The organism is Micromonospora sp. RP3T (genome assembly GCF_003027925.1).
In the GTDB taxonomy this organism is placed as follows: Bacteria; Actinomycetota; Actinomycetes; order Mycobacteriales; family Micromonosporaceae; genus Micromonospora.
In genome coordinates this window covers 1-108,339 of the sequence record NZ_PYPS01000026.1, presented here as the reverse complement: position 1 = coordinate 108,339, position 108,339 = coordinate 1, and the positions used below count along the sequence as shown (strand labels likewise).

The window sequence follows — 108,339 nt, the reverse complement described above, 5'->3', positions numbered from 1 at the left end:
TGGTCGTGCCGCGTGGCGGCGGCCGCGGCCGACGGGCCGGCCTCGCGCAGCCACCGGCGCATGGTGGCCAGTTCGTCGGTCTCGGTGGCCCGGATCGCGGCGATCAACGTCCGCACCCGCGGGTCGGATCTTGGAGTTGTGGTGCCATGAAACGCGTTTCATGTGGCTTTTGTGAGGTGCCACAACTCCTAGATCGACGAGGCGGGGGCGGGGTTGTCCACAGGGGCGGACGGGGGGACGGGAGGCGCGGGAGGGTGGCGGGGTGTGGCGGTACGACGAGTTGCGGGCCGGCGGGGTGAGCCGCGGGGCGGTGCGGCACCGCGTGGAGGCAGGACGTCTGGGCCGGCTGTCGCGGGGTGTCTACGGACGTGCGGACGACGAGACGGGGCGGCTGCGGGCGCTCTTCCGCCGGTTGCCGCCCGACGCCGTGGCGGGTTTCCACACCGGTGCCCGACTGCACCGCTTCGGTGCCGTGTCCGGCGACAAGGTGCACGTGGTCGTTCCGGCCGGTGGCCAGGTGCCGAGCATCCGGGGCGTGGCCGTTCATCAGAGCGTCCTGCCGGTCAGGGACGTGGTGGAGGTCGCCGGGGTGCCGTGCGCGCCGGCCGCCCGCTGCGCCGTCGACCTGGCCCGGGTGCTCCGTCGGCCGGACGCGCTACCGGTGCTGGACCTGTGCCTACGGGTGGGCGCGTGCCGCCGGGCGGACCTCTTGGCGGAGGTGACCCGGCACGCCGGGCTGCGCGGGGTACGCCAGGCCGGCCGGCTGGCCGAGCTGGCCGACCCGCGTGCGGAGTGCCGGCAGGAGAGCCAGCTACGCCTGCTGCTGATCGACGCCGGGTTACCCGCGCCGGAGCCGCAGCTCTGGGTGCCGGACGAGGAGGGCGTGCCGGTGTACCGGCTCGACCTGGGTTACCGCCGGCAGCGCGTCGGCGTGGAGTACGACGGCCGCTCCCATCTCGACCCCGACCGCCTGCACCACGACCGCTCCCGGCTGAACTGGTTGGCCGAGCACGGCTGGCGGATCCGGATCTACACCGCCACAGATCTCTACCGCCGCCCGAACCACATCCGGAGGTGCGTCCGGGCGCTCCTCTGAACGCTGGACGGGGACGGGGTGGTCAGGACGGTTTCGGGCGGTCGCGGTCCTTGGAGGGCTGGACCCGCTTCGGCTCGCCGGGCATCTTCGGGTATTCCGGCGGGTACGGCAGGTCACCGAGACCGTCGGCGGCGTCCCGCTCGGCCCACTCCAGCAGCGGCGTGATGTCCCACGGGGCGTCGTCGATGCCGGCGTGCGGGTCGCCCCGCTCGGCGAACCGGGCCGGCACCGTGCCCAGGTGGAAGTCGTCCGGGTCGACCTCGGGCAGCTCGTCCCAGTCGACCGGGGTGGAGACGGTGGCCCGCCCGTTGGCCCGCAGTGAGTACGCGCACGCGATGGTGCGGTCCCGCGCCATCTGGTTGAAGTCGACGAAGACCCGGCGGCCCCGCTCCTCCTTCCACCAGGCGGTGGTGACCAGCTCGGGCCGGCGCCGTTCCAGCTCCCGGGCCAGCGCGATGGTGGCCCGGCGCACCTCGACGAACGTCCAGCGTGGCTGGATGCGCAGGTAGACGTGCACGCCCCGGCCGCCGGAGGTCTTCGGCCAGCCCGGCACGCCCAGCTCGTCCAGCAGCCCGCGCAGCTCACCGGCGGCGGTCGCCGCGTCGGCGAAGTCGGTGCCGGGCTGCGGGTCGAGGTCGATGCGCAGCTCGTCGGGACGGTCGGTGTCGGCGGCGCGCACCGGCCAGGGATGGAACACCACGGTGCCCATCTGCGCCGCCCAGGCCACATGGGCCAGGTCGGCCGGGCACAGCTCCTGGGCCGTCCGGCCGCTGGGGAAGCTGATCTCCGCGGTGCGGACCCACGGGGGCACGCCACGGGCGGGCACCCGCTTCTGGAAGAACATCTCCCCCTCGATGCCCTCGGGGAAGCGTTGCAGGGTGGTGGGCCGGTCCCGCAGGGCCCGGGTGATGCCCTCGCCCACCGCGAGGTAGTAGTGGAAGACGTCCGCCTTGGTGAAGCCGCGCTGCGGGAAGATCACCCGACCCGGACTGCTCAGCCGCACGGCCCGGCCGGCGACCTCGATCTCCTCGACCGCGCTTCTGCTGCCCGCCATCAGGCGACCATATGCGATGCCACCGACAGCCGACGTACCGTGGAGCGGTGAGTCTTTCCGACAATGAACTGCCCCGCACCGAGGACGAGTGGCGGGTCCGGTTGAGCCCGGCGGAGTTCCGGGTGCTCCGCGAGGCCGGCACCGAGGCGCCCTGGACCGGTGAGTACGTCGACACCAAGACCCCCGGCGTCTACCACTGCCGGGCCTGCGGGGCCGAGTTGTTCCGCAGCGACGACAAGTTCGATTCGCACTGCGGCTGGCCCAGCTTCGACGACGCCATTCCCGGCGCGGTCAAGGAGATCCCGGACAACACGCTCGGCATGCGGCGGGTGGAGATCCGCTGCGCGCGCTGCGACAGCCACCTGGGGCACGTCTTCGAGGGCGAGGGCTTCACCCCGAAGGACACCCGGCACTGCGTCAACTCGATCTCGGTACGGCTGGAGCCGAGCGGCGGCTGACCGCGCGGCCCTACAGGCGCAGCAGGCTGCCGGCCTCGTCGACCCGGTCGGCGTTCTCGTCGTCCAGCCACACGCCACCGGTGGCGAGATAGCGGAAGCGGTACTCACCCGGGCCGAGCCGTACGGTCACGGTCCGGGTGCCGTCCCGGCGCGGCACCAGCTCGTGCCGGCCGGGCTCCCATCCGTTGAAGCAGCCGACCACGCTCACCGTGCCGGCCGGCGCGTCGCGGGGCAGGGAGAACGTCACCCGGGTCTGGTTGCCGAAGAGCTTGTTGCGTTTGATCACGCTTCCTCCTGATTCTCGCCGTCCACCTCGGTCAACGCGCGACACGCCGGCAGCGACACGCCGTCGGGGCCGGCCCGGGTTCGCCGTTCCGGCCGCTCCAGGGCGTCCGTTGCCCGACCCTGGGATCACAAGTCCGTTTTCGGGGGTTTCGTATGGCTGCCTGTGAGGTCTGCGGCAACGACTACTGGATGGCGTTCGAGGTGCGCACGGTCGACGGGGCCCGGCACACGTTCGACTGCTTCGAGTGCGCGGTGCACAAGATGGCACCGATCTGCGAACACTGTCAGATCAAGATCGTCGGACACGGCGTCGAGGTCTCCGGCCGCTTCTTCTGCTGCGCCCACTGCGCCCGCGCGGTCGAGGGCGACCAGGGCGCCGAGATCCGCGACGCGGTCGGCGCCCGCCCCGCCTGACCGGACGACCCGGTCCGGGAGCCGGGCGTCCGCCACGCCGGCGGGCCGGCTCGCGCCGGGGAAACAGCCACCCGCGAGCGGCCCACACCGCCGGCTGTCCGGTGCGGCGGCCCGCGCCCATCGACGGCTAGCATCCTCCGGTGAACCGACTGATGATCGCCGCGACGGCGGTCCTCGCCACGCTGGGAGGCTGCGCCCCGACCGCCGACCCGACCCCCGCTCCGAGCGGGCCGACCGGCGCCGCGCCGGCTCTCGCCGCACCGGCACCCACCGACGGCGGCGTCGCCCTCGCGCTGCGGGACCGGCATGCCGCCACCGGCAGCCTCGCCGGCCTGGCCGAGAAGCCCGAGCACGCCAGCGAGCGGCTCGACTCGGACGGGATCGCCTGCGGCCGTCCGCTGCCCCTGCTCGACCGGAGGCTGGTGGCCTCCACCCGGGTCTTCGGCACCCCGAAGGGCGCTCCGGCGGAGGAGTTCGTCGAGCTGACCCAGGAGACCGTGGTCTACCCGGACGCGACGGTGGCCGCCGACGCCGTACGCCGGATCTTCGAGGTGCTGGCGGCGTGCGACCGCGACGAGGAGGACGGGCAGGTGACCGCCGGGCACTCAGTCGTCGACCTGCCCGCCGGGGTGCGCGTGTCGGGCCGCGCGGTCGCCGCCACCATGACGCTGCCCGACGGCACCCGTTTCCCGCACCGCTACGGCTGTCTGCACCGGGGGCGGGTCACCCAGTGCGTGGGGGTGTGGACCCGCTCGACCGCCGCCACCGCGACCTGGTTCGACCGGGCCGCCGTCGCCACCGGCGCCGGCCTGGGGGCGGCGGCGGACTGACCGGCCGCCCGGCCTGTCGGACCGGCGTGGCTCACCCGCGGACCGCGGCCTAACCTGGCGGGATGTCCGTCGAGTTCCACCAGGCCGGCTTCGCCGAGCTGGACAACCGCACGTTCCACGACCTGCTCCGGCTGCGCATCGACGTGTTCGTGGTGGAGCAGTCCTGCGCGTACCCGGAGCTGGACGGTCGGGACGTCGAGCCCGGCACGCGCCATCTCTGGCTGGCCCGCGACGGCGCCGTCGTGGCGTACCTGCGGATCCTGGCCGACCCCGACGGCGTGGCACGGATCGGCCGGGTGGTGGTGGCGCCGGCCGCCCGCGGCGCGGGCCTGGCCGGCGCGCTGCTGACCGAGGCGCTGGCCGTGGTGGGTGACCGGCCGTGCGTGCTGGAGGCGCAGACGCACCTGGTGGGTCTCTACGCCGGCCACGGCTTCACGGTGAGCGGGCCCGGCTACGTCGAGGACGGCATCCCGCACACGCCGATGCGCCGGAATCCCAACTAATTGACGCGTGTCGTTTTCTGTGGCAGCGTGCGGATCGAGCCGCCACGCGGGAGAGGGCAACTCCCGACAGTCCGGGCGTCGTGCACCGACACCCCACCCCCGGAGGCTTCCCATGTCCACTCCGTACCGTCGCCGCATACCGCTCGGCGCGGCGATCCTCGGCGTCTGCGCGGTCGTCGCCGCGCTGCTCACCACCGCGTTCTCCGGCCCGGCCTCGGCGCACGGGTCGGTGGTCGACCCGGCCTCACGGAACTACGGCTGCTGGCAGCGCTGGGGCAGCGACTTCCAGAACCCGGCGATGGCCACCCAGGACCCGATGTGCTGGCAGGCCTGGCAGGCCGACCCGGCCGCCATGTGGAACTGGAACGGCCTGTTCCGCGAGGGCGTCGCCGGCAACCACCAGGGCGCCATCCCGGACGGCCAGCTGTGCAGCGGCGGGCGCACCTCCAACGGCCGCTACAACGCGCTCGACACGGTCGGCGCCTGGAAGACCACGCCGATCTCCAACAACTTCCGGATCAAGCTGTACGACCAGGCCAGCCACGGCGCCGACTACATCCGGGTGTACGTGACCAAGCAGGGCTTCAACGCGTTGACCTCGCCGCTGCGCTGGAGCGACCTGGAGCAGGTCGGCCAGATCGGCAACACCCCCGCCAGCCAGTGGACGCCCGAGACCTCGGGCGTGTCGATCCAGGTGCCGGCGAACGCGCCGGGCCGGACCGGCCGGCACATCGTCTACACCATCTGGCAGGCCAGCCACCTGGACCAGTCCTACTACCTGTGCAGCGACGTCGACTTCGGCGGCAGCGGCCCGTCGCCGACCGCCTCCCCCACCACCTCGCCGACCGCGTCGCCGACGACCAGCCCGACCACGTCGCCGACGGCCACCCCGACCGGTGGACCGACGACGCCGAACCCGGCCGGGGGCTGCACCGCGACCTACCAGGTCACCGGTCAGTGGGGCGGCGGCTTCCAGGCCGAGGTCAAGGTGACAAACGGCGGCGGTGCGATCCGCGGCTGGTCGGTGAGCTGGAACTACCAGAACGGCCAGCAGGTGACCTCGGCGTGGAACGCCACGGTCACCACGAGCGGAACGCTCGTCACCGCACGCAACGTGGCCTACAACGGCGCGCTCGCCCCGGGGGCCAGCACCTCGTTCGGCTTCACCGGCTCGTCGAGCGGGACCAACCCGGTGCCCGGGATCCTCTCCTGCACGACGACCGCCTGACCGCCAGCCCGCCGGCAAGGAGGGGCCCCCTTTTAACACTCCGGTGTGAGAGGGGGCCCCTTCTCTACCGCAGGCGTTAACCGGGGGCCCCTCCTTTCACACCAGGCAGGTGACGATGTCGGCGATGGGGCGGCGGCGGCCGGTGTAGAACGGGATCTCCTCGCGGACGTGGCGCCGGGCCCGGGACGCCCGCAGGTCGCGCATCAGGTCGACGATGCGGTGCAGCTCGTCGGCCTCGAACGCCAGCATCCACTCGTAGTCACCGAGCGCGAACGAGGCGACCGTGTTGGCCCGCACGTCCGGGTAGCCGCGGGCCATCTTCCCGTGCTCGGCCAGCAGCTCCCGCCGCTCCCCCTCGGGCAGCAGGTACCACTCGTACGAGCGGACGAACGGGTAGACGCAGAGGTAGGCGCGCGGCTGCTCGTCGGCCAGGAACGCCGGGATGTGGCTGCGGTTGAACTCGGCCGGCCGGTGCAGCGCCATCTGCGACCAGACCGGGGTGAGCGCCCGGCCCAGCGTGGTGCGGCGGAACCGCAGGTACGCGTCCTGGAGCGCGTCGCTCGACGACGAGTGCCACCAGATCATCAGGTCGGCGTCGGCGCGCAACCCGGCCACGTCGTACGTGCCCCGGACCGTGACGTCCTTGCCGGCCAGCTCCGTGAAGAGCGACTCGACCTCGTCGACGACGTTCTCCCGCAGCGACGGCAGCGGGCTCGACGCCCGGTACACCGACCACATGGTGTAGCGGATGGTCTCGTTCAGCTCCCGCAGCCGGGCCGCGTTGGTCTGCTCGGTCATGTCGCCGATCCTCCCAGTGCTGTGATGATCTCTTCGGCCGCCGTCTCGCCGGAGCGGACGCAGACCGGAATGCCGACCCCGTCGTAGCCGGCCCCGGCCAGCGTCAGCGTCGGGTGCGCGGCGCGCAACGCCACCCGCGCCCCGGCCACCCGGTCGGTGTGCCCGGGCGGGTACTGCGGCAGCGCGCCGCCCCACCGCTGCACGTGCCGGGCCACCGGGTCGGGCAGCGTCGTGCCCAGCGCCGTCGACAGCTCCCGGCGTACGGTGGCGGCCAGGTCGTCGTCGGTGAGCTGGAGCGAGGTCTCGTCGCCGTAGCGGCCGACCGAGGCGCGCACCAGCGCCAACCCGTCGGGCCGGCGCAGGTGCCCCCACTTGGTGGTGAAGAACGTGGCCGCCTTGATCAGCAGGCCCTCGCCGGCCGGCACCAGGAACCCGGACAGCTCCGGCAGCTCCGGCGCGGGCAGCGCGAGCGTGACCAGCGCGACGCTGGCGTAGTCGAGCGCGCCGACGGTCGCCGCCACCTCGGGCGCCTCGCCGGCCAGCAGCCGGGCCGCCGGCCGGGCCGGCACCGCCAGCAGCACCGCGTCGGCGTCCACCAGCTCGGGATCCCGGGTCGGGCCGACGGTGAGTCGCCAGCCGGTCGGGGTGCGCCGCAGCTCCCGCACCGCCGCGTCCCGGCGGATCGTCGCCCCGCTGGCCCGCGCCGCCGCCTCGACCAGCGTGCTCAGCCCGCCGGCCAGGGTGCCGAAGACCGGGGCGCCGGGCGCGCGCGGCGCGGCGGCCTGCGCGGCGCGTACCGCACCGACGAGCGTGTGCTCCCGACGGGCCGCGCGGGCCAACGCCGGCATGGTGGTGACCAGGGAGAGGTCGTCGGCGCGGCCGGCGTACACGCCGCCGAGCATCGGGTCGACGAGCCGGTCCACCACGGCGTCGCCGAGCCGCTCCCGGACCAGCCGGCCGACCGCCAGGTCCTCGCCGGGGGCCAGCAGCGGGCGGCCCGCGTCGCGGTCGGCGTCCGCCGCCGGCCGGGCCACCGCCGCCACCGTCGCCAGATCCCCGGGTACGCCGACGAGCGTGCCGCCCGGCACCGGGCGCAACCCCCCGTCGACGAGCAGGGCGGCCTGCCCGACGGTCGGGTGCACGAGCTGCGCGGCCAGGTCGAGGCGGCGCGCGAGGGTCACCGCTGCCGACTCCCCGCCGGCCGGGTCGCGCATCAGGAACGACTCGGCCCCGAACTCGACCGGCCCACCGGCCAGCTCACCGGTGCGCAGCTTGCCGCCGAGGCGGCCGGACTGCTCGTACACGGTGATCCCGGTGCCGGCGGGGGCGCGGTCGCGCAACCGGACGGCGGCGGCCAGCCCGGTGATCCCGCCACCGACGATCGCCACCCGCCACGGCCGCGACACGGCTACCCCTGGTGGGCCGGTCGCGCGGACAGCTCGTGCACCAGCGCGACCACCCGGGTCAGCACGTCGGGGTCGGTCTCCGGCAGGACGCCGTGACCGAGGTTGAACACGTGGCCGGGCGCGGCGCGGCCCTGCTCGACGATGCGCCGCACCTCGGCCTCGACCACTGGCCAGGGGGCGAGCAGCACGGTCGGGTCGAGGTTGCCCTGCACCGCCTTGTCCGGCCCGATCCGGCCGGTGGCGACGTCCAGCGGCGTACGCCAGTCGACGCCGACCACGTCGGCGCCGGCCTCGCCCATCGCGGCGAGCAGCTCGCCGGTGCCCACCCCGAAGTGGATGCGCGGCACACCGGCGCCTTCCAGACCGCCCAGCACGTACGCCGAGTGGGGCAGCACGAAACGGCGGTAGTCGGCCTCGGAGAGCGCGCCGGCCCACGAGTCGAAGAGCTGCACCGCGGAGACGCCCGCCTCGATCTGCACCCGCAGGAACGACAGCGTCACGTCGGCCAGCCGACCGCAGAGCGTGTGCCACAGGTCGGGGTCGCCGTACATCAGCGCCTTGGTCTTCGCGTGGGTCCGCGACGGCCCGCCCTCGACCAGGTAGCTGGCCAGCGTGAACGGCGCGCCGGCGAAGCCGATCAGCGGGGTGTCGCCCAGCTCGGCGACGAGCAGCCGGACCGCCTCGTCCACGTAGGACACCTCGTCGCGGCCGATCGGGGTGATCCGCTCCACGTCGGCGGCGGTGCGCACCGGTTCGGCCACCACCGGCCCGGTTCCGGGCACGATGTCCAGGTCGATCCCGGCCGCCGCCACCGGCACCACGATGTCGCTGAACAGGATCGCCGCGTCCACCCCGTGCCGGCGGACCGGCTGGAGGGTGATCTCGGTGACCAGCTCGGGGCGGCGGCACGACTCCAGCATCGGCACGCTGGCCCGGATCTCGCGGTACTCCGGCAGGGACCGGCCGGCCTGGCGCATGAACCAGACCGGGGTGTGCGGAACCGGCTCACGCCGGCAGGCGCGCACGAACGGCGATTCGGCCGGCCCGCCGCGGCGGGGTTCTCCGTCTCGGGCGGCAGTGCCCGTGGTGTCGGTGGTCATCGCCGCAATCGTGCCACGCCCCGCACGAACCCCCGCGCCCGCCGCCCGCATATGTGACGCAGAAGGAGGGGCCCCCGCTTAACGCATCCGGTAGAGGAGGGGGCCCCGCTTAACACCCGGGTCCGCGACGCGCCCGGCGCGCCGTCACCCACCGCGCGGCGGAGGCGGCATAGGCTGCCGGCATGGCCCCCCCGATCGCGCTCCCGGAAACGTTCGCCCGCGCGGTCGCGGGACTGCGGTCGGCCACACCCCGGCCGGAGATCCTGCTGGAGGAGGTCGGCGCTCCGCAGCGGCTGGCCCCGTACGCGTTCGCCCTCTCCGCGGCGGTCATGCGCGACGACGACGAGATCGCCAGTGGCCGGCTGATCCTGCTGCACGACCCGGCCGGGCACGAGGCCTGGCAGGGCACGCTGCGCCTGGTCACGTACGTCACCGCCGAGCTGGAGGTCGACCTGGCCAGCGATCCGCTCCTGCCCGGGGTGGGCTGGACCTGGCTGACCGACGCGCTGGACGCGCAGGGCGCCGGGCACCGGGCGATCGGCGGCACGGTCACCCAGACCCTCTCCACCCGGTTCGGTGAGCTGGCCGGGCCGCCGGCCGCCGGCGACATCGAGATCCGCGCCTCCTGGACGCCGCTCCGCGCCGACCTGGGCCCACACCTGCTCGGCTGGTGCACGTTGCTGGCCTCGACGGCCGGTCTGCCGCCACCGGGCGTCACCGCGTTGCCCATCCGCCGCCCCGCCGGCGCCGCCTGACCCGGGTTCTCTCGACCCAGCCCCGTCGATCATGAAGTTGGCGGCCGTTCCGCGGATCCGGACGGCCGCCAACTTCATGATCGATCAGGAGGGTGGGGCTCAGAGGTAGTTCTCGGCCTCGTCGCAGATCTTGTCGAGACCCTTGTTGGCCGCCTCGAAGCCCGCCTTGTCGCCACGCGACGCCGCGGTGATGGCGGTGGTCAACTTGTCCAGGCAGCTCGCGATGACCTTCTTCTGCCGGGCCTGCTCGTCCCGGTCGTTCTTGGTGCCGGTCAGGTCCTGCTCGGTGTCGGCCAGGCGCTCCTGAACCGCCTTGACCTCCCCCTTGAGCTTCTCGATCTCCCGCTGGTTCGCCGAGATGGTGCCGTCACGCTGACTGACCTGCCGCTCGGCGCTGGTCAGCTTGCCGTTGGTGGTGACGTAGAGACCGGTCATCACGCCGCCGAGGACGAGGAGCAGCCCGGCGACGAGGGCGAGGATCAGCGTGGTCCGACCCCGGCCACCGCCGGCCGGCGTACCCGTCGGCGTGCCGTAACCGGCCGGGCCGTACGGGGGCGCGGCGCCGGGCGGCCCGGACATCGTCTGGGGACCGAAACCGGGTCCGGCGGCAGGCGGCCCGGACATCGGCTGCGGGCCGAATCCGGGCCCGGAGACGGGCGGCGCCGACATCGGCTGCGGGGGGTAGCCGGCGCCGGAGACCGGCGGCGCGGACATCGGCTGCGCCGGGACGGGGGCGGCGCCCGGCGCGTAGGCACCGGGACCGGGCCCGCCCGGGGCGGGACCGCCCGCGCCGTACCCGCCGGAACCGTACGCGCCCGCGCCGGGTGCGCCGGAACCGTACGCGCCGGGGCCGGACACGGGCGGCTGGGGCCGGGTGGGGTCGGGGTGCGCCGGGCCGTACGGCGGGGGCGAGGGCTGGCTCCCGTACGGGTTGCCGTAGACCGTGCCGCCCGGCGGCTGGGGCGGGTGGCCCTCCGCTCCGGTGGGTGGCTGGGACATGTCGTTCCTCCAGTTGTGCTGGTCCCCGCGGGGTGGCCCGGTGGGCCGGGGTCGAGGGGGCGTGGTGGGGGCCACACCCGCACGGCGCGCTGAGCCGCGGCTCAGCAGAGTTTGAAGCGGTCGCAGGCGGTCTTGATCGGCACCGCCAGCCCGATGCCCTCGGCGTCACGGGCCTTGGCCGTGGCGATGCCGACGACCTCCTTCGACCCGTTGATCACCGGACCGCCGGAGTTGCCGGGATTGATCGGCGCGTCGAACTGGATCACCGGGCCGGAGCCTCCCTCGTCCTTGCGGAACGCGCTCACCACCCCGGTGGTGACGCTGTCCTGCAGGCCGAGCGGGGCACCGACCACCACGATCTGCTGGCCGGACTTCACCGGCGTCCGGGCCGCGACCAGGCCGCCGAACGTCGCGGTGGTGCGCAACCGCGCCAGGTCCTTTTCCTTGTCGGTGTCGATGATGGTCGCCTCGAACCGCTGGTCGGTGCGCTCCAGGAACACCTTGCGCTCGCCGGCGGCGAAGACCGACTCCACCACGTGGAAGTTGGTGAGCAGCGTGGTGCCACCGCCGGCCGGCGCCTTGCCGACCGCGAAGGCCGTGCCGGTGAACTGGCCGGCCCGGACCCGGAACACGCTGGGCAGCACCGCGCTCGCCACCGCTTCGGGATTGAACGCGGCGCCGGCCTGCTTCTCCAGGCTTCCGGCGCGCTGCTCCAGCCCGTCGAGCCGGCGGGCGTCCGCGCCCTGGGCCTCGGCCGTCCGCCGGTCGGCGGCGGCGAGTCGGTCGTCAAGCCGGTGGATCTGGTACGCCTGCACGCCGGTGACCACGGCCAGCACACCGGCCAGCACGAGCGCCACCACCGGCAGCCGGCCCCGGCGGCGGGACGGGTCGGGGCCACCGGCCATCGGCGACCCGCCGAATCCGGTCCGGCCGGATACGGCGGCCGGATGCACCGGCCCCGGTGTGGGCTGACCGGGCCAGGCCGGCCCGGAGCCCGACTGACCGGGCCAGGCCGGCCCGGACGTCGACTGACCCGGATACGCCGGGCTCGACGTCGGCTGACCCGGGAACGCCGGGCTCGACGTCGGCTGACCCGGGAACGCCGGGCTCGACGTCGACTGACCCGGGAACGCCGGACCGGACGGCGACTGACCCGGGCTCGACACCGGCTGACCCGGATACGCCGGACCGGATACCGGCTGACCGGTCGACGGCACGGCCGGGGCCGGTCGGGACTGGTAGGCCGACCCCGCCGCCGGCGGGCCCGACCAGGCCGAACCGGCATTCGGCTGGGCCGGCACGGGCGATGCCGCGGGTGCCCCGCCGAACGGCGGGTGACCGGCGTGGCCCGCCCCGCCGCCCCAGGCCGAATCCGGCGTGGCAACGCCCCGGCCCGGGTCGGGCGCAGCGGCGTCCCAGGTCGAGCCGGGCGCGGCGGCGTCCCAGGTCGAGCCGGGCGCGGCGGCGTCCCAGGTCGAGCCGGGCGCGGCGGCGTCCCAGGTCGAGCCGGGCGCGGCGGCGTCCCGGGCCGCTCCAGGCGCGGCCGCAGTGCCCCAGGCCGGACCGGACGCGGCGGCGCCCCGAGCTGCTCCAGGCGCGGCGGTGCCCCGGGCCGGTTCCGGTGCGGCGACGCCGCGGGAGAAGTCGGGGCCGGTGGGCGCGCCGGGGAACGGGGCCGCCCGGCCGGGCGGAGCGATGCGTGGCGGCAGTGGTCCCGGCCGGCCGGCCGTTCCGTCGCCGCCCTGCCCCGGCACGCCGTCGCCGGTCTCGTACCCGCCTGCCATGATCGCCTGTCCTCCCCCGCCGGCTCCGCCGGCACGCCGACCGTTACCGGCCGCCCCCGCGCCGCCCACGGCTCGATGGACCGTACCGGCGGGAACGGGGTTTGTCTTCCCCGATGTCCGACCCTCTCACCCCCGCGCAACCCGGCGCGTTCCGGACACCTGGCGGACATCTCGTCGACACGCAACGGACCGGCTGCGCGCACCGGATCGTCCGGCCTACTAGGGTTGTCAGGTGACCGACGAACCACCCCTGCGCCGTCGGGCCGCCGAAAGCCGTACGGGAGAGGTGTCTCCGCATCCGTCGACGGCCGTGCCGGAGCCGGCGGGCGCGGGGACCGAGACCGACGCGAGCGCAGCCGTTCCGCTGACCGCTCCGCGCGACGGCACCCCCACGCCGGTGGCCACCCCCAGTGAGCTGGACGCGGTCGTGGCCCGCTTCGCGGCCGGCACCGGCCCGGTGGCCCTGGACGCCGAACGTGCCTCCGGCTACCGCTACAGCCAGCGGGCCTACCTGGTGCAGCTGCGCCGGGCCGGTGCCGGCACCACGTTGATCGACCCGCTGCCGCTGCCCGACCTGTCCGCGCTCGACGCGGCGATCGCGGAGGCGGAGTGGGTGCTGCACGCCGCCAGCCAGGATCTCGCCTGCCTGGCCGAGGTGGGGCTGCGCCCGCGCCGACTGTTCGACACCGAACTGGCCGCCCGGCTGGCTGGTTTCGACCGGGTCGGCCTGGCCGCGCTGACCGAACAGCTGCTCGGCTTCAGCCTGGAGAAGCACCACTCCGCCGCCGACTGGTCCAGCCGGCCGCTGCCGGAGTCCTGGCTGACGTACGCGGCCCTGGACGTGGAGCTGCTTGTCGACCTGCGCGACGCGCTCGACGCCGAGCTCGACAGGCAGGGCAAGTCCGGCTGGGCGGCGGAGGAGTTCGCCGCGCTGGTACGCAACGGCGCCCGCCCGCCCCGGGTCCGCGCCGAGCCGTGGCGACGCACGTCCGGCATCCACCGGGTCCGTGGCGCCCGCGCCCAGGCCCGGGTGCGTTCCCTCTGGTACGCGCGGGACCAGATCGCCGCCCGTCGGGACGCCGCGCCGGGGCGGGTGCTGCCCGACTCGGCCATCGTGGCGGCGGCCGAGCTGGACCCGAAGGACGAGAAGACGTTGCTGACCCTGCCCGGGTTCGGTGGCCGCTCGGTGCGCCGGCTGGCGCGTACCTGGTTGGCGGCGTTGGACGACGCACGCCAACTGCCGGACGACGCGTTGCCGGTGAGTCCGACGGTGGAGGGCCCGCCGCCGCCGCACCGGTGGGCGGAGCGCGACCCGGTCGCGGCGGGCCGGCTGGCCCGTTGCCGGGAGGTGGTGGTCGGCACCGCGTCGGCGCACCGGCTGCCGGCGGAGAACCTGATCGCGCCGGACTCGGTCCGCCGGTTGGCCTGGCAGCCGCCGGAGGAGATCACCGACGACACGGTGGCGGAGACCCTGCGCACGCTGGGTGCTCGCGAGTGGCAGCTCGGCCTGCTCCTGCCGGCGCTCACCGAGGCGTTGCGCACCCCGGCGTCCTGAGCCGGCCCGACGCGGGTTGTGAGGTGGGCCACACGGGGGGTGGTGACGCCGCTGGTTACTGGCGAGTAGCATCCGGAGAAATGGCCAGTGCCGAGGGAGGCTCCAAGTGCCCCGTGAAGTCCGAGATGTCGTCTTCGTCGACGGCGTCCGAACGCCGTTCGGCAAGGCGGGTGGGATGTACGCCAACACCCGCGCCGACGACCTGGTGATCCGCTGCATCCGCGAGCTGATGCGCCGCAACCCGCAGCTGCCGCCGGAGAAGGTGGAGGAGGTGGCGATCGCCGCCACCACCCAGATCGGCGACCAGGGCCTGACCATCGGCCGCACCGCCGCCCTGCTGTCCGGCCTGCCCAAGACCGTGCCCGGCTTCGCCATCGACCGGATGTGCGCGGGCGCGATGACCGCCGTCACCACCGTGGCGAGCGGCATCGCCGTGGGCGCGTACGACGTGGCCATCGCCGGCGGCGTGGAGCACATGGGCCGCCACCCGATGGGCGAGGGCGTCGACCCCAACCCGCGGATCGTCGCGGAGAAGCTGGTCGACCCGTCCGCCCTGGTGATGGGCGCCACCGCGGAGAACCTGCACGACCGGGTCCCGCACGTCACCAAGGAGCGCACCGACGCGTTCGCGCTCGCCTCGCAGCAGAAGACCGCCAAGGCGTACGCCAACGGCAAGCTCCAGGGCGACCTGGTGCCGGTGGCCATCCGCGACGCCGACGGCGGCTGGGGCCTGGCGACCGTGGACGAGGCGCCGCGGGACACCTCGCTGGAGAAGCTGGCCGGCCTGAAGACCCCGTTCCGCCCGCACGGCAAGGTCACCGCGGGCAACGCGGCCGGCCTGAACGACGGCGCCACCGCCGCCCTGCTGGTCGCCGAGGAGACCGCCCGCGAGCTGGGTCTGCCGGTCGGCATGCGGCTGGTGTCGTACGGCTTCGTCGGCGTCGAGCCCGAGGTGATGGGCGTCGGCCCGATCCCCTCCACCGAGAAGGCGCTGCGCATCGCCGGGCTGAGCATCGACGACATCGGCCTGTTCGAGCTGAACGAGGCGTTCGCGGTGCAGGTGCTCGCGTTCCTCGACCACTTCGGCATCGCCGACGACGACCCCCGGGTCAACGCCTGGGGCGGCGCGATCGCCATCGGGCACCCGCTCGCGTCCTCCGGCGTGCGGCTGATGACCCAGCTCGCCCGGCAGTTCGCCGAGCACCCCGAGGTCCGCTACGGCCTCACCGCCATGTGCATCGGCATCGGCATGGGCGGCACGGTCATCTGGGAGAACCCGAACTGGGAGGGTGGGGACAAGTGAGCGCGCTCGCGGCACCGAACGAGGTCGTCACCAGGGCGCTGCTGCGTCAGGTGGCCGTACCGGGGCTGGACCGCCCGGCCGCCCTGATCACCCTGGACAACGGCTTCGACCACACCAAGCCGAACAGCTTCGGTCCGGGCGGCCTGACCAGCCTGGACGAGGCGATCACCGCCGCCCTGGCGGCGAACCCGGCGTTCGTCGCGGTCACCGGCAAGCCGTACATCTTCTGCGTGGGCGCGGACATCACCAGCCTGCCCCAGCTGGAGAACCGCGAGCAGGCGCTGGAGGTCGGCCGGCTCGGCCACCGGGTCTTCGCCCGGCTCAAGGACAGCGACGTCCCGACGTTCGCGTTCGTCAACGGCGCGGCCATGGGCGGCGGCCTGGAGCTGGCGCTGCACTGCCACTACCGGACGCTGTCGGCCGGCGCGGCGGCGCTGGCGCTGCCCGAGGTCTCGCTCGGCCTGGTGCCCGGCTGGGGTGGCACCCAGCTCCTGCCGAACCTGATCGGCATTCCCGCCGCCACCCAGGTGATCCTCCAGAACCCGCTGATGCAGAACCGGATGCTCAAGCCGAAGCAGGCGGCCGAGATGGGCATCGCGGACGTGCTGCTGGAGCCGGCCGACTTCCTGGAGCGGTCGCTCGAATGGGCCGCCGGCGTGGTCCGGGGCGAGGTCACCGTGACCCGCCCCGAGGTCGACAAGGACATGTGGGCGGGCGTGCTCTACTTCGCCCGGCAGACCCTCGACCAGCGGCTGCACGGCGCGGTTCCGGCCGCGTACAAGGCGTTGGACCTGCTGGAGACCGCGAAGGACGCGGACTTCGCGGCCGGCACCGCGGCGGAGGACGAGGCGCTCGCCGACCTGGTCTTCTCCGAGGAGCTGCGCAGCGGCCTGTACGCGTTCGACCTGGTGCAGCGGCGGGCCAAGCGCCCGGCCGGCGCGCCGGACAAGGGCCTGGCCCGGCCGGTGACCAAGGTGGGCATCGTCGGCGCCGGCCTGATGGCCAGCCAGCTCGCGCTGCTGTTCGCCCGCCGGCTCCAGGTGCCCGTGGTGCTGACCGACCTTGATCAGGCCCGGGTGGACCAGGGCGTCGCCTACGTGCACACCCAGATCGAGAAGGCGGTGAGCAAGGGCCGGATGGACAAGGGCACCGCCGCCAAGCTGTACGGCCTGGTGTCCGGCTCGGTCGACAAGTCGGTGTTCGCCGACGCCGACTTCGTCATCGAGGCCGTCTTCGAGGACCTGGGCGTCAAGAAGCAGGTCTGGGCCGAGCTGGAGAAGATCGTCGCGCCCGAGGCGGTGCTCGCCACCAACACCAGCTCCCTGTCGATCACCGAGATGGCGGCCGACCTGGAGCACCCGGAGCGGGTCGTCGGCTTCCACTTCTTCAACCCGGTGGCGGTGCTGCCGCTGCTGGAGATCGTCCGCGGCGAGCGCACCGACGACGCCACGCTGGCTACCGCGTTCGCGGTCGGCAAGCAGCTCAAGAAGTCGTCGGTGCTCGTCAAGGACGCCCCGGCGTTCGTGGTGAACCGGCTGCTGACCCGCTTCCTCGGCACCGTCTTCGCCGCCGTCGACGCCGGCACCCCGCTGGACGTCGCGGACAGCGCGCTGGACCCGCTGGGCCTGCCGATGCGCCCGCTCGCGCTGCTCCAGCTCGTCGGGCCGGCGGTCGCGTACCACGTGGGCGGCACCCTGCACGAGGCGTTCCCGGAGCGGTTCACGGTCAGCGAGAACCTCAAGCGGATCGCCGACTCCGGCCAGCCGATCGTGGTCGACGACCAGGTCAACGAGGACGTCGCCAAGCTGCTCGTGGTCGGCGACCAGCCGCTCACCGCCGAGCAGGTGCGGCAGAACGCGCTCGACGCGCTGGCGCAGGAGATCGGGCTGATGCTCGACGAGGGTGTCGTCGCCGAGGCGCAGGACATCGACCTGTGCATGATCCTCGGCGCCGGCTGGCCGTTCCACCTGGGCGGCGTCACGCCGTACCTGGACCGGACCGGCACCTCCGAGCGGGTGACCGGCCGACGGTTCCTGCCGCGCGGTGTGGCCAGCCTGCGCTGACCGTTCCACGCATCGATCGCGGTGCTCGTGCCGTCCGTTCCGGACGGTGCGGGCACCGCGATCGGCGTTCCGGGGCCGGTCACGGCACGGTTCCGGTTTGATCACACCGCCCCTGACCGGACGGCGGGGTGTCGGCGGCTCTGGCTACCATCACGCGTCCAGAATCTTCACAGGAGCTGCCTTCATGTCCCAGCCGCCGTCCAATCCCTACCCCGGCCACAACCCCTCCCCCTCCGCACAGCCGGGTGGCTACCAGCCGCCGCAGCAGTACGGCGGTGAGTACCCGCCGGCGCCGCAGCAGCAGTACGGCGGTGACTACCCGCAGCAGCCGCAGTACGGCGGCGACCAGTTCGGCGCTCCGGTCCCGCCGAAGAAGAAGTTCGGGGTCGGCAAGATCCTGCTGATCGTCCTGGCCGTGGTGCTGGTGCTCTGCGTCGGCGGCGGCATTGCTTTCTGGGCCGCCGCCGGTGACGACGTGAAGGACGTCGTCACCGCCACCAAGACCCGGGTCGTCGAGCCGACGACGCTGGGCGGCCGGCCGAAGGCGACCGAGCCGCAGCTCCAGTCGACCGCGCTCCAGATGAAGTCCGAGCTCGGCAAGGACGTGCCGAACGCGACCAGCACGGCTGGCGCGTTCTACGGCGACCCGGCCAAGAAGGACCTGGTCATGATCGTCGCCGTCTCCGGCGTCATCGCCGACCCGAAGAAGGAGATGGCGGACGCCATCGCCGCGGTCACCCCGGACCTGGGCACCAAGGAGTTCAAGACGGTCGACGCCGGCCCGCTCGGCGGCGACGCCAAGTGCGGCGACGGCAAGGCCCAGGACATCCCGGTCGGTGTCTGCATCTGGTCCGACAAGGGCAGCCTCGGCATGGTGGTCGTCTACTTCAAGTCCTCGTCCGAGCTCCAGTCGGAGTTCGTCAACCTGCGCGGTGAGATCGAGAAGCAGGACTGACCACGCTCGGAGCGCCGGGCCCCCGCCGTCGGCGGGGGCCCGGCGCCGTTTCCGGGTCAGGCCGACGCGACCCGGCGCCGTTTCCGGGTCAGGCCGACGCGACCCGGCGCCGTTTCCGGATCAGGCCGACGCGACCCGGCGCCGTTTCCGGATCAGGCCGACGCGACCCGGCGCCGTTTCCGGATCAGGCCGACGCGACCCGGCGCCGTTTCCGGGTCAGGCCGCCGCGGCGCGTTCCGCCGTGGCGCGGCACACGCAGAACTCGTTGCCCTCCGGGTCGGCGAGCACCACCCAGCCGCTGCCGTCCGGTCGGCGCCGGTCGGCGACAAGCGTCGCGCCGAGTTCGCGCAGCCGCACGACCTCGGTGTCCCGGGTGCCCTCGGCCGGCTGGAGGTCGAGGTGGAACGCACCCTTGCCGTGGCGCTCACCCACCTCGACGAAGAGCAGGTCGGGGCCGTGCCCGTCGGGCGAGACAAGGACCGCCTCCGGGTCACCCGGGTGGTCGTCGGCGTGCCGCTCGCGGTCGAGGACGCGGCCCCACCATCCGGCCAGGGCGTACGGGTCGTCGGATTCCACTGTCACGCAGTGGATGTGTGCACTCACGGTGTTTCCTCCGATGGGGGATGCGCCCCGGCGGAGTGCGAGGTCAGCGGGGAACGCGGGGCGCGGGATTGTTGAGAACGGACATCACCACACCCCCTTCCACCTCTCGGCTGACTCACCCGATCGTGCCAGCCCGACCGGCCGGCCCGCAAGGCGGGGGCCCCGCTTAACAGGTGCCTGTTAAGCGGGGCCCCCGCCTCTACCGAAAGCGTTAAGCGGGGCCCCCGCCTTACACACCCATCACGGGCCGAGGAACACCGCCTTGGCCCGCCAGTCGGTGCCGTCGACGGCCGGGCCGCTGCGCACGGTGAACGTCGCGGTCGGCGCGCCGTTGAGCCAGTCCGTCGCCAACAGGTCACCGGTGCTCCGGTTGACCTTGTAGAGCGTGCCGCCGGCCAGGAACACCGCGCCCGCGTCGGCGAACCCGCCCGCGCCGGCCACCGTGAACCGGTCCGCGCCGACCGTGCCGCTGTCCGGGGTGAACCAGCGCCAGAACAGGCCGCTCTGCCCGGCGAGCGTGTAGTAGAGCCGGCCGCCGGAGTGGAACATGCCGGTCACGTTGGGGATCTCGGCGTAGAAGCCGGTGGTTACTCCGACGTACGTCTGACCGGCCGGCCCGGAGTCGGTCTCCACCGTGTCCCAGTAGGCGTCGTGGTACGGGTCGACGAGCGACGGCGTGCCGAACGTGGTGCCGTCGAACGTGCGCCGCCACAGCGCGCCGTTCATGCCGTAGAACAGCGTGCCGCCGACCCAGAACGCGCCCCGCGCGGTGGACCAGGCGGTGCCGTCCGGGTTCGCCACCGGGCTCGGCGCGCCGACAGTGGTCGTCCCGTCGTACGAGCGGGACTGCACCTCGTCGCCGGTGCCGGCCGGCGGGGCGCCGGTCTTGACGATCTCGATGCCGTCGATCAGCGGATTCTCCACCACGTGACGGAACTCCAGGTCGACGCTGCCGTCGCTGACCACCGTGAACTCGCGCATGGTGCCCACGTTGTGCCCGGCGCTGGCGGACAGGTCGAGGTCGTCGAGCACGGTGGCGCCCTCCAGCGCCACGTCGAAGACGCGGGCGCCGACGGCGGCGGTGCCGTCGTACCGGTTGGCCAGGTAGAGCCGGACCCGCACCTCGGTGCCGGTGGGCACCGGGAACTGCCAGGTCATCTCCGGCGCGCCGGCCGGGTCGTACCGTTCGTCGCTGTAGAGCGCGGCCGGGGTGCCGGCCGGCACTGTCGTGTCCAGCGCGCCCACCGCGGCGAAGCCGGCGGCGGAGCTCCCGCTGTTGTGGTACGGGCTGGGGTTGCCGCCGTCGTCGGCCGCCCAGTCCGGCCCGCCGTCGGTGGCGGCGACCAGCGGCCCGCCCGCGTTGACCCGGTACAGCACGTTTGTGGGCTTCGGCACGCCGGCCTGGTAGACCGTGCCGGGCAGGGTGGGCTCGGTGGTCGGGTGCGGGGCCGTGCCGCCGGCCAGCGGGAAGAACGCGATCCGCTCCCGGCGGTACTGGAAGTTGCCGATCCACGAGGTGTCGCCGCCGACCCACAACCCGGCCGGGGTGACAAGCATCTCGGAGGCGCCGATGCCGCGCGGGTGGCGGCCCGGGTTCCAGGACAGCGGCAGGCCGGTACGCGGGTCGAGCGCGGCGATGCTGGCCCGGCCGACCGCGCCGGCCCGGGCGTTGTCGCCGCCGGCGCTGTTGTTCAGCCAGCGGAAGTGGCCACCCACGTAGACGGCCTGCTCGCTGACCGCGACCGAGAGGAACGTGTCGCCGCCGGTGTAGTCGATCCAGGTGGGCTGCGCGTCGGTGGCGGTGGTGCCGCCCTCGAAGCGGGCCGCGGCGTCGCAGAGCGTGCCGCCGTACGGCGAGCCGGTGGTGACCACCACGAAGTAGCTGCTGTCCGGCGCGTACGCGATGTCCCGCATGTACGAGTCGAACGCCTGCCACTTGCAGCGGGGCGTGTAGCGGCTGGTGTTCCAGTCGGCGACGGTGGCGGCGGTGGCGCCCAGGTCGAGCTGGACGATCTGGTCGTGCAGCACCCCGTCGGCCTTCTTGAAGTTGCCGATCACCACGAGCCTGGTGCCGTCCGGGGCGAGCGCCATCTTCTCCACCCCGACGCCGGCGTTGGAGCCGCTGACCCCGTCGTAGTTGTGGTGCTCGGTGAGCGCGGTGGTCAGGTAGCTGTCCACCGCGCCGGTGGTGGCGTTGAGGGAGGCCAGCCCGCCGCGCGGGTTGGGGTTGCCGGCGGTGGTGAAGATGCCGCCGACCAGCAGCCGGGTGCCGGCCAGCGCGATGTCGTTGACCAGCCCGTTGAACGCCGGCGGCGTGAAGCTGGTGACCAGCGCGCCGGTGGCGACGTCGAGCAGCGCCACCTTGCGCCGGGTCACCCCGTTGACGGTGTTGAACTTGCCGGCGACGAAGACCGTGCCGGCGGTCGGGCCGGCGACGACCGCGTACACCTCGTTGTCGACCGACGGCGCGAACGCGGTGTCGACCGTGCCGGTGGCCTTGTCGAAGGCGAGCAGGTAGTTGCGGGTGATGTCGGTGTCGGAGTTGCGGTTCTGCACGGTGCTGAACGAGCCGGCCACGATGATCTTCGAGCCGGCGTCGTGGATCGCGTCGACGGTGCCGTCCATGATGTCCGGCGAGGTGGTGGCCGGGACGTCCTTGACCACCGTGGTGTGGTTGGGCGCGGCACCGGCCGCGGCGGCCGGGGCCAGGCCGGCCGCGGTCAACGCGACGACGGCGAGGGCCGCGAGGGCGCGGCGGCGCGGCGGCGAGGGGTGGGTCACGGGCAGCTCCGTAGGTCGGGCGGTGAGGCGTGTCGCTCCGCTCACCCTGAGCCACTGGCGCGGCGGCGTCCAGCGCGCGGCAAGCTTTCTGACCGACCACCGCGCCGCCACGCCCGACCACCGCCCCGGGCGGACGGGACAGCGCGCCCGGCCGCACGAACAGGTGAGGGCGGATGTCCGGCCGGGCGGTCGCGGATCGGCGGTCAGGTGGCCGCCGGCGGGTCGGCCGACGGGAGCGTGACGGTCACCTCCAGGCCGCCGCCGGGCTGCGGGACCGCCTTCACCGTGCCGCCGTGCGCGTCGCAGACCGCCCGGACGATGGACAGGCCGAGACCGGAGCCGCGCGCCCCGGTGCGTTCCTGCCCGCCGCGCCGGAACGGCTCGAACAGGCCGGGCACCTCGGCCGGGGCGACCTCGAAGCCGGTGTTGCCCACCACCAGCCAGGACCGCTGCCCGTCGGTGCCGGTGCGCACCCACATCCGGCCGTGCAGGTGGTTGTAGCGGACCGCGTTCTCCACCAGGTTGCCGGCCAGCCGGTCGAGCAGCCCCGGGTCGCCGACCACCGGCGCGGGGCGCAGCGAGGTGTGCACCCGCAGGCCGATCCGCTCCACCTCGCGGGCCACCGCGGAGAGCGCGTTGGCGGTGCCGACGGCCAGGTCGCACTCGGCGCGGCGGGCCAACCGCCGGCCGGTCTGCGCCTCGCTGCGGGCCAGCACCAGCAGCGCGTCCACCAGGCCGTTGGCCCGCTCGGACGCCTCCCGCACCACGCCGGCCATCCGCCGGTACTCGGCCAGGTCCGCGTCGTCGTCGCTGAGCGTCACATCGATCTCGGTACGCATCACCGCCAGCGGGGTCCGCAGCTCGTGTGAGGCGTTCGCGACGAACCGCTTCTGCGCCTCGAACGCGGCGGTGATCCGGTCCAGCATCGCGTCGAACGTCTCGGCCAGCTCGGCCACCTCGTCGTCCGCGCCGGACCACCCGATCCGCTCGTCGAGCGTGGTCTCGCCGAGCCGGCGGGCGGTGGCGGTGACCTGGTGCAGCGGGCGCAGCGCCCGGCCGGCCACCAGGTACGCCCCGGCCACCCCGACGACGCTGATCGCCAGCAGCGCCAGCAGGCCCTTGAACAGCAGCTCCCGGGACGCGGCGTCGACCAGTTGCCGCTGCCACTGCCCGGCGTCGAGGGTGCGGCCGTCGGTGAGCACCACCGTGGTGCCGGGCAGCAGCTCGTCGGTGGGGCGCAGCGCGTCCCGGACCAGCAGCCAGGCCAGCAGCACCAGGATCGCGCCGGCGCCGACCAGGAGCACGCCGTTGAGCAGCGTCAGCCGCAGCCGCAGCGTCGGCCGTACCCGCGCGGAGGTCATCTGGCGCGCTCGATCCGGTAGCCCGCGCCGACCACGGTGTCAATCAGCGGGGGATCGCCGAGTTTCTTGCGCAGCGTCATCACGGTGACCCGGACGATGGTGGTGAACGGGTCGGTGTTGGCGTCCCAGACCCGTTCCAGCAGCTCCTCGCTGGACACCACCGCGCCGCGGGCGCGGAGCAGCTCGGCGAGCACGCCGAACTCCTTGTTGGTCAGGTCGAGCGGCACGCCGGCCCGGGTCACCACCCGCCGGGCCGGGTCGAGTTCCAGGTCGGCCACCGCCAGCACCGGCGGCGCGGCCGGGGTGGCCCGCCGGCCCAACGCCTGCACCCGGGCCACCAGCTCGTCGAAGGCGAACGGCTTGGCCAGGTAGTCGTCGGCGCCGAGCTGCAAGCCCTCGACCCGGTCGGCGACGGTCCCGCTCGCGGTCAACATGAGCACCCGGGTCAGCGTGCCGGAGGCGGCCAGGTCGGCGCAGATCCGGTCGCCGTGCACGCCGGGCAGGTCCCGGTCCAGGACCACCACGTCGTAGCGGGTGACGAACGCCGCCTCGTGCCCGGCGTCGCCGTCGTAGGCGACATCCACCGCCATGCCGCGCTTGCGCAGCCCGCGCGCGATCGCGTCGGCGAGGTTGCGCTCGTCCTCGACCACCAGTACCCGCATTCCGGCCTCCCGCCTCGTGACCTCCCACAACCTAGTGCGCGGCGCCAACCGGACGGCACTGCCCGCCGTTGCAGAAAACCTTCGGGTACGCGATGCTCGCCGGCAACGATCGCCCACCGTCCCGGCTGCCGGCCGGGCCGAGCCGAGCCGAGTGGAGCCGCCGATGACCGCCGCCGCCCCCGGCCGGGACGTCGCGTACCGCCGTTTCCGCTTCCCGGCGGACCGGGACCTGGGTCGCGCCACCGGACTCTCCGCCGGCCCGTCCGGGCTGACGCTCGACGCGGACCGCGCCACGCTCGACGCGGACGGGTCCACGGCTGACCCGCACGGCCGCACGCCCGACGCGGACGGGTCCACGCCCGACGCGGCGGCCGATCGGCCGGCGCGCCCCGATCGGGTTTCCGGGGCCGTCGCCGGAACCTGGACCTCGCCGGTGACGGAGGTCGGCTTCGCCGCCGCCGAGCTGGTGCCGTCCTGGACCGCCGACACGCCGCCCGGCTGCTGGCTCCGGGTCGAGGTACGCGGCTGGGCCGGCGACGCGGCCACCACCGACTGGTACGAGCTGGGCCACTGGGCGGCCGACGACGGCACGGTACGCCGCGCCTCGGTGCCCGGCCAGTCCGACGACCGGGCCCGGGTCGACGCGGACACGCTCCGGGTGACCGGGGCCCTGGTGACCGGCTGGCAGGCCCGGGTGACGCTGCTCCGCCGGCCCGACGCGCCGGCCGGCCCGGTGCTGCGCACGGTCGGCGTGGTGGCCAGCGCCGGCAGCCAGGTCCCGGTGGTCCCGCCGCCCGGGCACGTCGACGACGACCCGGCCGGCGGGGGCGGGCACGACGACGCCGAGGCGGCGGGCCGGGCGTGGGGGCGGGTGCTGGACGTGCCGCGTTACGCGCAGCGGCTGCACGCCGGCGGGGACACCCGCTGGGGTGGCGGCGGCGACTCCTGGTGCAGCCCCACCTGCGTGTCGATGGTGCTCGACTTCTGGGGCGCCGGCCCCACCCCGGACCGGTACGCCTGGGTCGACCCGCCCGGCCCCCGCCCGGTGGTGGTGCACGCCGCGCGGCACTGCTACGACCACGCGTACGCCGGGGCCGGGAACTGGCCGTTCAACACCGCGTACGCGGCGACGCACGGGGTGGACGCGTTCGTCACCCGGCTGCGCTCGCTGGCGGAGGCGGAACGGTTCGTGGCCGCCGGCATCCCGCTGGTCGTCTCGGCGGCGTTCACCAGTGGGCAGGTTCCCGGGCTGGACTACGACACCCGGGGCCACCTGATCGTGCTGGCCGGCTTCACCACCGACGGCGACCCGGTGCTCAACGACCCGTACGCGCCGGACGACGAACGGGTCCGCCGGACCGTGCCGCGCGCGCCGTTCGAGGCGGCCTGGCAGGCGGGCAGCGGTGGGATCGCGTACGTGCTGCGGCCGGAGACGGTGCCGCTGCCGGCGCCGCCCGCCCAGGCCAACTGGTGATCACCGCCGCGCCGGCCACACCGCCAGCCCGCCGGCCGGGCGCAGGCACACCAACGCCGCCCCGGCGTCCGCGCACTCGGCCCAGGAGCCGGGCAGGACCGCCCGCGGTCGCGCCTCGCCGGCCGGCACGTCCACCTCACCGACGAGCGTCCGGTCCCCGGCGAGGTGCCGGAGCCCGAGCAGCGCGAGCGACCGGCCGGACCCGTCGTCCCGCCCGCTGACCCGCCAGCGGCCCAGCCGCCCGAGCACCCGGCCGGTCGCCGGCTCCAGCACCGACAACTCCAGCTCCGGGCCGTCCCCCGCCTCGGCGGCGATCAGCCGGTCGCCGATCGGGCCGAATCCCGCCCACCGCTCGTCCGTCCAGGCCGGGCGGCCGGTGGCGGGGTCGAGCACCTGCGCGTCGCCGACCTGGTCGCGCAGGCAGACCATGCCGGCGCAGTCGGTGAACCACGACCCGGCGCGCGGGTCCACCGGCACGCTCCAGCGCCGGTCCAGCCGGTCCACCCCGTACGCGGTGATCTCGCCGGAGGCGCCCTCGACCAGCAACAGACCGGCGACGACCTGCGCGAAGCGGTAGGCGACACCGTCCGGCGCGGACGACACCCGGCCGGCGCCCACCTGGGTGCCGGAGTCCGCGTCGTGCACCGCCACCCGGCCGTCCGGCTCGATCAGCAGGAGCTGCGTCACGCCCCGGTCGTCCCGCCGGTACGCCACGCCCTGCGGGGGCACCGCCAGCGACCAGCGCGTCGCGCCGGAGGCCGGGTCGACGGCGAGCACCCGGCCCGTTCCGCCCGGCCGGGGATTCTCGAACAGCACCCCGCCGGAGGCGGTCGGGACCGGGTAGCCGACCTGCTGCCAGCGCACCGCGCCGGTCGCCGGGTCGAGCAGCGTGGCGCGCGCGTCCCCGACCCCGGTCGGGCTGCTCGACACCAGCAGGCCGCCGGCCGCGCCGGTCAGCCCCAGCACGTGGTCCCCGGCGGGCAGCGCGAACCGCCACGCCGGCGCGCCCGCGGTGAGCCGGTAGCCGGTGACCACCCGACCGCCCTGGTGGAGCGCGCTCGGACCGTCCGCCACCATCAGCCGGCCCGCCAGCACCACGAAGAGGGCATCCGGCGCGGCGGGCATCCGGACCGGTGCCGGCGGCCGGGCCGGCGCCGCCGCGCCGGCCAGCGTGAGCAGCAGGCACCCGAGCGCCACCGCGCGGACGGCCCGGCCCGGCGGTCGCCGCGGCGGCGCGGGGAGCGGCTCGTCGCCGTCCTCGGGCCGGCGTAGCTCACCCAGCTCGATGACCGGGCTCACGTCAGCCGCCGCACGACGAAGTCGCCGCTCCGCTCCCGGCAGACCAGCAGCGCCCGGCCGGCGGTGCAGTCGGTGCCGGTCAGCACGTCCCGCACCGCGGGTGGGCCGCCGGACAGGTCCGGCTCGGCGAGGAGCATCCGGTCGCCGCCCAGCGGCCGGGTCAGGAACAGCCGGTCACCGCTCTCGCCCTGCGGGAGCACGCTCCAGTCGCCGATCTCGGCGATCAGCCGCCCATCCGTCCCGTCCAGCACCGACAGGCCCTCGCCGCCCTCCCGGCCGGCGGCTACCAGCAGGCGACCGCCCTCGGCCCGGAGCACGCTCGACCACAGGTCGCTGGCCCAGCGCACCGCGCCGGTGGTCGGATCCAGCGCCCACATCCCGCCGGTCTGCCGGACGGCGCAGAGCAGTGACCCGCACGGTTCCAGGTGGCCGACCAGCGGCAGCTCGGCGGTCCAGCGCGGCCGGAGCGTGTCCATCTCGAAGGCGGTGACGACGTCGCCGGCCAACCGGGTCTCCAGAAACAGTCGGCCCGCGCCCTGCATGGCGCGCGCGCCGGGCACCTCCCCCGGATGCAGGTCGCGGGCGGCCAGCCGGGCGCCGGTCGCCGCGTCCAGCACCACCGTCTCACCGGCGGCCGGCAGCAGCAGGATCCGGTCCACCCCGGACCGGCCGTAGCTGAACTGCACGTCCCGACGGGTGGTGGGCACGGTCCAGAGCGTGCGCCCGTCGGCCACCGCCAGCCGGCGGACCGACTGGGGGCCCGGGCCGCCGGACGGGCGCAGCAGCAGCGCGTCGCCGGCCGGGAACACCACGCCGTCCTGCCGCCAGCGCGGCGCGCCGGTGCCCGCGTCGAACACCGTCGTCTCCCAGCGGGCGCCGTTTTCGGCCGGCCCGACGGCCAGCACCCGCCCGCCCTGCTCCCACACCACGACCACGTCGTCAACACCGTCCACCCGGGCCCGCCACCGCTCCCGCCCCACCCGGTAGGCGACGAGGTCCCAGCCCGGCTCAGAAGCGGCGCGCCGCACCACGTACACCCGGTCGTCGGCGAGGAACGCGGAGGCCCCGGTGCCGCCGCGGATCGTGACCGGCCCGGACCGGGCCGGCGGCGCGGCGGCGGCGAGCGTGACCAGCGCCACCAGCAGCGCCACCGCGACGCGGAACGGGCGGCCGACCGCCCGCGGCGGGCGGGGCGCGGTCTCCGGCGCCGCGTCGTCGCCGCGCAGCTCACCCAGATCGATGACGGTCACGACCACCCCTCTCCGCGCCGCCGGACCGCCGCCCGACCGTGACCGGACCGACGCCGGACCGCCTGTACGATGGCCCGTCGTGGCCGTGCCGGTGGTGGACCCCTCGCTGAACTCCTCATCCGTCGAGGTGGACGCCGTCCCGGCGGATCCGCCGCGACGGCCCCGTCGCCGGCCGGCCCGCGCCGACCTGCTGGCCCTCGGAGCCTATGCGTTGCTCGGCGTTCTCGTCTGCCTCAACTACTGGGGCGACGTGCAGCACCGGGTGTCCTCGCACCTGCCGACCGACCACAGCTGGTTCGAGTGGCTGTTCGCGCACGGCGCGTACTCGGTGCGGCACCTGGAGAACCCGCTGTTCACCGCCCGGCAGAACGCGCCGGACGGGGTGAACATGATGGCGAACACCTCGCTGCTCGGGGTGACGCTGCCGCTCGCGCCGCTGACCATGCTGCTCGGTCCACAGGTGATGTACGCGCTCTACCTGGGCGCGGCGTTGTCGGCGACCGCCGCGACGTCGTACTGGACGCTGTCGCGGCACCTGGTCCGCTCGCGCGGGGCGGCGTTCGTCGGCGGCGCGTTCCTCGGGTTCGCCCCGGGCATCGTGCACCACGCCAACGGGCAGCCGAACTTCGTGTCGAACTTCCTGCTCCCGCTGATCGTGTCCCGGGTGCTCCGGCTCGGCGAGCCGGGCCGCTGGCGGCGCAACGGGGTGGCGCTCGGGCTGCTGGTGGCGTACCAGATCTTCATCAACGAGGAGATGCTGCTGCTCACGGCGCTGGCCTGCCTGGTCGTCGTGCTGGCGTACGCGGTGCAACGGCCGCGCGAGACGCGGGCGCGGGCCGGGTCCTTCCTGGCCGCGATCTCCGTCGGCGGCGGGGTGGCGCTGCTGCTCACCGCGTACCCGATCTGGTTCCAGTTCAACGGCCCGCAGTCCTACCGGGGGTTGCAGGGCGGCGTCTTCCACAACTGGGGCGAGGACCTGATGGCCTTCGTCACGTTCGCCCGGGACACCGTGGCCGGGGACGAGGCAGTGGAGAAGACCATCGGCCTGACCGAGCAGAACACCTGGTTCGGCTGGCCGCTGGTACTGGTCGCGCTGGCCGCGCTGGCGCTGCTGGTCCGCCGGTCGGTGCCGGCCCGGATCCTGGCCGTGCTGGTGGTGCTCTTCACGATCGCCTCGATCGGGCCCGTGGTGCGGTTCGACGGCGCGGAGACGAGCGTGGCCGGCCCGTGGGCGTACGTGCCGGACGACCTGCCGCTCGTCGAGATGATGATGCCGACCCGGTTGAGCCTGGTGGTGGTGGCCGCCGTGGGTGTGCTGCTCGCGCTGGCCTGGGACGCGTTGTCCCGTGGTCGACGGCCCGGGACCGCCCAGGTGCCCGCACCCCGCGCCGGCGACCACGACAACGACCCGACCGACAGCGAGCGGACCGACGACGACCCGACCGACGCCGCACGGACCGACGCGGGCCGGACCGGATCCGGCCGGCGGCGGGCGCTGCGCCTGGCCGGGTACGCCGCGATCGTGGCCGCCCTGCTGCCGCTGGTCCCGCGCCCCCTGCCGGCGCAGCGGACGGACCCGCCGCCGCACTTCATCACCGCCGGTGGCTGGCGGCCGTTCGTGCCGGCCGGCCGGACGCTGGTGCCGGTACCGATCCCGAGCAACGTGCACGGGCTGCCGACGCTGCGCTGGAGTGCGCTGACCGGGCAGGAGTTCCCCATCCCGGGCGGCTACTTCATCGGCCCGAACGAGCTGGGCGAGGGCGTGTTCGGCGCCCCGAACCGCCCGACCAGCACGCTGATCTACGCCACCATGGACCGCAACGAACTGCCCGAGATCACCGCGGAGAACCGCCGGCAGGCCGTCGAGGACCTGCGCTTCTGGCGGGCGTCGGTGGTGGTGCTCGGCGCCGGGCCGCGCGAGGCGGTGCTGCGTGACCTGATGACCGCGCTGCTCGGCCCCCCGCAGCGGATCGACGACGTCTGGCTCTGGGACGTGCGCGACCGCGTGTAAGGCGGGGGCCCCGCTTAACGTTTTCGGTAGAGGCGGGGGCCCCGCTTAACACCCGCGTTAAGCGGGGCCCCCGCCTAACCGGCGGCGCGGGCGGTCAGCCACCGAGCAGCGCGCGGACGTCCCACAGGTGGCCGCCGGGGACGTCCCGCCCGGGCCCGACCAGGGCGTCCACGGTCGCGCGTACCGGGTCACCGGGTGACGAGTCGGCCTGCACCAGTGCCGCCGCCCGCCAGTGCCGCAGGTCCTCGACCGCCTGCCGGCGTTCCACGTCGCCCACCGGCGGCACCTGGCCGGCCTCGGCGGCCCGGCGCAGCAGCACCGACGTGGGACGGTCCGGCGCGCCCCACCGGGCGGTCGGGTCGGCGGCCGAGCGCGGCCCGATGAAGTAGCCGCCCGGCGCGTCGAAGGCCAGCCCGGCGCGCGCCGACCAGAACATGGCCGGGCTGACCGCCGCGCCGGTGACCGGTGGCACCGGCACCAGCGTCCGGCCCGGCGGGACGTACGCCCGCCAGTCGCCGCCGGTCACCACGGCCGGCACCGGCGGGACCGGCACGGTGCGGATCGGGGTCGGCACGAGCGGCAGCAGCGCGACGGCGACCGCGCCGGCCCACAGCGCCCGCCCGCGTCCGGGGCCGCCCGGGACGCGGTCCACCGCCAGCGCCAGCAGCACCCCCAGCACCGGTACGCAGACCAGCGCGAACCGCGCCGGCACCACCAGGTCCAGCAGCGGCACGCCGGCGAGCAGCCGGTACGGGCCGGGCAGCCCGGTGTCGTGCCGCCCCACGACCACCGTGGCGCCGAGCGACAGCAGCGCGAACAGCAGGCCGCACGCGGCGAGCGCGCGCACCAGCGGTCGCCGCCACAGCCGCACCGCCACCAGCAGCGCCAGCAACGGCAGGAACGGGCCGAAGAACGAATTCTGCTCGGTCGGGTTCGGCGACAGCAGCCCGGCCCGGTGGCCGTCCCCGCCCACGGTCTGCCGGGCGGTGGCGGTGAACGAGACCAGGTCCAACCGGTAGCCGCGGGTGTGGAACGGCATCCCGGTGTAGTGGCCGGGGCCGAGGAACTGGACCCACAGCGGGTACGCCAGCAGCACGCCGGCGACCAGCGCGCCGAGGCCCAGCCGGCGCGCCACCACGGGCGCCAGCCGGCGTGCGGTGTCCCGGTCGGCGAGCGCGTACGCCCCGGCCAGCACGCCGGTGGCCAGCGCCAGGAAGACCAGCACCTCCTCGCCGAGGAAGACCTGGTAGGTCACCGCGAGCCCGAGCAGCACGCCGTCGCGCCGGACCCGGTCGGTGGCCGGCCGGAACACCAGCGCGAGGATCACCGGCACCAGGAACTGGGCGGCCATGTGCAGGTGCGCCCCGGCCTGCGCCACCATGCCCGGGGCGAACCCGCAGACCAGCCCGCCGACCGCGGCGGCGGCCCGGGAGCGGACCAGCCGGCGGGCCAGCAGCGCGTACCAGGCGGTGGCGGTGCCGGCGAGGCTGAGCGCCACCGCGACGAGGAACGCCGCCTGGCTGCCGAACGCCACGGTGACCGGGGTGAGCGGCACGCCCAGCCCGAGCACGGAGGTGTTGGCCATCAGGTTCACCCCGTGCGGGGCGTTGAGCGCGGCGCTGTGCAGCGGGTTCTCGCCGTCGGTCACCGCGCGGGCGGCCCGGGCCAGCATCCATTCGAACAGCATCTGGTCGCCGGCCTGGTGGAACAGCCGCTCCGGGCGGCGCCACTGGTCGGTGGTGAGCAGCACGGCCAGGGCGAGGTAGCCGGCCACCACGAGCGCGTCGACCGGCCGGGGCCACCACCGCCGCCGGGGCGCGGGCCCGGGGCGGGCCGCCGGGCTCAGGCGGACCGGTCGGTCAGTTTCCGGACGTCCCACACCCACACGTCCAGCTCCTGCCGGGCCGGCCCGACCAGTTGCTCCACGGTGCGCCGCAGCGGCTCGGCGTTCTGCTCGTCCAGCGGCAGCACCACCACCGCCGCGTTCCAGTGCCGCAGCTCGTCCAGGAAGCGACGGCGCTGCCGGTCGTCGAGTTTCGGCGTACGCCCGGTGGACGCCACGTCGGCCAGCAGCTCGCCGATGCCGCTACGCCGGCCGCCGAAGCGACCCGGGTCGCCGGTGACGCCGTTGCGCGGCGCGAGGAAGTAGCCGCCGGGAATCTTGAACGCCAGGTCGGTGCTGGCCGCCCAGCGCATCGGGTCGGTGTTGCCCATCGCCGGAACCGGCACGGAGACCAGCGTCTGGTCCGGCCCGACGTACTGCCGCCACCGGTCGGCGGTGATGAACTCCGGCACCGGCGGTCGGGTGGTGACGCGCAGCGGCATCGGCGCGATCGGCAGCAGCGCGAAGACCAGGCCGGCGGCGGTCAGCGTCCGCGCGGTCCGCCGCTGGACGCCGCGCAGCACCCAGGCGCTGCGCACCGCGTACGCCAGCAGGATCGCCACCGTCACGCTGGTGATCAGGCCGAACCGGGTCGGCACCACGGCGTCCAGCAGCGGCAGCCGCACCAGCAGCTCCCACGGGCCGGTCACCAGTTCCCGGTCCCACCAGGAGATCCGCTCACCGAGCGAGAGCACCGCGAAGAACAGCCCGGTCGCGGCCAGCGCCCGGACCATCACGTCCCGGCGCAGCCAGACGACGATGCCGACGGCCAGCAGCGACAGGCTCCAGCCGAAGAACGCGTTCTCCTCCGAGTAGTTCGGGGCCAGGTTGACGTTGGCCCGCTCGTTGCCGCCGAACGTGGGCGAGCCGGGGGCGACGAACGCGGCGATGTCGTTGCCGTAGTCGCGGACCGCGTCGCTGAGCCCGTGGTACGCCATCGGGCCGGCGAACTGCACCCAGAGCGGGTACGCCAGCAGCGCGCCGGCCAGCACCGCGCAGACCGCCAGGCCGGCGCCGAGCGGTCGCCACGCGGTGGCCCACCGGTCCCGCTGCTGCACCAGCACGGCGATCAGGAACACCCCGAGCGCCAGCGCGGTGAAGAGCAGGATCTCCTCGTTGATGAACGCCTGCACGACGACCAGCAGGGCGAGCAGCGCGCCGTCGCGGACCGGTCGGACCGACCGGGTCAGCACCAGCACCCGCCAGACGATGAACGGCAGCAGGAACTGGCTGATGATGTTCGGGTGCCAGTTGGCGTGCGACAGCATCGCCGGCGAGAACCCGCAGAACCAGGCGCCGACCGCGGCGGCCGGCCGGTGCCGGACCAGGTGCCGGGAGAGCACCCGGTACCAGGCGGCGGCGGTGCCGCACAGGCCGAGCGTGACCAGCGTGACGAAGGAGACCGCCGGTCCGAACAGGAGCGTGACCGGCACCATCGGGATGCCGAGCGCCAGGATGGCGGTGTTCGCCATCAGGTTGACCCCGTCGGGGTAGTTGAACTGCTCGGTGAAGAACGGGAACTCGCCGTGCAGCACCACCCGCACCGAGTGGGCGAGGAAGAACTGCACCTGGGCGGGGTCGCTGCTGTAGAGCGCGGCCACCCGGCCGGCCGGGTCGGCCCAGATGCCGCTGGTCACCCAGATCGCGGCGAGCAGGAAGGCGGCGTACACCACCAGGTCGATGCGGCGGCGCGTCCACCGCCACCGCCACCGGCGGCGCGCGGCCGGCGCGGCGTCCTCGGTGGCGGGTGCGGCCGGCGGTTCGGTCCGGGTGACCGGCGGTGGGGGGTCGAGGGTGACGGATCGGGAGCCCGTCGGGGCGGCGGCGACCGGCGTCGAGGCGCCGCGGGTCTCGGCAGGCGTCACAGTCGGCGGAGTCTACCGGAGCCGGATATTGAGTCACGAATCGCACGTCACGTTCCGCGACGAACGGGTGAGCCGGGCTCCGCCCGGTGACCGCACGTCTCGTACCATGTGGGCTTCCGACCGACGACCGGCGAGGGGATCAGTGTGGTTTCAGCCCGCCGAAACGCGGTGACGGGCGCCGCGCTGGCAGCGTTGGCGCTGGCCACAGCCGGTTGCGGGCCGGTGACCGAGCGGCAGCCGACGGCCCTGCGGGTCGGCTACGACAGCCGGGACGGCTCGCTCGCGGTCTGGCCGCCGCGCGGCAGCCTCGCCGGTGACGCCGCCGCCACCGAAGCGATCACCGCTGCGGTGCGTGACTGGCGCTCACCTGTCGACGACCGGGTCCACCTGCCCTCCTCCGGCATCCTCTTCTCCGGCGAGGTGGCCGGCGCGCCGCTGGCGCTGGTCGCCGCCGACGTGCCCGGCGAGGCCGCGTCCTGGCTGCTGCAACTGGACCGGGACGGGCAGCGGTGGCGGGTGTCGCACGCCACCGAGTACACCGAGGCCGGCTACCTGGTCTACGCCGACGTGCTGCCGGTCCGGCAACCCGCCGGGCGCCGCTACCTCACCTCCGCCCGCGTCGAACGCCTGCTCGGCCCGGACGGCCGCACGGTGCCCGGCGCCGACGGCATCACCGAGCCGGTCGCGGTGCCGGCCTGCCGGGCCGTCGAGCTGACCGCGACGCTGCGGCCCACGCCGTCGCTGCCGCGCGGCCGGGCCGCGGACCGCGTCCTCGACCTGGGTACGGCCACCGAAGCGCCCCGCTACCCGCTGGTACGCGACGAGACCGGCGCTGGCAAACGCGCCCTGACCGGCCTGGACACCTGCGCGCTGGCCGGCGGGCGGGGCCCGTTCGGCAGCGTCCCGCGCCGTCTCGGCGACCGGGAGGCGCCCCGTTCCGTGCCCGAGTCCTGGCCGATGGCGAAGATCGCCACGCGCTCGCTGGGCGAGGTGGCGCTCGGCGACGGGGAGCCGGGCGACCTGGAGCAGTTGAGTTGGGACAGTCCCACCGGGACGATGACCGCCGTGCTCTACCGGCCGGCCGGCGGCGGCACGCCGGTGGTCTCCCCCGCCGACCGGTCCACCACGCTCCAGGCGTACCCGCTGCCGGTGCCGGGCCAGCCGCTCGCGGTGCTCACCTGGCGCACCCGGGACGCCTCGTTCGCCGCCCCGCCGGGCACCACCCGCCTGGTCGACCGTCCGGGTCTGGTGGTGGTCGAGCAGACCGACGCCAAGCAGACGTTCAGCCTGGCCGGCACCGAGAAGACCTGGTACCGCTCCCTCTCCTCCCCCCGCTGACCCGCCGTCCTCGTCGTCGCCCTAGATCTTGGAAAGAAATGGCCCCCGGAGGGGCACTTTGCTTCCAAGATCTTGTGCGGCGCGGCGATGGCGGCCGTCCAACCCACTCGAACGTCCATGCGCCATCCCTCCCGCATCCGCTCCGCACCGCCGACGTGGCGGTGGTCACCGGAACAGCGTTCGGGCGGCCCCGCGACAGCGGGACCGCCCGAACACAGTGACCAGGATCAGTTCTGCGCGGTGGCCCCGTCGGTGGCCGGGTCGACCGGGGCGGCGTCCAGGCCGGAGATCCAGCCGGTGACGTCGCGCGCCACGTCCTGCGCGGTCAGCCCCAGGTCGGCGAGGATCTGCGCGCGGGTGCCGTGCGGGTGCCAGTCGGCGGGTACGCCGAGGTCGCGGACCGGCACGCGGACGTCGGCGTCGCGCATGGCCTGGGCCAGCGCGGAGCCGACGCCGCCGACCCGGACGCCGTCCTCGACGGTGACCACCAGCCGGTGTCCGGCGGCCAGCTCGACCAGCTCGGCCGGGATCGGGCGCACCCAGCGCGGGTCGACCACGGTGACGCCGTAGCCCTGCTCGGCGACCCGGGACGCGACCTCCATGCCGAGGCCGGCGAACGAGCCGACCGCGACCAGCAGCACGTCGGTACGCGCCGACTCGGCCAGCACGTCGACCGGGCCGACCCGGCGCACGGCCGGCAGGTCGGCGGCGACGGTGCCGCTCGGGAAGCGCAGGATGGTCGGGCCGTCGTCGACGGCGATCGCCTCGCGCAGCTCCTCACGCACGGTGGCCGAGTCGCGGGGCGCGGCGATCCGCAGGCCGGGCACCACGCCGAAGACCGACATGTCCCAGATGCCGTAGTGGCTGGGCCCGTCCGGGCCGGTGATGCCGGACCGGTCCAGCACGAACGTGACCGGCAGCTTGTGCATCGCCACGTCCAGCAGGACCTGGTCGAACGCCCGGTTGAGGAACGTCGCGTAGACCGCGACCACCGGGTGCAGGCCGCCCATGGCCAGGCCGGCCGCGGACGTGGCGGCGTGCTGCTCGGCGATGCCCACGTCGTAGACCCGCTCCGGGTACTTGCGGGCCAGCGTGGCGATGCCGGTGGGCTCCGCCATGGCGGCGGTGATGCCGACCACGTCGGGGCGCTCGTCGGCGATCGCCACCAGCTCGTTGGCGAACACGTGGGTCCACTTCACCGACGGCGCGGCGACGAGCTGGCCGGTCTCCACGTCGAACGCGCCGCCGGGGCCGTGCAGGCAGTCGGCCTCGTCGTCCTCGGCGGGACGGTAGCCGTAGCCCTTGCGGGTGACCGCGTGCACGATCACCGGGCCGCCGAAGTTCTTCGCCGCGCGCAGCGCCGCCTCGACCGCCGGCACGTCGTGGCCGTCGACCGGGCCGACGTACTTGATGCCGAGGTCCTCGAACATGGCCTGCGGGGCGACCGCGTCCTTGATGCCCTTCTTGACCGCGTGCAGCACCTCGTACATCGGCTTGCCGACGAACGGCGTGTTGCCCAGCGCGTCCTTGACGGTGTCGAGCACCTTCTCGTAGCCGGGGTTGAGCCGCAGCGACGACAGGTGGTCGGCGAGGCCGCCGATGGTCGGCGAGTAGGACCGACCGTTGTCGTTGACCACGATGATCAGCGGGTTGCCGGCGGTGGCGATGTTGTTGAGCGCCTCCCAGCACATGCCGCCGGTGAGCGCGCCGTCGCCGACCACGGCCACCACGGAGCGCTTCTCGCCGCGCAGCGCGTACGCCTTGGCCAGGCCGTCGGCGTACGACAGGGCGGTGGAGGCGTGCGAGTTCTCGATCAGGTCGTGCTCGCTCTCCGCCTGGCTGGGGTAGCCGGAGAGGCCACCGCGCTGGCGGAGCTTGTCGAAGCCCTCCTGCCGGCCGGTGAGGATCTTGTGCACGTACGCCTGGTGGCCGGTGTCGAACAGGAGCCGGTCGCGCGGGGAGTCGAACACCCGGTGCATGGCCAGCGTGAGCTCGACGACGCCGAGGTTGGGGCCGATGTGTCCGCCGGTGCGGGAGACCTTGGCGATCAGAAAGTCACGGATCTCGGCACCGAGGATGTCCAGCTGCTCGGCGGTCATCCGCTTCACGTCCTGCGGGCCGTGGACGGTGCCCAGCAGCCGACCGTGGTTGGCCGTGCCCTCTTCAACACTCATGACCGGAGAGTCTATCGGGCGTGGCACAGTCCGCAGCCGAGCCGTGGCTCAGGACGCCACCGTCAGCCGACGGGGTGGCGTCGGGCTCGGCGCCCCGAACGGCGGGCCGGCCGGGGTCCAGGAGCCGAGCACCGCGGCCCGGGACGCACCGGTCACCGACGGCACCGCGCCGGGCAGCCCGTGCCAGCTCAGCCAGCCCAGCAGCGCGAACGCGTACGCCTCCTTGGCCTGCGCCGGGACGCCCAGCTCGTCGGTGGTCCGCAGCCGCCAGCGACCGGTGCCGAGCGCGGCCAGCCGGGCTCGGAGTGTGGGATTACGCACTCCCCCGCCGGCGGCCACCACCTCGGTGACCCGGTGCCGGTCGCACGCGTCGGCGACCGTGCGGGCGGTCAGTTCGGTGAGCGTGGCCAGCACGTCGTCGGCGGCCACCGGCTCGCCGAGCGCGGCCAGCGCGGCGTCCAGGTAGCCGCCGTGGAACAGCTCCTTGCCCGTCGACCTGGGCGGCGGCGCGGCGTAGTACGGCTCGGCGAGCAGCCGATCCAGCAGTGCACCGTGCACCCGGCCGGCGGCGGCGCGCGCCCCGTCGACGTCGCAGGGACGACCCAGGAAGCGCCGGGCGGCGGCGTCCAGCAACGCGTTGGCCGGGCCCACGTCGTACCCGAGGACCGGTGCCCCGGGCGCGACCACGGTGAGGTTCGCGATCCCGCCCAGGTTCAGGGCCGCCCGAGGGCCGCCGGCCGCGTCGAGCAGCAGCGCGTCGAACGCCGGGACCAGCGGCGCACCCTGCCCGCCGGCCGCCACGTCCGCCGAGCGCAGGTCGTGCAGCACCGGTACGCCGACGCGCGCGGCGACCCGGGCCGGCGCGCCGAGCTGGAGCGTGCCGCGCGCCCGGCCGGCCTCGACCCAGTGGAAGACGGTCTGGCCGTGGGACACGACCGCGTCGACGGTGCCGCCGGCCAGTTCGACGCCGACGGCCGCCGCCTCGGCGAACACGTCGCCGAGCCGGTTGTCGAGCCGGCAGACCGCCTCGATCGTGGTGGCCGCCGGCGGCAGCAGCGCCTCGATCCGCGCCCGCAGCTCGTCCGGGTACGCCAGCTCACGGTGCCCGAGCGGCCGTAGCCGCAGCGTGTCCCCGTCGAGCGTGAACTCGCCGGCGGCCACGTCCACCCCGTCGTACGACGTCCCCGACATCAACCCGACGATCTTCATCGGGCCAGGCTAGTCACTGTGCCGGGGGCAGGAACAGGCCGACCAGCTCGACGTGCTGGGTCATCGGGAACAGGTCGAACCCGCGCAGCGCGGCCAGCCGCCAGCCCGCCTCGACGAACGTGCGCACGTCTCGGGCGAAGGCGGCCGGGTCGCAGGCCACGTACGCCACCGCCCGCGGGTCGGCGGCCACCACGCCGCGGACCACCGCCGCGCCCGCGCCGGAGCGCGGCGGGTCGAGCACCACCAGGTCGACCGGCCCGGTGACCCGGCGGCGGGCCAGCGCGGTCTCCACCCGGGCCGCGACCACCTCCACGGCGGCCAGGTCGGCCAGGTTCGTCCGGGCCGCGGCCACCCCGTCCGGAGCGGACTCGACAACCGTCACCCGGGCCCCGTCGACCCGGCCGGCGAGCGCGGCGGCGAACAGCCCGGCCCCGCCGTACAGGTCCCAGGCGGTCTCGCCGGGACGCGGGTCGAGCAGGTCCAGCACGGCGCCGACCAGGGCGTCCGCCGCGGCCGGGTGCACCTGCCAGAAGCCGGACGCGGGCAGCGTGAACGACCGCCCGGCCGCCGTCTCCCGGACCCGCTCCGGCCCGCGCACGGCGGTGGGCACCCCGTCGGCGTACGCGAGCACGGTGACGTCCCCGCCGGTGCTGGCGACCGCCTCCACCGCGTCGGCGTCCGGCCAGCGCGTCCCGGTGGGCGGCAGCACCGGCAGCTCCCGGATCGCCGGATGGGCGATCAGGCAGCTGTCGATCGGCACCACCTCGTGCGAGCGGTGCTTGAGCAGCCCGGCCCGGTCGGCGGCGTCGACCGCGTAGCGGACCCGGGAGCGCCAGCCCAGCGGCCCGCCGGGCAGCGCCTCGACCCGGACGCCGAGCGCGTCCACCTGCGCGTCGGTGAGCCGGCCCAGCCGGGTGAGCTGCTCGCGCACCACGGCGAGCTTCCAGTTGAGCTGGGCGGCCGGGGCGACGTGCTGGAGGTCGCAGCCGCCGCACCCGCCCGGCCGGGCGTACGGGCAGGGCGGGGTGACCCGGTCCGGCGAGGCGTCGAGGATCTGCACCGCGTCGGCGCGGGCGAAGCCCCGGTGCAGCTCGGTCACCTCGGCCACCACCCGCTCGCCGGGCAGCGCGTGCCGGACGAAGACCACCTGGCCGTCGACCCGGGCCACGCAGTGCCCGCCGGGGGCGACCGCGTCGACGGTCAGCTCGACCCGCTCGGCCTCCACCAGCCCGGGCCGCGGATCCGCGCTCATGACCGACCCTCGGGCTCGGAGGGCGTGGCGTCGACGGGCGGCGGCAGGGTGCTGCGCGGCGCGACCCGGGGGCCGCGTGCCGGCCCGCGGCTGAGCGTGGCGTCCAAGCGGTCCAGGTTCTTGCTGGCGGTGGACGCGAGCTGCCAGGGCACGCTGGTCACCATCACGCCCGGTTCGAACAGCAGCCGGCCCTTGAGCCGCAGCGCGCTCTGGTTGTGCAGCAGGTTCTCCCACCAGCGGCCCACCACGTACTCCGGGATGAAGACGGTGACCACGTCGCGCGGCGACTCCCGGCGGACCGAGGACACGAAGTTGAGGATCGGCCGGGTGATCTCCCGGTACGGGGAGTCGATCACGGTCAGCGGCACCGGCAGCTCCCGCCGTTCCCAGTCGGCCTGGAGGTCCCGGGTGTCCTTCTCGTCCACGTTGACGGTCACCGCGGTGAGCGTGTCCGGCCGGGTGGCCCGGGCGTACGCGACGGCCCGCAGCGTGGGCTGGTGCAGCTTGCTGACCAGCACGATGGCGTGGTTGCGGGCGGGCAGCACGGCCCGCTGCTCGGTCGGCTCCAGCTCCGCGGCGACCCGGTCGTAGTGCCGGCGGATGCCCAGCATGACCACGTACATCACGGCCATCGCGACGATCGCGATCCAGGCGCCGAGCAGGAACTTGGTGACCAGCACGATGACCAGCACCACACCGGTCATCGCCATGCCGAACGCGTTGATGGCCCGGGACCGGATCATCCGCCGCCGCGCCTGGAGGTCCCGCTCGTTGCGCAGGTGCCGGTTCCAGTGCCGGATCATGCCGGCCTGGGAGAGCGTGAACGAGACGAACACGCCGACGATGTAGAGCTGGATGAGCCGGGTCACCTCGGCCTGGAAGCCGACGATGAGCACCACCGCGGAGACGGCGAGGAAGACGATGCCGTTGGAGAACGCCAGCCGGTCGCCCCGGGTGTGCAGCTGCCGGGGCAGGTAGCGGTCCTGCGCGAGGATCGAGCCGAGCACCGGGAAGCCGTTGAACGCGGTGTTCGCGGCCAGGAACAGGATCAGCGCGGTCATCCCGGCGACCACGTAGAGCAGCACCGAGCCGCCGCCGAACACGGTCTCGCCGAGCTGCACGGTGACCGTCTTCTGCACGTACCCGTCCGGACCGGAGACGATCTGGCTGGGGCTCTCGACGTACTGCAGGCCGGTCCGGCGGGCCAGCAGGATGATGCCGACCAGCATGGTGACCGCGATGCCGCCGAGCAGCAGCAGCGTGGTGGCCGCGTTCTTCGACTTCGGCGACTTGAACGCGGGTACGCCGTTGGAGATCGCCTCCACGCCGGTGAGCGCCGCGCAGCCGGAGGAGAACGTGCGCAGCAGCAGGAAGATCAACGCGAATCCGGTGACGCTGTGCTCGGCGTGGATCTCCAGGCCGGCGCTCGGCGCGCGCAGGTCGTCGCCGAGCACGAAGATCCGCACCGCGCCGGTCAGCAGCATGCCGCCGATGACGATGACGAAGCCGTAGGTGGGGATGGCGAACGCGGTGCCCGACTCGCGCAGGCCGCGCAGGTTGATCGCGGTGAGCAGCACCACCGCGCTGACCGCGATGAGCACCTTGTGGGTGGCCACGAACGGCACCACCGAGCCGAGGTTCGCCACCCCGGAGGAGACCGACACGGCGACCGTCAGCACGTAGTCCACGAGCAACGCGCTGGCCACCGCGAGACCGGCCCGCGGACCGAGGTTGACGGTGGCCACCTCGTAGTCGCCGCCGCCGGACGGGTAGGCGTGCACGTTCTGCCGGTAGCTCGCCACCACGGTGAGCATCACCACGACGACGGCGAGCGCGACCCACGGCGAGAAGAAGTACGCGGAGGCGCCCGCGATGGAGAGCGTCAGCAGGATCTCGTCCGGCGCGTACGCCACGCTGGAGAGCGCGTCGGACGCGAAGACCGGCAGCGCGATGCGCTTCGGCAGCAGGGTGTGCTGGAGGCGGTCGGACCGGAACGGTCGACCGAGGAGGAGTCGCTTCAGCAGCGAGGTGGGGCTGGCCACAACCGACAAGCGTACGGCCACCCGGCGCGGGACGGTGGGGTGGCTGATCACCGCCGCGCGCGCCCGCGCGGTACCGTCGGTGCCCCGCCGGGCGCGGGGACGTGGCAGGCTCGCAGACGACGGGTCGGCGGGCGGCACCGTGGGAGGAGCGGACACCGTGCATGTCGTGATCATGGGCTGCGGCCGGGTCGGGTCGACCCTGGCGCACAGCCTGGAGTCCCGGGGGCACTCGGTGGCGGTGATCGACCAGGACGCGGACGCGTTCCGCCGACTCGGGCCCGACTTCGCCGGCATCACGGTCACCGGCGCCGGCTTCGACGGCGAGGTGCTGCGCGAGGCCGGCATCGAGCGGGCCGACGCGTTCGCCGCGGTCTCCAGCGGCGACAACTCCAACATCATCTCGGCCCGGCTGGCCCGCGAGACGTTCGGCGTCTCCCGGGTGGCGGCCCGGATCTACGACCAGCGCCGCGCCCAGGTCTACGAGCGCCTCGGCATCCCGACCGTGGCGACCGTCCGGTGGACCGCCGACCGGATGCTGCGCCACCTGGTCCCCGAGGGGAACGTGGAGATCTTCCGCGACCTGACCAGCACCGTGTCGATCGTCGAGGTGCCGGTGCACAAGGACTGGATCGGCCGGCCGTTGCGGCAGCTCGAGGAGTCCGCCGGCGCCCGGGTCGCCTACCTGACCCGCTTCGGGATCGGCACGCTGCCCACCGCCTCCACCGTGGTGCAGGAGGGCGACCAGGTCTTCATGCTGGTGACCGACGACATCGTCGCCTCGGTCACCTCGGTGGCGGCGGCGCCGCCGGAAGGGGGGCACTGAGTCATGCGGATCGCCATCGCCGGCGCCGGCAACGTGGGCCGCTCGATCGCCCAGGAGCTGATCGACAACGGCCATCAGGTGATGCTGATCGAGCGGCAGCCGAAGATGCTGCGGCCCGACCGGGTACCGACCGCCGACTGGGTGCTGGCCGACGCGTGCGAGCTGGCCAGCCTGGAGGAGGCCAACGTGGCCGGCTGCGACGTGGTGGTCGCGGCCACCGGCGACGACAAGGTCAACCTGGTGGTCTCGCTGCTGGCCAAGACCGAGTTCGCGGTGCCCCGGGTGGTGGCCCGGGTCAACCGGGCGGAGAACGAGTGGCTGTTCACCGAGCAGTGGGGCGTGGACGTCGCGGTCAGCAAGCCGCGGGTGATGGCCGCGCTGGTCGAGGAGGCGGTGACCGTCGGCGACCTGGTCCGGCTGATGACGTTCCGGCAGGGCGAGGCGAACCTGGTGGAGATCACCCTGCCGCCGACCGCGCCCTACGTGGGGCAGCCGATCCACGCGGTGCCGATCCCCCGGGACGCGGCGCTGGTGGCGATCCTGCGCGGCAAGCGGGTGCTGGTGCCCACCCCGGACGACCCGATCGAGGCCGGCGACGAGCTGGTGTTCGTGTGCACCGCCGAGGTGGAGGACGAGGTGCGCGCCGTGATCCTCGGGCCGGACAGCACCGATCGGTTGCGCGAGCGCTCCTGAGCGGGCTCAGGCGCCGGGCAGCGGGGTGGCGCCGGCGCCCTCCCGGGTGACCCGGCGCACCGCCCAGACGGTGATCAACAGCAGCAGCGCGTACGGCGGGTAGCCCAGGGCGAGCCGGGCCACGCCGAGCGCGGTGTCCTGGTGGGCCAGGTAGAGCCCGGCCTGCACGCCGACCTTGGCCAGCCACACCACGCCCCAGAGCACGGTGAGCTGGGTGAAGGTGCGCACCAGCCTGGGGTCGTCGCGCCACTCGGAGCGGCCCTTGGCGACCAGCACCGACCAGATCCAGCCGACCAGCGGCTGCCGGATCGCGGCGGAGAGCAGCAGCGCCAGGCCGTAGCCGATGCCGTAGAGGATGCCGGGGAGGTAGAAGTCCCGCTCGTTGCCGGTCCGCCAGGCGATGGCCGCGCCGATGCCGACGCCGAACAGCCCGTTGACCGCGTGTCGCACCGGCCGGCGCTGGATCAGCCGGAGCACGGCGATCAGCAGCGCCACCGCGACCGAGGCGATCACGGCGGGGCGCAGCTCGCCCACCACGTTGGCGATCACGAAGACCACCACCGGGATGCTCGACTCGACCAGGCCGCGCCAGCCGCCGAGCTGGTCGGCCATCTGCTCGGCGATGCTGGGCAGCCGCTCCTCGTCCTGCGGGTCGAGGCCCGACGGGGTGTGCTGCTGTCCGGTCGTCACTTCGGCGGCTCCAGCTCGTAGTACGGGTTGTAGATCACCTTGCGGTCGTCCCGCACGGCCACCCGGCCGTGGGCGGTGAGGTGCCGGCCCGGCTCGATCCCGGCGATGTGCCGCCGGCCCAGCCAGACGAGGGTGACCACGTCGTTGCCGTCGTAGAGGTCGGCCTCCAGCGTGGGCAGGTTGGTGCGCGGCGTGTAGACCACGGTGCGCAGCCGCCCGGCCACCGAGACCACCTGACCACGGTTGCACTGGTGGGTGGGGGTGCCGCCGGATTCGGCGCTCTCCCGGCGCAGCTCCTGCGCCTCGATCTCGGCCTCGCTCGCGGTGAACCGTTGCAGCAGCCGCCGCAGCGACACCCGGCCCTGGTCGGTCGTCATGACCTCCGCGTCACCTCTCCGCGCCGGGGTCCCGCGGATGGCGGAACCGTCCCGCCAGCGTACGCCGGTCCGGCCGGCCGGCGGGACCGGCGGCACGCCGGGCGGACACGCCGCGGGCCCGGTCCCGCCGGCTCGGGGCCGACGGGACCGGGCCCGGCGCGGGCCTCAGACCTCCTGCGGACCGGCCGCCTGCTGCTCGGCGGCCTGCTGCTCGGCCACCTCGCGCGGCAGTCGCAGCGGCAGCGGCTCACGGACCGGCTTGGCCTCCTGGCCACGGTCCACCACCAGGCCGTCCAGGCAGGCCGCGAGCGGGCCGCCGGCGGCCGGGTCGACGGCCGCCTGGCCCTGGAAGACGCCCCGCACCATCCAGCGCGGCCCGTCGATGCCGATGAACCGCAGGTCGGTCACGCCGTCCGGGGTGCGGACCTGGGCCCGCAGCTCGGTGCCGCGCTCCCCCTCGACCTCCTGGGCGGCGGCGCCGTCGTTCAGCAGCGAGGTGCGGATCTCCTCGCGCACCTCGTCCCAGATGCCCTCCGAACGGGGTGCGGCGAACACGCCGAGCTGCAACGCGTTCTGCCCGTGCACCAGCACCACCTGCTGGATCACGCCCTGCGGGTCGGCCTGCACCCGCACCTCCACGTCCGGCACCGCCGGGATCTGGATGCTGCCCAGGTCGAGCCGGGGCGCGTCGGGCGCCTCGCTGACGTCGTAGGGGCCACGAGCCGGCGCCGCCGGGGTCTCCCCGGCGTCGAGGACCCCGTTGTCACGCGCGTGCCGCGCCTCGCCGGCCCGCTTCCGGGAGAAGATCACTGCGCCCACCCTCCGCTGTTCGCACTCACCCTGCCACCTCTTCGCTCTGCCCGCCGCCCGGAGCCGGAACCAGCCCGGCGTGCCCGCCGGTGGACCCGTGCCCGCCGGTCCCGCGCCGGGAGCCGGGCAGCTCGGCCACCGGCCGGAACTCGGCCCGGGCGACCCGCTGGACCACCAACTGCGCGATCCGGTCGCCCCGGCTGATCCGCGCCGGCGTGTCCCGATCATGGTTGATCAGGTTGACCAGGATCTCACCCCGGTAGCCGGCGTCGACCGTACCGGGCGCGTTGAGCACCGTCACGCCGAGCCTGGCGGCCAGCCCCGACCGGGGGTGGACCAGCCCGACGTACCCCTCCGGCAGCGCCACCGCCACGCCGGTGGGCACCAACGCGCGCCCGCCGGGCGGCAGCTCCACGTCCGCGGCGGCCACCAGGTCCGCGCCGGCGTCGCCGGGATGGGCGTACGCCGGCAGCGGCAACTCCGGATCGAGCCGCCGTACGGGCACGGGTACGACATCTGTCACGGTCATCCTCTTCCGTCCGGTCCTCGGGGTGCCCCTGCCATCCTGCCGGTTGGCCGGCCCGCCACGCGCCGTACCCTCGCAGTGTGCGTCAGTCGTCATCCCCGGCCGCCCCGACGGCCACCCCCGCGCCGTACGCGGAGCGCCTGGGGCTGCCCTGGTGGGCCTGGCCCGCCGGGCTGGCCGTGGCCGGGCTGCTCGCCGCCGAGCTGTGGCTGGGCGCGACCGGCTTCCGGGCCTGGCTGCCGTTCGTGCTGCTGATCCCCGGCACGGTGGCCGCCCTGTGGTGGCTGGGCCGGATCCGGGTCGAGGTACGCGACGGCGAGCTGCGGGTCGACGACGCCCACCTCCCGGTGCGCCACGTGGCGGACGCGGTGCCGCTGGACGCGGCCGGCCGGCGTGAGGTGCTCGGCGTCGGCGCCGATCCGCTCGCGTTCGTGGTGCAGCGCCCCTGGATCGGCGGCGCCGTGCAGGTGGTGCTGGACGACCCGGCGGACCCCACCCCGTTCTGGGTGGTCAGCACCCGGCACCCGGTGGAGCTGGCGACCGCGCTGCTGGCCGCCCGCGACGCGGCCTGACCGCTCCTCCGTCCCGGCCGTCAGTCCCGCTCGTGGGGCAGGCCGCGGGCGGTGCGCCGGAGGTCCTTGCGGAGCTGCTCGCCGAGCGTGCGGGTGGCCCGCCGGTTGAGGTAGCCGGCCACCGCGGCGCCGGTCAGGAACGGCCCGAGCGTGGTGAGGTTGCGTCCGAAGCGGCGCAGCATGCTGTCCCGCAGTTCGCGGCGGGCGGCGGTGCCCAGCACGGCGCTCACCCCGACGCCGGGCATCATCGGGTTGATCCCCCGCTGGCCGGCCCAGGACTGCACCAGCGCCACGGCACGCGCGGTGCCGCCGGTGGGCAGCGGCATCCGGTGGAGTTCGTGCAGCTCCCCGATGAGCTTCAACTCGATCGCCACCACGGCGACCGTCTCGGCGGCCAGCAGGACCGGGGCGGAGAGCAGGGTGGGCGTGACCGCCCACTCGACCGCGGCGACCCCACCACCGGCCGCGCCGACCCCGGCGGTGGCCCGGGACGCGTTGCGGACCAGCCGGTCGGCGAGCGCGTCGTCGTCCAGGCCGGGGAAGTGCCGCCGCAGCGTGGCGAGGTCCCGGATCGGCACGTGCGGCGCGACCTCGGCGACGGTCTCGGTCATCCAGCGCAGCGCTGCCTTGGGCTTGAACAGGTCGGTGAGGCCGCGCGCCCGGGCCTGGCCGACCAGCCGGACCAGCAGTTGCCGGCGGCGGGCCGGGGCGATGTCGTCGGCGGTCAGGGCCGCGACCGTGGCGCCCAGCTCCTCGCCGGTCGGCGTCGCGGCCGGGTCGACGGTCTCCTCGGCGCGGGCCGGGGCGGTGGTCGGGTCCGGGACGGACGGTGTCGGTCCCGTCTCCGGGACTCCCGTCCGGTCATCCCGCTCGCTGCGCTCGCTCACCCGTCCGCCCTCCTGCTCCGCGCGGCATGGCAGCCGCCCGTACGAGTCAAGCAGCTTCCGGCCACCGGCGCACGGCGGCTCGAACAGCGGCGGCCCCGACGAGGAGGCCGCCGCCGGTGTCCCGGCTCGGGGTCAGACGCACTCTCGGCAGATCAGGTCGCCGTTGCGCTCGACCGCGAGCTGGCTGCGGTGGTGGACCAGGAAGCAGCGCGCGCACCGGAACTCGTCCTGCTGCATCGGGAGGACCTTGACCGTGAGCTCCTCGTCGGCCAGGTCGGCGCCGGGCAGCTCGAAGCTCTCGGCCACTTCGGCCTCGTCGACGTCCACGGCGCCCGACTGTGAGTCGACCCGCCGGGCCTTGAGCTCCTCGAGGCTGTCCTCGCCGAGGTCGACCTCGTCGCGACGCGGGGCGTCGTAGTCGGTGGCCATCGGTTTCACTCTCCAATATCGATATGGTCGCTGCCGGTTGTAACGCCGGACGACGCCGTTTCGGTTCCCCTGGCCGGCAACCAACTGTGTCGGGCACCCGACCCGACGACCGGTTGGCCGGGTCCGCCGGAGCGGAACCCTCCGGCGAGCGCGGAACCTTACCCCCCCTTTGGGCGAGGCATGTATACCGCCCTTGCGGGAGAGATGTACGCCCCTGCGCCCGAAGTTGTTCCCAATGTGACTCAGGCGACACGAAGATAGGGGTAGTCCTACCCGTTCCCCCCGTGGCGCGCCGGCATGTCGGACTGTTTCCACGCGGGAGCCGGACAAGGGTTAACCTCAGCGGCGTACTCCGACGGTCGACAGACGCGGCCCGACCGCGCCGGCCGCCGCCACCCAATCACTGTCCGGGGAGCGCCCAGGATGAGTTTTGCGCGAGTGCGGGCACTCGTTGTCGTCGGACTGCTGGCGGTCATCGCCCTGGTCTTCGTGATCGTCGCCGTGGTCAAGGACAGTCAGGGCTCGGCCGGCACCGCCGCCGACTGCCCCGCCGGCTGGCCGCTTGTCGACCTGCGACTGCGCGAGCAGAAGGACGTGAAGATCAACGTCTACAACGCCACCGACGAGTCCGGCCGGGCCGGCGGCGTGGCGGACGACTTCCGCAACCGCAAGTTCCAGGTCAAGAAGGTCGGCAACGAGTCGAAGGAGGTCGACGGCGTGGCGGTGCTGCGCTTCGGCCCCAAGGGCGTCGGCTCGGCCCACCTGCTCCGGGCCTACTTCCTCAACAACGCCGAGCGGGTGTTCCTGCCGGACCGCAAGGACGACACCGTCGACGTGGTCCTCGGCAACGGGTTCCAGCAGTTGGCCACCACCACCGAGGTGAACCAGTCGCTGGGTGACCTGGGCGCGCCCGAGGCGCCGCCCGAGACGTGCCCGATGCCGGTCGAGAAGTGACAGGTGGGCCGGTCCGCCGGCCCGACGACGACACAGGGCGGTCTCCGCGGTCCGGGAGGCCGCCCTCGTCGCGTACCCGTGGGGTGGGGTGACCGGTCGTCACGGCCCGCCGGCGGCGTCCAGGTCGGCGAGCCGGGTGTGCAGCGGGCCGTGCAGCGCCGGCGGCGCGGCGAGCGCCAGGTCCGGTCCGGCCGGCCGGCCGGACAGGCCGGTCACCAGCAGCCCGGCCTCCCGGGCGACCAGCCCGCCCGCGGCGAGGTCCCAGGCGGCCAGCCCCTTCTCGAAGTACGCGTCCACCCGTCCCTCGGCGGCCAGGCAGAGGTCGAGCGCGGCGGCACCCATCCGGCGGATGTCGCGCACGTGCGGGATCAGCTCGGCGACCACCCGTGCCTGGTGCGCGCGGCGGCCCGCGTCGTACCCGAAGCCGGTGGCGACCAGCGCCTGCCCGAGGTCGGCCTCGGCGGAGCAGCGGAGCCGCCGACCGTCCCGCCAGGCGCCGCCGCCCGCGGTCGCGGTCCACTCCTCGCCGGTGAACACGTTGCGCACCACGCCGGCGACCACCTCACCGGCCACCTCGGCGGCGAGCGAGACCGCGCAGTAGGGCAGCCCGTAGAGGTAGTTGACGGTGCCGTCGATCGGATCGACGATCCAGCGCACCCCGTCCCCCGCGACCGCGCCGGCCCCGCCGTACTCCTCGCCCAGCACCGCGTCGCCGGGCCGCCGGTCCCGCAACGCGGCCAGCACCTGCCGCTCCACCGCCCGGTCGGCCGCGGTGACCACGTCGGTCGCGGTGCTCTTGGTCGCGGCCACCGAGACACCCTCGGCGCGCATCCGGTGGGCGGTGGCCGCGGCGTCCCGGGCCACCTCGACGGCGATGGTGAGCAATTCCCGCGGCGTGGGCACCGAGGCGATCATGTTCGTCCCCTTCCCGCGCGGCCCGGACCCGCCTGGCCGTGCGTGGGTATCATCCTTACAAAGTCCACATCTGCGTCGAATCGGCGGTCCCGGACCGCCGGTACGCCGTGCTGCGCAGGATGATCGCGGCAGACGGCGTTACAATTCACCCTGCCCACGCGCCACGGACCGCCAACGACCGGACGGACCGGGACACGGGGGTCCCTCAACGACTCGCCCGGCACGGCCCCGTGCTGCGCCGGACGACCCGGCCGTGCTCGCTCTTCGCCTCCGGAAGGTCATTCGTGACAGAACCCCGCCAGACCGGCGCCGACGTTCGCTCGCTCACCGACACCCTGATCGCCCACGCCCAGAGCGCCGGTGGTCAGCTCACGTCGGCCCAGCTCGCGCGCACCGTCGAGTCCGCTGAGGTGACCCCGGCCCAGGCCAAGAAGATCCTCCGCGCGCTCTCCGAGGCGGGCGTGACGGTCGTGGTGGACGGCTCCGCGAGCACCCGCCGCCGGGTCGCCGCGGCCCGGTCCGCCACCCCGGCCTCCCGGGCCACCACCGCCAAGACCACCAAGAAGGCGGTCGCACCCGCCCCCAAGCAGGCGCCCGCCGCCGAGGAGTCCTCCGCGCCGGCACCCCGGAAGGCGACGGCCCGCAAGGCCGCCGGCTCCACCGCCGAGCTGGCCGGCAAGGCCGCCGTCCCGGCCAAGGCCACCAAGGCGACCCGGGCCACCAAGGCCACCGTGGCCGCCAAGACCGCCGCGGCGAAGCCGGCGAAGGCCGGCGAGGGCGAGGTCGACCCGGAGGAGCTGGCCGCCGAGATCGAGGACGTGGTGGTCGAGGAGCCGGCCGAGCTGGCCCAGGCCGCCGAGGCCGACGCCGCGAACTCCGCCACCGACAACGACTTCGAGTGGGACGACGAGGAGTCCGAGGCGCTCAAGCAGGCGCGCCGGGACGCCGAGCTGACCGCCTCCGCCGACTCGGTCCGGGCCTACCTCAAGCAGATCGGCAAGGTGCCGCTGCTCAACGCCGAGCAGGAGGTCGAGCTCGCCAAGCGGATCGAGGCCGGCCTCTACGCCGCCGAGCGGCTGCGCGCCGCCGACGAGGGCGAGGAGAAGCTGGTCCGCGATCTGCAGCGCGACCTGATGTGGATCTCCCGGGACGGCGAGCGGGCCAAGAACCACCTGCTGGAGGCGAACCTCCGACTCGTGGTCTCGCTGGCCAAGCGCTACACCGGGCGCGGGATGGCCTTCCTCGACCTGATCCAGGAGGGCAACCTCGGCCTCATCCGCGCGGTCGAGAAGTTCGACTACACCAAGGGCTACAAGTTCTCCACGTACGCCACCTGGTGGATCCGCCAGGCCATCACCCGCGCCATGGCCGACCAGGCCCGCACCATCCGCATCCCGGTGCACATGGTCGAGGTGATCAACAAGCTCGGCCGGATCCAGCGCGAGCTGCTCCAGGATCTGGGCCGCGAGCCCACTCCGGAGGAGCTGGCCAAGGAGATGGACATCACACCGGAGAAGGTGCTGGAGATCCAGCAGTACGCCCGGGAGCCCATCTCGCTCGACCAGACCATCGGTGACGAGGGGGACAGCCAGCTCGGCGACTTCATCGAGGACTCCGAGGCCGTCGTGGCGGTCGACGCGGTGTCGTTCTCGCTGCTGCAGGACCAGCTCCAGCAGGTCCTCCAGACGTTGTCCGAGCGTGAGGCGGGCGTGGTACGCCTGCGCTTCGGCCTCACCGACGGCCAGCCGCGCACCCTGGACGAGATCGGCCAGGTGTACGGCGTGACCCGGGAGCGCATCCGGCAGATCGAGTCCAAGACCATGTCCAAGTTGCGGCACCCCTCGCGTTCGCAGGTGCTCCGCGACTACCTGGACTGACCGCGCACGTCAACCAGACGTGTCGGTTTGATCACCACCCGTAGAACACCGATCCTTGATCGGTCGGTTGCCTGTTTGTGATCGTTGACGTGGCACCCTTGGTGCACGGCACACTGTCTTCCACGCCAGGTGTGACCTCGGTCCCCCGCGGGCACACAGGGAAGGCAGAGCCCGAGATGGGTGTTGCAGGATAGGTGAGCAACGACCGACGAGTGTGTTCATCGGTGACGACCAGAGGAGGAAGGCGATGACCCCGACCCTCACGCCGCCGCCCGAGACGGTGAGCCCCCCGGCCGCCGATGAACGGTGCGACCGCTGTAATGCTGCCGGCAAGCTCCGGATCACCCTCTCGGGTGGGAGCGAGCTGGTGTTCTGTGGGCACCACGCGAACAAGTACGCGGAGGATCTCGTGAAGATCACCGTGCGGTACGCGACGGACCCGGAGTTCAGTTGGCGCGGCACCGATCTCATGGCGAACTGAGTCCGACAGACAATCCGCAACTCGACATAACCGACCGGAGGCACCCGAACGGGGCCTCCGGTCGGTTTTTCGTCCCCGCGCCGGGTGTTAACAGGGGGCCCCGCCTCTACCGGAGGCGTTAAGAAGGGGCCCTTCCTTACAACGTCTGCACGGTGGCGATGCGCTCCTCGAGCTGCTCGATCGTCGCCTGGGCGCTGGGCGGGCCGCCGCAGAGCCGACGCAGCTCGGCGTGGATCTTCCCGTGCGGCTGGCCGGTGCGATGGTGCCGGGCGGCCACCAGGGCGTTCAGTTGCCGCCGTAGCGCCACCCGACGCTGGGCCGCACTCATCGGTGGGGGCGCCGCCGCCGGGGCCGCAGCGGCCGGCTCAGCGGCCCGCTGGGCCGCCCGGCGCTTCTGCGCGGCGAGCTGGTCGGCCTGCCGCTTGGTCAGCAGCAGCGAAACCTGGTCGGCGGTGAGCAGACCGGGGAGGCCGAGGTATTCCTCCTCCTCCGGCGTGCCGGCCTGGGCCGCGGTGCCGAACGACGCGCCATCGAAGATCACCTGGTCCAGTTCGGCGGTGGCGGAGAGCGCCGCGAACCGCTTCTCCAGCTCGCCGCTGGCCCCGTCATCGCGTTGGGCACGCTCCAGCAGGTCGTCGTCGAAGCCGTCGGAGTCCTTCGGCTTGCCGAGCACGTGGTCCCGCTCGATCTCCATCTCGCTGGCCAGCCCGAGCAGGTGCGGCACGCTGGGCAGGAAGACCGAGGCGGTCTCGCCCGGCCGGCGGGCCCGGACGAAGCGGCCGATCGCCTGCGCGAAGTAGAGCGCGGTGCTGGCGCTCGTCGCGTACACGCCGACGGCCAGCCGGGGGATGTCCACGCCCTCGGACACCATCCGCACCGCGACCAGCCAGCGCTGCTCGGAGGCCGCGAACGTCGCGATCCGCGCGGACGCGCCCTGGTCGTCGGAGAGCACCACGGCGGCCTTCTCGCCGGTCACCTGCTCCAGCAGCTTGGCGTACGCGCGGGCGACCTGCTGGTCGGTGGCGATGACCAGACCGCCCGCGTCCGGCATGCCGTTGGCGCGCAGCGTGCTCAGTCGGGCGTCGGCGGCGCGCAGCACCTGCGGCATCCAGTCGCCGGCCGGGTCCAGCGCGGTCCGCCACGCCTGCGCGATCAGGTCCTGCGTCATCGGCTCGCCCAGCCGGGCGGCCAGCTCGTCGCCGGCGTTCGTGCGCCACCGGGTCTCCCCGGAGTAGGCCAGGAACAGCACCGGTCGGACCACGCCGTCGCGCAGCGCGTCGGCGTAGCCGTAGACCGAGTCGGCGCGGGAGCGCAGCAGCCCGTCCCCGCCGCGCTCGTAGCTGATGAACGGGATCGGGTTGTCGTCGGAACGGAACGGCGTGCCGGTGAGCATCAGCCGGCGTACCGCGGGTTCGAACGCCGCCTTGACGCCGTCGCCCCAGGTGCGGGCGTCGCCGGCGTGGTGGATCTCGTCCAGGATGACAAGCGTCCGCCGGGTCATGGTGCGCCGCCGGTGCACCTGCGGCGCCATGCCGACCTGGGCGTACGTGACCACCGCGCCGTGGAAGTCGGCGGCGGAGTGCAGGTCGGCGTTGCGGAACGCGGCGTCGAGCTGGATGCCGACCCGGGCCGCGGCCTGCGCCCACTGGGTCTTCAGGTGCTCCGTCGGCGCGACCACGGTGACCGCCTCGACGGTGCCGTCGGCGAGCAGCTCGGCGGCGATCCGCAGGGCGAAGGTGGTCTTTCCGGCGCCGGGGGTGGCGACCGCGGTGAAGTCCTCGGCCCGACGGCGCAGGTATTCCACCATCGCCTTGCGTTGCCAGGAACGCAGTGGTGGGAACGTGTCGAGCGCCGGCAACCGCGGTGGCACGGGTAGCTCCTCTCCGCCGCGGACGGCGACGGGCCCGACCGGGGCCACGGGGGCCGCCGCCCATGAAAACGCCCTCGCGCATCAGTGCCGCGAAGGCCGACTCAGCATAACCAGCGGGCCCGGGCCGCCCCACCCGACGCCACGCTGGTCACATCAGCCCACCCCGGGCGGGACGGCTCAGGGCAGTGGTCCCGGGGCGCCGGTACGCGGCGGGCGGACCGTCGGCACCGGGGCGGACCAGCGCCGGCGCAGCGAGATCAGCCGCAGCCCGAAGACGAAGACCGCGGCACCGGTCAGCGGTCCGGTGGTGGCCTGCCCGTACGTCGACAGCAGCGCCACCACGATCGAGCCGGCGAGCGCGGCCACCGCGTAGATCTCCCGGCGCAGCACCACCGGGATCTCGCCGGTGAGCAGGTCGCGGCCCAGCCCGCCGCCGATCGCGGTGAGCATGCCGATCATGCAGGCGCCGACGGCCGGCACGTGCGCGTCGAGCGCCTTGAGCGTGCCGGTGACGGTGAACAGGGCCAGCCCGGCGGCGTCCAGCACCAGCACGGTGGTGCGCAGCCGGGCGAGCTGCGGGTGCAGGCGGAACACGGCGGCGGCGGTGACGGCCGCGGTGACCGCGTACCGCCAGTCGGCGAACGCCAGCGGGGGCACCTCGTCGATGACCAGGTCACGGAAGATGCCGCCGCCGAGGGCGGCGACCACACCGACGAAGACCACTCCGAACAGGTCGAGCCGTTTGGCCACCGCCGCGGAGGCGCCGGAGGCGGCGAAGACCGCCACGCCGGTGAGGTCGGCGAGGAGCAGGGCGGCGGAGGTGGTCACCGGCGCAGGTTACGTGGGCGGGCGGCGGAGCCGCCCGCGATCACTCGCCCCAGGACTCGTAGATCTCCTTGCACTTCGGGCAGACCGGTGAACCGGGCTTGGCGGCCTTGGTCACCGGGAAGGTCTCCCCGCACAGCGCGATGACGTACGTGCCCATGACCGCGCTCTCGGCGATCTTGTCCTTGCGCACGTAGTGGAACATCTCGGGGCCGGTGTCGGCCTCCTTCTGCTCCGGGCGCTCCAGAATCTCAGTGCTCACGTCCCCACCTCCGGCTTCCCAGTTTTGCAGGCCGGCCGGGTCGGGTCCACCACGGCCCTCCGGCGGGCGGCCCGTACCGTAACGGAAGTGACCAACTTTCGCATCAGTCTCGGTGGTGAGGTGGCCGACGCCCTGCGCGCCGGGCGGCCGGTCGTGGCGCTGGAGAGCACCATCGTGTCGCACGGCCTCCCCCGGCCGGACAACCTGCGCGTGGCGCGGCAGATCGAGCAGGCGGTCCGGGACGCGGGCGCGGTCCCGGCCACCATCGGCATGGTCGGCGGCGAGCTTCGGGTCGGGCTCGACGACACCCAGCTCACCCGGCTCGCCACGGTCGACGGCGTGAGCAAGCTCTCGGTCCGCGACCTGGCGCCGGCGGCGGCGACCGGCGCGGACGGCGCCACCACGGTGGCGGCCACCAGCGCGGTGGCGGCGGCGGCCGGGATCGGCGTTTTCGCCACCGGCGGGCTGGGCGGGGTGCACCGGGAGGCGGCGCACACGTTCGACGAGTCCGCGGACCTGGTCACGTTGGCCCGCACGCCGATCGCGGTGGTCTGCGCCGGCGTGAAGTCGATCCTGGACGTGGGCGCCACGTTGGAGCGGCTGGAGACGCTGGGGGTGGGCGTGGTGGGCTACCGCACCCGCCGGTTCCCCGGCTTCTACCTCACCGACGCCGGCTTCGACCTGGACTGGTCGGTGGACTCGCCGGAGCGGGTGGCCGACGTGCTGGCCGCCCGCGCCGAACAGGGTGTGCACACCGGCGGGCTGATCGTGGCCAACCCGCTGCCGGCCGACGAGCAGCTCGACCCGGCGCTGCACGACCGCACGCTCGCGGACGGGTTGGCGGCGCTGGCCCGGGAGGGGATCACCGGCAAGGCGGTGACCCCGTTCCTGCTGGCCCACTTCCACGCCGCCACCGAGGGCGCCAGCCTGGCGGTGAACGTCCGGATCATCCTGCGCAACGCCGACCTGGCGGCGCGCATCGCGGTCGCCCGGTGCGCGTGAGCGGGGTGCCCCGCATCGCCGTCGTCGGCGACGTGATCACGGACGTGGTCGCGATGCTGTCCGGGCCGCTCGCGACCGGCTCGGACACCGCGGCCGGGATCCGGTTCAGCGGCGGTGGGCAGGCGGCCAACACCGCGGCCTGGCTCGCCGGCCAGGGGGCGGCCGTGACGCTGGTGGCAGCCGTGGGCGACGACGAGACCGGCCGGGACCGGGTCGCCGAGCTGACCGGGATCGGGGTGGACTGCGCGGTGGAGCGGCACGAGGGCTACCCGACGGGCACGGTGATCGTGCTCACCCACGACGGGGAGCGCACCATGGTCAGTCAGCGCGGCGCGAATCTGCGGCTGACCGCGCGGCACGTCGAGGCCACCCTGGCGGCGGCGCCCGACGTCGGGCACCTGCACCTGTCCGCGTACACCCTGTTGGACGTCGGGTCGCGCGGCGCCGGGCTGCGCGCGTTGGCCGTCGCCCGCGAGCGCGGGCTGACGGTCAGCGTCGACGCGGCCTCCGCGGCGCCGCTGCGGCGCGTCGGCGGGTCGTTCCTGACCTGGGTACGCGACGTCGACCTGCTGCTGGTCAACACGGACGAGGCGACCGTGCTTGCCGGTGGCCTGGATCCGGCGGCGCAGGGCCGGGCGTTGACCTCGGTGGCGCACCGGGTGGTGGTGAAGCGCGGCGCGGCCGGGGCGGTCTGGGTGGAGCGCGGCGGCCGGGTGGAGACGGCCCCCGCGCCCGGGGTGGCCGTGGTGGACGTCACCGGCGCCGGGGACGCGTTCGCGGCCGGCCTGCTCACCGCCTGGCTGGCCGGGGCGGACCCCCGGGCGGCGCTGGCCCGCGCCGGCGACCTCGGCGCCTTGGCCGTGACCACTGTCGGCGCCCGGCCGGGCGCGTGACGGCCGGGCGCGCGGTGATCGGGTTCGGGCCCGGCGTGCCGGGTAGCCGGGCGGCGGCCGGGCCGGCGCGCGGTGACCGGGCTCCGGCCCGGGGCGCCGGGCCAGGGGGCAAGGTATGCCTGACGGCCGTCATACCTCCTGGTCATGTCTATGCCTGAGGGGTATATCGGTCCGCCGGCGAACTCTCCGGGCCGGCGTCACGGAGCGTGATCTCGACCGGTCAGGGCTCGGCATCGATGACCTTGTGCGGGCGTTCCTCGGCGGAGAGCGCCATCGGCGGGGTCTCGTCGCGGCCCCGGGGCTGGAAACGGTTGGCCAGCCGGTGCTCCTCCTTCGGCGGGCGGTCGTTCGCCAGCAGCACCGCGAGCCACGGGATGAGCACCATGCCGAGCGCGCACAGCGGCAGCCACAGCCAGAGCAGCGGGGCCTTGACGCCGACCAGGACGGCGCCCACGACGATGCAGGCGACCCGGATGCCCATCATCAGCACATAGCGTTTCTGCCGGCTGCTGAGCTGGTCGTCCTGGCTGCGCCGGGCGTCGGTGATCAGGATCGGCTGGTAGGCCTGACGCTTCACCACGGACCTCCTACGAGGGGATACCGCCCATCCTGTCACCCGGGGCAGGTGATCGGCGACAATCAGGTGACGTGTTACGTGCGTGGTACGCTCCGCTCGTGGCCAACCGGTTCAGCTTCACCGACGAGGCGCTGGCGAACCTGCGGGTCTACGACGTCACACCCGGGGAAGTCTGGGAGGCCCTGCACAGCAACCGCCGGGTCATCCGGCACTTGGGCGACGACGTGATGGTGGTCTACGCCACCGACCACCGCGGCCGGCGCCTCGCCGTGCTGCTGGCCGAGGCAGACGGCACCGACAACGACTGGGACATCCTCTCCGCCCGCGAGCTGAGCGACGTCGAGGCCAAGCGCTACGACGAGGCGGTGCGGAGGGCACGCCGACGAGGAGGCGGTCACCATGCACCGTGACGAGGCGACCAAGCGGTTCCACGCCGGCGGCGACGCGTTCGCCGACCTGATCGACGAGACGTCGCCGGCGCAACTGCCCACCCCCGACACCGACGTCCCGATGGTCAGCCGGTCGGTACGCCTCCCGCTGGAGACGTACGAACGGGTCCGGGCCGCCGCCGACGCGCGTGGCATCGGGGTGACCACGCTGATGCGGCAGTGGATCGAGGCGGGCCTGGCCGACCTGGACGACTCGGCCACGGTCTCGCTGGCCGACGTCCGCCGCGCGCTCGCCTCGCTGTCCCGCCCGACCGCCGCCTGAGCGGTGGAACGGGTCAGCCCTTCGCGGCCTTCGCCTCCGCCTTCATCCGCTGCTTGAACTCGCGCACCCGGCCCAGCGACTCCGGGTCGGTCACGTCGGCGACCGACCGGTACGCCTCCGCCTCGCCGTAGGCGCCGGCCGCCTCGCGCCAGCCCGCCGGGGCGACCCCGAACCGCTTGCCGAGCAGCGCCACGAAGATCTGCGCCTTCTGCCGGCCGAAGCCCGGCAGCTCGCCGACCCGACGCAGCAGCTCCGCGCCGTCCGCCGCCTCCGACCAGAGCCGCGCCGGGTCGCCGTCGTAGCGCTCGACGAGCGCCCGGCAGACCTCCTGCACCCGGGCTGCCATCGCCTTCGGGAACCGGTGCAGCGCCGGCGGCCGGGCGAACAGCGCCACCAGCGCGTCCGGGTCGTACCCGGCCAGCTCCCGGGCGTCCGGCTCGTGGCCGAGCCGTTGCGCCAGCACGTACGGCGAGGAGAACGCCTTCTCCATCGGCACCTGCTGGTCAAGCACCATCCCGAGCAGCAGGGCCAGCGGGTCGCGCCGCAGCAGTTCGTTGGCCTGCGGGTCGATGGGGAGGGAGAGCGTCATGCCCCCATCCTGCCGCCCCGGCCACCGCTCCCGCCGCCGACTCTCCGACACCCGGCACGACGCGGCCCGGTGGACTCCACTCGAATCCACCGGGCCGCGGTCAGCCGACGGGTGTCAGTTGACGACGAAGAGCAGCCGGTTCGGCGAGCCCGTGCCCGGGCTGGTCACCTTGCCGGTGGTGGCGTTGCTGGTCAGGTAGCTGGCCACCTGCGCCGGGGTGTAGGACGGGTTCGCCGACAGCACCAGCGCCGCGGCGCCCGCCACGTGCGGCGACGCCATCGAGGTGCCGCTGATGGTGTTGGTCGCGCTGTCGCTGCTGTTCCACGACGACGTGATCGACGAGCCCGGCGCGAAGATGTCCACACAGGTGCCGTAGTTGGAGAAGGACGACCGCGCGTCGGTGCTGGTGGTGGAGCCCACCGTGATCGCCGAGGCGACCCGGGCCGGCGAGGAGTTGCAGGCGTTGGCGTTGGAGTTGCCGGCCGCGAGCGCGTACGTGATGCCGGAGCTGATCGAGTTGGCCACCGCGTTGTCCAGCGTGGTGCTGACGCCGCCGCCGAGGCTCATGTTCGCCACGGCCGGCTTGACCGCGTTCGAGGTGACCCAGTTGACGCCGTTGACCACGCCGGCGGTGCTGCCGCTGCCGGAGCAGTTGAGCACCTTGACCGCGATCAGGCGGACGCCCTTGGCCACGCCGTAGGTGCTGCCGCCGACCGTGCCGGCGACGTGCGTGCCGTGGCCGTTGCAGTCGGTGTTGTTGCTGTCCACCGTGTTGGTGCCCCAGGTGGCCCGGCCGCCGAACTGGCTGTGCGTGGTCCGGATGCCGGTGTCGATGATGTACGCGCGCACGTTGGTGGCGGTGTTCGGGTAGGTGTAGGTGCTGTTGAGCGGCAGGTTGCGCTGGTCGATGCGGTCCAGCCCCCAGGTGGCGCCGGTCTGGGTGCCCTGGACGGTCACCCGGCGGTCCTGCTCCACGTACGCGACGGCCGGGTCGGCGGCCAGCCGGCGCGCCTGTCCGATGCTCATCTTCGCGTTGTAGCCGGTGAGCGCGGCGCTCCACACCGTGGCGACGCTGCCGCCGTAGCGCTTCGTCAGGCCGGCGGCCCGCTCCGGCACGGCGGTACGCGCGGTGCGGCTGTTCGCGGCGCCGACCGCGTCGCCCTTGAGCACGACCAGGTAGCTGCCGCTGACGGCGTCGGCGGCGCCGGCGAACCGGACCTGACCGGTCGGCGCGGCGAGGGCCGGGGTGGCGGCGGCGGCGGTGAGGGCCGCGGCGGCGGCCGTGACGGCGAACGCGTGCAGCACGCGACGCCGGGGGACGGACACGTCGGGCATCGTCTGGCTCCCTACCGGGCGGGCCGGCCGGTTCGTGGCCGGCGGGCCGCCCATCGACGGATGTTGACGGGAATGCTAACCACACATTGATGCGCGTGAAAGAGATAGTTGCCGGGTAATACCGTCTGCCGGCCGGATCCGGCGGGTGCGCGTCACGCCGGGCGGCGGTCGGGGCAGGATGGCCACGTGGACCGTCACGACATGCTGCTCTCCCCCGCCGGCGTCGACGCGCTGCGCACCGCGCTGACGCTTGCCGACTTCACCGCCAACGGCATCGCCGGGCGGCTCGGCTCGCAGGCCACCGGCGGCGTCGCCCGCAACGACTACCGGGCCGCGCTGCGCGCCACCGAGGACCGCGACCGGCTGGGCACGCTGATCCGGGTGTTCATCTGCGACCGCACCGAGCCGGAGCCGGTGGTGGCCGCCGCGTTGGCGCCGCTGACCGTGGACGAGGCGCTCGCCGGGGGCATCGTCGAGCGCCACGGCGACGGCCTGCGCGCCGGCGTCGACCTGGAGCCGTACGCCGACGACTGGTGGGTGCTCGCCGACGTGCCGGCCAGCGCCCGACCCGGCCGGCCGCTGCACGCCGAGCACGTGCTGGGCATCGGCGGGGCCACCCAGACGCTGATCGGCGCCGCCGTGCGCCGCCCGGTGGAGACCGCGCTGGACCTCGGCACCGGCTCCGGCGTGCAGGCGCTGCACCTGGGCACCCACGCCCGCCGGGTCACCGCCACCGACGTCTCGGAGCGGGCGCTGCGCTTCGCCGCCACCACCGCCGCGCTCAACGGGCAGGACTGGGAGCTGCTCCGCGGCGACCTGGTCGCCCCGGTTGCCGGACGCCGCTTCGACCTGGTGGTCAGCAACCCGCCGTTCGTGGTCGGCCCGGGCACCACCACCCACGTCTACCGCGACTCCGGGCGGGTCGGCGACGCGATCGGCGCCGAGCTGGCCGCCGCCGCGCCGCACCTGCTCACCGACGGCGGCACCATGCAGTACCTGGCGAACTGGGTGCACGTCACCGGCGAGGACTGGGCCGACCGGGTCACCGGCTGGTTCGCCGGCACCGGGCTGGACGCCTGGGTCATCCAGCGCGAGGTGGCCGACCCGATGGCGTACGTGAACCTCTGGCTCACCGACGTCGGGGACAGCGCCGACCCGCAGCGGATGGAAGCCTGGCTGGACTGGTTCGACGCGCACAAGGTGGAGGCGATCGGGTTCGGCCTCGTGTCGCTGCGCCGGGCCGGCCACGACCAGCCGATCGTCCGGGTCGAGGACCTGCGCCAGCGGGTCGAACCGCCGCTCGGCGACCGGATCGCCGAATGGTTCGACAGGCAGGACTGGCTGCGGGCCCGGGACACCGACGGGCTGCTGGCCGCCCGCTACCGCGCCGCCGACGGGCTCCAGCTCCGCCAGGAGGCCACCATGGGCGACGACGGCTGGGCGGTGGACCGGCAGGTCCTCGCCGCGCCGCGCGGACTGCGCTGGTCCGAGGAGATCGACCCGCTGGTGCTCGCCCTGGTCGGCGGCGCGGACGGCCGGCTGCCGCTGCGCGACCAGCTCGCCCTGCTCGCCGCCGCGCACGACGTGGCCCCGGACGAGTTGGCCGAGGCGGCCGGCCCGATCGTGGCGCACCTGGTCGAGCGCGGTCTCGTCGAGCCGGTGACGGACTGATGCGGGCGCTGGTGCAGACCGTCGCCCGGGCCTCCGTCACGGTCGACGGCGCGGTGGTCGGCGAGATCATCGATGGGCTGCTGGTGCTGGTCGGCGTCACCCACGCCGACACCCGGCAGGTGGCCGCCACCATGGCCCGTAAGCTGCACGAGCTGCGAATCCTGGACGACGAGCGCAGCGCCGCGGACACCGGGGCGCCGCTGCTCGTGGTCAGTCAGTTCACGCTCTACGGCGACGCCCGCAAGGGCCGACGGCCGAGCTGGACCGCCGCCGCCCCGGCGGACGTCGCCGAGCCGCTCGTCGACGCCGTGGTCGAGGAGCTGCGCGCCCGCGGCGCGACGGTGGCGACCGGTCGTTTCCGCACCCACATGCTGGTGGAGAGCGTCAACGTCGGCCCCCGCACGCTCCTGCTGGACCTGTGAGCGCCCACGTCGCCGCCTAGAAGAACAGGCCCCGCCGGGACAACGACTGGCGCAGCCAGCCGTCGAGCTGGGCGGCCCAGTCGGTGCGGTCCGCCGTGGCGTGGTCGACCGTGAACCGGCCGAACGCGTCCCGGCCCTCGGTGAACAGGCCGCCCCGCTTGTCCACCTCCAGCACCACCTGGACCTGCTGCGGGTCGGTGACGAAGGTGACCTCGAGCTGGTTCATCGCGCCGGCGTACTGCGGCGCCGGATAGAACTCGATCTCCTGGTAGAACGGCAACTGCTGGCGTACGCCGTAGATGTGGCCCCGCTCGACGTCGGCGCGGGCGAACCGGAAGCCCAACCGCAGCAGCGCCTCCAGCAGCCGCTCCTGGGCCGGCAGCGGGTGCACCGCGACCGCGTCCAGGTCACCGGAGTCCACCGCCCGGGCCACCTCCAGCTCGGTCCGCAGCCCCATGGTCATGCCGTGCAGGTGCTGGCCGTACAGGTCGGTCAGCGGCGTCTCCCAGGGCACCTGGAAGCGGAACGGCACGTCATGGCGCTGCCCCGGCGCCAACTGGAACGCGCCGGTGAGCTGGAGCCGGCCGAACTCCTGGTTGGTGTTGTACTCCGAGTCGCCGCTCTCCACCTCCACCCGGGTGAGCAGGCCGAGCGAGATCCAGCTCACGTCCACCGGGTGGTCGCCGCCGACCACCTGGACCCGGCCCTCCAGCTGACCGCCGGGACGGCAGTTCGGGTTGGCCAGCACCGTCTGCACCGACGGTCCGCCCACCCCCATCGCCTGCATGAGCCGCTTGAAGACCACCTGAGTTCTCCGATCGCCGGTTCGTCCCCGGCCCTGCCGGCCGGTTCGCTGGCACGGTAGCCGGACGGGACAAGCGACACCCCATGTTCCCCCCGGATTCGTGTCGGGTCCCCGATCGCCTCACTCCCGTCTCACGCCCCGGTTGCGAAGCTGTTTGTCACCGGCCCCCACCGCGCCGGCGGCACGGGCCGGTACGGCACGTAGGACACGGGGAGAGACAGAGATGACCCAGCAGATGATCGAGCACCAGGACATGGACGTCACCCTCACGGACCTGGACGCCACCGACGACCGCGGCGTCTCCACCGACCTGGTCCGGGCCTACCTGAACGGCATCGGCCGCACCAAGCTGCTCACCGCGGCGCAGGAGGTCGAGCTGAGCAGGCGGATCGAGGCCGGCCTCTTCGCCGAGGAGAAGCTCGCCACCTGCACGCCGGTCTCCGCCGAGCTGCGCGCGGACCTGGCGCTGGTCGCGGCCGAGGGACGCGCCGCCAAGGACCACCTGCTGGAGGCGAACCTCCGCCTGGTGGTAAGCATCGCCAAGCGCTACACCGGGCGCGGGATGGCCTTCCTCGACCTGATCCAGGAGGGCAACCTCGGCCTCATCCGCGCGGTCGAGAAGTTCGACTACACCAAGGGCTTCAAGTTCTCCACGTACGCCACCTGGTGGATCCGCCAGGCCATCACCCGCGCCATGGCCGACCAGGCCCGCACCATCCGCATCCCGGTACACATGGTCGAGCAGGTCAACCGGATGGTCCGGGTGCGCCGCGAGCTGTCCGTGACGCTGGGTCGCGAGCCCACCGTCGCCGAGGTCGCCACCGCGCTGGAGGTCCCCGAGTACCAGGTGATCGAACTGATCTCGTTCGACCGGGAGCCGGTGAGCCTGGACCAGGCGGTCGGCGAGGACGGCGAGAGCGCGCTCGGCGACTTCGTCGCCGCCGTCGACCCGCGTACCGAGCCGGGCGACGCCGCCACCAACGGCGAGCTGCGCAACGAGGTGCGGATCGTGCTGGCCACCCTCTCCCAGCGGGAGCAGGCCGTGATCCGGCTGCGCTTCGGCCTGGACGACGGCCGGCAGCGCACCCTGGACGAGGTGGGCCGCGAGTTCGGGCTGTCCCGGGAGCGGATCCGGCAGATCGAGAAGGTGACGCTGCTCAAGCTGCGCGACCCGGAGCGGGCGAACCGGCTGGAGGCGTACGCCTGCTGACCCGGCCCCACGAAGGCTCCGACGGGCCCCGGCGGTTCGCCGGGGCCTGTCGCGCGTGATCCCCCGGTGAGAAGGGGCCCCTTCTCTACCGGAGGCGTTAACAAGGGGCCCTTCCTTACAGGCGGCGGGGTCCGGTGTCGGGGCGCGGTGAATCCGGGCCGGTGCGGATGGTGGCGTGCAGCACCGAGATGCCGTCCGGACGGGCCAGCACCGGGTTGAGCCGCAGCGCACGCACCCGGGGCTGCTCGTCGGCCAACCGCCCGACCCGCAGCAGCAGGTCGACGAGCGCCGCCCGGTCCACCGGGGCGGCGCCCCGGTGCCCGTGCAGCAGCGGCGCGGCGCGCGGCTCGTCGACCAGCTCGGCGGCGTCCCGGTCGGTCAGCGGCACCGCCCGCCAGGCCCGGTCGCCGAGCAGCTCGGTCGCCACCCCGCCCAACCCGAACCCGACCACCGGGCCGAACGCCGGATCCTCCACCAGCTCCACCACGCACGCCACGCCCGGCGGCACCATCGGCTGCACCAGCACCTCCGCGCCGAACCCCGCAGCCATCTCGGCGTACGCGCGGCGCACCGCACCGGCGTCGGCCAGGTCGAGTCGGACCGCGCCCAGGTCCAGGCGGTGGCGCAGCCCCGGGGCGGCCGCCTTGAGCGCCACCGGCCAGCCGAGCCGCTCCCCCGCCGCCACCGCCTCCTCGGCCGAACCGGCCGGCACGGACGCCACCACGTCGATCCCGTACGCGGCGAGCAGCGCCGCGGGATCCGCCCCGTCCGGGCCCCACGCCGCCTGCCCGGCCGCCCGGTCGACCCGGGTCAGCTCGGGCAGCACGCCCGGCGGCCGACGCAGCCAGTCCGCGTACCGGGTGACCCGGGCCAGCGCCCGCACCGCCTCCTCCACGCTCGGGTACGTCGGCACCCCGGTCGGCGCCTGCCCGGCGAGGAACGTCGCCACCACCGGCTTGCCGGTGGCCCGCGCGTCCGGCAGCGCCGCCGCGAAGTCCGCCTCCGGGTCGGTGAGCTGACCGGGCAGCGGCGGCGCGAACACCGCCACCACGGCGTCCACCCGGTCGTCCGCCGCCGCGGCGGCGAGCGCGGCGGCGTACGCGGCGGCGCCGCCGGTCGGCCCGACGTCGTGCGGGTACCCGTCGACGACGATCAGCCCCTGCCCGGTGCCGGCTGTCGCGGCCAGCCCGGTCAACGCCGACGAGTTGCCGACCACGGCGACCCGCCGTCCGGCCGGCAGCGGCTGGTGGGCCAGCAGCACACCCACGTCGAGCAGCTCCGCGACCGTGTCCACCCGGAGCACGCCGGACTGCGCGAACAGCGCGCTCACCGCGGCGGCGTCCAGCGCCGGCGCCTCGCCCACCCCGGGCGACCGGGCCAGCGACGCCAGCGCCACCACCGGCTTGCTCCGGCCGATGTGCCGGGCCAGCCGGGCGAACTTGCGCGGATTGCCGAACGTCTCCAGGTAGAGCGTGATCACGTCGGTGCCCGGGTCGTCCTGCCAGTACTGCAACAGGTCGTTGCCGGACACGTCGGCCCGGTTGCCGGCCGAGACGAAACTCGACACCCCGAGCCCGCGCCGGGACGCCTCGGCCAGCAACGCCACCCCGAACGCGCCGGACTGGCTGAACACGCCCACCCGCCCGGGCGCCGGCAGCTCCGGCGCGAGCGTGGCGTTCATGCGTACCGCCGGGTCGGTGTTGGCGACACCGAGACAGTTCGGGCCGACCACCCGCATGCCGGCCAGGTGCGCGGCCCGGACCAGGGCCCGCTGCGTCGCCGCCCCGGCCGGGCCGGCCTCGGCGAACCCGGCCGAGATCACCACCAGCCCGTGCACGCCCGCGTGGGCGGCGTCCCGCACCACGTCGTGCACCGCGTCCGGCGCGACCACCACCACGGCCAGGTCGACGTCGAGGCCGGCGTCGGCCGCCGACCGGTACGCCGGCAGCCCGGCCACCGTCGCCGCGCTCGGGTGCACCGGGACGATCGCGCCGGTGAACCCGCCGTCCCGCAGGTGCCCGAGCAGCGCCGCGCCGACGCCCTGGCCGGTGGTGCTGGCGCCGTAGACGGCGATGCCGCGTGGGGCGAGCAGCCGGGCGATGGACCGCGCCTCGGTGCGGTGCTCCCGGCCACGCTGCACGGCGAGCGTCGCCTCGGTGGCCGCGATCGGGAAGCTCAGGTGCACCACGCCGTCGGCGTACTGGCGCTGCACCTGGTAACCGAAGTCGGCGAAGACCCGCAGCATCGTCCCGTTCGCCGGCAGCACCTCGGCGACGAAGTGCCCGATGCCGTGTCGGCCGGCCGCGTCCGCGAGGTGCTCCAGCAGCACCGAGCCGATGCCCCGCCCCTGGTAGGCGTCCTCCACCACGAACGCCACCTCGGCCTCCGGCGAGGCGGGACCGAGCCGTTCGTACCGGCCGACGGCCACGATCCGCTCGCCGGCCAGCACCACGAACGCCTCCCGGTCGCGGTGGTCCACCGTGACGAACCGCTTCAGGTCCCGCTCCGGGATGCGCGGGTACGGCGAGAAGTACCGCAGGTAGCGGGTGCGCTCGGAGAACCGGGCGTGCATCGCCACGATCGCCGCCGCGTCGTCCGGGCGGATCTGCCGCAGCTGGACGGTCGTGCCGTCGCTGAGCAGCACATCCACCGGTTGTTCGACTGTGGTCACCGGCCGGTCCTCCCCACCGCCGCTCAGTCGCGCGGATCGTGCGGGTCGAGCCCGAGCAGCGGGAAGACGGCCTTGCGGGTGGCCGCGACCGCCCGGTCCACCGCGTTCGGCTCGCCGCTGGGCTGCCAGGGCTGGTACTCCGGATCGACGTCGTCGGTCATCCGCAGCGGGATGTCGTGCCCGGGCCGCCGGCGCGCGGCCAGCTCCCGCCAGCCCGGCGGGGTGAGCGTGGCCGGGTCCAGCGGCTCACCGGTGGCCACCGCGAGCAGGTGCGTCCAGGCCCGGGGCACCACCTCGACCAGCGCGTACCCGCCGCCGCCGGTGGCCACCCAGCGACCCTCGCACAGTTCGTCGGCGAGTGCCCGCAGCGCCCGGTAGGTGGCCCGCTGCCCGTCCACGGACAGGTGCAGGTCGGCCAGCGGGTCGCTGCGGTGCCCGTCCGCCCCGCACTGGGTGACGAGCACCTGCGGCCGGAACGCGCGCAGCACCGACGGCACCACCGCGTGGAACGCGCGCTGCCAGCCGGCGTCGCCGACCCCCGGCGGCAACGGCACGTTGACCGCGCTGCCCTCCGCGCCGGGCCCGCCGGTCTCGTCCGGGAAACCGGTGCCGGGGAAGAGCGCCAGCGGCGTCTCGTGCAGGCTGACCGTGAGCACCCGCGGGTCCCGGTAGAAGATCTCCTGCACCCCGTCGCCGTGGTGCACGTCCACGTCCACGTACGCGATCCGCTCCGCGCCCAGGTCGAGCAGGCGGGCGATGGCCACCGCCGGGTCGTTGTAGACGCAGAAGCCGGCCGCCCGGGCCGGCATGGCGTGGTGCAGGCCGCCGGCCACGCTCACCGCGCGCCGCGCCTCGCCCCGCCAGACCGCCTCGGCGGCGGCCACGGTGGCGCCGGCGATCAGCGCGCTCGACTCGTGCATCCCGTCGAAGACCGGATTGTCCGAGGTGCCGAGCCCGAAGCCGGCGAAGAGCGGGTCACGCGGCGCGGCCCGGACCGCGTCCAGATAGGCCGGATCGTGCACCCGGGTGAGCAGCGCGTCGTCGGCCGGCTCCGGCCTGACCAGGCGCACGCCCGGCCGGTCGAGTACGCCCAGCTCGCGGGCGAGCGCCATGGTCAGCTCGACGCGGACCGGGTCGAGGGGGTGGTCCCCCATGTCGTAGGCGAGGAGGGCGGAGTCCCACACCACCACCGTGTCGTCGGCCATGCGGCCATCGTCGCACGCGAGCGCTGACCCGCCCACCAGCCGCGCGCTCACCGGCCGGCGGCGTCGCCGATCGCCACCGGACGGTCCGGGTCGGCCACCCATCCGCTCCACGAGCCCACGTACAGCGCCGCGTCCGGCCGGCCGGCCAGGTGCAGCGCCAGCACCGCCTGCGCGGCGGTCACCCCGGAGCCGCAGTACGCCCCGACCGGCGCGTCCCCGCGCACCCCCGCCTCGGCGAACCGCGCGCGCAGCGCCTCCGCGGTCGGGAACCGGCCCTGGGTCACGTACTCCGGGGCGGGCAGGTTCACCGCGCCCGGAACGTGCCCGGCGACCGGATCCACCGGCTCGTTCTCGCCGCGGTAGCGCGGCGCGGCCCGCACGTCGAGCAGCACCGCGTCCTCGGCGGCGGCGAGCCGGGCGGCCTGCCCGGCGTCGAGCACCGGCAACGCGCCCGGGGTGACGGTCACGTCGCCGGGCGTGGGCGCGGGCGGCGCGGTGTCCACCGGCAGGCCGGCGGCGACCCAGGCCGGGAAGCCGCCGTGCAGCACCCGCACCGGCCGGTGCCCCGCCCAGCGCAGCGTCCACCAGGCCCGGGCGGCGGACATCCCGTCGCCGCCGTCGTACACCACCACGGGGTGACCGGCGCGGACGCCGGCCGCCCGCAGCGCGGCCTGCAACGCGGCGGGGTCGGGCAGCGGGTGCCGCCCGGCGGCGCCCGGACGCCCGCACAGCTCGGTGTCCAGGTCGACGAAGACGGCGCCGGGCAGGTGGCCGGCGGCGTGGTCGTCGCGGCCGGGTGGGCCGGTCAGCCGCCAGCGGACGTCGAGCAGGACGGGCGGGTCGGCGCGGTCGAGTTCGGCGGCGAGCCGGTCCGGCTCGACCAGCAACTCTGCGATTCCGGACATGCGGCCCAGTCAACACCATCCGGCGTCGACGCGGCCCGGACCGCCGCCCCCGGGCCGGGGCCGGTCGTGGTGTTGGCAGCTCAAGGGCGGGTCGTGAGACACTGGAGATTCCGGTTCGTTCCTCGCTTACGGGTGATAAAGATAAACGCTCACTCACTGGTCGATACGACCGAAATGTACCTACGCACCATCCTCGAGCTGGAGGAGGAGGGTGTGCCGCCGCTGCGCGCCCGCATCGCCGAGCGGCTGCGGCAGAGCGGCCCGACCGTCAGCCAGACCGTCGCCCGGATGGAGCGCGACGGCCTGCTCACCGTCGAGGGCGACCGACACCTGGCCCTCACCGCGCTGGGCCGCGGCACCGCGGTCTCGGTGATGCGCAAGCACCGGCTGGCCGAGCTGCTGCTGGTCAACGTGATCGGGATGCCCTACGAGGAGGCCCACGAGGAGGCTTGCCGCTGGGAGCACGTGATGAGCGACGCGGTGGAGAAGCGGGTCTACGACCTGCTCAACCGCCCGACCCGGTCGCCGTACGGCAACCCCATCCCCGGGCTGGAGGAGCTGGGCGACCCCGGCCAGCCGCCGGCCGAGACCGTCGAGAGCGAGCGCAACCTGGCCTTCCCGGGTCTGTCCGGCTCGGTGGTGGTACGGCGGATCTGCGAGAGCGTGCAGACCGACGCGGACGTGCTCCGGCAGTTGCACGCGGCGGGCGTCGACCCGGGCGCGACCGTCACCGTGGCGCAGGAGCGCGACGGCGTCTCCATCGACCGTTCCGGCGACCGGGTGCGGCTGCCCCGCGAGGTGGCCTCCCGCGTCTTCGTCGCGGCCCGCTGACCGGCCAGGTCACGACCCGCTGAGCTGACCGGCCGGGTCACGGCCCGCTGACCGGCGGATCACGGCCTCGCCGACCGGCCCGACGGGTTCACAACTGCCGGGTGTCGATCACCTTGGCCAGCGCGACCAGCTTTCCGGTCGCCTCCGTCACCTCCGCCGCGGCGGTCCCCTCGGGGCTGGTCCAGCGCAGGCTGGCGAGCCGGTCCTCGGCGGCCAGCCAGCCCACCTCGGCGGCCGGACCACTGTGCGCGGTCCTCGGCAGCGTCCGCCGGTAGGCGACCTTGCCGAGCCTGGTGACCTTGGTCGCCCCGCTCGGCTGCACGTCGGCGGTGAACGTCGCCGCGTCGATCGACGTGTCCGTCACCGCGAGCGTCAACTCCGGCAGCACCGCGCCCTGGGCACGGACCACGCAGGTGTGCGTGTCGCCCTGGTCGGTGGCGGCGGCCACGTCGAACGTGCCGCCGGTGTGCTCGGCGATCACCGCGAAGTCGAGCAGCCGGCACGCCCCACCGGAGGAGGCGGCGGCGACCTCGGCCGCCGGGGGCGGGGGCGCCGGCACGGCCACCGGGGACCTGTCGTCGGCGCAGCCGGCGGCGAGCAGGACGGCCGAGGCGGCCAGCCAGGTACTACGGGCGCGCACGGGAAGACCTCCGCGGTCGGCGGCGGGGCCGGCCCGCCGGAGTTCCGTCGGACACCGTACGGCGCGGACGACAGGGACGGAAGGCCCTAATCGGCCACGTACGGGCAGTGCCGGCATCCTCGCCCGCAGCACGTGCCCCGGCGGGCCAGGAAGCCGGCGCTGAGCACGAAGAGGCCGGTCTCCGGGTCCGGGTAGCCGGCCTCCCCGGCGGCCAGCGCGGCGGCGTGCGCCGCCAGGATCCGCGCCCGCCCCGGATGCGCGAGCGGCAGCCGCGACGGGTGCGGCTCGGTCAACGGACGGTCCGCCAGTTCCTCACTCACCGCTGGAGTGTAAGGAGGGGCCCCCTTTTAACGTTTTCTGCATAGGCGGGGCCCCTTCTTAACCACAGGTGTTAAAAAGGGGCCCCGCCTTACACCTCAGCCGTGCCGGGCGAACGCCTCGGCGATGGCGCCCGAGTCCGCGCCGGCGGCGAGCAGCAGCCGCAGCAGGACCTTCGCCTTGTACGGGTGGAGCAGCCCGCCGTCGACCAGCCCGCGCCGCCGCAGGTCCCGCTCCGAGCCGACCGCGCCGTAGGTGTCCCGCAGCACCGACCCGGCCCCGGTGCGCGAGGTCAGCACCACCGGCATCCGTCCGGCCAGCGCGCCCAGCGCCGGGGCGAACGCCGGCGGCACGTGCCCCACCCCGAACCCGGCCACCACCAGCCCGTCCCGACCGGCGGCGAGTGTGTCGAGCAGCGCCACGTCGTCGTCCAGCGTGACCGTGTGCAGCGCCACCCGGACGGCGGCCAGCCGGTCGCGGCCCACCGTCGGCAGCGGCGCGTGCCGGGGCGGCCGGGTGAGCACGCGTACCCGCCCTTCGATCACGTGCCCGAGCGGCCCGGCGTCCGGCGAGGCGAACGTGGCCGTACCGGTGCTGTGGGTCTTGCGGGCGAACCGCGCGGCGTGGATCTCGTCGTTCATCACGACCAGCACGCCGAGGTCCCGCACGGCCGGCGCGGCGGCGGCCCGGACCGCCGCGAGCAGGTTCGCCGGCCCGTCCGGGCCGGCGAGCGTCGGGTTGCGCATCGCGCCGGTGAACACCAGCGGCGCGGCGCGCGCCCAGACCAGGTCGGCCAGGAACGCGGTCTCCTCCAGCGTGTCGGTGCCCTGGGTGACCACCACGCCGGTCGCCCCGCCGTCGACCGCCGCGGCCGCCGCGTCCACCAGGTCGAGGATCTGCCGGTACGCGAGCGCGGCGCTGGGCACCGCCTCGACGTCGCGCACGTCGAGCGGGATGTCGGCGAGCCCGGGTACGGCGGCGGTGAGGTCGGCGCCGGTGAGCCGGGTGACCACTCCCCCGGCGTCGGTGCCCGCCATCGCGATGGTCCCGCCGAGGGTGAACAGGGCGACGCTCATCCGTCGGCCCGCCGCGCGACCAGGAACGCCTGGGGTTGGCGCTCCGCGCCGACCGGTGCCCGGAGCAGCGTGGCGGTCACCGCGAGGCCGGCGGCGGTGAGCTGCGCGGCCAGGCGTTCCGGCGGCAGCCAGTGCACGTCGTACGCGACCGCGTGCCCGTATGCCTGGGCCCGCCGGTCGACCCGGTCGCCGGCCTTCACCGCGAGCAGCAGGTGGCCGCCCGGGACGAGCGCCCGGTGGAAGCCGGCGAAGACCTCGGGCAGCTGCTCCGGCGGGAGGTGGATGATCGAGTACCAGGCGACGAGCCCGGCCAGGGACGCGTCGGTCGCGACCGGTTCCGTCATCGAGCCGACGTCGAAGCGCAGCTCCGGGTGGTTCCGGCGGGCCACCGCCACCATGCCGGGCGACAGGTCGGCGCCGGCCATGTCGAGACCGAGACGGCGCAGGTGGGCGGTGACCCGGCCGGTGCCGCAGCCGACCTCCAGCACCGGTCGACCCGGTCCCACCGTCTCGGCGAAGGCGGTCAGCACGGCCCGGTCCAGCGGCGGCTCCACCACGTCGGGCAGCAGCCGCGCGTAGTCCTCGGCGACGGTGTCGTAGGCGTCCCGGGTCTCGCTGAGCCAACGCGGTTCGGCCACCCCGCGACCCTACCGGCCCGCGCCGCCCCACCCCGTCCCTCCACCCGCACGCTCGCTTTCCCGGAAAGCGTGGCCATTCGGGCCCGGATGACCACGCTTTCCCCGAAACAGGGCGGACGGATGGGTGGGGTGGGGGGTGGGTGGGTCGGGATGTGGGCGGGTGTGGACCGCGCCGATCCGGGGTGGCGTGGCGCTGTTACCGTCGCCGCGACCGTCCAAGGAGGACAGATGACGAGATCGGCCGCGGCACTCGTGGTCACCGGTGCGCTGCTGGCCGTCGCCGGCTGCGGCACCGACGAGACGGCGACGCCTGACGAACTGCGCGACCCCTGCGCGCTGCTCCCGGCCGACCTGCTGACCCGGCTCGCGCCGGGCGCGTCGCCCAGCGCCTCGGCGAACCTCGGTGACCGCAGCGGCTCCCGGGAGTGCGCGGTCGACCTGACCAGCGGCACCACCATGCGCGGCGACCTGGCCGTCACCGTGGCTGTCGACGCCGGGGGCATGTACGACGACCGGTGGCGACGGGACCGGTGCGCCCGGATCGGGAGCGACCTGACCGGCGACGGGCCGGGCGACAACTCCTGCGTGGCGGTGCACCCGTGGGACGGCGGGGAGACAAGGTTCGACGGCTGGGCCTGGCGGGGTGACAGGTACGAGGTACGCGTCGCGTACCAGGTGGTCGAGCCGAAGACGCTGCCGGCCGGCGCGGAGGCCGACCTGCGCGGGGTGCTGGCCGCCGGGATCGACTCGCTGCCGGGCTGAGCCGGGTGGACGGTCGATCCGCCGGTCAGCCGCCGCTCGGGCCACCCGGCCGGTCCGGTTCCCGTCGGGCCGTGGCGACGGTCCGGCGAGCGTCCGTCCACGCGATGAGCGCGGTACGGAGCCGGGGTGAGGTGACCCGCTCGCCCCGGCGGCGGGCCCCCACCTGGTCGATCAGCCAGGACGGGGCGGCGACGGCGGGAATCGCCGCGCTCTTGCCGATCAGGTCGCCGTGCCGCAGCGCGTGCCGTCCCCGGGCCATCGAGGTGAGCCCGAGGTCGGCGAGGTCGGGGTCCAGCCACAACCACGGCCGGCGGGCCGCCCAGGCCCAGTAGCCGGTCAGTTCGGCGCGGGCCGCGGCGCGCACGTCGTCGTCGGTCATGGGTGGCAGCACCGCGTCCGGTGGCCGGCCGAGGAGGGCGTGGCCGTACCGGACCAGCTCGGCCCGGGTGATGCCGGAGAGGATCCGCTGGACGAGTTGCCCGTGCGTCCAGGTGGGATGGCGTGCCCCGAGGTCGCGGACGGCGGCGGCCTCGACGTAGACGCAGCCCAGGTCCAACCCGGCGGCGGGGCCGGCGTCGAACCGGCGGTGCAGGGCGGCCAGCTCGTCCTGCCGGGTCGCGTCGACCGGTCCGTCCGCCACCGCGACCAGGTCCAGATCGCTGACGCCCGGTCGGTGGTCACCGGTCGCGAGCGACCCGGCCACCAGCAGGTCGGACACCCAGCCGAGCGCCGCCACCTCCCGCGCGAACGCGTCGACGGCGGCCGGGCGCGCGGTCACGACCGCACCGGGCCGAACCAGGTGGCCGCCTGCCCGTGGCCCCGCGTCCAGGCCAGCGGTCGGCCGTCGAGCGCGAGCAGGTTGTGGAACCCGCCGTCCGGCGGGTCGGGGACGCCCGCCCGTGGCAGCACGGTGGGGTCCTCGTTGGCGAGCCAGTGCCCGGGTAGCGTCCGAACCAGCTCGGTGAAGGCCGTCCGGCGGGCCGGCGGCACCTGGTAGAGCACCGAACTGTGGAAGATCACCAGCGTCGCGCCGGCCGGGGCGCGGGCCGCCAGCGCCGGCAGGTCGTCGACCAGGTCACCGCGGACCAGCAGCGGTGGGTCGGCCCCGGCGACCGCCGCCGCCGCGCGCAGCCGTTGGCGCCGGTGCGCGTGTTCGGGCCAGATCAACGCGTCCAGCCAGGCCAGGTCCGCCGGATCGGTGACGTCGAGCGGGTTCATGTCGAGCCCGGCCCGCCACACCACCTCCGGCCACCGGTCCGGCGGGGCGACGCCGGTGAGCGTGCAGTCGAGCACCGGCTCGCCGTCGCCGATCCGTCGGTCGCCGTAGCGGTACGCGTACCGGTCCGGGTAGAGGCACAGGCCGGCGGAGGCGCCCACCTCCAGCAGCGCCAGCGGCTGCGGCAACGCGGCGAGCACCGGCAGCAGCACCGCGCAGCGGCCGGCCTCGTTGGTCTGCGTGGCCCGGACCCGCATCTGCGCCGCGATCTCCGGCCAGTGCGCCAGCACGTGCGCGCGGAACGCCACCGGGTCGTCCACCGGGCCGCCGCGCAACCGGACCACCCCGAAGAGCAGGTTCGGCTGGCGCTTCGCCGGCGGCAGCGAGTCGAGCATCGCGAGCAGGTCCGGGTCGCGCGCCACGACCCGCGACAACCGTTCGTACGCCGGGGACACGCCGCGTGCCTCGCGGTCGGCGAACCTCCGGTAGGTGTCGGCGGTACTCATCCCCCGAGCATCGCAGTTCGCGACGCGCCCGGGGTCTGTGACGGTGCCCACTACCCGGTGGCACCCGAACCGGGCGCCGGTGAGTCGTTTCCGCTCTCAGCTCGACAGGCGTCCCGGCCGTGTGCTCCCCGACCGCGCGGGCGGGCACGAACGCCGTGAGCGCGGCAGGGAACCCCTGCCGCGCTCACGGACGTACGGTGGAACTGTCAGCTGCAACCGCTGGTGGAGCCGCAGCCCTCGCAGACGTAGCAGCTACCGGCCGGGCGCATCTTGGTGCCGCAGGTGAAGCAGAGCGGCGCGTCCGCGGCCTTGCCGATCACGGCCTCCAGCAGTTCGGTGCTGGAACCCACCGCCGGCGCCGGCTTGGCGGCGGCGACATTCGCCGTCTCCTGTGCCGGCTGGGCCACCGGGCCGGTCTTCGGCTCGGGCGACTCGACCGGGGCGGAGGCGGCCATCGCGGTGAGGTCCGCACCGCTCGCCTCCGCCTCCGCCTCGGCCCGGAGCTGGGCGGCCCGCTCCTTGGCGGTGAAGATGCCCAGCTCCGCGCGGCGCTCGTACGGCAGGAAGTCCAGCGCCAGGCGACGGAAGATGTAGTCCATCACCGAGGCGGCCATCCGCACGTCCGGGTCGTCGGTCATGCCGGCCGGCTCGAAGCGCATGTTGGTGAACTTGCTGACGTACGTCTCCAGCGGCACGCCGTACTGGAGACCGATGGAGATGGCCACCGAGAAGGCGTCCATCACGCCGGCCAGGGTCGAGCCCTGCTTCGACATCTTGAGGAAGACCTCGCCGAGGCCGTCGTCCGGGTAGGACGAGGCGGTGAGGTAGCCCTCGGCGCCGCCGACCGAGAAGGAGACCGTCTGCGACGGACGCTTCTTCGGCAGGCGCTTGCGCACCGGGCGGTACTCGACGACCTTCTCCACGACCTTCTCGGCCTCGGCCACCGGGGCCGCGGTCTCGGCGGCGCCCTTGTTCGGCTTGGCGACCGACAGCGGCTGACCCACCTTGCAGTTGTCCCGGTAGATCGCCAGCGCCTTCAGGCCGAGCTTCCAGCCCTCGTAGTAGATCTTCTCGACGTCCGCGACGGTGGCCTGCTCCGGCATGTTGACCGTCTTGGAGATGGCGCCGGAGATGAACGGCTGGACCGCCGCCATCATCCGCACGTGCCCCATCGGCGCGATGGACCGCTCACCCATGGCGCAGTCGAAGACCGGGTAGTGCTCCGGCTTCAGGCCGGGGGCGTCCACCACGTGCCCGTGGTCGGCGATGTGCTCGACGATCGCCTCGACCTGCTCCTCGGGGTAGCCGAGGCTGCGCAGCGCGCGCGGCACGGTCTGGTTGACGATCTGCATCGAGCCGCCGCCGACCAGCTTCTTGAACTTGACCAGCGCCAGGTCCGGCTCCACGCCGGTGGTGTCGCAGTCCATCATCAGGCCGATGGTGCCGGTCGGGGCGAGCACGCTGGCCTGCGAGTTGCGCCAGCCGTTCCGGTCACCGAGCTTGTTGCCGAGCGTCCACTGCTTCGTCGCCTCGCGCTGCACCGCGGTGCCCACGGTGCCGATCGGCTTGATGCTGTCGTTGGCGGCGGCGTGCTTGCGCATGACCCGCTTGTGCGGCTCCGCGTTGCGGGCGTAGCCGTCGTACGCGCCGACGATGCCGGCCAGCTCGGCGGAGCGGCGGTAGGCGGTGCCGGTCATCAGCGAGGTGATCGCCGCGGACACCTCCCGCCCCTGCTCCGAGTCGTACGGCAGGCCGGAGGCCATCAGCAGGGCGCCCAGGTTGGCGTACCCGATGCCGAGCTGCCGGTAGGCGCGGGTGGTCTCGCCGATCTTCTCGGTCGGGAAGTCGGCGAAGCAGATCGAGATGTCCATCGCGGTGATGACGAACTCGACCGACCGGACGAACTTCTCCACCTCGAAGCCGCCGTCGGCGCGGAGGAACTTCATCAGGTTCAGCGAGGCCAGGTTGCACGAGGAGTTGTCCAGGTGCAGGTACTCCGAGCACGGGTTCGACGCGGTGATCCGCCCGGTCTCCGGGCAGGTGTGCCAGTCGTTGATGGTGTCGTCGTACTGCAGGCCCGGGTCGGCGCACTCCCAGGCGGCCTGGGAGATGGTGTGGAACAGCTTCTTGGCATCGATCGTCTCGATGGTCTGCCCGTCGAGCCGGCCGCGCAGGTCGAAGCCGCCGCCGTTCTCCACCGCGGTCATGAACTCGTCGGAGACGCGGACCGAGTTGTTGGCGTTCTGGTACTGCACGCTGACGATGTCGGCGCCGCCCAGGTCCATGTCGAACCCGGCGTCCCGCAGCGCGCGGATCTTGTCCTCCTCGCGCGCCTTGGTCGCCACGAACTCCTCGATGTCCGGGTGGTCCACGTCGAGGATGACCATCTTGGCCGCGCGCCGGGTGGCGCCACCGGACTTGATGGTGCCGGCGGAGGCGTCCGCGCCGCGCATGAAGCTGACCGGACCGGAGGCGGTGCCGCCGGAGGAGAGCAGCTCCTTCGAGGACCGGATGCGGGAGAGGTTCACCCCGGCGCCCGAGCCGCCCTGGAAGATCCGCCCCTCCTCCTTGTACCAGTCGAGGATCGAGTCCATCGAGTCGTCGACGGCCAGGATGAAGCAGGCGCTGACCTGCTGCGGCGACGGCGTGCCGACGTTGAACCAGACCGGCGAGTTGAAGCTGAACACCTGGTGCAGCAGCATCCAGGTCAGCTCGTGCGCGAACACCTCGGCGTCGGCCGGGGAGGCGAAGTAGCCGTACTCCTCGCCGGCGGTGCGGTAGGTGTCGACCACCCGGTCGATCAGCTGCTTGAGCGACCACTCCCGCTCCGGGGTCCCCACCGCGCCCCGGAAGTACTTCGTGGTCACGATGTTGGCCGCGTTGACCGACCAGGACTCGGGGAACTCCACCCCGCGCTGCTCGAAGTTGATCGAGCCGTCCCGCCAGTTCGTCATGACGACGTCACGGCGCTCCCAGGCGACCTCGTCGTAGGGATGCACCCCCTCGGTCGTCCAGACGCGCTCGGTCTTCAGCCCCGCCCCGGCCTTGTTCCGTGACTTGCTGGTCGTCACGCCCTCGCCCCCTCGTCGGCACGGTCACCCACCGCGCCTGGTCGAACCTGTCAGAATCAGAGATGTCAGTTGATCGCGCCGGCGGTGTCGCCCGCCGGCGTGTCCGCGCCCCCCCGGGCGCGCGCGGCGGCCCGCAGCGTCTCGATCTCCCGCTCGAAGTCGGCGAGCGAGTCGAACGACCGGTAGACGCTGGCGAACCGCAGGTACGCCACCTCGTCGAGGTCACGCAGCGGGCCGAGGATGGCCAGCCCCACGTCGTGGCTGGGAATCTCCGCCGCCCCCTTGGCGCGTACGGTCTCCTCGACCTTCTGTGCCAGCAGCGCGATCGAGTCGTCGTCGACCGGCCGGCCCTGGCACGCCTTGCGCACCCCACCGATGATCTTGGTGCGGCTGAACGGTTCGGTCACCCCGCTGCGCTTGACCACCGCGAGCACCGCCTCCTCGACGGTGGTGAACCGCTTGCCGCACTCCGGGCAGGACCGCCGCCGCCGGATGAGCTGGCCGTCGTCGGCCTCCCGCGAGTCGACGACCCGGGAGTCGGCGTGCCGGCAGTACGGACACCGCATCGCCCGACCTCCTTCATCGACCACGGGCACACCTACCGACTCCCGGGCACACGTCGACCCGGCGGAGTCATCGTGGATGACCGTCGCCGGATGTGCGGTGCGGGAGTGCGTTCGGTAGCGGAAACCCAACCTGTAGGCAACTTACGCCCATGTGACTACTACATCTAGGGGTTGACCGTATGCCGTCCCCCAAGCGAGGTCAAGTTGGCCGGCGTGTCCGGCGCGTCACCCGTCGAGGAGCCCAACGCCGACCCGGCACCCCCGGTCACGGGGCGTCGGGATGGAACACCCGTTCGAGTGCGGCGTACCATTTATCAGAACAAGCGTTCGGAAATCCAGGATTTCGGTGCGACACGCCGACGGCAGGTCGTACAGATGTTTGAAAATGGCCGATCTCACCTATACGGTCGGACCACACGCACCACGAGCCGACGAGGCACCCAGCGCCGACCAGGGAGGACGGACGTGACCGAGGACCGGGCCAGCCGGCAGAAGAACCCGCAGCCGATCGACGGGGCGGGGCCGCCGGCGACCCGCCGACCCCGCGCCGCGCGCAGCCGGGCCGCCCAGCCCGCCGTGCGTCCGGTCACACCGGTGGTCAGCGCCTTCCCCGACCCGGCCACGGTCGACCTCACCGCCCGGCAGCGCCGGATCCTGGAGTTCATCCGCACCTGGGTCGAGCGCCACGGCTACCCGCCGAGCGTCCGGGAGATCGGCGAGGCGGTCGGCCTGGTCTCCCCGTCCAGCGTCGCCTACCAGCTCAAGGAGCTGGAGAAGAAGGGCTTCCTGCGCCGCGACCCGAACCGGCCGCGTGCGGTCGACGTGCGGGCCCCGAGCGACGTCGACGACGAGGCCGCACGCGCGCAGCGTCCCGCCCCGGCGTACGTGCCGATGCTGGGCCGGATCGCCGCCGGTGGGCCGATCCTCGCCGAGCAGGCCGTGGAGGACATCTTCCCGCTGCCCCGCGAACTGGTCGGTGAGGGCGAGGTCTTCATGCTCCAGGTCAAGGGCGACTCGATGCTCGACGCGGCGATCTGCGACGGCGACTGGGTGGTCGTCCGGCAACAGCCCAACGCCGAGGTCGGCGACATCGTGGCGGCCATGCTCGACGGCGAGGCGACCGTGAAGACCTACCGCCGCCGCGACGGGCACATCTGGCTGATGCCGCAGAACCCGGCCTTCGACCCGATCCCGGGCGACGACGCCACCATCATGGGCCGCGTGGTGGCGGTGCTGCGCCGGATCTGACCGGCCGACCGACGCACGAGGGGTGACCGGTGGCCGGTCACCCCTCGTGCGCGTCGTGCTCAGTAGCGGTCGCCCCGGGGCTCCCGGCCACCGGGGACCGGCCCGTACTGACCGCGCTCGCCGTGGCCGTCGTCGCGGCGACCGCCGCGCGGATCCCGGGGATCGCGCCGCGGCGGCTCGGCCCGGCCGCCGTCACCCCGCCGGCCACCGCCGGGCTGCCCACGCTGACCCGTACTCCCCGGGCCGCCACCCCGGCCGCCGTAGACACCGCCCGAACCGCCCCGTTCGCCGGCACCACCGCCGCCGTAGACGCCGCCCTGCGGACCGCCGCCGCCCTGCGGACGGCCACCCTGAGGACGGCCGCCGCCCGCCGGCCGACCGCCATCGCCCTGGGGACGGGCACCACCCGGCGCACCGCCGCCCTGGGGAACGCCACGACCGCCGCCACCCTGGGGAACGCCACGACCGCCGCCGCCCTGGGCGCGACCGCCCTGCGGACCACCGCCGTACACCGCGCCGCCCTGGGGCCGGCCACCGCCGTACACCCCACCGGCCGGGCGCTCCCCGGCCGCGGCGCCGCCGTAGACGCCACCGCCCTGAGCGCCGCCGTAGACCCCGCCGCGTGGTGGTGCGTCCGGCCGGTTACCGGGCGGGAAGCCGCCGTTCACCGGGAACTCGTCGCTGCGCTCGGACTCGTCGGTCGGCGCGACGGGCGCCGGCTTGCGTCGGGCCCGCAGGATGCCGAAGACGCCGGCACCGACCAGCAGCGCGCCGAGCACCCCGACCGCGGCGATCAGGTACGTGATCTCGTCGAGCGACAGCCCTTCCAGCCAGGACTTCTCGGCGGCCGGCCGGGTCTCGACCTTGCCGCCGTTCGGCAACGCCTCCACGCCGGTGGTGGCCGGCGTGTAGCCGAGGATGTCGATCGGGTCGGTCGGGTCGAGCGAACCGCCGTCGGAGACGGTGACGAACGACTTGCCGTCGGAGGTGTAGGAGATCGCCTCGCCGAACGGGTCGGCCAACGGCGTGACCCGCGGCTTACCGCTGGTCAACGCCTTGAGGATGTCGCCGCCGGCCACGTCGAACTCGAACGCGTCGGCGTACGTGCGCAGCACGACCCGGGCGCCGTCCGGCGAGCGGGCGGCGCCGGTGACCAGCGCCCGCCCCGGCGAGCCGAGCTTGTTCTCGGTGTTGGTCTTCGGCAGCGTGACCTCGCCGACCTTCTTCATCGGGATCGGCTCGGGGTCGCCGCCGGCCTTCAGCTTCGCGGTCGGGGTGAAGACCTCCGACTTGCCGGAGAGCTCCTTCGTGATCACCAGCGGCAGGTTGTCGTCGCCGACCAGCAACGCCTCGGCGTCGTGCGGCTCCTTGCCCGGGTAGGCGAGCCGGTGCAGCACCGGATCCTTCGACCCGGACAGCGGCATCGTCCAGACCGCGACGCGTTCCCGCCGGGTCTTCTTCTCGATGTTGTCGCCGGTGTCGGCGATCCACAGCGTCTTGCGGTCCGGCCCGAGCGCCAGGTCCTCGGTGTCGAGCGGGCCGTCCCCGGAGTAGCGAATCTCCTTGTCGACCTTGCACTTGGCGTCCAGGTAGAAGACGCGCTTGCGACTCGGGTCGTCGGAGCCGTCGTTGATGACGACGTACCCGTTGCCGGTGGCGACCAGGCCGGACAGCTCGCGGAGCCGGTCGTCGGCGACCGTGCACTTCTTCTTGGGAGCCGCGGCCAGCACCGGGGCCGCGGCGGGGGCCGCCGGGGCCGGCCCGGCCGGCGCCACGACCGCGCCGACCAGGCCGAGCGCGAGCGTGACCGAGGAGACAACGTGCCGCATGGCGCTCAGTGTCGCACGAGCCGGGTTTCGGGCGGGTGACGCCGGACTGTCACCGCCCGGCGCCCACCCGATCGTCGTTGGTGAGCCGGTCACCCGCACGGTAGGGCGCCAACTCGGCGGCGAGCGCCTGACCCACCCGCACGTGCAGCAGCGTGCCCTCGGGCAGGTGCGCGGTGCTCAGCACCTCGCCCTGACGGTGCACCCGGGCCACCAGGTCACCCCGGTCGTACGGGAGCACCGCGCGGACCTCGACCGCCGGCCGGGGCAGCCGTCGCTCGACCGCCTCGCGCAGCTCGTCGACCCCGCGCCCGCTGTGCGCGGAGACGAAGACCGCGTCCGGCCAGAGCCGCTTGAGCCGCAGCATCGTCTCCTCGTCGGTGGCGTCGGTCTTGTTGACCACCAGCAGCTCGGGCAGCCGGTCCGCGCCCACCTCGGCGAGCACCTCGCGGACCGCCCGGACCTGCTCCTCCGGATCCGGGTGGGTGCCGTCGACCACGTGCACCACCAGGTCGGCGTCGCCGACCTCCTCCAGCGTCGAGCGGAACGCCTCGACGATCTGGTGCGGCAGGTGCCGGACGAAGCCCACCGTGTCGGAGAGCGTGTAGAGCCGCCCGTCGGACGTGGTGGCCCGGCGGGTGGTCGGGTCCAGCGTGGCGAACAGCGCGTTCTCCACCAGCACGCCCGCCCCGGTGAGGCGGTTGAGCAGGCTGGACTTGCCGGCGTTGGTGTAGCCGGCGATGGCCACCGCGGGAACCGCGTTGCGGGAGCGTCGGGCGCGCTTCGTCTGGCGTACCGTGGTCATGCCCTTGATCTCGCGGCGCAGCCGCGCGATGCGGTGCCGGATCCGACGACGGTCGGTCTCCAGCTTGGTCTCACCGGGGCCACGCAGGCCCACGCCGCCGCCGGCGCCACCGCCGCGACCGCTACCGCCGGTCTGCCGGGAGAGCGTCTCGCCCCAACCGCGCAGGCGCGGCAGCAGGTATTCGAGCTGGGCCAGCTCGACCTGCGCCTTGCCCTCCTTGCTCTTGGCGTGCTGGGCGAAGATGTCGAGGATCAGCGCGGTGCGGTCGACCACCTTGACCTTGGTGCGCTGCTCCAGGTTGCGCAGCTGCGACGGGGAGAGCTCACCGTCGCAGATCACCGTGTCGGCGCCGGTGGAGAGCACCACCGCGCCCAGGTCGTCGACCTTGCCCCGACCGATGTACGTCGCCGGGTCCGGTCGGTTGCGGCGCTGGATCAGCCCTTCGAGCACCTGCGAGCCGGCCGTCTCGGCCAGCGCCGCCAGCTCGGTGAGGCTGTTCTCCGCATCGGACTGGTTCCCCTCCGTCCAGACGCCCACCAGGACGACCCGCTCCAGCCGGAGCTGGCGGTACTCGACCTCGGTGATGTCGGTCAGCTCGGTGGAGAGGCCAGGGACCCGCCGCAGTGCCTGCCGCTCCGACAGCTCGTACTCACCGGTGGTGGTGTCGAGCTCGTCGTCCTCGTAGGGGTGGAAGGTCTCCTGCTCGCGCAAACCGCGTCTCCTGTCCGTTATGTGCATCGCCGAGCATTTTCGGCGCGTGACAGCAATCCTGACACGTGTCAACGCCGGGCGCACCCGCGTTATGCCCGTGGCGCTACCCACCGGTAGTGGGGCCGGCTGCCGGTCGGCCCGGGTGGGCGGGTAGAAATGCCAGTCGAGCCGCTCAGCGTCGACGGAGGAGTTGTTTTCTCGTGGCCATCACCCGACTGCCGAGTGCCGGATTCTCGATCACGATCCGGATCGCGGTGCCCGCCGACGCCTCCTCCATCGGTCGACTGACCACCGCGGCGGGCGAGGCCGGCGCCATCGTCACCGCGCTGGACGTGGTCGACTCCGACCCGACCAACGTGATCGTCGACCTCACCTGCGACACCGCCGACGCCGGCCACGCCGACCAGGTCGTCGACGCGCTCACCGCGCTCGACGGGGTGGACGTGCGCAAGGTCTCCGACCGGACGTTCCTGCTGCACCTGGGCGGCAAGATCGAGGTGACCCCGAAGGTCGCGCTGCGCACCCGCGACGAGCTGTCCCGGGCGTACACCCCGGGGGTTGCCCGGGTCTGCATGGCGATCGCGGAGAACCCGGGCGACGCCCGACGGCTCACCATCAAGCGCAACACGGTCGCCGTGGTCAGCGACGGCTCGGCCGTGCTCGGCCTTGGCAACCTCGGGCCGGCCGCCTCGCTGCCCGTGATGGAGGGCAAGGCGGCGCTGTTCAAGCGCTTCGGCGGCGTGGACGCCTGGCCGGTGGTGCTGGACACCCAGGACACCGACGAGATCGTGGCGATCGTCAAGGCGATCGCGCCGGCGTACGGCGGGATCAACCTGGAGGACATCGCCGCGCCGCGCTGCTTCGAGATCGAGGCCCGGCTGCGCGAGGCGCTGGACATCCCGGTCTTCCACGACGACCAGCACGGCACCGCGATCTGCGTGCTGGCCGCGCTGACCAACGCGCTGCGCGTGGTGGGCAAGCAGCTCGCGGACGTCCGGGTCGTGGTCTCCGGCGCCGGCGCGGCCGGCACCGCGATCATGAAGCTGCTGCTGCGTCAGGGCGTGGGCGACATCATCGCGTACGACCGGCAGGGCGCGCTGCACCGCGGGCTGCCCGACCTGAACCCGGCCTGGCAGTGGCTGGCCGAGAACACCAACAAGGAGAACTACACCGGTGACCTGGCCGGTGCGGTGCGCGGCGCGGACGTGTTCATCGGGGTGAGCGCGCCCAACCTGCTCACCGGCGACGACGTGGCCGCGATGGCGAAGGACGCGATCGTCTTCGCGCTGGCCAACCCCGACCCCGAGGTCGACCCCCGGGAGGCGCGCAAGCACGCCGCCGTGGTCGCCACCGGCCGCTCGGACCAGCCGAACCAGATCAACAACGTGCTCGCCTTCCCGGGCGTGTTCCGCGGCATGCTCGACGCGCACGCCGAGGAGTTCACCGAGGAGATGGCGATCGCGGCGGCCCGCGCCATCGCCGACGTGGTCGGCGAGGACAAGATCAACCCCACCGTGATCGTGCCGAGCGTGTTCGACTCGCGGGTCGCCCCAGCGGTGGCCGCCGCGGTGCGCGCCGCCGCGCAGAACCCGGCCGTCACGCCGCCGCCCGCCGCCGACCCGGGCCCGGCCGACCTTCCCGAGATCGCCGCCAACGCCAGCGCCACCCCCTGACGGCGCCACCCCGACCGCCGCGGCCTCCGCCTCGCCTCCGCCTCCGCCTCCGCCGCACCGCCTGGCCCGCCCGCCTTGGCTGCCAGCCCCGGGGCCGGCTGCCCGCGTTCGCGGCATGCCGCGCCGCCTGGCCGACCCGCGTTCGCAGCCATGCCGCGCCGCCTGGGCCGACCCGCCTTGGCTGCCAGCCCCGCGCGCCGGCCGCCCGCCTTCGCAGCATGCCGCGCCGTCTGGCCGCTTGCCCTGAGCTGCCGCCCACGCGCCGCCCCCGCCGCCGGCGTGTCGCGGGCCGGCGTGTCGCGGCCGATAGGGGTCCAACTATGCAGCGGTATACCGCTGCGTCATAAATATGACCAGGTGGTATATCGCTCCTGAGCCCACCCGCCTCCCGGGCCGCTACCCAGAGTCACCAATGACCCGGTATAGGCGACGCCCTCGGCTGGGCAACGCATTCGTGCGAGGCAAACGCCCCGGCTGGGTAACGGCCCTGTGCGAGGCAGCCGCCCCGGCTGGGCAGGCCCTGTGCGAGGCAAACACCCCCGGGCTGGGTAACGACCCTGTGCGGGGCAACGCCCCGTGCGACGCAACCCCCGTGCGACGCAACGCCCCCGTGCGGGGCAACGCCTCATGCGACCGGCGCCGGACGGAGGAGCCGGGGTCAGGGGCGCAGGGCGGCTCGGGTCAGGGTGCCGGTAGCGACCAGCACGGCAGGGCCGGCCAGCCAGCAGGAGTCGGCGGTGACGGTGACCGTCAGGCGGCCGCCCGGGACGTCCACGGCCACGATGCCGTTCTCCCGGCCCATGTCCCGCAACGCCACCGCCGCCACCGCGCACGCGCCGGTGCCGCAGGAGAGCGTCTCGGCGGAGCCCCGCTCGTGGACCCGCATCAACACGTGCCCGTCGGTGCCGTCGACCGGCTCGCCGGGCGTGGTGAACTCGACGTTGACGCCGGCCGGGAACGTCGCGACATCGACCTCGGGGGCGCGGGTGAGGTCAAGGGCGGCCAGGTCCAGCGCGGCGGGCAGCGCACACACCAGGTGCGGGTTGCCGACGTCCACCGCCGCGCCGGTCAGGGTCAGCCCGCCCAGTGTGGCGGTGGCCGCGTCGTGCAGGAGGGGCCGGCGCATCTCGACCGCCACGTCCGCGCCCTCGACGCGGGCCCGGACCAGACCGGCCCGGGTGGCGATGGGCAGCGTCCCGCCAGACGGGGCGGCAAGCGACCGCTCCAACAGGTAGCGCACGAAGACCCGGGCCCCGTTGCCGCACATCTCCGCGAACGAGCCGTCGGAGTTCCAGTAGTCCATGAACCACTCGGCCTCGCCGGCCAGCGCGGCGCCGTCGGGGTGCTTCGCAGCACGCACCACCCGCAGCACGCCGTCGCCGCCCAGCCCGCGCCGTCGGTCGCAGAGCGCGGCGACCAGGCCGGGCGTCAGGTCGAGCGTGCCGTCCGGGTCGGGCAGGATGACGAAGTCGTTGCCGGTGCCGTGCCCCTTGCTGAACTCCACGGCCCCATCATCCCTGATGCCCGGCGGCGATCCGCAGCGCCGTGTCGACGAACCCGAGAGCGGCCGAGTCGAGCCAGTGCACGCGCGGATCGCGCCGGAACCACGAGCGTTGCCGGCGGACGAAGCGGCGGGTGGCCCGGATCGTCTCCTCGTACGCCTGCGTCTCGGTCAGCTCACCGGCCAGGAACCGCAGCACCTGCTGATAGCCGAGGGCCCGGCTGGCCGTCCGGCCCGCCGGCAGCCCCGCGCCGACCAGCGCGCGCACCTCGTCGACCAGGCCGTCGGCCCACATCCGGTCCACCCGCAGCGCGATCCGCTCGTCCAGCGTCGCGGTGTCCAGGTCAACGCCGAGCTGCACGGACGGGTAGTACGGCGTGGGCGCCGGCAGCGACGCGGTGAACGGCGCGCCGGTCAACTCGATCACCTCCAGCGCCCGGACGATCCGTCGACCGTTGCCGGGCAGGATGCCGGCCGCCGCCACCGGGTCCGCCGCGGCGAGCCGGGCGTGCAGCGGGGCCGGGCCGACCTCGGCCAGTTCCGCCTCCAGCCGATCCCGCAGCGCCGGGTCGGTGCCGGGGAACTCGAACTGCTCCAGCACCGCCCGCACGTAGAGCCCGGAGCCGCCGACCAGCAACGGCACCCGCCCCCGGGCGAGGATGTCGTCGACCGCCGAGCGGGCCAGCTTCTGGTACTCGGCGACGCTGGCCGGCTCCGTCACCGCCCAGATGTCCAGCAGGTGGTGCGGCACGCCCTCCCGCTCGGCCGGGGTCAGCTTGGCGGTGCCGACGTCCATGCCCCGGTAGAGCTGCATCGAGTCGGCGTTGACCACCTCGCCGTCGAGCGCGTGCGCCAACGCGATGCTCAGCGCCGACTTGCCGGCCGCGGTCGGCCCGACCACCGCGATGACGGTCATGCCCACTCTCCGTTCGCGAGTGCGGGGCTCGCAAGCTCACTCCTCGCGCTCACACCTGCTCCCAGTTCGCCACGAAGTAGGCGACGCCGTAGGGCGCCCGGTGGTAGCTCAGCTCGCCGCGCCAGTCGCCGCCCGCCGCGCCCACCGCGCCGGCCAGCGCCTGCCAGGGCGCCCGCCCGGCGACCCGTAGCTCGGTGGAGAGCACCGGGTCCAGGCCGCGCAGGGCCTCGGCGTCCGCGCCGGCCAGGGCCGCGGCGACCATATCGTCGTACGCCTGCGCGCGCGGGTCGTCGTACCCCGGCGCGGTGACGCCCCGGCAGGCGGACCCGTCGCCGAGCACGAGCAGCGCGACCCGCGGATCGTCGTCGGCGATCAGGCTCGCGCCGAATGCCGCGCACTCCGCCGGTGCGGCGTCGTGGGCCACCGACCGGGCCAGGCGGGGCAGCCCGGTGCCGGAGCGGTTCACCAGCCAGGCGCCGATGGTCAGGCTCAGCGGCAGGACCTCGCCGCCGGAGCAGGAGGTCTTCCACAGCCGCACCGGTCGGTCGAGCCCGAAGCCGCGCAGCGAGCCCGAGTCGGCGGCGTTGAACCGGACGGTCTCCGGTCCCCCGCCGACGAGCAGAACCGCGTCGGGCTCGGCGGCGAGCAGCCGGGCGACGGCCGCGTCGGCGGCGGCCCGCAGGTCGTCCAGCTCGGGCGCGGCGGCGCCGGCCAGCTCGGGCACGAGCAGCGGCGGATGGGGGCAGACGGCGGCGGCGACCAGGGGCACGACCCCAACCTAGCGGGACACCCCGGTGCGTCCCGCGCCGATCCGGTCATCGAGGGCGTACGACACCGTATGGTCACGGTCGACGACAGGCGCTCGACACGGACGGGGGCGGACCTGTGACAATGCCGGGAGAAAGTTTGCTGCGCCGTGGCGGCGACCGAGGGCTGTTCCCTCGGCGCCGGGAGAACGAGGATGGGCACATGAGCGACTGGACTGCCTTCGGACGGGTCGACGAGGACGGCACCGTCTACGTCAAGACCGCCGAGGGCGAGCGGGTGGTCGGATCCTGGCAGGCGGGGGCCCCGGAGGAAGGGCTCGCCCACTTCGCCCGGCGCTTCGCCGACCTGGTGACCGAGGTGGACCTGACCGAGGCCCGGCTCAACTCGGGCGCGGCCGATGCCGGCCACTCGCTGACCACGATCCGCCGGATCCGCGCGTCACTTCCCGAGGCGCACGTGGTCGGGGACATCGACGCCCTGGCCGCCCGGCTGGACAAGCTGGCCGCCGTCGCCGAGGAGAAGGCCGGCGAGGCCAAGGCGGCCCGGGAGGCCGCCCGGGGCGAGGCGCTGACCCGCAAGACCACCCTGGTCGAGGAGGCCGAGAAGCTGGCCGCCGAGTCGACCGGCTGGAAGACCGCGGGCGACCGGCTCAAGGAGATCCTCGACGAGTGGAAGACCATCCGCGGCGTCGACAAGAAGACCGACGGTGAGCTGTGGAAGCGGTTCGCCGCCGCACGGGACGGCTTCACCCGGCGCCGGGGCGCCCACTTCGCCTCCCTCGACCAGCAGCGCAAGCAGGCGCAGACGGTCAAGGAGGAGCTGGTCGCCGAGGCCGAGAAGCTCAAGGAGTCCACCGACTGGGGCGTCACCGCCGGCCAGCTCAAGGACCTGATGGCCCAGTGGAAGGCCGCGCCGCGCGCCGCCAAGGAGGCCGAGCAGAAGCTCTGGGAACGGTTCCGGGCCGCACAGGACGAGTTCTTCACCCGCCGCAGCGAGGTCTTCTCGGCGCGGGACAACGAGCAGAAGGTCAACCTGGAGCGCAAGCAGGCGCTGCTGGTCGAGGCCGAGGCGCTCGACGTCGACGGCGACCCGAAGGGCGCCCAGGCGAAGCTGCGGGAGATCCAGGCGCAGTGGCACGAGGCCGGCCGGGTGCCCCGGGAGGCGGCCGCCGGTCTGGAGCGCCGGCTGCGGGCGGTGGACGAGAAGGTCCGCCAGGTGATGGACTCGGCGTGGCGGCGCACCTCCAAGGAGGACAATCCGCTGCTGGCGCAGATGCGCGCCCAGGTGGCCGAGGCCGAGGAGCGGCTGGCCCGGGCGCAGGCGGCCGGCGACACCCGCCGCATCAAGGAGGCCGAGCAGGCGCTGGCATCCAAGCGCCAGTTCCTCCAACTGGCCGAGCAGGCCGGCTGACCCCTCCCTTCCCCCTTCCCCGCGCGCACATTCACGGAAAGAGTGCCTATTCCACGCCGGATAGGCACTCTTTCCGTGAATCAGCGTGGAAAGGAGGCAGGGTGCGGGGGTGTGTTGACGCATCGAGGTGGGCTGATCAGAATGGGCGGCGGAGTCAGGTTGTGACGCCGGCGCAGGGCGTCGACGGGTGATCATCACCGTCGAGGAGCGCCGGTGTTTCCCCGCGGGTGGCCGTCCACGTGACCGGCCCGGCGGACGCTGTCCGCGTACTCGATGACGAGCGGGTCGGGCCTCCTGGTCCTGCCGCCCGCGGCGCCCGAGCGGCGCGGGCATCCGAAGTGGAGCTCCCATGCACCGACGCACCGCCCTCGGCGGCGCCCTGACGGCGCTCGCCACCGCCGCGGCCGGCATCCTCGTCGCCGCGGCCGTCAGCACCACCCCGGCCGTCGCCGCGGCCGGCGGCACCGGCACCGGTTACCTGCACACCAACGGCAACAAGATCGTCGACAGCACGGGCGCTACCGTCCGGCTGACCGGCATCAACTGGTTCGGCATGGAGACCGACAACAGGACGTTCCACGGCCTGTGGTCGAGCAACCCGTGGCGCGGCCAGCTCGACACCATGGCCCGGTTGGGCTACAACACGCTGCGCATCCCGTTCTCGAACGACTCCATCAAGCCCGGCGCGACGGCGACCGGGATCAACGACTTCGTCAACCCGGACCTGATCGGGCTCTCCCCGTTGCAGATCCTGGACAAGGTCATCGACTACGCGGGCAGCAAGGGGATGCGCGTCATCCTGGACCGGCACCGGCCGACCTCGGCCGGGCAGTCGCCGCTCTGGTACACCTCGGGCGTGTCCGAGGCGACCTGGATCGCCGACTGGAAGACGATGGCCCAGCGGTACGCGAACAACCCGACGGTGATCGGCGCGGACCTGCACAACGAGCCGCACGCCGAGGGCACCAACCCGGCCGCCACCGGCGCCTGCTGGGGCTGTGGCGACACCGCCCGGGACTGGCGGCTCGCCGCCGAGCGGGCCGGCAACGCGATCCTCGGCGTGCAGCCCAACTGGCTGATCTTCGTGGAGGGGGTGAGCTGCCCGAGCGGCGGCCTGTCGAACGTCTGGGACAACGACCCCAGCAACGACGAGGACTGCGGCTGGTGGGGCGGCAACCTGTCCAAGGCCGGGCAGTTCCCGGTCCGGCTGAACGTGGCGAACCGGCTGGTCTACTCGCCGCACGAGTACGCCACCTCGGTCTACCGGCAGGCCTGGTTCGACGACCCGAGCTACCCGGCGAACATGCCGGCGATCTGGGACAAGTACTGGGGTTACCTCTACAAGCAGAACATCGCGCCGATCATGATGGGCGAGTTCGGCACCACGCTCCAGGACCCGAAGGACAAGGTCTGGCTGGAGAACCTGATGGCCTACACCGGCACCGGGGTCAACGGCATGTCGTTCACCTACTGGTCGTGGAACCCGAACTCGGGTGACACCGGCGGCATCGCCAACGACGACTGGACCACCGTCAACCAGGCCAAGCAGGCCATCCTCCAGCCGTACCTGATCCCGCCGACGGGTGGCGGCAGCACCAGCAGCCCGTCCCCGACCGGCACCCCGAACACCTCGCCGGCACCGACCACGCCGGCACCGACGACGCCGGCGCCCAGCGGCGGCTGCACCGCCAGCTACAAGCAGACAAACGCCTGGGCCGGCGGGTTCCAGGGCGAGCTGACCGTCAAGAACACCGGCAACGCCGCGCTGAACCCGTGGTCGGCCACCTGGACGTGGCCGTCCGGGGTGACGCTTGCGAGCGGCTGGAACGCCACCGTCACGCAGTCCGGCACCACGGTCACGGCCGCGGCGCCGAACTGGGCGTCGTCGCTGGCGCCGGGCGCCTCGGTGACCGTGGGCTTCACCGCCAACGGCACCGCCGCCGCCCCCGCCACCGTCAAGCTCAACGGCACCGCCTGCTGATGGTGTAAGGAGGGGCCCCTTCTTAACGCATACGGTATAGAAGGGGCCCCTTCTCACATCGAGCTGTTAAGAGGGGGCCCCTCCTTACCCCGGGGCGGGGTCAGTGGGCGGCGCAGCCGCCGGTGGGGGCGGGCGACTCGGCCGGCGCGCCGACCGTCGGCAGCCCGAGCAGCACCCCTGGCGTACGCGGGGCGCGTCCCGCCTCGGCCGCGTCGCCGGCCCGGGTACGCCGGTGCGCCACCGGTGCCCCGTCCGCGTTGAGGTGGTGCGGGGCGGCGTACGTGACAGTGGTGTGCACGATGTCGCCGGGGCGGATCCGCCCGGCCAATTCACCGGTGGCGAAGTGCACGAGCCGGCCGTCGCGGGCCCGGCCGGACATCCGGCCGGTGCGCTCGTCCTTGCGCCCCTCACCGACGGCGACCAGCACCTCGACGGTCTCGCCGACCAGCTTCCTGTTCTCCGCCCAGGTGATCTCCTCGACACAGGCGATCAACCGCTCGTAGCGCTCCTGCACGACCTGCTTGGGGAGCTGGTCGGCCATGGTGGCCGCCGGGGTGCCGGGGCGCTTGGAATACTGGAACGTGAACGCCGACGAGAACCGGGCCTCCCGGACCACGTCGAGGGTCTGCTGGAAGTCCGCCTCGGTCTCGCCGGGGAAGCCGACGATGATGTCGGTGGTGATCGCCGCGTCCGGCATCGCCGCCCGGACCTTGGCGATGATCCCCAGGTACTTCTCCGACCGGTACGAGCGGCGCATCGCCCGCAGCACGTCGTCGGAGCCGGACTGCAACGGCATGTGCAGCGAGTGGCAGACGTTCGGCGTCTCGGCCATCGCGGCGATCACGTCGTCGGTGAAGTCCTTCGGGTGCGGGCTGGTGAAGCGGACCCGCTCCAGCCCGTCGACGTCGCCGCAGGCGCGCAGCAGCTTGCCGAACGCGTACCGGTCGCCGAACTCCACGCCGTAGGAGTTGACGTTCTGCCCGAGCAGCGTCACCTCCAGCACGCCCTCGGCCACCAGCGCGCGCACCTCGGAGAGCACGTCGCCGGGGCGGCGGTCCTTCTCCTTGCCGCGCAGCGACGGCACGATGCAGAACGTGCAGGTGTTGTTGCAGCCGACGGAGATGGAGACCCAGCCCGCGTACGTCGACTCGCGCCGGGTCGGCAGCGTGGACGGGAAGACCTCCAGCGACTCGAGGATCTCCACCTCGGCCGCCGCGTTGTGCCGGGCCCGGTCCAGCAGCGCCGGCAGCGAGCCGATGTTGTGCGTGCCGAAGACGACGTCCACCCAGGGCGCCTTGCGGACGATCTCGCCGCGGTCCTTCTGGGCCAGGCAGCCGCCGACCGCGATCTGCATCCCGGGGTGCTTCGTCTTGACCGGGCGCAGGTGGCCGAGGTTGCCGTAGAGCCGGTTGTCGGCGTTCTCCCGGACCGCGCAGGTGTTGAACACCACCACGTCGGGCTGGTCGGCGGACTCGGCGGCGCGCACGTAGCCGGCGTCTTCGAGCAGGCCGGAGATGCGCTCGGAGTCGTGCACGTTCATCTGGCAGCCGTACGTGCGCACCTGGTAGGTGCGCGGGCTGCCCGCGGCTGCGGTAGTCATGACCCGGACAGCGTATCCGGGCCACCCGGACCGCCCCACCCCCGTGTCCCGCCCGGCGGGTGGGGGTGGGGGCCGGTCAGGCGGCGGCCAGCGCGGGGGCGATCGAGTCGGGGGCCCACCGGGAGCGGTGGCACTGCGACCAGCCCCGGCAGCCGGGGTCGGCAAGCGTGCAGAGCCGCTGGTCGCTGAGCACCTCGCCGTCGTCGGTCTCGACCACGTCGAAGTGCACCGGGCGGATCGTGCCGTCCGGGGCGACCAGCAGGTGCCGGCCGGCGTCGAGCGTGTCGTCGCGCATCAGGCAGTTGCGGCCGAGCACCCGGGCCAGGGCCGCGATGGCGGGCAGCTCGGGCAGGCGTTCGGGCACGCCGTAACAGTCGACCACGGTGCCGTACGCCCCGGGCGCCTCCCACACGTCGCAGACCACCGCGTACGCGGGCAGCCGGACCGGGTCGGCGACGGCGAGCGGCATCACCACCCGGCCGAGTGCCTCGGCCAACGCCGGGTAGACCTCCACCGGCGCACTGCCGTCGATTCTCCAGTTCCACAGCTCGGTCATGCCGCCTCCTCGCTGCGCTCGTCCCACCGGCCTCCGGATCGGGCCTTACTGACGATGGTGGGGGGCATTTGACCTCGACCGGGGGCAAGTTACCGGTCTGTGACCATTCCGGGCAAAATTTCCCCTGGGCGACGTTGCCCTGAGTAGCGGGAAGATGACAGTTTATCGGGTACGGTGTCGCGTCCAGACCGATGCCACGCCGGTCAGCGCAGCCTGATCAACGTGTCGGAGGCGGGCAGCAGCTCGCCGACCACCGTGCCGCCCGGTACCTCGCCGGCCACCAGCAGCCCGCCCGAGGTCTGCGCGTCGGCCAGCAGCAGCCGCTCGGCCTCGTCGGCGTCGCCGAAGTCGGTCCACGGCGTCACCCACTCCAGGTTGCGCCGGGTGCCGCCGCTGACGTAACCGTCGCGCAGCGCCTCCCGCGCGCCCTCCAGGTACGGCACCGCGGCGGTGTCGATCGCCACCGTGAGCCGGCTGGCGCGGGCCAGCTTCGAGGCGTGCCCGAGCAGCCCGAAGCCGGTCACGTCGGTGCCGCAACGAATGCCGGCGGCCACCGCGGCGCGGGCGGCGTCCCGGTTGAGCCGGGTCATCGAGTCGACCGCCGCCGCGAAGCGCTCCCCGGTCTGCTTGTGCCGGGTGTTCAGCACGCCGACGCCGAGCGGCTTGGTCAGCGACAGCGGCAGCCCGGCCCGCCCGGCGTCCAGGGTGATCAACTCGTCCGGGTGGACCAGCCCGGTGACCGCCAGGCCGTACTTCGGGCCGTCGTCGTCCACACTGTGCCCGCCGGCCAGGTGGCAGCCCGCCTCGCGGGCCACATCCTGCCCGCCGCGCAGCACCTCCCGGGCCAGCTCCAACGGCAGTACCTCCCGCGGCCAGCACAGCAGGTTGAGCGCGACGAGCGGGGTGCCGCCCATGGCGTACACGTCGGAGAGCGCGTTGACGGCGGCGATGCGGCCCCAGTCGTACGCGTCGTCGACGACCGGGGTGAAGAAGTCGGCGGTGGTCACCAGGCCGGTGCGCTCGTCCAGCCGGACCACCGCGGCGTCGTCGCCGTTCTCCAGCCCGACCAGCAGCTCGGCGGCGCCGCCGCTCGGGCCCAGCCCGGCGACCATCGCCTCCAGCTCACCGGGCGGGATCTTGCAGGCGCAGCCGCCGCCACGGGCGTACTCGGTGAGCCGGAACGTCATCGCTCCATGATCTCCGCGAGACGGCGGCGTCGCCACTCGGGCACCCCGGTCGGGGACGGAATTGGGACCCGCCGGCACACCGGTGACCGGTGTTACCGCTCCGTGACCAACTGAGTTGCGTTCCGCCACATCACCCCGCTTACAGTTGCCCAACCGGGGGTCGACCGACCCCCTGTTCCGGCACGGACGACAGGGACGGTGGACGATCGTGACGACGGGCGACCCGCTGATCGTGCTCGACGGGGTCAACAAGTGGTTCGGGCCGCTGCACGTGCTCGACGACGTGTCCCTCTCCGTCGGCCGGGGCGAGGTGGTCGTGGTGATCGGCCCGTCCGGCTCCGGCAAGTCGACGCTGTGCCGCGCCATCAACCGGCTGGAGCCGATCAACGACGGCACCATCACGTTCGACGGGCAGCCGCTGCCGGCCGAGGGCAAGCCCCTGGCCAAGCTGCGCAGCGAGGTCGGCATGGTGTTCCAGTCGTTCAACCTCTTCGCGCACAAGAGCATCCTGGAGAACGTCACGCTCGGGCCGGTCAAGGTCCGCAAGGAGAAGCCGGCCGCCGCCCGCGAGCGCGGCCTGGCCCTGCTCGACCGCGTCGGCATCGCCAACCAGGCGGACAAGTACCCCGCCCAGCTCTCCGGCGGCCAGCAGCAGCGGGCGGCCATCGCCCGCGCGCTGGCCATGCAGCCCAAGGCGATGCTCTTCGACGAGCCGACAAGCGCGCTCGACCCGGAGATGGTCGGCGAGGTGCTCGACGTGATGACCTCGCTGGCCCGCGACGGCATGACCATGGTGGTGGTCACGCACGAGATGGGCTTCGCCCGGCACGCGGCCAACCGCGTCATCTTCATGGCCGACGGCAAGCTCGTCGAGGACGCGCCACCGGCCGAGTTCTTCGCGAACCCGCGCAGCGAGCGGGCCAAGGACTTCCTCTCCAAGATCCTCACGCACTGAGCGTCCGTAGTGGAGTCGTCCCCGGCGGCTCCGTCGAAGAAGGAGATGAGTATGCGTATGAAGCGCGTGGCGGCGGTAGCCGCGGCGGCGACCTTGGCGCTCGGCATGAGCGCCTGCGGCGGCGACGGGGACAGCGGGTCCGGCAGCGGCGGGGCCAAGGGCATCATCGGCAAGGCCCAGAACCAGAAGAAGCTGGTCATCGGCGTGAAGGCCGACCAGCCGGGTCTCGGCATCCAGACCGGCAGCCAGTACGAGGGCTTCGACGTCGAGATCGCCAAGATCGTGGCCAAGGGCCTCGGCGTGGACGCCGGCAACATCGAGTGGAAGACCACCGTCTCGGCCAACCGTGAGCCCTTCATCCAGCAGGGCACCGTCGACCTGGTGGTGGCCACCTACACCATCAACGACGAGCGCAAGCAGAAGATCAACTTCGCCGGGCCGTACTACATCGCCGGCCAGGACCTGCTGGTCAAGGCCGACTCCACGCTGACCGGCCCGGAGGCGCTCGACGGCAAGACGGTCTGCTCGGTCACCGGCTCGACCCCCGCCAAGCGGATCCAGACCGAGCACCCGAAGGCCAAGCTCCAGCAGTTCGACTCGTACTCGAAGTGCCTGCCGCTGCTGGAGAGCGGCAAGATCGACGCGGTGACCACCGACGACATCATCCTGGCCGGCTACGCCGCGCAGTCCCAGTACGCCGGCAAGTTCAAGGTGGTCGGCAAGCCCTTCTCCAGCGAGCCCTACGGCATCGGCCTGAAGAAGGACGACAAGGACGGCTGCGAGAAGGTCAACGAGATCCTCAAGACCGCCGCCTCGGACGGCTCGTACAAGGCCGCCTGGGACGCGACCCTGGGCAAGAGCGGCACGGCCGCGCCCGAGCTGGACACCACGAAGCTGACCAACTGCGGCAGCGTCTGACCTGATCCGGGGGCCGGCATCCGCACGGGTGCCGGCCCTGGTCTGTCAGGACGCCGACGACGTGCCCCGGGAGTCGACGCATGCACGTATTCGCTGATCCGACCAACCTCGACGCGTACCTGTCGGGCTTTCTCTGGATCCTCAAGCTGACCGGCGCGTCGGCGGTCCTCGCGCTGGTGCTCGGCGTGCTCCTCGCCGCCTTCCGGGTCTCCCCGGTGCCGGTGTTGCGGGGCGTCGGCGCGGCCTGGGTCAACATCTTCCGCAACACGCCGCTGACGCTGATCATCTTCTTCTGCTACTTCGGCCTCTTCACCACGCTCGGGCTGACTCTCTCCGACGACCTCGACCAGAACAACTACTGGCTCGGCGTGGTCGGCCTGTCGGTCTACACCGCCGCGTTCGTCTGCGAGGCGGTCCGGTCCGGTATCAACACCGTCCCGCCCGGTCAGGCGGAGGCGGCCCGTGCGATCGGGCTGACCTTCTTCCAGACCCTCCGGATCGTGGTGCTCCCGCAGGCCGGCCGGGCCGTGGTCGCCCCGCTGGGCAGCGTGCTCATCGCGCTGTGCAAGAACGCGACGATCGTCGGCACGATCGGCCTGATCGAGGCGTCCAGCGTGATGAAGGACCTCATCAACAGCAACGGCGACGCGGTGATCGCGATCTTCGCCGTCTTCGCCGGCACCTTCGCCGCGCTCCTCATTCCGACCGGCTACTTCTTCGGCTGGCTGGCCAACCGACTGGCGGTGAAGCGCTGATGAGCACCAGCACCGTTCTCTACGACCACCCCGGGCCCCGGGCCCGCGTCCGCAACGCGGTGCTCAGCGTTGTGTTCGGCGTCGGCCTGGTGGCGTTGCTCTGGTGGGTCTACGCCAAGTTCGACCAGGCCGGGCAGTGGGAGGGCAGCCTCTGGCAGCCCTTCACCGAGGCATCCACCTGGACCCAGTTCATCTGGCCCGGCCTGCGGCAGACCCTGTTCGCCGCCGCCACCGGCATGGTGCTGTCGCTGGCCTTCGGCATCCTGTTCGCGGTCGGCCGGCTCTCCGACCACTGGTGGGTCCGGGTTCCGGCCGGCGCGATCGTGGAGTTCTTCCGCGCCGTCCCGCTGCTCCTCATGATCTTCTTCATCTTCTACGGTGTGCCGTTCCTGATCCAGGGACCGGTGTCGGCCTTCTGGTCCGTGGTCGTCGGCCTCACGCTCTACAACGGGTCGGTGCTCGCCGAGGCGTTCCGCGCCGGCATCCGCTCGATCCCGGCGGGCCAGGCCGAGGCGGCCTACGCCGTCGGCATGCGCAAGAGCCAGGTGATGCAGTTGATCCTGGTGCCGCAGGCGGCCCGCGCCATGCTGCCCGTGATCGTCAGTCAGCTCGTGGTGCTGCTCAAGGACACCGCGCTCGGCTACATCGTGGCCTTCCCCGAACTGCTCCAGCGGGGCGTCAACGACCTGTCCGCGAACCGCGGGAACGTGGTCGCCGCGGCGATCGTGGTGGCCCTCATCTACATCGCCATCAACTCACTGGTGACCGCGCTGGCGAACTGGCTCGACCGGCGTACCCGCCGACGCGGATTCCGGGTCCCGAAGCAGGCGACGGCACCGCGGGACGACGCTCAGGTGACCGAACCACAGGGTTGAGCGAGGGCGCCCACAGACACCGAACGCAGCGTGGGGATGGCGGCCGGCACCGGCCACCATCCCCACGCGTCCGTCAGCGGGCGATCTCGGTGACCCGGGACTCGCGCACCACCGTCACCCGGATCTGCCCCGGATAGGTCAGCTCCTCCTCGATCTGCTTGGCCACGTCGCGGGCCAGCACCGCCGCGCCGATGTCGTCCACGTCGTCCGGCTTGACCATCACCCGGATCTCCCGACCCGCCTGCATGGCGAAGACCTTCTCCACGCCGAGCTTGCCGGCCGCGATCTCCTCGATCCGCTCCAGCCGCTTGACGTACGCCTCCAGGCTCTCCCGCCGGGCCCCGGGCCGCCCGCCCGAGCAGGCGTCCGACGCCTGGGTGAGCACCGCCTCGATGGTCTGCGGCGGCACCTCGTTGTGGTGCGCCTCGATGGCGTGCACCACGTCCTCGGCCTCGCCGTACTTGCGGGCCAGGTCGGCGCCGATGATGGCGTGGCTGCCCTCCACCTCGTGGGTGAGCGCCTTGCCGATGTCGTGCAGGAACGCGCAGCGCTTGATGGTCGCCACGTCCAGGCGCAGCTCCGCGGCCATGGTGCCGGCGATGTGCGCGGTCTCCACCAGGTGCTTGAGCACGTTCTGCCCGTACGACGTCCGGTAGCGCAGCCGGCCCAGCAGCGTGACCAGCTCCGGATGGATCTCGGTGATGCCCACCTCGACCAGGGCGTCCTCGGCGGCCCGGTGACACAGCTCCTCCACCTCGTGGCGGGCCAGGTCGTAGACCTCCTCGATCCGGTGCGGATGGATCCGACCGTCCAGCACCAGCTTCTCCAGCGTCAGCCGGCCGACCTCCCGGCGGACCGGGTCGAAGCAGGAGAGCAGCACCGCCTCGGGCGTGTCGTCGATGATCAGGTTGACGCCGGTGACCGACTCGAAGGCGCGGATGTTGCGCCCCTCCCGGCCGATGATCCGGCCCTTCATCTCGTCGCCGGGCAGGTGCAGCACGCTGACCACGCTCTCCGCGGTCTGCTCGCTGGCCACCCGCTGGATGGCGTCCACCACGATGTGCCGGGCGCGCTGCTCAGCGGTGCCCCGCGCGTCCGACTCGATCTCCCGGACCAGCAGCGCGGCCTCCCGCTTGGCCTGTCCCTCGATCGACTCGACCAGCTCGGCCCGCGCGGCGTCGGCGGTCAGCCCGGCCACCCGTTCCAGTTCGCGGCGGCGCTGCTCCTCCACCTCGGTCAGCGCCCGCTCGCGCTCGGCCAGCGCGGCCTCCCGGGCGGCGAGCGCGGCGGTCGCGGCGGTGAGTTGCCGCTCCCGTTCGGCGAGCCGCTCCACCTCCTCGGTGTGCAGCCGCTCCCGCTCGTCCATCCTCGCCGCCCGGCGCTCCACCTCGGCGGCCTGCTCGCGGGTGGTGGCGGCGAGCACCGCGACCTCCCGCTCGCCGCTGCGCCGGGCGGTGGTACGCAGCTGCTCGGCGTCCGCCTCGGCCTGCTTGTGCGCCCGCTCCAGCACGGTGTCGGCCTCGGCGCGGGCGTCGTCGAGCACCCGTCGCGCCTCGGCGCGGGCGGCCTTCGCCTCGGCCTTCGCGCCAGCCGCCTCGGCCCGGGCCGCGGAGGCCGCCGACTTCGCCACGTCGATGGTGCTGTTGACCTCGTCGGCGGCGGTCCGCAACGCGGCCAGGGACTGTTCCTGCCGGTCCTTCTCCGCGATGAAGGCCGGGTCCTCCGGTGCCGGGGCCATGCTGAGCCGCTGGAGCGTCCGCACGCCGAACAGCACGGCACCGACCACCACCACGACCAGCAGCAGCACCACCACGAGGAGGACGACGTCGAAGGCGCTCATCGCAGACCGCCGGTGAACCTGTGCCGCCGCGCCATGGCCGCCTCCCCTGAACGTCGGCGCCGCAGGACACGCGCCGACGGGCACGCGCCTGCGACTCTGGACGCCCGACCGGAGCGGCTGGCTGTGCGCAGCTTTCCGTCGGCGGTGCCCCTTCGGGGGGAACCGCCGGCGGCCGGTTGCAGTTGTCGGTCGCTCCGGACCCGGTCCGGAGCTGCCGTCAAGGGCCGGTGAAGCTGGCCAAAGTGATGCTGTTCTGTTACGCGATCTATGTTGTGCGCTTAGCCTGCGCTGGTCGGGCAAAGTGAGCCTGTATGGCGAGGCTAGGTCGCGAGGACCCGTTCGGTCAAGGAGTCATGATCAAACCACCCGGACGGAGAGAAGTTGAGCCGTCACGGAGTGCTGAGAATATGCCGGACAGGGCCGGACAAACCTCGCCGCCCGTCATCCTAGCGTGACGTTTCCCGGCTGCTCAGACCCCATCCCCCGGAGCATGATCGCCCGGGCGGCGGAGACCAGGGCGGTGTTGTCCGGCGCGCGGCTGCCGTCCGGGAGCAGCAGCGTGTCCTCCAGGCCGATGCGGGTGTGCAGGCCCCGACGGACCGCCTCGGCGAACACCGGCCAGGTGGCCGGGCCCTCGCCGTGCAGCAGCACCGGCGGGCACCCGGACGGCAGCGCGGCGAGGATCGCCACCGCGTCGGCGAGCGCCGCCTCCTCCGGTTCGGCCATGCACTCCACGAGGACCCGGCCGGTCGGAGTCGGCCAGCGACGCCACGCGTCGACCGCCGCCATCGTCCAGAGGCCGGCCTCGACCATGACGCCGCGCTCGTGCAGGGCCGCCGCGACCGCCGCCGCGCCCGGTTCGTGGGCGTTGACGGAGGCGAAGTCGGGCCGCACCGACCAGGCGCGCACGGCGGCCACCCGCTCGGCCGGGTCGGGCACGATCCAGGCGCCGGTACTGACCCCGACCGGCAGGCCGGGGCAGGCGGCCCGGACGGCGTCGACCGCCGCGGCGATCACGGCCGGGTCGAGGGACTCGACGCCGCTGTCGTCGCGCGGGTGCACGTGCACCGCGGCCACTCCGGCGGCCGCGCAACGGGCGGCGTCGGCGGCCAACTCGGCCGGGGTGAGCGGGACGGCGGGGTGCTCGTCCCGTCGCCGCCCGCCGTTCAGACACGCCTTCAGCACTGATCCGCACCCTTCTCCACGACGTCGGCCGCCCGGACGGTCAGTCGTGCGGGCGGGCGTCGAGGTCGTTCTCCGCGTCGGCCAGGGCGTCGGCGTCGATGTGCTCGGCGAACTCCGCCGCCTCGGCGCTCTGCGCGGCCAGCGCGTCCTTCACCGCGCGGATCGCCACGCCGGCCGGGTAACCCTTACGCGCCAGCATGCCGACCAGACGCCGGAACACCGCGTCGGGCTCGCCCCGGGCGGTGCGCAGCTTCCGGTCCACGAGGGCACGGGCGGTCTCCGCCTCGGCCTCCTCGTCGATCCCGTCCAGCGCCGCGCCGGCCAGCTCGTCGTCGACGCCCTTGCGGCGCAGCTCGTTGGCGAGCGCCCGGCGGGCCAGCCCACGGCCGGTGTGCCGGCTGCTCACCCAGGCCTGGGCGAAGGCCGCGTCGTCGACGATGCCGACCTCGTCGTACCGGTCGAGGACCTGCTCGGCCACCTCTTCGGAGATGCCGCGCCGAGCGAGCGCGCCGGCCAGCTCGGCCCGGGTCCGCGGTCGGGTGGCGAGCTGCCGCAGGCAGATCTCCCGGGCCAGCTCGGCCTCGTCGCGGGCCGGAGCCGGAGCCTCCCCCGGATCGGACTCCGCCGCGCGACCACGGCGGCCACGGCGGGGCTGCGGCGCGCCGGTGGCGTCACCCGTACGGGATGGGCTGGCATCCCAGCCCCGTCCCGTACGGGCGCGTCGTCCTGCCACTGGTCAGCGGATCAGAAGTCGACCGGCGGCAACTCCGGGCCGCCGGCGGCGTCGCCCGCACCACCGGTGCCGACGCCGAGCTTCTCCAGGATCTTCTTCTCGATCTCGGCCGCCACGTCCGGGTTCTCGCGGAGGAACTCGCGGGCCTTCTCCTTGCCCTGGCCGAGCTGGTCGCCGTCGTAGGTGTACCAGGCGCCGGACTTGCGGATGATCGCCTGCTCCACGCCGACGTCGATCAGGGAGCCCTCACGGGAGATGCCCTTGCCGTACATGATGTCGAACTCGGCCTGCTTGAACGGCGCGGCGACCTTGTTCTTCACGACCTTGACCCGGGTGCGGTTACCGACCACGTCGGTGCCGTCCTTGAGGCTCTCGATGCGGCGCACGTCGAGCCGGACCGACGCGTAGAACTTCAGCGCCCGACCACCGGTGGTGGTCTCCGGGCTGCCGAACATCACGCCGATCTTCTCGCGGAGCTGGTTGATGAAGATCGCGGTGGTGCCGGTGTTGTTGAGGATGCCGGTGATCTTCCGGAGCGCCTGGCTCATCAGCCGGGCCTGGAGGCCGACGTGGCTGTCGCCCATCTCGCCCTCGATCTCGGCGCGCGGCACCAGGGCCGCGACCGAGTCGATCACGATGATGTCGATCGCGCCGGAGCGGACCAGCATGTCGGTGATCTCCAGCGCCTGCTCGCCGGTGTCCGGCTGGGAGACCAGCAGGGCGTCGGTGTCGACGCCGAGCGCCTTCGCGTACTCCGGGTCGAGCGCGTGCTCGGCGTCGATGAACGCGGCGATGCCGCCGGCCCGCTGGGCGTTGGCCACCGCGTGCAGGGCGACGGTGGTCTTACCGCTGGACTCCGGACCGTAGATCTCGACCACCCGGCCGCGGGGCAGACCGCCCACGCCGAGCGCCACGTCGAGCGCGATGGAGCTGGTGGGGATGACCGCCGTCTGCACGACGGGCCGCTCCCCCAGCCGCATCACCGAACCCTTGCCGAACTGCTTGTCGATCTGAGCGAGAGCAAGGTCTAGCGCCTTCTCCCGGTCAGGACCTGCCGCCATCGTTGCCACCCCTGCCTTCGCCGGCGTCTTTCCTGAGCTTCGCGTCACGCGGGACACGCTAGGCGCTGGGTCCGACAGAAAACCAGCCGACGGGCCGTGAGCTGTGGACGAGCACCCCGCTGTGGACAATAGCCGAACAGGTGTACGACTGGGCAAGCGACACGCGGAACCAGAGAAAAGGCTGCTCAGCGTAGTCGCGCGGGCACGCGGTCGGGATACGCGGCGACCACCGCGCGCCACACCACGTGCGTTTCCTCACCAGCCGCGAGCGCCTGCTCGACGGTCCGCCCGCCGAGCTGCGACAGCACCTGGTCGCTGGCGATGCTGGCCGCGTAGCCCGGCCCGAACGCCTCCTCCAGACGCGTCCAGAAGTCGGTCAGCCGCACGTGTTCAGCCCTCCTCGTCGAGTGGTTCCGCGCCGGGACGCCGCACCGCCAGCGCCACCAGCGGCACCACCGCGATCGCCGCCAGCAGGGTGAGCGTCGGGTACCCCACGGCCCGCATGACGAACCCGCTCACCGCCGCCGCGCCCGCCCCGGCCAGCCCCATCAGCAGGTCGGACAGGCCCTGCACACCGGGCCGGTCGGCGGCGGGCACCGACTCCGACAGCAGCGTCGAGCCCGCCACCATGGTGCCCGACCAGCCCAGCCCGAGCAGCGCCAGCCCCACCGAGAGCGGCGGGGTGTGGTGCCCGGCGGTACCGGCCACCGCGCACGCGGCCAGCAGCAGCGCCACGCCGCCGAGGATCACCGGCCGCCGGCCCAGCCGGTCGGTCAGCCAGCCCACCACCGGCGAGAACGCGTACATGCCGGCGATGTGCAGGCTGAGCACGATGCCGACCACCCGCAGCACGTCCGCGTCGGAGTGCCACTCGCCGAGATGCACCGGGGTCATCGACATCACCGCGACCATCACCAGGTGCCCCACCGCGACCGCGGCGATGCCGAGGCGGGCGGCCGGCCGCCGGCGTACCGTCCGCCACGCGGCGACCATGCCGCCGCGGCGGGTGACCGCCCGGTCGGGGCCGGCGGGAGCGGCCGGTTCGGCCGCCGCCAGCCGGCGCGCGGTGCGCAGCGGGTCCGGCCGGAGCAACGCGAAGAGTACGACGGCGGCCAGCACGAACGCGACGGCGCTGAAGACGAACGGCCCGGCCAGCGTCGGCACGCCCCAGCCCCGGGTGGCGTCGTCGGCGAACGAGGCGAGGTTCGGCGCGGTCACCGAGCCGATGGTGGTGGCCCAGACCACCAGCGACAACTGCCGGCCCCGACGCGCCGGCTCGGCGAGGTCCACCGCCGAGTAGCGGGCCTGGAGGTTGGCCGCCGTGCCGCCGCCGAACAGCAGCATGCCGACGAAGAGCAGCGGCACCAGACGGGTCACCGCGGCGGCCACCACCAGCATGCCGCCGGTCGCGCCGACCAGGTAGGCCAGGACCAGCCCGGGGCGCCGCCCGCGCGCCGCCATCAGCCGGGTCACCGGCACGGCGAGCAGCGCCGCGCCGACCACCCCGGCGCTCTGCGCCAGCCCGGCCAGGGCGGTGCCGGCGATCCGGGCGGCGAGCAGCGCGCCGACCGAGATGCCGATGGCCACGCCGAGGCCGCCGACGATCTGGGTGAGGAAGAGCAGCCGGAGGGTACGCCGCTGGATGGCGGCGACGTCGGGCCGGGGCGGGGCCGGCGCGGTCAGGTCGGTGGCCATGGTGTTCACAGACCCAGCCCTCGGCCGATGATCTCCTTCATGATCTCGGTGGTGCCGCCGTAGATGGTCTGCACCCGGCTGTCCAGCCACGCCTTCGCCACCGGGTACTCCGCCATGAAGCCGTACCCGCCGTGCAGTTGCACGCACCGGTCGGCGACCCGGGTCTGCAACTCGGTGGTCCACCACTTCGCCTTCGCCGCGTCGGTCACCGAGAGCCGGCCCGCGTCGTGCTCGGCGACGCAGTGGTTCACGAACGTCCGCGCGATGGTGACCTCGGTGTCCAGCTCGGCCAGGAGGAACCGGTTGTGCTGGAACGAGCCGATCGGGCGGCCGAACGCCTCCCGCGAGCGGGCGTACTCCAGCGTGAGCGCGAGCAGCTTCTCGCAGGCCGCCACCGCGGCGACAGCGATGCTCAGCCGCTCCCGGGGCAGGTTGGCCATCAGGTGGTAGAAGCCCTGGTTCTCGGCGCCGATCAGGTTCTCCGCCGGCACCCGGCAGTCGTCGAAGAACAGCTCGGCGGTGTCGTTGGCCTTCAGCCCCACCTTGGCCAGCCGGCGCCCCCGGCCGAAGCCCGGCGTGTCCCGCTCCACCACCACCAGGCTCACCCCGTGCGCGCCCTGCTCCGGGGCGGTCTTCACCACCACCACCACGAGGTCGGCCAGCTCGCCGTTGGTGATGAACGTCTTCTGGCCGTTGAGCACCAGCGAGTCACCGTCGCGGACCGCGGTGGTGCGGATGCCGGCCAGGTCGCTGCCCGCGCCCGGCTCGCTCATCGCGATCGCGGTGACCAGGTCGCCCGAGCAGAAGCCCGGCAGCCAGCGCTCGCGCTGGTCGGCGGTGGTCAGCTCGGTCAGGTACGGCGCCACCACGTCGTTGTGCAGGCCGAAGCCCAGACCGGTGCAGCCGGCCGCGATGATCTCCTCGTCGAGCACCGCGTTGAACCGGAAGTCGCGCTGCCCGCCACCGCCGTACGCCGGGTCCACGTCCGGGCCGAGCAGCCCGGCCGCGCCCGCCTTGCGCCACACCGCGCGGTCGACGATGCCCTCGGCCTCCCACCGCTCGTGGTGCGGCACCGCCTCCCGGGCGAGGAACCGACGGCACAGGTCCCGGAACTCGTCGTGCACGGGCTGGTAGAGATGCTGCTCCATGGCGGCCAGTCTGGCACCGCTCACCCACCCTGGACAGGGCCCGCCGGTCAGTACAGCGCCGCCCGCAGCCGGCGTTCCCGGAAGCGGGTACGCGCGGCCTCGGCCAGCACCGCGACCAGGATCACGCCGAACCCGATCGCGCTGGCCGTCCGCCCGACGTGCACGGCGAGCCCGATCAACGCGCCGAGGAACAGCGTGCCCAGGACGGCGCCCCACAGTGCTCCCCGGCGTACCGCCGGCAGGTCGTCCGTGACCGCCGCCCGTCCCGCCTCGCCGGTGGGCGGCTCGCCCCGGCGCAACGCGGCCCGGGTCACCCCCCAGGCGGCGGCCCGTTCCGCCTCGGCGGCCGTACGGTGCCGCCGGCCCATCCGGCTCATCACGAACGGGAAGATGATCCCCCAGATCACCCCGTTCAGGCCGGCTCTGACCAGCGCGACGAGCACGGACCCGTCCCGCTCCTCCCACAGGCGCACCGGCAGCCAGCCGAGCGTGGCGAGGACCATGAACAGCACGTACGGCGCGGGTGGGCCGAGCCTCACCAGGGACACGACACGGTCGTTGGCGGCCATGGCGGGGCTCTACCCCCGGGCGTCTGCGGGTAATCCGGTGTGGACGGTGGCGGGCGGGCCCCCGCGCAGTCAGGATGGCCGGATGGCCACGCTGACCGGAGCACAGATCGCCGACGCCGGGCTGGACGGGTGGACGTACCTGCTGGGCGCGTTGCACACCCGCATCCGTACCCCCGACTTCGCGGCCGGGTTGGCGTTGGTGGCCGCGGTCGGCGCGGAGGCCGAGCGGGTGGACCATCATCCCGACCTGGACCTGCGCTACACCTTTGTGGACGTGCGGCTGTGGTCGCACGACGTGGGCGGCGTCACCGGGCGGGACCTGCGCCTGGCCCGGACGATCTCGGCGCTCGCCGCCGACGCCGGCCTGTCGCCGTCCCCGGCCGGGCTGTCCCGCCTGGAGTTCGCGCTGGACAGCCCGGAGCACGCCGTCGTCGCGCCGTTCTGGCGGGCGGTCCTGGCGGGGGAACGACCGGGCGGCACGGACGCCACCGACGACGAGGTACGCGACCCGGCCGGCGCGCTGCCCACGATCTGGTTCCAGGCGTCCGGCCGCGAGGAGCCCCGGCAGCGCTGGCACCCGGACGTGTGGGTCGACCCAGCCGCTGTCGCGGCGCGCATCGAGGCGGCGCTCGCGGTCGGCGGCACGCTGGTCAGCGACGCGGAGGCCCCGAACTTCTGGGTCCTCGCCGACCCGGACGGCAACCGGGTCTGCCTGTGCACCTGGCAGGGACGCGCCTGACCCGGCGGCTCTCTCAGCGGGCGGGGAGCCGCACCCGGTCGTCACCCACGGCTCGATGCGCCACCCGCAGGCTGGCGCTGGTGTTCGCCCCGGAGACCTCCAGGCGTTCGTCGCCGCGATCAAAGAACGGATTCGACACGCCGCTGAGGCGCGGCTCGTGCGGTCGGCGTGTCAGGGGAGGGGAAGACATCACCTCGATGTCGTATGCCTCTGAGGTCATAATTATGACACAGAGGCATATCGCATTCAGGTGACAGGTCGCCCGGCCCGACCGGATCGCCGGATCGCCGAACCGCGCCAGAACAACAAGCGCCGGTAGAGGCATGTCCATGCCGGGAACACCATTCAGATCGGGAGCGGGAAGAACGCGGCCGACCTCAGCGCAGCACGCCGGCCGCCACCTTGAGGTCGGCGACCAGGCCCTCGTACGCGATGTCCTGGTTGTCGGCGCGCAGCACGGCGGACGGATGGATGGTGGCGAGCAGCCGGGTGTCCGGCGCGTCGGCGACCGCGCCGGACCGGTCCACCGGCACCCGCGCGAAGTCCTCCGGATGCTGGGCGGCGGCCGGCCAGGGCAGCAGCTCGCCGCGTTGTCTCGTCACCCGGAACGTCGGGCCGAGCAGCGCCTTGGCGGCGGTGGCCCCGAGCACCACCACGACCTCCGGGCGCAGCCGGGCGAACTCGGCGACCAGCCAGGGCCGGCAGGCGGTGATGTGCACCCGGTCCGGGGTCTGGTGGATGCGCCGCCTGCCGCGCAGCTCGAAGCGGAAGTGCTTGACGGCGTTGGTCAGGTAGATCTGGCCGGGGTCGAGGCCGGCGTCGTCCACGGCCTTACGCAGCAGTCGGCCGGCCGGGCCGACGAACGGCAGGCCCTGCTGGTCCTCCACGTCGCCCGGCTGCTCGCCGACGAAGACCACCCGGGCACTCTCGTCGCCCCGGCCGAAGACGGTCCGCGACGCGTCCCGGTACAGCTCGCAGCCGCGGCAGCAGGCCGCCGCGGTCCGCAGCGCGTCGATGGTGTCCGCCGACGGCGGGATGAACTCCTGCGCGCCGGGTGCGTTCTCGGTCTCGGCCATGCGGACCGTTCTACCCCGTCCGCCGGCCGGCACGCGGCATCTGCCGGCGCGTGTTAAGCGGGGGCCCCTGCTATACCGGAGGCGTTAAGAACTCCTAACTCTGGGGGCGTTGGAGTTGGCGCCAGCAGATGAGGGAGCAGGCGAGGCTGAGGAAGGCTTCGTGGATGTCGTCGCGGATTTCCCAGCGGATGCGTAGGCGGCGGAACCA

The 108,339-nt window shown here is 73.9% G+C and carries 100 protein-coding genes and 1 pseudogene; 38 read left to right on the top strand and 63 right to left on the bottom strand.

Annotated features, from left to right (window positions below; genetic code table 11):
• Window positions 1-262 precede the first annotated feature (262 nt).
• A complete protein-coding gene (locus C8054_RS21040; RefSeq protein WP_107159263.1) occupies window positions 263-1,096 on the top strand; it encodes a hypothetical protein in 834 nt (277 codons plus the stop codon).
• Window positions 1,097-1,118: 22 nt separating this feature from the next.
• Here the strand turns inward: C8054_RS21040 and ligD are convergent, their stop codons facing one another.
• Window positions 1,119-2,150: a non-homologous end-joining DNA ligase gene (ligD, locus tag C8054_RS21035; RefSeq protein ID WP_107159261.1), complete on the bottom strand. Its 1,032-nt coding sequence runs from the start codon at window positions 2,148-2,150 to the stop codon at window positions 1,119-1,121.
• A 47-nt stretch (window positions 2,151-2,197) separates the two neighbouring features.
• On the opposite strand from ligD, the gene msrB reads away from it, so the two are divergent.
• The gene (gene msrB / locus C8054_RS21030; protein ID WP_107159259.1) at window positions 2,198-2,608 is read left to right on the top strand and encodes a peptide-methionine (R)-S-oxide reductase MsrB; all 411 of its coding nucleotides are present in this window, start codon (window positions 2,198-2,200) and stop codon (window positions 2,606-2,608) included.
• Between the two features lie 10 nt (window positions 2,609-2,618).
• On the opposite strand, the gene C8054_RS21025 is transcribed toward msrB, so the two are convergent.
• Entirely contained in the window at window positions 2,619-2,894 is a 276-nt protein-coding gene (locus C8054_RS21025) for an isoamylase early set domain-containing protein (protein WP_107159257.1), read from the bottom strand.
• 152 nt (window positions 2,895-3,046) lie between these two features.
• On the opposite strand from C8054_RS21025, the gene C8054_RS21020 reads away from it, so the two are divergent.
• From C8054_RS21020 to C8054_RS21005, 4 genes are all read left to right on the top strand, one after another.
• The gene (locus C8054_RS21020) at window positions 3,047-3,307 is read left to right on the top strand and encodes a Prokaryotic metallothionein (RefSeq protein WP_107159255.1); all 261 of its coding nucleotides are present in this window, start codon (window positions 3,047-3,049) and stop codon (window positions 3,305-3,307) included.
• Between the two features lie 140 nt (window positions 3,308-3,447).
• Entirely contained in the window at window positions 3,448-4,137 is a 690-nt protein-coding gene (locus C8054_RS21015) for a hypothetical protein (protein ID WP_107159253.1), read from the top strand.
• 62 nt (window positions 4,138-4,199) lie between these two features.
• Window positions 4,200-4,640, top strand: coding sequence for a GNAT family N-acetyltransferase (locus C8054_RS21010; RefSeq protein ID WP_107159251.1), 441 nt, complete (start codon window positions 4,200-4,202; stop codon window positions 4,638-4,640).
• 112 nt (window positions 4,641-4,752) lie between these two features.
• Window positions 4,753-5,868, top strand: a complete 1,116-nt coding sequence (locus C8054_RS21005) for a lytic polysaccharide monooxygenase (protein ID WP_107159249.1) — start codon at window positions 4,753-4,755, stop codon at window positions 5,866-5,868.
• A gap of 96 nt (window positions 5,869-5,964) precedes the next feature.
• Here the strand turns inward: C8054_RS21005 and hemQ are convergent, their stop codons facing one another.
• Genes hemQ through hemE form a run of 3 tightly spaced genes read right to left on the bottom strand, consistent with a single transcriptional unit; the run spans window position 5,965 to window position 9,172 of the window.
• Window positions 5,965-6,666, bottom strand: a complete 702-nt coding sequence (hemQ, locus tag C8054_RS21000) for a hydrogen peroxide-dependent heme synthase (RefSeq protein WP_107159247.1) — start codon at window positions 6,664-6,666, stop codon at window positions 5,965-5,967.
• Entirely contained in the window at window positions 6,663-8,072 is a 1,410-nt protein-coding gene (hemG, locus tag C8054_RS20995; protein ID WP_107159245.1) for a protoporphyrinogen oxidase, read from the bottom strand. The genes hemQ and hemG overlap by 4 nt, the downstream gene beginning before the upstream one ends.
• A gap of 2 nt (window positions 8,073-8,074) precedes the next feature.
• A complete protein-coding gene (hemE, locus tag C8054_RS20990; protein ID WP_107159242.1) occupies window positions 8,075-9,172 on the bottom strand; it encodes a uroporphyrinogen decarboxylase in 1,098 nt (365 codons plus the stop codon).
• A 182-nt stretch (window positions 9,173-9,354) separates the two neighbouring features.
• On the opposite strand from hemE, the gene C8054_RS20985 reads away from it, so the two are divergent.
• Window positions 9,355-9,927 (top strand): DUF3000 domain-containing protein, encoded by a 573-nt coding sequence (locus C8054_RS20985; RefSeq protein ID WP_107159240.1) that lies wholly within the window; start codon window positions 9,355-9,357, stop codon window positions 9,925-9,927.
• 99 nt (window positions 9,928-10,026) lie between these two features.
• Here C8054_RS20985 and C8054_RS20980 read toward each other — a convergent pair whose 3' ends face one another.
• Both C8054_RS20980 and C8054_RS20975 read right to left on the bottom strand, forming a co-directional pair.
• On the bottom strand, window positions 10,027-10,926 hold the full coding sequence (locus tag C8054_RS20980) for a hypothetical protein (protein ID WP_107159238.1): 900 nt from the start codon (window positions 10,924-10,926) through the stop codon (window positions 10,027-10,029).
• Window positions 10,927-11,027: 101 nt separating this feature from the next.
• Entirely contained in the window at window positions 11,028-12,143 is a 1,116-nt protein-coding gene (locus tag C8054_RS20975) for a S1C family serine protease (RefSeq protein ID WP_233219795.1), read from the bottom strand.
• A gap of 799 nt (window positions 12,144-12,942) precedes the next feature.
• Here C8054_RS20975 and C8054_RS20970 point away from each other — a divergent pair.
• The 4 genes from C8054_RS20970 (at window position 12,943) to C8054_RS20955 (ending at window position 18,586) form a co-directional block, all read left to right on the top strand.
• Window positions 12,943-14,265 carry a ribonuclease D gene (locus tag C8054_RS20970; protein WP_107159234.1) on the top strand — a complete coding sequence of 441 codons (1,323 nt, stop codon included), beginning with the start codon at window positions 12,943-12,945 and terminating at the stop codon, window positions 14,263-14,265.
• A gap of 106 nt (window positions 14,266-14,371) precedes the next feature.
• Window positions 14,372-15,568 carry a thiolase family protein gene (locus tag C8054_RS20965; RefSeq protein ID WP_107159231.1) on the top strand — a complete coding sequence of 399 codons (1,197 nt, stop codon included), beginning with the start codon at window positions 14,372-14,374 and terminating at the stop codon, window positions 15,566-15,568.
• Complete coding sequence (locus C8054_RS20960) at window positions 15,565-17,631, top strand: 3-hydroxyacyl-CoA dehydrogenase NAD-binding domain-containing protein (protein WP_107159229.1); 2,067 nt, start codon at window positions 15,565-15,567, stop codon at window positions 17,629-17,631. The genes C8054_RS20965 and C8054_RS20960 overlap by 4 nt, the downstream gene beginning before the upstream one ends.
• A 184-nt stretch (window positions 17,632-17,815) precedes the next feature.
• Window positions 17,816-18,586, top strand: coding sequence for a hypothetical protein (locus tag C8054_RS20955; protein WP_107159227.1), 771 nt, complete (start codon window positions 17,816-17,818; stop codon window positions 18,584-18,586).
• Between the two features lie 216 nt (window positions 18,587-18,802).
• On the opposite strand, the gene C8054_RS20950 is transcribed toward C8054_RS20955, so the two are convergent.
• The 4 genes from C8054_RS20950 to C8054_RS20935 all read right to left on the bottom strand — a co-directional run bounded on the left by C8054_RS20950 (window position 18,803) and on the right by C8054_RS20935 (window position 23,993).
• Window positions 18,803-19,189, bottom strand: a complete 387-nt coding sequence (locus C8054_RS20950; RefSeq protein WP_107159224.1) for a VOC family protein — start codon at window positions 19,187-19,189, stop codon at window positions 18,803-18,805.
• Between the two features lie 240 nt (window positions 19,190-19,429).
• On the bottom strand, window positions 19,430-21,970 hold the full coding sequence (locus C8054_RS20945) for a malectin domain-containing carbohydrate-binding protein (RefSeq protein WP_107159222.1): 2,541 nt from the start codon (window positions 21,968-21,970) through the stop codon (window positions 19,430-19,432).
• Between the two features lie 203 nt (window positions 21,971-22,173).
• Window positions 22,174-23,331 (bottom strand): cell wall metabolism sensor histidine kinase WalK, encoded by a 1,158-nt coding sequence (locus C8054_RS20940; protein ID WP_107159219.1) that lies wholly within the window; start codon window positions 23,329-23,331, stop codon window positions 22,174-22,176.
• Window positions 23,328-23,993 (bottom strand): response regulator transcription factor, encoded by a 666-nt coding sequence (locus tag C8054_RS20935; RefSeq protein ID WP_107159217.1) that lies wholly within the window; start codon window positions 23,991-23,993, stop codon window positions 23,328-23,330. Before C8054_RS20935 ends, C8054_RS20940 begins: the two co-directional genes overlap by 4 nt.
• A gap of 163 nt (window positions 23,994-24,156) precedes the next feature.
• On the opposite strand from C8054_RS20935, the gene C8054_RS20930 reads away from it, so the two are divergent.
• Window positions 24,157-25,467: a peptidase C39 family protein gene (locus C8054_RS20930; protein WP_107159215.1), complete on the top strand. Its 1,311-nt coding sequence runs from the start codon at window positions 24,157-24,159 to the stop codon at window positions 25,465-25,467.
• Here the strand turns inward: C8054_RS20930 and C8054_RS20925 are convergent, their stop codons facing one another.
• The gene (locus C8054_RS20925; protein WP_107159212.1) at window positions 25,468-26,766 is read right to left on the bottom strand and encodes a PQQ-binding-like beta-propeller repeat protein; all 1,299 of its coding nucleotides are present in this window, start codon (window positions 26,764-26,766) and stop codon (window positions 25,468-25,470) included.
• Window positions 26,763-28,016, bottom strand: a complete 1,254-nt coding sequence (locus tag C8054_RS20920; RefSeq protein ID WP_107159284.1) for a PQQ-binding-like beta-propeller repeat protein — start codon at window positions 28,014-28,016, stop codon at window positions 26,763-26,765. Before C8054_RS20920 ends, C8054_RS20925 begins: the two co-directional genes overlap by 4 nt.
• 79 nt (window positions 28,017-28,095) lie before the next feature.
• Between C8054_RS20920 and C8054_RS20915 the strand changes: the two genes are divergently transcribed.
• Window positions 28,096-30,027 carry a hypothetical protein gene (locus tag C8054_RS20915; RefSeq protein ID WP_107159210.1) on the top strand — a complete coding sequence of 644 codons (1,932 nt, stop codon included), beginning with the start codon at window positions 28,096-28,098 and terminating at the stop codon, window positions 30,025-30,027.
• A 94-nt stretch (window positions 30,028-30,121) separates the two neighbouring features.
• Here C8054_RS20915 and C8054_RS20910 read toward each other — a convergent pair whose 3' ends face one another.
• A complete protein-coding gene (locus C8054_RS20910) occupies window positions 30,122-31,912 on the bottom strand; it encodes a hypothetical protein (protein ID WP_107159208.1) in 1,791 nt (596 codons plus the stop codon).
• Entirely contained in the window at window positions 31,870-33,591 is a 1,722-nt protein-coding gene (locus tag C8054_RS20905; RefSeq protein ID WP_233219793.1) for a hypothetical protein, read from the bottom strand. The genes C8054_RS20910 and C8054_RS20905 overlap by 43 nt, the downstream gene beginning before the upstream one ends.
• 327 nt (window positions 33,592-33,918) lie before the next feature.
• Between C8054_RS20905 and C8054_RS20900 the strand changes: the two genes are divergently transcribed.
• Complete coding sequence (locus tag C8054_RS20900) at window positions 33,919-35,112, top strand: hypothetical protein (RefSeq protein WP_107159282.1); 1,194 nt, start codon at window positions 33,919-33,921, stop codon at window positions 35,110-35,112.
• A gap of 227 nt (window positions 35,113-35,339) precedes the next feature.
• On the opposite strand, the gene dxs is transcribed toward C8054_RS20900, so the two are convergent.
• Genes dxs through C8054_RS20880 form a run of 4 tightly spaced genes read right to left on the bottom strand, consistent with a single transcriptional unit; the run spans window position 35,340 to window position 41,789 of the window.
• On the bottom strand, window positions 35,340-37,286 hold the full coding sequence (gene dxs / locus C8054_RS20895) for a 1-deoxy-D-xylulose-5-phosphate synthase (RefSeq protein WP_107159204.1): 1,947 nt from the start codon (window positions 37,284-37,286) through the stop codon (window positions 35,340-35,342).
• A gap of 48 nt (window positions 37,287-37,334) precedes the next feature.
• Window positions 37,335-38,495, bottom strand: a complete 1,161-nt coding sequence (locus tag C8054_RS20890) for an anhydro-N-acetylmuramic acid kinase (protein ID WP_107159201.1) — start codon at window positions 38,493-38,495, stop codon at window positions 37,335-37,337.
• 13 nt (window positions 38,496-38,508) lie between these two features.
• Window positions 38,509-39,747: a class I SAM-dependent RNA methyltransferase gene (locus C8054_RS20885; protein ID WP_107159199.1), complete on the bottom strand. Its 1,239-nt coding sequence runs from the start codon at window positions 39,745-39,747 to the stop codon at window positions 38,509-38,511.
• The gene (locus C8054_RS20880) at window positions 39,744-41,789 is read right to left on the bottom strand and encodes an APC family permease (RefSeq protein ID WP_107159197.1); all 2,046 of its coding nucleotides are present in this window, start codon (window positions 41,787-41,789) and stop codon (window positions 39,744-39,746) included. Before C8054_RS20880 ends, C8054_RS20885 begins: the two co-directional genes overlap by 4 nt.
• A 157-nt stretch (window positions 41,790-41,946) precedes the next feature.
• On the opposite strand from C8054_RS20880, the gene C8054_RS20875 reads away from it, so the two are divergent.
• Window positions 41,947-42,612, top strand: a complete 666-nt coding sequence (locus tag C8054_RS20875; protein WP_107159279.1) for a TrkA family potassium uptake protein — start codon at window positions 41,947-41,949, stop codon at window positions 42,610-42,612.
• A gap of 3 nt (window positions 42,613-42,615) precedes the next feature.
• Window positions 42,616-43,305, top strand: a complete 690-nt coding sequence (locus tag C8054_RS20870) for a TrkA family potassium uptake protein (RefSeq protein WP_107159195.1) — start codon at window positions 42,616-42,618, stop codon at window positions 43,303-43,305.
• 6 nt (window positions 43,306-43,311) lie between these two features.
• Here C8054_RS20870 and C8054_RS20865 read toward each other — a convergent pair whose 3' ends face one another.
• From C8054_RS20865 to dut, 4 genes are all read right to left on the bottom strand, one after another.
• Entirely contained in the window at window positions 43,312-43,995 is a 684-nt protein-coding gene (locus C8054_RS20865; protein WP_107159193.1) for a DUF3159 domain-containing protein, read from the bottom strand.
• On the bottom strand, window positions 43,992-44,372 hold the full coding sequence (locus C8054_RS20860; RefSeq protein ID WP_107159277.1) for an OB-fold nucleic acid binding domain-containing protein: 381 nt from the start codon (window positions 44,370-44,372) through the stop codon (window positions 43,992-43,994). The genes C8054_RS20865 and C8054_RS20860 overlap by 4 nt, the downstream gene beginning before the upstream one ends.
• Window positions 44,373-44,537: 165 nt before the next feature.
• Entirely contained in the window at window positions 44,538-45,182 is a 645-nt protein-coding gene (locus tag C8054_RS20855; RefSeq protein ID WP_107159191.1) for a DUF3710 domain-containing protein, read from the bottom strand.
• A gap of 25 nt (window positions 45,183-45,207) precedes the next feature.
• Window positions 45,208-45,705, bottom strand: coding sequence for a dUTP diphosphatase (dut, locus tag C8054_RS20850; protein WP_199199859.1), 498 nt, complete (start codon window positions 45,703-45,705; stop codon window positions 45,208-45,210).
• An 83-nt stretch (window positions 45,706-45,788) separates the two neighbouring features.
• On the opposite strand from dut, the gene C8054_RS20845 reads away from it, so the two are divergent.
• Window positions 45,789-46,280 carry a DUF3093 domain-containing protein gene (locus tag C8054_RS20845; protein WP_107159187.1) on the top strand — a complete coding sequence of 164 codons (492 nt, stop codon included), beginning with the start codon at window positions 45,789-45,791 and terminating at the stop codon, window positions 46,278-46,280.
• Window positions 46,281-46,300: 20 nt separating this feature from the next.
• Here C8054_RS20845 and C8054_RS20840 read toward each other — a convergent pair whose 3' ends face one another.
• Window positions 46,301-47,029 carry a hypothetical protein gene (locus C8054_RS20840; protein WP_107159275.1) on the bottom strand — a complete coding sequence of 243 codons (729 nt, stop codon included), beginning with the start codon at window positions 47,027-47,029 and terminating at the stop codon, window positions 46,301-46,303.
• 270 nt (window positions 47,030-47,299) lie between these two features.
• The gene (locus C8054_RS20835) at window positions 47,300-47,596 is read right to left on the bottom strand and encodes a DUF4193 domain-containing protein (protein WP_013284790.1); all 297 of its coding nucleotides are present in this window, start codon (window positions 47,594-47,596) and stop codon (window positions 47,300-47,302) included.
• Between the two features lie 438 nt (window positions 47,597-48,034).
• Here C8054_RS20835 and C8054_RS20830 point away from each other — a divergent pair, with 438 nt between their 5' ends.
• Complete coding sequence (locus tag C8054_RS20830) at window positions 48,035-48,550, top strand: LytR C-terminal domain-containing protein (protein ID WP_199199858.1); 516 nt, start codon at window positions 48,035-48,037, stop codon at window positions 48,548-48,550.
• Between the two features lie 99 nt (window positions 48,551-48,649).
• Here the strand turns inward: C8054_RS20830 and C8054_RS20825 are convergent, their stop codons facing one another.
• Complete coding sequence (locus C8054_RS20825) at window positions 48,650-49,465, bottom strand: inositol monophosphatase family protein (protein ID WP_107159182.1); 816 nt, start codon at window positions 49,463-49,465, stop codon at window positions 48,650-48,652.
• A gap of 284 nt (window positions 49,466-49,749) precedes the next feature.
• On the opposite strand from C8054_RS20825, the gene C8054_RS20820 reads away from it, so the two are divergent.
• A complete protein-coding gene (locus tag C8054_RS20820; RefSeq protein WP_107159180.1) occupies window positions 49,750-51,342 on the top strand; it encodes an RNA polymerase sigma factor in 1,593 nt (530 codons plus the stop codon).
• Window positions 51,343-51,589: 247 nt separating this feature from the next.
• Window positions 51,590-51,823 (top strand): hypothetical protein, encoded by a 234-nt coding sequence (locus tag C8054_RS20815; RefSeq protein WP_091070720.1) that lies wholly within the window; start codon window positions 51,590-51,592, stop codon window positions 51,821-51,823.
• Window positions 51,824-51,959: 136 nt separating this feature from the next.
• On the opposite strand, the gene C8054_RS20810 is transcribed toward C8054_RS20815, so the two are convergent.
• From C8054_RS20810 to C8054_RS20800, 3 genes are all read right to left on the bottom strand, one after another.
• Entirely contained in the window at window positions 51,960-53,693 is a 1,734-nt protein-coding gene (locus C8054_RS20810) for a DEAD/DEAH box helicase (protein WP_107159178.1), read from the bottom strand.
• A gap of 177 nt (window positions 53,694-53,870) precedes the next feature.
• Window positions 53,871-54,521, bottom strand: a complete 651-nt coding sequence (locus C8054_RS20805) for a trimeric intracellular cation channel family protein (protein WP_107159176.1) — start codon at window positions 54,519-54,521, stop codon at window positions 53,871-53,873.
• A gap of 40 nt (window positions 54,522-54,561) precedes the next feature.
• Window positions 54,562-54,780, bottom strand: coding sequence for a DUF3039 domain-containing protein (locus tag C8054_RS20800; RefSeq protein WP_107159174.1), 219 nt, complete (start codon window positions 54,778-54,780; stop codon window positions 54,562-54,564).
• Window positions 54,781-54,867: 87 nt separating this feature from the next.
• On the opposite strand from C8054_RS20800, the gene C8054_RS20795 reads away from it, so the two are divergent.
• Window positions 54,868-55,782 carry a pseudouridine-5'-phosphate glycosidase gene (locus tag C8054_RS20795; RefSeq protein ID WP_107159172.1) on the top strand — a complete coding sequence of 305 codons (915 nt, stop codon included), beginning with the start codon at window positions 54,868-54,870 and terminating at the stop codon, window positions 55,780-55,782.
• Complete coding sequence (locus tag C8054_RS20790) at window positions 55,779-56,675, top strand: carbohydrate kinase family protein (protein WP_107159272.1); 897 nt, start codon at window positions 55,779-55,781, stop codon at window positions 56,673-56,675. Before C8054_RS20795 ends, C8054_RS20790 begins: the two co-directional genes overlap by 4 nt.
• A gap of 220 nt (window positions 56,676-56,895) precedes the next feature.
• Here C8054_RS20790 and C8054_RS20785 read toward each other — a convergent pair whose 3' ends face one another.
• Window positions 56,896-57,252, bottom strand: coding sequence for a DUF3099 domain-containing protein (locus C8054_RS20785; protein WP_107159170.1), 357 nt, complete (start codon window positions 57,250-57,252; stop codon window positions 56,896-56,898).
• A 98-nt stretch (window positions 57,253-57,350) separates the two neighbouring features.
• On the opposite strand from C8054_RS20785, the gene C8054_RS20780 reads away from it, so the two are divergent.
• Window positions 57,351-57,662, top strand: coding sequence for a hypothetical protein (locus C8054_RS20780; RefSeq protein WP_233219766.1), 312 nt, complete (start codon window positions 57,351-57,353; stop codon window positions 57,660-57,662).
• Window positions 57,652-57,963, top strand: a complete 312-nt coding sequence (locus C8054_RS20775) for a hypothetical protein (RefSeq protein WP_107159166.1) — start codon at window positions 57,652-57,654, stop codon at window positions 57,961-57,963. Before C8054_RS20780 ends, C8054_RS20775 begins: the two co-directional genes overlap by 11 nt.
• 13 nt (window positions 57,964-57,976) lie before the next feature.
• Here the strand turns inward: C8054_RS20775 and C8054_RS20770 are convergent, their stop codons facing one another.
• Window positions 57,977-58,552, bottom strand: coding sequence for an HhH-GPD-type base excision DNA repair protein (locus C8054_RS20770; RefSeq protein ID WP_107159164.1), 576 nt, complete (start codon window positions 58,550-58,552; stop codon window positions 57,977-57,979).
• 114 nt (window positions 58,553-58,666) lie between these two features.
• Complete coding sequence (locus tag C8054_RS20765; RefSeq protein ID WP_107159162.1) at window positions 58,667-59,887, bottom strand: S8 family peptidase; 1,221 nt, start codon at window positions 59,885-59,887, stop codon at window positions 58,667-58,669.
• Window positions 59,888-60,073: 186 nt separating this feature from the next.
• On the opposite strand from C8054_RS20765, the gene C8054_RS20760 reads away from it, so the two are divergent.
• Window positions 60,074-61,558 carry a methyltransferase gene (locus C8054_RS20760; RefSeq protein WP_199199854.1) on the top strand — a complete coding sequence of 495 codons (1,485 nt, stop codon included), beginning with the start codon at window positions 60,074-60,076 and terminating at the stop codon, window positions 61,556-61,558.
• Window positions 61,558-61,980: a D-aminoacyl-tRNA deacylase gene (gene dtd, locus C8054_RS20755; protein ID WP_107159159.1), complete on the top strand. Its 423-nt coding sequence runs from the start codon at window positions 61,558-61,560 to the stop codon at window positions 61,978-61,980. The genes C8054_RS20760 and dtd overlap by 1 nt, the downstream gene beginning before the upstream one ends.
• Before the next feature lie 16 nt (window positions 61,981-61,996).
• On the opposite strand, the gene C8054_RS20750 is transcribed toward dtd, so the two are convergent.
• The gene (locus tag C8054_RS20750; protein ID WP_107159157.1) at window positions 61,997-62,785 is read right to left on the bottom strand and encodes a sporulation protein; all 789 of its coding nucleotides are present in this window, start codon (window positions 62,783-62,785) and stop codon (window positions 61,997-61,999) included.
• A 223-nt stretch (window positions 62,786-63,008) separates the two neighbouring features.
• Here C8054_RS20750 and sigB point away from each other — a divergent pair, with 223 nt between their 5' ends.
• The gene (gene sigB, locus C8054_RS20745) at window positions 63,009-63,995 is read left to right on the top strand and encodes an RNA polymerase sigma factor SigB (protein WP_107159155.1); all 987 of its coding nucleotides are present in this window, start codon (window positions 63,009-63,011) and stop codon (window positions 63,993-63,995) included.
• Window positions 63,996-64,110: 115 nt separating this feature from the next.
• On the opposite strand, the gene C8054_RS20740 is transcribed toward sigB, so the two are convergent.
• Genes C8054_RS20740 through C8054_RS20730 form a run of 3 tightly spaced genes read right to left on the bottom strand, consistent with a single transcriptional unit; the run spans window position 64,111 to window position 68,776 of the window.
• Window positions 64,111-66,666: a bifunctional GNAT family N-acetyltransferase/acetate--CoA ligase family protein gene (locus C8054_RS20740; protein WP_107159153.1), complete on the bottom strand. Its 2,556-nt coding sequence runs from the start codon at window positions 66,664-66,666 to the stop codon at window positions 64,111-64,113.
• A 23-nt stretch (window positions 66,667-66,689) separates the two neighbouring features.
• A complete protein-coding gene (locus C8054_RS20735; protein WP_107159268.1) occupies window positions 66,690-67,871 on the bottom strand; it encodes an acetoin utilization protein AcuC in 1,182 nt (393 codons plus the stop codon).
• 47 nt (window positions 67,872-67,918) lie between these two features.
• Complete coding sequence (locus C8054_RS20730) at window positions 67,919-68,776, bottom strand: sulfurtransferase (protein WP_107159151.1); 858 nt, start codon at window positions 68,774-68,776, stop codon at window positions 67,919-67,921.
• Window positions 68,777-68,908: 132 nt separating this feature from the next.
• On the opposite strand from C8054_RS20730, the gene C8054_RS20725 reads away from it, so the two are divergent.
• Window positions 68,909-69,607: a metal-dependent transcriptional regulator gene (locus C8054_RS20725; RefSeq protein WP_107159149.1), complete on the top strand. Its 699-nt coding sequence runs from the start codon at window positions 68,909-68,911 to the stop codon at window positions 69,605-69,607.
• An 88-nt stretch (window positions 69,608-69,695) separates the two neighbouring features.
• Here C8054_RS20725 and C8054_RS20720 read toward each other — a convergent pair whose 3' ends face one another.
• From C8054_RS20720 to C8054_RS20705, 4 genes are all read right to left on the bottom strand, one after another.
• Window positions 69,696-70,247: a hypothetical protein gene (locus tag C8054_RS20720; protein WP_107159146.1), complete on the bottom strand. Its 552-nt coding sequence runs from the start codon at window positions 70,245-70,247 to the stop codon at window positions 69,696-69,698.
• A gap of 86 nt (window positions 70,248-70,333) precedes the next feature.
• Window positions 70,334-70,567 (bottom strand): DUF5522 domain-containing protein, encoded by a 234-nt coding sequence (locus C8054_RS20715; RefSeq protein ID WP_107159144.1) that lies wholly within the window; start codon window positions 70,565-70,567, stop codon window positions 70,334-70,336.
• Between the two features lie 96 nt (window positions 70,568-70,663).
• Window positions 70,664-71,641: an asparaginase gene (locus C8054_RS20710; protein ID WP_107159142.1), complete on the bottom strand. Its 978-nt coding sequence runs from the start codon at window positions 71,639-71,641 to the stop codon at window positions 70,664-70,666.
• The gene (locus tag C8054_RS20705) at window positions 71,638-72,279 is read right to left on the bottom strand and encodes a class I SAM-dependent methyltransferase (RefSeq protein WP_107159140.1); all 642 of its coding nucleotides are present in this window, start codon (window positions 72,277-72,279) and stop codon (window positions 71,638-71,640) included. Before C8054_RS20705 ends, C8054_RS20710 begins: the two co-directional genes overlap by 4 nt.
• 228 nt (window positions 72,280-72,507) lie before the next feature.
• Between C8054_RS20705 and C8054_RS20700 the strand changes: the two genes are divergently transcribed.
• Window positions 72,508-73,041, top strand: coding sequence for a hypothetical protein (locus tag C8054_RS20700; RefSeq protein WP_146179948.1), 534 nt, complete (start codon window positions 72,508-72,510; stop codon window positions 73,039-73,041).
• A gap of 25 nt (window positions 73,042-73,066) precedes the next feature.
• Here C8054_RS20700 and C8054_RS20695 read toward each other — a convergent pair whose 3' ends face one another.
• The 4 genes from C8054_RS20695 to nrdR form a co-directional block, all read right to left on the bottom strand.
• A complete protein-coding gene (locus C8054_RS20695; RefSeq protein ID WP_107159135.1) occupies window positions 73,067-73,819 on the bottom strand; it encodes a nucleotidyltransferase domain-containing protein in 753 nt (250 codons plus the stop codon).
• Window positions 73,816-74,763 (bottom strand): DUF2332 domain-containing protein, encoded by a 948-nt coding sequence (locus C8054_RS20690; RefSeq protein ID WP_107159133.1) that lies wholly within the window; start codon window positions 74,761-74,763, stop codon window positions 73,816-73,818. The genes C8054_RS20695 and C8054_RS20690 overlap by 4 nt, the downstream gene beginning before the upstream one ends.
• A gap of 206 nt (window positions 74,764-74,969) precedes the next feature.
• Window positions 74,970-77,834, bottom strand: a complete 2,865-nt coding sequence (locus C8054_RS20685; protein WP_107159131.1) for a vitamin B12-dependent ribonucleotide reductase — start codon at window positions 77,832-77,834, stop codon at window positions 74,970-74,972.
• A 65-nt stretch (window positions 77,835-77,899) separates the two neighbouring features.
• On the bottom strand, window positions 77,900-78,400 hold the full coding sequence (nrdR, locus tag C8054_RS20680) for a transcriptional regulator NrdR (RefSeq protein WP_107159129.1): 501 nt from the start codon (window positions 78,398-78,400) through the stop codon (window positions 77,900-77,902).
• Window positions 78,401-78,865: 465 nt separating this feature from the next.
• On the opposite strand from nrdR, the gene lexA reads away from it, so the two are divergent.
• The gene (gene lexA / locus C8054_RS20675; RefSeq protein ID WP_107159127.1) at window positions 78,866-79,648 is read left to right on the top strand and encodes a transcriptional repressor LexA; all 783 of its coding nucleotides are present in this window, start codon (window positions 78,866-78,868) and stop codon (window positions 79,646-79,648) included.
• Between the two features lie 59 nt (window positions 79,649-79,707).
• Here the strand turns inward: lexA and C8054_RS20670 are convergent, their stop codons facing one another.
• Entirely contained in the window at window positions 79,708-81,477 is a 1,770-nt protein-coding gene (locus C8054_RS20670) for a hypothetical protein (RefSeq protein WP_107159125.1), read from the bottom strand.
• 49 nt (window positions 81,478-81,526) lie between these two features.
• Window positions 81,527-83,017 carry a GTPase HflX gene (gene hflX, locus C8054_RS20665; RefSeq protein ID WP_233219751.1) on the bottom strand — a complete coding sequence of 497 codons (1,491 nt, stop codon included), beginning with the start codon at window positions 83,015-83,017 and terminating at the stop codon, window positions 81,527-81,529.
• A 173-nt stretch (window positions 83,018-83,190) separates the two neighbouring features.
• Between hflX and C8054_RS20660 the strand changes: the two genes are divergently transcribed.
• Window positions 83,191-84,663, top strand: coding sequence for an NAD-dependent malic enzyme (locus tag C8054_RS20660; protein WP_107159121.1), 1,473 nt, complete (start codon window positions 83,191-83,193; stop codon window positions 84,661-84,663).
• Window positions 84,664-85,321: 658 nt separating this feature from the next.
• Here the strand turns inward: C8054_RS20660 and dapF are convergent.
• Genes dapF through C8054_RS20645 form a run of 3 tightly spaced genes read right to left on the bottom strand, consistent with a single transcriptional unit; the run spans window position 85,322 to window position 87,849 of the window.
• On the bottom strand, window positions 85,322-86,167 hold the full coding sequence (gene dapF, locus C8054_RS20655) for a diaminopimelate epimerase (RefSeq protein ID WP_107159119.1): 846 nt from the start codon (window positions 86,165-86,167) through the stop codon (window positions 85,322-85,324).
• A gap of 7 nt (window positions 86,168-86,174) precedes the next feature.
• Window positions 86,175-87,080: a tRNA (adenosine(37)-N6)-dimethylallyltransferase MiaA gene (miaA, locus tag C8054_RS20650; RefSeq protein WP_107159117.1), complete on the bottom strand. Its 906-nt coding sequence runs from the start codon at window positions 87,078-87,080 to the stop codon at window positions 86,175-86,177.
• 49 nt (window positions 87,081-87,129) lie between these two features.
• The gene (locus C8054_RS20645; RefSeq protein ID WP_107159115.1) at window positions 87,130-87,849 is read right to left on the bottom strand and encodes a hypothetical protein; all 720 of its coding nucleotides are present in this window, start codon (window positions 87,847-87,849) and stop codon (window positions 87,130-87,132) included.
• A gap of 200 nt (window positions 87,850-88,049) precedes the next feature.
• On the opposite strand from C8054_RS20645, the gene C8054_RS20640 reads away from it, so the two are divergent.
• Both C8054_RS20640 and C8054_RS20635 read left to right on the top strand, forming a co-directional pair.
• Window positions 88,050-89,258 (top strand): DUF349 domain-containing protein, encoded by a 1,209-nt coding sequence (locus C8054_RS20640; protein ID WP_107159113.1) that lies wholly within the window; start codon window positions 88,050-88,052, stop codon window positions 89,256-89,258.
• Between the two features lie 349 nt (window positions 89,259-89,607).
• Window positions 89,608-91,239, top strand: coding sequence for a cellulase family glycosylhydrolase (locus C8054_RS20635; protein WP_107159111.1), 1,632 nt, complete (start codon window positions 89,608-89,610; stop codon window positions 91,237-91,239).
• Window positions 91,240-91,339: 100 nt separating this feature from the next.
• Here C8054_RS20635 and miaB read toward each other — a convergent pair whose 3' ends face one another.
• The 3 genes from miaB to selD all read right to left on the bottom strand — a co-directional run bounded on the left by miaB (window position 91,340) and on the right by selD (window position 94,582).
• Window positions 91,340-92,839: a tRNA (N6-isopentenyl adenosine(37)-C2)-methylthiotransferase MiaB gene (gene miaB, locus C8054_RS20630; protein ID WP_107159109.1), complete on the bottom strand. Its 1,500-nt coding sequence runs from the start codon at window positions 92,837-92,839 to the stop codon at window positions 91,340-91,342.
• Between the two features lie 76 nt (window positions 92,840-92,915).
• A complete protein-coding gene (locus tag C8054_RS20625) occupies window positions 92,916-93,395 on the bottom strand; it encodes a hypothetical protein (protein ID WP_107159107.1) in 480 nt (159 codons plus the stop codon).
• A gap of 203 nt (window positions 93,396-93,598) precedes the next feature.
• Entirely contained in the window at window positions 93,599-94,582 is a 984-nt protein-coding gene (selD, locus tag C8054_RS20620; protein ID WP_107159105.1) for a selenide, water dikinase SelD, read from the bottom strand.
• A gap of 208 nt (window positions 94,583-94,790) precedes the next feature.
• Between selD and C8054_RS20615 the strand changes: the two genes are divergently transcribed.
• The 4 genes from C8054_RS20615 (at window position 94,791) to C8054_RS20600 (ending at window position 98,085) form a co-directional block, all read left to right on the top strand.
• Window positions 94,791-95,537, top strand: a complete 747-nt coding sequence (locus C8054_RS20615; protein WP_107159103.1) for an amino acid ABC transporter ATP-binding protein — start codon at window positions 94,791-94,793, stop codon at window positions 95,535-95,537.
• A gap of 51 nt (window positions 95,538-95,588) precedes the next feature.
• A complete protein-coding gene (locus tag C8054_RS20610; protein WP_107159100.1) occupies window positions 95,589-96,455 on the top strand; it encodes a glutamate ABC transporter substrate-binding protein in 867 nt (288 codons plus the stop codon).
• A gap of 80 nt (window positions 96,456-96,535) precedes the next feature.
• Window positions 96,536-97,210: an amino acid ABC transporter permease gene (locus C8054_RS20605; protein WP_107159098.1), complete on the top strand. Its 675-nt coding sequence runs from the start codon at window positions 96,536-96,538 to the stop codon at window positions 97,208-97,210.
• Complete coding sequence (locus C8054_RS20600) at window positions 97,210-98,085, top strand: amino acid ABC transporter permease (RefSeq protein ID WP_107159096.1); 876 nt, start codon at window positions 97,210-97,212, stop codon at window positions 98,083-98,085. Before C8054_RS20605 ends, C8054_RS20600 begins: the two co-directional genes overlap by 1 nt.
• 73 nt (window positions 98,086-98,158) lie before the next feature.
• On the opposite strand, the gene rny is transcribed toward C8054_RS20600, so the two are convergent.
• From rny to C8054_RS20560, 8 genes are all read right to left on the bottom strand, one after another.
• Window positions 98,159-99,925, bottom strand: a complete 1,767-nt coding sequence (gene rny / locus C8054_RS20595; protein WP_107159094.1) for a ribonuclease Y — start codon at window positions 99,923-99,925, stop codon at window positions 98,159-98,161.
• A 441-nt stretch (window positions 99,926-100,366) separates the two neighbouring features.
• Window positions 100,367-101,110, bottom strand: coding sequence for a 3-keto-5-aminohexanoate cleavage protein (locus tag C8054_RS20590; RefSeq protein WP_107159091.1), 744 nt, complete (start codon window positions 101,108-101,110; stop codon window positions 100,367-100,369).
• Between the two features lie 40 nt (window positions 101,111-101,150).
• Complete coding sequence (locus C8054_RS20585) at window positions 101,151-101,843, bottom strand: regulatory protein RecX (protein WP_107159088.1); 693 nt, start codon at window positions 101,841-101,843, stop codon at window positions 101,151-101,153.
• An 11-nt stretch (window positions 101,844-101,854) separates the two neighbouring features.
• On the bottom strand, window positions 101,855-102,904 hold the full coding sequence (recA, locus tag C8054_RS20580; protein WP_107159085.1) for a recombinase RecA: 1,050 nt from the start codon (window positions 102,902-102,904) through the stop codon (window positions 101,855-101,857).
• A gap of 185 nt (window positions 102,905-103,089) precedes the next feature.
• A complete protein-coding gene (locus C8054_RS20575; RefSeq protein WP_018785963.1) occupies window positions 103,090-103,290 on the bottom strand; it encodes a DUF3046 domain-containing protein in 201 nt (66 codons plus the stop codon).
• A gap of 4 nt (window positions 103,291-103,294) precedes the next feature.
• Window positions 103,295-104,599, bottom strand: a complete 1,305-nt coding sequence (locus C8054_RS20570) for an MFS transporter (RefSeq protein ID WP_107159266.1) — start codon at window positions 104,597-104,599, stop codon at window positions 103,295-103,297.
• Between the two features lie 5 nt (window positions 104,600-104,604).
• Window positions 104,605-105,747: an acyl-CoA dehydrogenase family protein gene (locus C8054_RS20565; RefSeq protein WP_107159083.1), complete on the bottom strand. Its 1,143-nt coding sequence runs from the start codon at window positions 105,745-105,747 to the stop codon at window positions 104,605-104,607.
• 47 nt (window positions 105,748-105,794) lie between these two features.
• Window positions 105,795-106,295 carry a hypothetical protein gene (locus C8054_RS20560; protein ID WP_146179947.1) on the bottom strand — a complete coding sequence of 167 codons (501 nt, stop codon included), beginning with the start codon at window positions 106,293-106,295 and terminating at the stop codon, window positions 105,795-105,797.
• A gap of 103 nt (window positions 106,296-106,398) precedes the next feature.
• Here C8054_RS20560 and C8054_RS20555 point away from each other — a divergent pair, with 103 nt between their 5' ends.
• Window positions 106,399-107,055, top strand: a complete 657-nt coding sequence (locus C8054_RS20555; protein ID WP_107159079.1) for a 4a-hydroxytetrahydrobiopterin dehydratase — start codon at window positions 106,399-106,401, stop codon at window positions 107,053-107,055.
• A 13-nt stretch (window positions 107,056-107,068) separates the two neighbouring features.
• On the opposite strand, the gene C8054_RS31760 is transcribed toward C8054_RS20555, so the two are convergent.
• The 3 genes and pseudogenes from C8054_RS31760 to C8054_RS20545 all read right to left on the bottom strand — a co-directional run.
• On the bottom strand, window positions 107,069-107,386 hold the full coding sequence (locus tag C8054_RS31760; RefSeq protein WP_146179946.1) for a hypothetical protein: 318 nt from the start codon (window positions 107,384-107,386) through the stop codon (window positions 107,069-107,071).
• A 46-nt stretch (window positions 107,387-107,432) separates the two neighbouring features.
• Window positions 107,433-108,131 carry a UdgX family uracil-DNA binding protein gene (locus tag C8054_RS20550; RefSeq protein WP_107159077.1) on the bottom strand — a complete coding sequence of 233 codons (699 nt, stop codon included), beginning with the start codon at window positions 108,129-108,131 and terminating at the stop codon, window positions 107,433-107,435.
• Between the two features lie 94 nt (window positions 108,132-108,225).
• A pseudogene (locus tag C8054_RS20545) lies at window positions 108,226-108,339 on the bottom strand (IS5/IS1182 family transposase); the annotation flags it as partial.

Coding starts and splice junctions, on each gene's coding strand:
- ligD (WP_107159261.1), bottom strand. CDS start 2,150: ATGGCGGGCAGCAGAAGCGCGGTCGAGGAGATCGAGGTCGCCGGCCGG.
- C8054_RS21020 (WP_107159255.1), top strand. CDS start 3,047: ATGGCTGCCTGTGAGGTCTGCGGCAACGACTACTGGATGGCGTTCGAG.
- C8054_RS21010 (WP_107159251.1), top strand. CDS start 4,200: ATGTCCGTCGAGTTCCACCAGGCCGGCTTCGCCGAGCTGGACAACCGC.
- C8054_RS21005 (WP_107159249.1), top strand. CDS start 4,753: ATGTCCACTCCGTACCGTCGCCGCATACCGCTCGGCGCGGCGATCCTC.
- hemQ (WP_107159247.1), bottom strand. CDS start 6,666: ATGACCGAGCAGACCAACGCGGCCCGGCTGCGGGAGCTGAACGAGACC.
- hemE (WP_107159242.1), bottom strand. CDS start 9,172: ATGACCACCGACACCACGGGCACTGCCGCCCGAGACGGAGAACCCCGC.
- C8054_RS20985 (WP_107159240.1), top strand. CDS start 9,355: ATGGCCCCCCCGATCGCGCTCCCGGAAACGTTCGCCCGCGCGGTCGCG.
- C8054_RS20980 (WP_107159238.1), bottom strand. CDS start 10,926: ATGTCCCAGCCACCCACCGGAGCGGAGGGCCACCCGCCCCAGCCGCCG.
- C8054_RS20955 (WP_107159227.1), top strand. CDS start 17,816: ATGTCCCAGCCGCCGTCCAATCCCTACCCCGGCCACAACCCCTCCCCC.
- C8054_RS20940 (WP_107159219.1), bottom strand. CDS start 23,331: ATGACCTCCGCGCGGGTACGGCCGACGCTGCGGCTGCGGCTGACGCTG.
- C8054_RS20935 (WP_107159217.1), bottom strand. CDS start 23,993: ATGCGGGTACTGGTGGTCGAGGACGAGCGCAACCTCGCCGACGCGATC.
- C8054_RS20930 (WP_107159215.1), top strand. CDS start 24,157: ATGACCGCCGCCGCCCCCGGCCGGGACGTCGCGTACCGCCGTTTCCGC.
- dxs (WP_107159204.1), bottom strand. CDS start 37,286: ATGAGTGTTGAAGAGGGCACGGCCAACCACGGTCGGCTGCTGGGCACC.
- C8054_RS20890 (WP_107159201.1), bottom strand. CDS start 38,495: ATGAAGATCGTCGGGTTGATGTCGGGGACGTCGTACGACGGGGTGGAC.
- C8054_RS20885 (WP_107159199.1), bottom strand. CDS start 39,747: ATGAGCGCGGATCCGCGGCCCGGGCTGGTGGAGGCCGAGCGGGTCGAG.
- C8054_RS20870 (WP_107159195.1), top strand. CDS start 42,616: ATGCGGATCGCCATCGCCGGCGCCGGCAACGTGGGCCGCTCGATCGCC.
- C8054_RS20860 (WP_107159277.1), bottom strand. CDS start 44,372: ATGACGACCGACCAGGGCCGGGTGTCGCTGCGGCGGCTGCTGCAACGG.
- C8054_RS20835 (WP_013284790.1), bottom strand. CDS start 47,596: ATGGCCACCGACTACGACGCCCCGCGTCGCGACGAGGTCGACCTCGGC.
- C8054_RS20825 (WP_107159182.1), bottom strand. CDS start 49,465: ATGATCGCCTCGGTGCCCACGCCGCGGGAATTGCTCACCATCGCCGTC.
- C8054_RS20815 (WP_091070720.1), top strand. CDS start 51,590: ATGACCCCGACCCTCACGCCGCCGCCCGAGACGGTGAGCCCCCCGGCC.
- C8054_RS20775 (WP_107159166.1), top strand. CDS start 57,652: ATGCACCGTGACGAGGCGACCAAGCGGTTCCACGCCGGCGGCGACGCG.
- C8054_RS20770 (WP_107159164.1), bottom strand. CDS start 58,552: ATGACGCTCTCCCTCCCCATCGACCCGCAGGCCAACGAACTGCTGCGG.
- C8054_RS20765 (WP_107159162.1), bottom strand. CDS start 59,887: ATGCCCGACGTGTCCGTCCCCCGGCGTCGCGTGCTGCACGCGTTCGCC.
- dtd (WP_107159159.1), top strand. CDS start 61,558: ATGCGGGCGCTGGTGCAGACCGTCGCCCGGGCCTCCGTCACGGTCGAC.
- sigB (WP_107159155.1), top strand. CDS start 63,009: ATGACCCAGCAGATGATCGAGCACCAGGACATGGACGTCACCCTCACG.
- C8054_RS20735 (WP_107159268.1), bottom strand. CDS start 67,871: ATGGCCGACGACACGGTGGTGGTGTGGGACTCCGCCCTCCTCGCCTAC.
- C8054_RS20730 (WP_107159151.1), bottom strand. CDS start 68,776: ATGTCCGGAATCGCAGAGTTGCTGGTCGAGCCGGACCGGCTCGCCGCC.
- C8054_RS20710 (WP_107159142.1), bottom strand. CDS start 71,641: ATGAGCGTCGCCCTGTTCACCCTCGGCGGGACCATCGCGATGGCGGGC.
- C8054_RS20700 (WP_146179948.1), top strand. CDS start 72,508: ATGACGAGATCGGCCGCGGCACTCGTGGTCACCGGTGCGCTGCTGGCC.
- C8054_RS20690 (WP_107159133.1), bottom strand. CDS start 74,763: ATGAGTACCGCCGACACCTACCGGAGGTTCGCCGACCGCGAGGCACGC.
- nrdR (WP_107159129.1), bottom strand. CDS start 78,400: ATGCGGTGTCCGTACTGCCGGCACGCCGACTCCCGGGTCGTCGACTCG.
- C8054_RS20670 (WP_107159125.1), bottom strand. CDS start 81,477: ATGCGGCACGTTGTCTCCTCGGTCACGCTCGCGCTCGGCCTGGTCGGC.
- hflX (WP_233219751.1), bottom strand. CDS start 83,017: ATGCACATAACGGACAGGAGACGCGGTTTGCGCGAGCAGGAGACCTTC.
- miaA (WP_107159117.1), bottom strand. CDS start 87,080: ATGACCGTCATCGCGGTGGTCGGGCCGACCGCGGCCGGCAAGTCGGCG.
- C8054_RS20640 (WP_107159113.1), top strand. CDS start 88,050: ATGAGCGACTGGACTGCCTTCGGACGGGTCGACGAGGACGGCACCGTC.
- C8054_RS20635 (WP_107159111.1), top strand. CDS start 89,608: ATGCACCGACGCACCGCCCTCGGCGGCGCCCTGACGGCGCTCGCCACC.
- miaB (WP_107159109.1), bottom strand. CDS start 92,839: ATGACTACCGCAGCCGCGGGCAGCCCGCGCACCTACCAGGTGCGCACG.
- C8054_RS20625 (WP_107159107.1), bottom strand. CDS start 93,395: ATGACCGAGCTGTGGAACTGGAGAATCGACGGCAGTGCGCCGGTGGAG.
- selD (WP_107159105.1), bottom strand. CDS start 94,582: ATGACGTTCCGGCTCACCGAGTACGCCCGTGGCGGCGGCTGCGCCTGC.
- C8054_RS20610 (WP_107159100.1), top strand. CDS start 95,589: ATGCGTATGAAGCGCGTGGCGGCGGTAGCCGCGGCGGCGACCTTGGCG.
- C8054_RS20605 (WP_107159098.1), top strand. CDS start 96,536: ATGCACGTATTCGCTGATCCGACCAACCTCGACGCGTACCTGTCGGGC.
- C8054_RS20600 (WP_107159096.1), top strand. CDS start 97,210: ATGAGCACCAGCACCGTTCTCTACGACCACCCCGGGCCCCGGGCCCGC.
- rny (WP_107159094.1), bottom strand. CDS start 99,925: ATGAGCGCCTTCGACGTCGTCCTCCTCGTGGTGGTGCTGCTGCTGGTC.
- recA (WP_107159085.1), bottom strand. CDS start 102,904: ATGGCGGCAGGTCCTGACCGGGAGAAGGCGCTAGACCTTGCTCTCGCT.
- C8054_RS20570 (WP_107159266.1), bottom strand. CDS start 104,599: ATGGCCACCGACCTGACCGCGCCGGCCCCGCCCCGGCCCGACGTCGCC.
- C8054_RS20565 (WP_107159083.1), bottom strand. CDS start 105,747: ATGGAGCAGCATCTCTACCAGCCCGTGCACGACGAGTTCCGGGACCTG.
- C8054_RS20555 (WP_107159079.1), top strand. CDS start 106,399: ATGGCCACGCTGACCGGAGCACAGATCGCCGACGCCGGGCTGGACGGG.
- C8054_RS31760 (WP_146179946.1), bottom strand. CDS start 107,386: ATGGACATGCCTCTACCGGCGCTTGTTGTTCTGGCGCGGTTCGGCGAT.
- C8054_RS20550 (WP_107159077.1), bottom strand. CDS start 108,131: ATGGCCGAGACCGAGAACGCACCCGGCGCGCAGGAGTTCATCCCGCCG.